Below are 115343 nucleotides of genomic sequence, written 5' to 3'. Positions count from 1 at the left end.
CACTGGGCGGACGGTGGCACGGCGGCCTGCGCCTGGGCGGACCGGGTGGCGCGGGCCCAGCGTGCCCGGCTGGTGCGGTGCGCCGTGGAGGGCGAGATCTCGGACGTCACCGCCGCGTCGGGCGCCGGACCCTTCGACGTGGAGGTCAGGTCCAGAGCCGGTCCCGCGAGACCACAGGAGCCGGGGTCTAGCCCTCCGGCGCCCCCCGCAGCAGCTCCGTGAGCAGCCGCACAGCGCCTCGTTTGTGCAGCGGCTCGTTCCCGTTGCCGCACTTGGGGGACTGGATGCAGGAGGGGCAGCCGGCCTCGCACTCGCAGGACGCGATGGCCTGGCGGGTGGCGGTGAGCCAGGCGCGGGCGGTGTGGAAGGCGCGTTCCGCGAAGCCCGCGCCGCCCGGGTGGCCGTCGTAGACGAAGACCGTCGGCAGGAGCGTGTCCGGGTGCAGCGGGATGGACACGCCGCCGATGTCCCAGCGGTCGCAGGTGGCGAACAGCGGGAGCATGCCGATCGACGCGTGCTCGGCGGCGTGCAGGGCGCCGCCGAGGATCTCCGGGCTGATCCGGGCCGCGTCCAGTTGGTCCTCGGTGACCGTCCACCACACGGCGCGCGTGCGGAGTGTACGAGGAGGGAGGTCGAGTTTCGACTCGCCCAGCACTTCACCGGTGATGACACGACGACGCAGGAAGGAGACGACCTGGTTGGTGACTTCGACGGAGCCGTAGCACAACCGGCCCTCGCCCCAGGGGACTTCGGTGTCCGTCTCCAGGACGGAGATGGACGTCGTGTCCCGGGCGACCGTCGAATACGGCGGGTTGGACTCCTCGACCAGGGCGACGGAGTCCTCCAGGTCCAGGTGCTTCACCAGGTACGTACGGCCCTGGTGGAGGTGGACCGCGCCCTCGTGGACCGTGGTGTGCGCGGAGCCCGCGTCGACCGTGCCGAGCAGCCGCCCGGTCCCGGCCTCGACGATCTGTACCGGACTGCCGCCCTCGCCGCGGATGTCGGTCAGGTCGGCGGCCCGCTCCCGACGGGTCCAGTGCCACGCCGACGTCCGTCGGCGCAGCAGCTTCGCGGCCTCCAGCTGCGGCAGCAGATCCGCGGCGGCCGGGCCGAAGAGCTCCAGATCCTCTTCGGTGAGGGGGATCTCGGAGGCGGCGGCGCACAGGTGCGGGGCGAGGACGTACGGGTTGTCGGGGTCGAGGACGGTGGATTCCACCGGCTGGTCGAACAGGGCCTCGGGGTGGTGCACGAGGAACGTGTCCAGCGGGTCGTCGCGGGCGACGAGGATGGCGAGTGCGCCCTGCCCCGAGCGGCCGGCGCGGCCCGCCTGCTGCCACAGGGAGGCCCGGGTTCCCGGGTAGCCCGCGATGACGACGGCGTCCAGGCCGGAGACGTCGACGCCGAGTTCGAGGGCGGTGGTGGCGGCGAGGCCGAGGAGTTCGCCGGAGTGCAGGGCGCGCTCCAGGGCGCGGCGTTCCTCGGGGAGATAGCCGCCGCGGTAGGCGGCCACACGCCGGGCCAGTGAGCGGTCGATCTCGGCGAGGCGCTCCTGGGCGATCACCGCGATCAGCTCGGCGCCGCGGCGGGACCGTACGAAGGCGACGGAGCGCACGCCCTGGAGGGTCAGGTCGGTGAGGAGGTCGGCCGTCTCGGCGGTGGCGGTACGCCGAACGGGTGCTCCCTTCTCGCCGTGCAGCTCGGTGAGCGGGGGCTCCCAGAGGGCGAACACGAGTTCGCCGCGGGGGGAGGCGTCGTCGGCGATCTCGACGACCGGGAGGCCGGTCAGCCGACGGGCGGCGACCGAGGGCTCCGCGGCGGTCGCGGAGGCCAGCAGGAAGACGGGGGAGGAGCCGTAGCGGGCGCACAGACGGCGCAGCCTGCGCAGTACCTGGGCCACGTGGGAGCCGAAGACACCGCGGTAGGTGTGGACCTCGTCGATGACGACGTACTTCAGGGCGCGGAGGAAGGAGGACCAGCGGGGGTGGGCGGGCAATATCCCGCGGTGCAGCATGTCGGGGTTGGTCAGGACGTAGTTGGCGTACTGCCGTACCCACTCGCGTTCCTCGAACGGAGTATCGCCGTCGTACACGGCTGGGCGAACCGCATTGCCCAAAGGTTGTGAAAGTTCCTTCACCGAACGGCGCTGATCGGCTGCGAGGGCCTTTGTGGGGGCCAGATAGAGCGCGGTGGCCCCCCGGCCGTTCGGAGCCTCGGAGCCGTCCAGAAGGGCCGTCAGGACCGGCGTGAGGTACGCCAGGGACTTTCCCGAGGCGGTGCCGGTGGCGACGATCACGGAGTCGCCGTCCAGGGCGTGCTCGGCGGCCAGTGCCTGGTGGGCCCAGGGGTGCTCGATGCCCGCGGCCTGCACCGCGGCGATGACCTCCGGACGGATCCGGTCGGGCCACACGGCATGGCGACCCGCCCGCGGGGGCAAGTGCTCCGTATGAGTGATGCGCGAAGCCCGACTTGGCCCCGAGGCGAGCCGGTCCAGGACCGTGCCCGGATCGGGGCGGGAAGCGGTGTCCGTCGAGGGTCGATCGGATCGGTGATTCTTGGCCATCGGCACCGAGTGTGTCACTGGCGTGACGGACAATGGGCCCAAGGCGTCGTGCACGCCTGCCGGTAAGTGATTGAATGCCATCGCGGCTGGCGAACCGTCCCGGGGGCTCTGCCGAGGTGTCCCTTGGGATGACCGCTCGATAGCAAGGTGCTGGAGGATCCGTGGACCTGTCCCTGTCGACCCGTACCGTCGGCGATCGTACGGTCGTCGAGGTCGGTGGCGAAATCGATGTATATACCGCGCCCAAGCTGCGCGAGCAGCTGGTCGAGCTGGTGAACGACGGCAATTTTCATCTTGTCGTCGACATGGAGGGCGTGGACTTCCTCGACTCCACCGGGCTCGGCGTGCTGGTGGGCGGCCTGAAGCGTGTGCGTGCCCATGAGGGCTCGCTGCGACTGGTCTGCAACCAGGAGCGCATTCTGAAGATCTTCCGCATCACCGGTCTCACCAAGGTGTTCCCCATCCACACCTCGGTCGAGGAAGCGGTAGCGGCCACCGACTGACCCCGTCCCCGGGCCTCACGAGTGATGTGGTGTCCGAGACGGTAGAAGCAATGGACGGGGGACCGGGCCTCGGCGGCCCGGCCCCCTGACAGCACGCCCGTAGTTGAGGGGGATGCATGGCCACCGTTGAACTCCGCTTCAGCGCGCTGCCCGAGCACGTCAGGACCGCCCGACTGGTGGCGGCAGCGGTGGCGCGCAGGGCCGGAGTGGACGAGGCCGTCCTCGACGAGGTCAGACTCGCCGTCGGCGAGGCCTGTACTCGTGCCGTCGGACTGCACCAGAGCAGCGGCATCTCGGCGCCGGTGCGGGTGACGCTGACCGAGGAGGAGAAACAGTTCTCCATCGAGGTCGGTGACGAGGCGCCGCGTTCGGCGCCCGGTGAGACGGCACCCGGTGCCTCGGGTGATCCGGACATGGATGCCGAGGAGGACGAGATGGGCCTTGCGGTCATCAGTGGCCTCGTCGACGATGTCGAAGTCACCGCCGGTGAGCACGGTGGACTGATCAAGATGAGCTGGCCGACCACGCCGCCGGCCGCGCTCGTTCCCTGATCGCACCCCCGCAACACACTCGAAGGGCCCTGCTGAGCAGGGCCCTTTTTGTATGCCCGGTACCGGCCGACCCGCCCTCCGCCTTTTCGTGAATTCATTCACGATCAATCACGCGATTATTGGATCAAGCGTCAACGCTTTTAGGGCATTACTTCTTTTGGGTTCCATGGATGGCCGTCGATCATTTGCTGATGGGCATGTGAAGGCGAATTCCGCTTACCGGGCACTGTTTTGATCAGGTTCCGGTACCTACAATCCGTCCACATCTTGAGCTCAGCACAGGCGTCAAGGAGGACGAATGGCGGGGCTTTCTACCCCTCATCAGTTTGACCATCCCACAACCTTCGCATCCGCAGTACTGACCAATGACAATCGCTTGATCGTGATGGTCATCGGTGCCGTGGCCCTGGCGGCCCTGGCGGTCGCCGGGGTGCTGGTACGGCAAGTGCTCGCGGCCGGCGAGGGCACCGACAGCATGAAGAAGATCGCGACGGCCATCCAGGAAGGCGCGAACGCCTACCTGGGACGGCAGATGCGCACCCTCGGTGTATTCGCCGTCGTGGTGTTCTTCCTGCTCATGCTGCTGCCCGCGGACGACTGGAATCAGCGCGCCGGACGATCGATCTTCTTCCTGATCGGCGCGGCGTTCTCGGCGACCACCGGTTATATCGGTATGTGGCTCGCCGTACGCAGCAACGTCCGCGTGGCCGCCGCGGCAAGGGAAGCGACTCCGGCCAAGGGCGAACCCGAAAAGGATCTCACCGCCGTCTCGCACAAAGCCATGAAGATCGCTTTCCGTACCGGCGGCGTCGTCGGCATGTTCACGGTGGGGCTCGGTCTGCTGGGCGCCTCCTGTGTGGTGCTGGTGTACGCGGCCGACGCGCCGAAGGTCCTGGAGGGCTTCGGTCTCGGCGCGGCGCTGATCGCCATGTTCATGCGTGTCGGCGGCGGCATCTTCACCAAGGCCGCCGACGTCGGCGCCGACCTGGTCGGCAAGGTCGAGCAGGGCATTCCGGAGGACGATCCGCGCAATGCCGCGACCATCGCCGACAACGTGGGCGACAACGTCGGCGACTGCGCCGGCATGGCAGCGGACCTCTTCGAGTCGTACGCCGTCACGCTCGTCGCCGCGCTGATCCTCGGCAAGGCGGCGTTCGGCGACGCCGGGCTCGCCTTCCCGCTGATCGTGCCCGCGATCGGCGTCCTCACCGCGATGGTCGGCATCTTCGCGGTGGCACCCCGGCGCTCCGACCGCAGCGGCATGTCCGCGATCAACCGCGGCTTCTTCATCTCCGCGGTGATCTCGCTGATGCTGGTGGCGGCGGCCGTCTTCATCTACCTGCCGGGGAAGTACGCCGACCTCGACGGCGTCACGGACGCGGCGATCAGGGCCAAGGACGGCGATCCGCGGATCCTCGCGGTCGTCGCGGTGGCCATCGGCATCGTGCTCGCCGCCCTCATCCAGCAGTTGACCGGCTACTTCACCGAGACCACCCGTCGTCCCGTACGGGACATCGGCAAGAGCTCGCTCACCGGCGCGGCCACCGTCGTCCTCGCCGGTATCTCCATCGGTCTGGAATCGGCCGTCTACACCGCCCTGCTGATCGGCCTCGGCGTCTACGGGGCCTTCCTGCTCGGCGGTACGTCGATCATCCTCGCGCTGTTCGCGGTGGCGCTCGCCGGAACCGGTTTGCTCACCACGGTCGGCGTCATCGTCGCCATGGACACCTTCGGTCCGGTCTCCGACAACGCGCAGGGCATCGCCGAGATGTCCGGCGACGTCACGGGCGCGGGTGCCCAGGTGCTCACCGACCTGGACGCGGTGGGCAACACCACCAAGGCCATCACCAAGGGCATCGCCATCGCCACGGCCGTCCTCGCGGCCTCGGCGCTCTTCGGCTCGTACCGGGACGCGATCCTCACGGCCGCGAACGACGTGGGCGAGAAGGTCTCGGGGCCCGGCGCGCCGCTGAACCTGATGATGGACATCTCGCAGCCCAACAACCTGGTGGGCCTGATCGCCGGCGCGGCGGTCGTCTTCCTGTTCTCGGGCCTCGCGATCAACGCGGTGTCCCGGTCCGCGGGGGCCGTGGTCTACGAGGTGCGGCGGCAGTTCCGAGAGCACCCCGGGATCATGGACTACACGGAGAAGCCGGAGTACGGGCGCGTCGTCGACATCTGCACCAAGGACGCCCTGCGGGAGCTGGCCACTCCGGGTCTGCTCGCCGTCCTGGCGCCCATCGCCATCGGCTTCACGCTCGGCGTCGGCGCGCTCGGTTCGTATCTGGCGGGCGCGATCGGCACCGGCACGCTGATGGCGGTCTTCCTCGCCAACTCCGGCGGTGCGTGGGACAACGCGAAGAAACTCGTCGAGGACGGCCACCACGGCGGCAAGGGCAGCGAGGCCCATGCCGCCACGGTGATCGGCGACACCGTCGGCGACCCCTTCAAGGACACCGCGGGCCCCGCGATCAACCCGCTCCTCAAGGTGATGAACCTGGTGGCGCTGCTGATCGCACCCGCGGTCGTGAAGTTCTCGTACGGCGACGACAAGAACCTCGGCATGCGCATCCTGATCGCGGTGCTCTCGATCCTCGTGATCGTGGGCGCGGTGTACATCTCCAAGCGGCGCGGGATCGCCGTGGGTGACGAAGGCAACGCGGAACGAGTGTCCAAGTCTCACGACGCCGCGGTGGTTTCGTAGCGTTCGGGTCTTTGGGCAGGTCCCCACGGGCGGGCGGCACGCAGCGACGTGTCGCCCGCCCGTCGTTTGTGTGTGTTCACACCCGAGTCGTGAGCCTTCTCTCTCATGGAGCAAATGGCTGCAATAGCGACTAAATCGGAAATTCGCCATGGGGGTGGCACCCATGTGGCGTGTAAGTTCCGGGGCCGAGAGCCACGGAAGGGACCAATCCGGTGAACAAGAAGCTCGCGGCCGCACTGTCCGGCGGTGCGGTACTGGTGCTGGCGCTGTCGGCATGCAGCAGCGGTAGTAGCAAGGACGACAAACTGGACCCCTGGGCCAAGCAGGTCTGCGACGCGGTGCAGCCCCAGGTCCAGAAGATCGCGGCCGCCAACACCGCGATCCAGAAGGAGACCACGGACCAGAGCGCACCGGCGGACGTGCAGAAGGCCGACTCCAAGGGCTTCCAGGACATCTCCGACGCCTACAAGGCGATGGCGGCCGCCATCGAGAAGGCCGGCCCGCCGGACGTGGACAGCGGCAAGACCAAGCAGGAGAACGCGGTCAAGGAGCTCAACGCCCTCTCCGCCTCCTACGCCGATCTGGGGAAGCAGTCCGACGCGCTGAACACGAAGGACCAGGCGAAGTTCGCGGACGGTCTCGACGGTGTCGCCAAGCAGTTGGAGAAGCTCAGCAAGACCGGGACCGACGCCCTGAAGGAGCTTGAAGCGGGCGACGTCGGCAAGGCGATGGCCAAGCAGGCGAGCTGCAAGTCCGCCTCCGCGTCCGCCTCGCCGGCGACCACCCAGGGCTGACCCCCCGGGGAACGACCGCAGAGCGACCGCAGGGCGGGGTCCGTCCCGTCACCGGGTAAGGCGCCCGGTACGCGCGCGTACCGGGCCCGTGGCGCATGCCTGCGGCTCCCAGTGGGCCCTACGGCTCCCAGCGCATGCCCTACGGCTCCCGGCGCATGCCCTATGGCTCCCAGCGCATGCCCACGACTCCCGCGACGACGCATGGCCCCCGGCTCCCGGTGCAAGCCCTCACGACTCCTCGTGCGGGCTTGTCCACATTGGCACGCACTCTGTCCACAGGTGTACGTCCCTTTCGGCGGGAACGGACACAATGGGGGACGTGAGTCACACCAGCCTGTCACCGTTGCCCTCCTCCGACCGCGTCGACGTCGCCGCTCGGCTGCGCGACGCCCTGCTCGGCGCCTCCTTCACCGCCGACGGCCTGCTCGACCTGCTCGGCGCCCCCGCGTACGCGGCGCTGGCGCGCAGCGAGACCGTGCCCGCGCTCCGGGCGACCCGCGGGGACACACCGCTGGAGACGCTCGTACGGCTGTTCCTGCTCCAGCAGCCCGTGCCGCACGCACGCGTGGCGGACGTGCTGCCGGTGGAGGACGGCCTGGAGAGCGGCTGGCTGACCCGGGTGGGCGCGGACGAGATCGCCGCGACCGTGGACATCCGGCCGTACGGCGGGCCCGGCGGCGAGGACTGGTTCATCGTGTCCGACCTGGGGTGCGCAGTCGGCGGCGCGGGCGGCATCGGCAGCCGCGAAGAGGGCGTCGTCCTGGGTGTGGGCGGCGCGTCCACGACCCTGGCCGGCATCACCGTCCGTACGCCCGTCTCCTCCGCGCTCGACCTCGGCACCGGCTCCGGGATCCAGGCCCTGCACGCCGCGCAGCACGCCACGCGCGTGACCGCGATCGACCTCAACCCGCGCGCCCTGCACATCACCGCGCTCACCCTCGCGCTCTCCGGTGCCCCGGCGGCCGATCTGCGCGAGGGCTCCCTCTTCGAACCGGTCGCGGACGACGAGACGTACGACCTGATCGTCTCGAACCCGCCCTTCGTGATCTCGCCCGGCGCCCGGCTCACCTACCGCGACGGCGGGATGGGCGGGGACGATCTGTGCCGCACGCTCGTTCAGCAGGCAGGGGACCGGCTCAACGACGGCGGGTACGCGCAGTTCCTGGCCAACTGGCAGCACGTGGAGGGCGAGGAGTGGCAGGACCGGCTGCGCTCCTGGGTGCCGCGCGGCTGTGACGCCTGGATCGTGCAGCGCGAGGTGCAGGACGTCACGCAGTACGCGGAGTTGTGGCTGCGCGACGCGGGCGACCACCGCGACGACCCCGCCGAGTACCAGGCCCGTTACGACGCCTGGCTGGACGAGTTCGAGGCCCGCAAGGTCAAGGCCGTCGGCTTCGGATGGATCACGCTGCGCAGGACGGCGGCCGCCGAGCCCTCGATCACGGTCGAGGAGTGGCCGCACTCCATCGAGCAGCCGCTCGGCGAGACCGTGCGCGCGCACTTCGACCGCGTCGACTACCTGCGGGCGAGCGACGACGCGGCCCTGCTCGCCGGGCACTTCAGGCTCGTGGCCGAGGTCGTCCAGGAGCAGGTCGGGCTGCCCGGCGCCGAGGACCCGGAGCACGTGGTGCTGCGCCAGCACCGCGGGATGCGCCGGGCCACGAAGGTGGACACGGTCGGGGCGGGCTTCGCGGGCGTGTGCGACGGCACGCTGAGCGCCGGGCGGATCCTGGACGCCATCGCCCAATTGGTCGGCGAGGACCCGGTGTTGCTGCGTGACCGGACGCCCGCGCAGATCCGGCTGCTGGTGGAGCAGGGGTTCCTCGAGCCCGCGGAGTGAAGGGCTGAGTCGCATGTGCCTGTTCTGACGGGATTGGGCAACATTGATATGGATTGGTCCGTAAAAGGGCTCCTGTCAGTGGTGCGTGCGAAGCTACCTTCAAGAGACAGGCTCCATGCGTCCTCGGGGGAGGCGCGCTGTCTCGGGGGAGGCGCCAAGGCGGGGGAGACGCCGGATCAGGGCGAGGGCAGGATCATCGGCGGCCGGTACCGGCTGCTGCGGACGCTCGGCACGGGCGGCATGGGCAGGGTGTGGCTCGCGTACGACGCGGAGTTGGCCTGCGTGGTCTCCGTGAAGGAGATCACGCTGCCGGACGTGCCGATGGACGCGGCGGAGCATGGACAGCGTGCCGCCCGGGCGCGCAGTGAGGCCCGGCACGCGGCGCGGCCGCGCGGGCATTCTCATGTGGCCACCGTGCACGACGTGGTGGTGCACGAGGGACTGCCGTGGATCGTCATGGAGTACGTGCCGGACGCGGTCGATCTGCAGGCGGTCGTACGGCAGTCGGGGCCGCTGTCGCCCGCTCGGGCCGCCCGGGTCGGGCTCGCCGTCCTCGACGCGCTCTCCGCCGGACACCGGATCGGGATCCTCCACAGGGATGTGAAACCGGCCAACATCCTCCTGGCGCCCGACTCTTCGGGCGATCCCTACGCGCGCGTACTGCTCACCGACTACGGGATCGCGCTCCAGCCCGAGTCCCGTGAGCCCCGGCTCACCGCCACCGCCGGCATCCTCGGCACGCCCGGTTATCTCTCCCCCGAGCGCGCCCGCGGCGAGCCGCCCACCCCGGCCGCGGACCTCTTCTCCCTCGGCGCCACGCTGTACGCCGCCGTCGAGGGCCGCGGTCCCTTCGACCGGCCAGGTCAGTACGCGACCTTGACGGCCCTGCTCGGCGAGGAACCCACCCCGCCCGTCCGCGCCGGTGAACTGACCTCCGTGCTGCACGGACTGCTCGTCAAGGACTCATTGCGGCGGTCGTCGCCGGAGGCGGTCGCGCGCGGCCTTGAGCGGGTGGTGCAGGCGGCGGAGGGCGGGGTGGGTGTTCGGGCCACCGCCGGGGTACGTCGCGGGGCCGTCGCCCGGGCACGTCGCGGGGGCGTCGCCCGGATCTGCCGCGGGGGCGTCGCCCGGATCTGCCGCCGGGCCGTCGCCCGGGTATGCCGCCGGGGCACCGCCCGGGTTCTTCGCCGGGGCACCCCCCGGGTATGTCACGGGCTCGCCTCCGGGGGCCCCACAGATCCCCGGTGTCCCGCAGTCTCCAGATGTCTCGCAGATCCCTGGCGTTCCGCAGACCCCCGGCGTTCCGCAGATCCCCGGCGTTCCGCAGACCCCCGGCGTCCCGCAGACCTCAGGCGCGCCCCCGGCCCCGAACGCCCCGCACAACCCGAACACCCCGCACACCCCCAACACTCCACCCGGCTGCCCAGCCACCCCCGGTGGCCTGCTCGGGCCGGTCTCCGGTACCCCGCCTCCGTACGGCCCTTGGCGGCCGTCCACTCCCAGTGGCGCGTACGAGTGGAATCCGTACGCCGGGACCGACGCGCCCACCCGGTCCACGGCCCGCCCGCCCGGCCGCCCGAGCGCCGCAAGAGGCCCCATGGTCCCCGTCGTCGCCCTCGTCGCGGGCGTCCTCCTGGTGGCCGTCGGCGGCACCTGGGCCGCCGTCCCACTCACCGGCGACGACCGGCGCATGAAGGACACGAAGAGCACGAAGGACACGACCGCGAAGAAGAGTCCGACAGGGAGTCCGTCGTCGGGACCGACGGGGCCGGTGTATCCGTACGGCGAACAGGTGGGCCTCACCAAGCCGTTGCAGGCGGGCGACTGCGTGAAGGCGGTCTGGTCGGGGGCCGCCTTCAAGTCGGCGCTCAACCTGGGCGTCGTGAACGGCGCCAAGGACTGGCCGGACGGCCAGGTCGTGGCCGGTGACACGGCCGACGACTACGCCGACGCCCTCGCCCATGGCGCGCAGCGCTGCACCGCCCAGAGCACGGCGACGGCCGACGCCCTGTCCGACGCGGGTGTCTACGCCGTCGTACCGGCGAAGGACGGGTTCGGCGCGGCCAAGGGCGGTACGGCATGTCTCGTGCTCGGACGTCATGTCGCGATAGGCGGCGAAGTGGGGCGGTTCCGGGACGCGGGCGTGAATCTGTGGCCCACTCAGATGGGCACCGGGGACTGCTGGAACTACGCGGAGAAGGGCAAGAGCTTCGATGCTCGCCTGGCGGACTGCGGTGAGCCGCACACCGACCAGGTGATCGGCACCGCGCGGGCCGCGGCGGGCATGGACTGCAAGAAGGCCCTCGCCCAGGGAGGCAAGCTCTGTACCAACAAGTTCGCGTCGAGTCGGGCGTCCGACACGGAGCACACCGTCTCCGGTTGGCTGGCCAGTGAGGAGGAGTGGAATCAAGGTTTCAGCAAAGTCGTGTGCACCGTGAGACGGGTCACCGCACGCGGACGGGCGAGCGGATACCCGACCCGGCCGCGGTCTGAGCGGTCCATGGGGCGCCGTCTTCCCGGCGTTCACCGCAGGTTCGCACGTCGGCTTCCGGGGAGTGGCAGCCTCCCCACCCTGGGGCTACGGGGTGGAAGGACATATCAATGGAAAGCGGACCAGCGATCTTCGTGGGGACGGTGTTCGCCCTGTTCGGGGGCGGACTGCTGGTCTGGACCGCGGTGCGGGTGCGGCACGGCGAGCCCGTCGCCGTCGGTGTGAACCGCGTCGCATCGGCGACGCTCGCCGGAGTCGCCGGAGCGGGTGCGCTGGCGCTCGGGATGTGGTGTCTTACGCGCGCGTGAGAGGCGGCTCTCCGGTAACTGAGAGGTCACGCTCCGGATAGGCCCGAAAGGGCCGCTGGACACTCCGGGCGGCAGGAATGGCGGTAGTCGGGTTACCGTTCGAGTGGCCGTTGCGGGCTTTTCCCGTTTGACACGGGGGCGGGATGTACCGTCACACTCCGCAGCGTCAGCATGACCCGACCCCCGGGACCAAGGCCTGGGGAGACCCCCTGCGTCGACCGGAGAGAAGAGCGAAGTTGTCCCCGACCAGCGACACCGCACACGGCGGCCGCCGACTCGTCATCGTCGAGTCGCCTGCCAAGGCGAAGACGATCAAGGGCTATCTCGGCCCCGGCTATGTCGTCGAAGCGAGCGTCGGGCACATCCGCGACCTCCCCAACGGCGCCGCGGAGGTGCCCGAGGAGTACACCGGCGAGGTGCGCCGCCTCGGCGTGGACGTCGAGCACGACTTCCAGCCCATCTATGTCGTCAACGCCGACAAGAAGGCCCAGGTCAAGAAGCTCAAGGACCTGCTGCGCGACTCGGACGAACTCTTCCTCGCCACCGATGAGGACCGCGAGGGCGAGGCCATCGCGTGGCACCTCCAGGAAGTGCTCAAGCCTAAGGTCCCGGTCAAGCGGATGGTCTTCCACGAGATCACCAAGGCCGCGATCCAGGCCGCGGTCGCCAACCCGCGCGAGCTCAACCAGAAGCTCGTCGACGCCCAGGAGACGCGCCGCATCCTCGACCGCCTCTACGGCTACGAGGTCTCGCCGGTCCTGTGGAAGAAGGTCATGCCGCGGCTGTCGGCGGGCCGTGTGCAGTCCGTGGCGACCCGGCTCGTCGTCGAGCGGGAGCGCGAGCGCATCGCCTTCCGCTCCGCCGAGTACTGGGACCTGACTGGCACCTTCGGCACCGGCCGCGCCGGTGACGCCAGCGACCCGTCCAACCTGGTCGCCCGTCTGACCGCGGTCGACGGAAAGCGCATCGCTCAGGGTCGCGACTTCGACTCGCTGGGCCAGATCAAGGGCGCGAACACGCTCCACCTGGACGAGACGAACGCCCGTGCGCTCGCCGCCGCCCTGGAGAACACGAACTTCGCGGTCCGCTCGGTCGAATCCAAGCCGTACCGCCGCTCGCCGTACGCGCCGTTCCGCACGACGACCCTCCAGCAGGAGGCCTCGCGCAAGCTCGGCTTCGGCGCGAAGGCCACCATGCAGGTGGCCCAGAAGCTGTACGAGAACGGCTTCATCACGTACATGCGTACGGACTCCACGACCCTCTCGGAAACGGCGATCTCCGCCGCCCGCGCTCAGGTCACGCAGCTCTACGGCGCCGACTACCTGCCGGCCCAGCCGCGGACGTACGCCGGGAAGGTCAAGAACGCGCAGGAGGCGCACGAGGCGATCCGTCCCTCGGGTGATCGTTTCCGCACCCCGGCCGAGACGGGCCTGACCGGTGACCAGTTCAAGCTGTACGAGCTGATCTGGAAGCGAACCGTCGCCTCCCAGATGAAGGACGCGGTCGGCAACTCCGTCACCGTGAAGATCGCGGGCACCGCCTCCGACGGCCGCGACGCCGAGTTCAGCGCGTCCGGCAAGACGATCACCTTCCACGGCTTCCTGAAGGCGTACGTCGAGGGCGCGGACGACCCGAACGCCGAGCTCGACGACCGCGAGCGCCGTCTCCCGCAGGTCAACGAGGGCGACCCGCTGTCCGCCGAGGAGATCACGGTCGACGGGCACGCCACCAAGCCCCCGGCCCGCTACACCGAGGCGTCGCTGGTCAAGGAGCTCGAAGAGCGCGAGATCGGCCGCCCGTCGACGTACGCGTCGATCATCGGCACGATCCTCGACCGCGGATACGTGTTCAAGAAGGGCACGGCACTCGTGCCGTCCTTCCTGTCCTTCGCCGTGGTCAACCTCCTGGAAAAGCACTTCGGGCGGCTCGTCGACTACGACTTCACGGCCAAGATGGAGGACGACCTCGACCGCATCGCGCGGGGCGAGGCACAGGCCGTGCCGTGGCTCAAGCGGTTCTACTTCGGCGAGGGCGACGCCGCGGGTGCCGCCGAGGCCGGCAACGGCGACGGGGACCACCTGGGCGGCCTCAAGGAGCTCGTCACCGACCTGGGCGCCATCGACGCCCGCGAGGTGTCGTCCTTCCCGGTCGGCGAAGGCATCGTGCTGCGTGTGGGCCGCTACGGCCCGTACATCGAGCGCGGCGAGAAGGACTCCGAGAACCACCAGCGTGCGGACGTGCCCGAGGACCTGGCCCCGGACGAGCTGAGCATCGAGCTCGCGGAGGAGCTGCTCGCCAAGCCGAGCGGCGACTTCGAGCTCGGTACGGACCCGGAGTCGGGCCGCCAGATCATCGCCAGGGACGGCCGCTACGGCCCGTACGTCACCGAGGTGCTCCCCGAGGGCACCCCGAAGACGGGCAAGAACGCCGTCAAGCCGCGTACCGCCTCACTCTTCAAGTCGATGACGCTCGACACGGTGACGCTCGGCGACGCCCTCAAGCTGATGTCCCTGCCGCGCGTCGTCGGCAAGGACGCCGAGGGCGTGGAGATCACCGCGCAGAACGGACGCTACGGGCCGTACCTGAAGAAGGGCACGGACTCGCGCTCCCTGCAGTCCGAGGACCAGCTCTTCACCATCACCCTCGAAGAGGCGCTGGAGATCTACTCCCAGCCCAAGCAGCGCGGGCGCGCGGCCGCCAAACCGCCGCTCAAGGAGCTGGGCGAGGACCCGGTCAGCGGGAAGCCCGTCGTGGTCAAGGACGGCCGTTTCGGGCCGTACGTGACCGACGGCGAGACCAACGCGACCCTGCGCTCCGCCGACAGCGTCGAAGAGATCACTCCGGAGCGCGGTTACGAGCTGCTGGCGGAGAAGCGCGCCAAGGCTCCCGCCAAGAAGACCGCGAAGAAGGCCGCCGCCAAGAAGACGGCGACCAAGAAGGCCCCTGCCAAGAAGACGGCCGCAAAGAAGACGACGACTTCGAAGACGGCTGCCAAGAAGGCTCCGGCCAAGAAGGCCGTTGCCAAGAAGACGGCGGCTTCGGAGAACTGAGGTCCGGGCTCGAGGCCTCTGCCAGGTCTGGCTGCCTCTGTCAGGTCTCACGGTCTCTGTCAGGTCTCGCGATCTCTGTCAGATGTGGACGCCCCTACACCTTTCGGTGTGGGGGCGTCCACATGTTCGGGCACCCCTACGGGCAGTCAGTGGGGCCGGATAGGCTTGCAGAATGACGCGAGCCGAGCAGCCAACGGCCCACACTCCGGCCCCCGACGACGCCCTGGTCGCAGATTCCCGCGAGCGCGCCGTCCGCGCGCTGCTGCGCCGACCCCAGCTGAAACGGTTGTGGAGCGCCCACCTGGTGGGCGGTGTCGGCGATGCCCTGGCCCTGTTCGTGCTGGTCATCCTCGTCCTTCAGGCGGCGATCGCGGAGGGCTCCTTCGGCGGTGGCTACCGCGGGGCCGCACTGGCCGTGGCGGCCGTCTTCGGGGCACGCGTTCTGGCCACGCTGCTCTTCGGAGCCGTACTCCTCGGGCCGCTCACCTCGCTGACGTCCCAGGAGGGGCCGCTCGACCGGCGCTGGACCATGGTCGGAGCCGACGGACTGCGCGCCGTGCTCATGCTCCTCGCGCCCCTGTGGATCGACTGGACCCCGGACAACGCGCTCGCCGCCCTCCTCGTCCTCGCTTTCGTGACCGGCGTCGCCGAGCGCTTCTGGACGGTGTGCCGGGAGAGCGCGGCGCCCGCGCTGCTGCCCGCGCCGCCGCTGGAGGGCGCCACCGTACGCCCGCTGCCGGACCACCTGGACGCGCTGCGGCGCCTGTCACTGCGTACGGCCTTCGTGGCGGTGCCGATCGCGGCAGCCACGCTCGTCGTGGTGTCGCTCGTCAGCAATCTGCTGGGTGCCGGGATCGCCTGGTTCGACCAGCACCAGGGGGCGCTCGCCTCGTACGTCGCCGCCGGACTGTTCGCCGCCTCGCTCTCCGTGCTCACGTTCCTCGAACTGCCCGACACCCGCACCCCGCGTGCCCGCTCGCCCCTGGAGGGCCTGCGCCGCCCCAAGACGGGCACGGGCGTCGACAAGGGTCGTACCGGCGCGATCCCGCTCCTGGTGCTCGCCTGCGCGGCCGTCGCCGCGGCGGTCGCGGCCGCCGTCGCCGTCTCCGTGCTGCAGGCCAAGGACCTGGGCGGCGGACCGGTCACGTACGGCCTGCTGGTGCTGGCGCTGACCGGGGGTGTCGTCATCGGCATCCGGACGGCCCCCTCCGTGCTGCCGTCGCTGTCGCGGCGCAGGCTGCTCTCGCTGGCGATCGCCTTCACCGGGATCGCGCTGCTGGCCGCCGGTCTGGTCCCGGACGTCACCACGGTGGTGCTGATCGCCGCCCTGGCCGGCGTCGGCGCGGGCGTCGCCGCGAACACCGGGCACGCGCTGCTCGACCAGGAGACCGAGGAATACCGGCGGGCGCGTACGACGGAACACCTGCACGCGGTCGTACGGGTCTCCGTGGCACTCGGCGCCCTGCTGGCGCCCGTGGTGGCCGCGGCGATCGGCCCGCACCGCCTCGAGAACGGCAAGTTCGTGTTCGCGCACGGAGGCGCCGCCTTCACACTGATGCTGGTGGGCGCCCTGCTGCTGCCGGTCGCCGCCCTGGTGCTCGCCAAGGTCGACGACCGCTCCGGGGTGCCGCTGCGGCACGACCTGCTGGACGCGCTGCGCGGCGGCGACGACCCGGTGGAGAATCCCACCGCGAACGGGTTCTTCATCGCCCTGGAGGGCGGCGACGGGGCCGGGAAGTCGACGCAGGCGGAAGCGCTCGCGGAGTGGATCCGCGCGAAGGGCCACGAGGTCGTGGTGACCCGCGAGCCGGGCGCCACGCCGGTCGGCAAGCGGCTGCGGTCGATCCTGCTGGACGTGTCGTCGGCGGGTCTGTCGCACCGCGCGGAGGCGCTGCTGTACGCCGCCGACCGCGCCGAGCACGTGGACACGGTGGTGCGGCCGGCGCTGGAGCGGGGTGCCGTCGTCATCTCCGACCGCTACATCGACTCGTCGGTGGCCTACCAGGGCGCCGGCCGGGACCTGTCCCCGACCGAGATCGCCCGCATCAACCGGTGGGCGACCAACGGACTGGTCCCGCATCTGACGGTGCTCCTCGACGTCTCCCCGGAGGCGGCGCGCGAGCGCTTCACGGAGGCGCCCGACCGGCTGGAGTCGGAGCCCGTCGAGTTCCACACGCGCGTGCGGTCCGGTTTCCTGACGCTGGCCGCCGCCGACCCGGGCCGGTACCTGGTCGTCGACGCAGCCCAGGAGCCGGAGGCGGTCACCACCGTCGTCCGGCACCGGCTCGACGTGATGCTGCCCCTCTCCGAGGCCGAGGTGAAGGCCCAGGAGGAGGCACGCAGGGCGGCCGAGGAGGAGGCCCGGCGCAAGGCCGAGGAAGAGGCCGCCCGCAAGGCCGAGGAGGAGCGACTGGAGCGCGAGCGCCAGGAGCAGCTCGCCCGGCTGCGTGCGGAGGAAGAGGAGCGCAAGCAGCGCGAGCTGGAGGAGGCCCAGCGGCGCGAGGCCGAGCGCCAGGCGGAGGAGGCCCGACAGCGCGCCGAGGAGGCCCGCCGCCGGGCCGAGGAGGAGCGGGCGCGGCTGCTGGCCGAGGAGCAGGCCCAGGCCGCCGAGCAGGACCGGCTGCGCAGGCTGGCCGAGGAGCAGGCACGGCTGCGGGCCGAGGCCGAGGAGCGCCGCCTGGAGAAGCAGCGCAAGGCCGAGGAGTCGCTGCTGCGGGCCGAGGAGGCGCGACGGGCCGCGACGGAGACGGCGGCAGCGGCAGCGGCGGCGGCCGCAGCCACGGCGGCTTCGACGTCCGCGTCTGCTTCGACTGCGGCTTCCGCTTCAACTCCTACGTCGGCTCCTGCTTCCGCTTCGGCGCCTGTGGGTTCTGGTGAGCCGGCGGCCTCGGGTCCCGTGGCCGACAACGAGACGACGGTGCCCACGCCGGTCGTGACGCCCCCGAACACCTCGCGCGGCTCGGTGGACGAGACGACGGTGCTGCGGCCCGTGCGCTCCGGAGAGAGCCGCGAGGGTTCCCGTTCCGACTCGGAGGAGACGGCCAAGCTGCCGAAGCCGCCCGTACCCGAGGAGGCGGCGGCCGAGAAGACGGCCGTGCTCCCGCCGGTGGTTCCGGGGGCCGCGGACGAGACCGCCGTGCTGCCGCCGGTGGCGCCGGGCGCGGCCGACGAGACGGCGGTGCTTCCTCCGGTACGCGACGGGGGCGCGGGTGCCGCCCCGGATGCCGGTGCGGGTGATCCCGCGAACCGGGTGCCTCCGGGCTTCTTCCGGGACGAGCGGCCCGAGTCCCGGCCCGAGAGGGCCGTTGACCGTACGCGCGAGCTGCCCCAGATCAATGCCGAGGGCGCACCGCGGCGCCGCCCCCGTTCCGACTGGGCGGAGGAAACCCCGCTCGACGATCTCCCGACCCTGGCGGACGAACTGCTGGGCCCGCGTGACGACGACGAGCAGGACGACGGGCGCGAGGGACGGGGCGGTCGCCGCCGTAGCTGAGGGCCGCTGCTGAGAGCCGCCGCTGCCGAGAACGGCGGCACCGCTGCCTGACCGTGGCTCGTGGTTCGTGGAGCGGTCCAGGGACCCGTTGTCAGTGGCGACCCGCACAATGGACGCGGCAAGGCAAAGTGCGACGAAAGGGCGGTGCCCCGTGCCTGTATGGGACGACCTGGTGGGCCAGGACAAGGTGAGCGAGCAGCTCGCCGCCGCCGCTCGGGACGCCGACGCCCTCGTCTCGGCGGTCGCCGCGGACACCCCGCTCCCCGAGGCGTCCAAGATGACGCACGCCTGGCTGTTCACCGGCCCGCCCGGTTCCGGGCGTTCCACCGCGGCGCGGGCCTTCGCGGCGGCGCTCCAGTGCGTGAGCCCCGACCGCGCGCTGGGTGGAGTCCCCGGCTGCGGCTTCTGTGACGGCTGCCACACCAGCCTGATCGGGACGCACGCCGATGTGCAGATCGTCCGCACCGACCTCCTCTCCATCGGTGTGAAGGAGACCCGCGACCTGGTCCGCCGCGCCCAGATGTCCCCGGCGACCGGCCGCTGGCAGGTCATCGTCCTGGAGGACGCGGACCGTCTCACGGAGGGCGCGGGCAACGTCCTTCTGAAGGCCGTCGAGGAACCGGCGCCCCGTACGGTCTGGCTGCTCTGCGCGCCCTCCGTCGAGGACGTCCTGCCCACCATCCGCTCCCGCTGCCGCCTGCTCACGCTGCGCACCCCGCCGGTGGACGCGGTCGCCGACATCCTCGTCCGCCGTGACGGCATCGAGCCCGCCGTCGCGGCGGCCGCCGCCCGCGCGACACAGGGGCACATCGGGCGCGCCCGCCGTCTCGCCACGGACCAGCGTGCCCGGGAGCGCCGGGCCGCCGTCCTCAAGCTCCCGCTGCGGGTCGACGACATCGGCGGCTGTCTCAAGGCGGCCCAGGAGCTGATCGACACGGCCTCGGAGGACGCGAAGCAGCTCGCCGAGGAAGTCGACGTCAAGGAGACCGAAGACCTGAAGACTGCCCTCGGCGCGTCGCAGGGCGGCCGTATGCCGCGTGGCACCGCGGGCGTCATGAAGGAGCTGGAGGACCGGCAGAAGCGCCGGAGAACGCGTACGCAGCGCGACAGCCTGGATCTGGCCCTCATCGACCTCACCGGCTTCTACCGCGACGTCCTCGCGCTCCAGCTCGGCTCCCGGGTGGCCCTCGCCAACACGGAGGCCGAGGATGTACTCGAGCGCCTCGCCCGTGGCAGCTCGCCGGAGGCGACCCTCCGCCGGATCGACGCGATCGCCGCGTGCCGCGTGGCACTGGACCGCAATGTGGCCCCGCTGCTGGCGGTGGAGGCGATGACGATGGCGCTGCGGGCGGGCTGAGCCGAGCGACTCGACGGCGCGCTCGAGCCGGGGAACTGGAACCAACGGCGACCGGCGAACAGCCGACAGTGACCGCGACGAGCCGACAGCCGGGCCGTGCCGAGGGAGCAGGAGCGAGGAGCTGAGGCGAGGTGTGGCGAGGTGTGGGGACCAGGAGTTGAGTCGCCGTGTTGACGACATCACTCGTACGAGGCACATGCACGACTGTTGGTGATCATCGCGTCGCTCAGGGTTACGCTCGCGAGATGTACTCCAGGTACTTCAGGCGCACCCCTCGGCCGCCCCGGTCCCGTCGGCCGAACCGACCCCTCGGTGCGATCCGCGCGATGCGTACCGTCCGTGCGGGCGGCGCGCTGCTCGCCGCCACCGCGCTGCTCGTCTCCGCCTGCTCCACGGGGAGTTCGACCAGGACGGCCACGACGTCGGCGGGCGCGGTGCTTGCCGCACTGCCCCGGGCCACACCCTCCGCGCTGTCGTCGTACTACGACCAGAAGCTGGCCTGGCGCAGCTGCGGCGCCTCCGGCTTCGAGTGCGCCACGATGAGGGCGCCGCTCGACTACGCGAAACCGGCCTCGGGCGACGTCAAGCTGGCCGTGGCCCGCAAGAAGGCGACAGGCCCCGGCAAGCGCATCGGCTCGCTGCTGGTCAACCCGGGCGGCCCGGGCGGCTCGGCGGTGGGCTACCTGCAGTCGTACGCGGGGATCGGCTACCCGGCGGAGGTCCGCGCCCGTTACGACATGGTCGCGGCCGACCCGCGCGGGGTGGCCCGCAGTGAGCCCGTCGAGTGCCTCACCGGCCACCAGATGGACACGTACACGGAGGCGGACGTCACCCCGGACGACAAGAAGGAGACGGGTGAACTGGTCGACGCGTACAAGAAGTTCGCCGAGGGCTGCGGCCGGCACTCGCCGAACCTGCTGCGGCACGTGTCCACCGTCGAGGCGGCCCGGGACATGGACATCCTGCGCGCGGTCCTGGGCGATCAGAAGCTGAACTATGTGGGGGCGTCGTACGGGACGTTCCTCGGGGCGACGTACGCGGGCCTGTTCCCGGACCGGGTGGGCCGCATGGTCCTGGACGGCGCGATGGACCCGTCCCTGTCCGCGCGCAAGCTCAACCAGGACCAGACGGCGGGCTTCGAGACGGCGTTCCAGTCCTTCGCGAAGGACTGCGTGCGCCAGAGCGACTGCCCACTGGGTGGCCCGGGCACGAGCCCGGACCAGGTCGGCAAGAACCTCAGCGCCTTCTTCAAGCAGCTCGACGCGAAGCCGATCCCGACAGGCGACGCGGGCGGCCGCAAGCTCGGCGAGGCGCTCGCGACGACGGGCGTGATCGCGGCGATGTACGACCAGGCGGCGTGGCCGCAGCTGCGCCAGGCGCTCACCGCGGCGATGAAGGACAAGGACGGCGCGGGCCTGCTCGCCCTCTCCGACAGCTATTACGAGCGCGACGCCGACGGCAAGTACGCGAACCTCATGTTCGCCAACGCGGCCGTGAACTGCCTCGACCTCCCGGCCGCCTTCTCCACGCCCGACCAGGTGGAGAAGGGACTTCCCGCCTTCGAGAAGGCGTCCCCCGTCTTCGGTGACGGCCTGGCCTGGGCCTCCCTGAACTGCGCGTACTGGCCCGTGAGGCCCACCGGTGAGCCGCACCGCATCGAGGCGAAGGGCGCGGGCCCGATCCTCGTGGTCGGCACCACCCGTGACCCGGCCACCCCCTACGCCTGGGCCAAGTCCCTGGCCTCCCAGCTCTCCTCCGGCGTCCTCCTCACCTACGTCGGCGACGGGCACACCGCGTACGGTCGCGGCAGCGTCTGCATCGACTCCACGATCGACCGCTACCTCCTCCAGGGCACCCCTCCCGCGAAGGGAAAGCGCTGCTCATAGCCCTCCCGCACGCCCCGGAACCGGTCCTCCCGGGGCGTGTACGGAGCACCCTCGGAAACTGTGTAGACTTACCGACGTTGCTGATCGCACCATAGTGCGGACAGCGCGCCGCCTTAGCTCAGATGGCCAGAGCAACGCACTCGTAATGCGTAGGTCTCGGGTTCGAATCCCGAAGGCGGCTCTGTGGAAGCCCCAGGATTCTCACTCGCCGTGACCTGGGGCTTTTGCTTTTTCCGGATACGTTGGCGGCGCCGTGCACGCGCCACGCCGTGCGGCTGTCCGTGGTCTCAATTGTGGTCTCAGCCGCAGGTTCAGGCTGCGGCATGACGGCGTCTGGCTCGAAGCGGTGATCGCGAGCACCGCAGGCGTACGCGGCTGGATCAACCAGTACCCCAACAGCGACCCCGATGGGATGCGTTCGCGCCGGAACCGCGAACATCCCTCTCCCTGGGAGGCATTGGGGGAGGGCTGAGCCCCTCGGGCTGTCGGTGGCAACGCTGTTGGCGGGTTCCGCAAGTCGAGGGAGTCGAGACGGCGATCGATGAAGGGGATGGGCTGGGCCGGGTCCTCGTCGGACCACTGGAAAGCCGTTGCCCGAGTAGCGGCGTTCCACGTGTGGCCAGGCGGCTGCCGCGAGGGCTGTGAGGCCGGTGCAGACCCGGTGCGCGGCGTCGAGGTGGCGGTAGCCGGGTTGGCGTCAGCAGGGGGCAGGGGCGCCGTGAATGAGGCGGAGGCCCTCGGGGTTGGCCAGGGTCCAGTCTCGGGAGGCGTACGCCCAGGGGTGGATCCGGTCGGCGGGTGCTCGGCGCCGAGGTGGGTTCAATTCTTCTTCCGCGCTTTGCTTGGAGCCGGCCCGGACACTTGTTAGAAATACTTCAGATCACTGGCATGGAACCTCCTGCGGTTGACGGAAGGGTGCATCGCGATTCCCAATTCTGTCTGCGCAGGTTCCTGGAAGGATGCGGGCGCGGGGGAGTGGGGTCTCTTTCGGAGATCCCGTTTTCCGCGAACGTGTCCAGTGATTCCCGGCGGCTGATCCCAGGCGCGCCATATTTCCATCAAGGAGGAATCATGGAGAACAACGTCATCTCCGAGCACGGCCAGAACATCGTCGAAGAGGTCACCATCGAGGACCTCACCGAGGTCAGCGGTGCGGGCACCCTCGGCACGGCGAGCACCGCCGGCTGCCCCGCCAGCAGCGCCGGCACCTTCGGCTCCCACTGACCGGTGCGTCACGGTGCCGGCGGCCGCGGCCGCCGGCACCACCCTCCTCACGGGTCCGTCGAAGGACGGCTCCGCCACCATGTCGCACACGTCATGCATTTGCCCGGTAATCCCGTCGGATGGCCGGGAATTTTGCGTTGGAATTCTCCGCGCGGCCTCGCGCAAATAGTCTTCTTCCGCGCTTGGCTTGGGACTGCGCGGGAGTGCCTGTTAAAAATAATTATGACAGCCGGGCCCGTTCTTCCGCTTGGCGGAGACGAACTTCCGTGCGGAAGAGAGGGCCTTTCCTGTCCGGTCACGCACATTCCGTGGCCGCCCGGGGCGGACCGTTCCGGCCGCCTGTGTCACTTCGTCAAGGAGAAAAGGTCATGGAGAACACCTTCATCGTGGAGAACACCCAGGACGTCGTCGAGGACGTCACCATCGAGGACCTCGGCGAGGTCAGTGGCGCGGGCTGCCTCGGCACCGCCGGCACCGCCGGTTGCCCGGCCACCATCGGCACCGCCGGCTGCTGGTAGACCGCTGGTAGACCCGCGCGCGTGAGGCCGGCTGTTATCGCCGCCCGCTTCAGCCGACGGCCATCGCCCCCTGCCTCACCCCCCGACGGGTCCTAGGCGGTCCGGGCCGGCTGTCCTCCAGGGCCGGATGGCTGTGGCCGATCACAACGGTGATCCGCTACAGCCATCCGGCCTGAGTCGCGATACGGATCGCATGGAGCTTGCTGGACGCGCCGAGCTTCTGGATCGCCGCCGAGACATAGTTGCGAACGGTCCCTTCGCTCAACGAAAGCTCCTCGGCGATACGGGGCAACGGGCGGCCATCCTCCGCGAGTCTGAGAACCTCCAGCTCGCGCCTGCTCAACGGGCTCTCCCCGACGGCGATCGCGTCGGAGGCCAGAACCGGATCGATGTACCGCCCGCCACCGTGGACTTCCCTCACGATCTGCGCGAGCCGGTCGCCGGCGACCTCCTTGGTCAGGAACCCGCGGACGCCGGCGTGCACCGCACGTCGCAGATAGCCGGGGCGGCCGTGGCTGGTGAGCACGATGACCGCGCATCCCGGCTGGTCGGACCGGAGACGCTCGGCGGCGGTGAGCCCGTTGATACCGGGCATGTCGATGTCGAGGACCGCCACGTCGCACCGGTGCGCGGCAGCAAGCCCCACGACCTCGTCGCCGGTCCCGGTCTGCGCGACGACCTCGATGTCGTCCTCCAGCGAGAGCAGAACCGCCAGCGCCTCGCGGATGAGCCGTTCGTCCTCGGCTATGAGAACTCTGATCATGGCGCTGTCTCCCTGGTGGCTTCGCTGTTCGGCGGATCTCGCGGGACGGTGGCCCGCAGGCGGAAGGTGCGGCCCGGACCCGGGCCGAAGGCGAGCCGGCCGTCCAGAGCCGCCAGCCGCTCGGAGAGGCCGACCAGGCCGTGACCGTCCCGCCGCGGCCGTCCCTCCGCCTGCTGCTGCGCACCGTCGTTGAGGATTTCGAGAAGCACGGTGTCCCCGCTGATGCGGACCTTGATCCGGCACGAGCTCGCCCGGCTGTGCCGCAGGACGTTGGTCGCGCCTTCCCTGACGACCCAGCCGAGGACGTCCTGGACCGCCGTCGGAAGCTGCTGCGGTATCGCGTCGGCCTCGCACGTCACCCCGGCTGTCTCCAGCACGGAGCGAATGCCGTCGATCTCGGCCGACAGGGACGGCTGCCGGTAACCCCTGACGAGCGTACGGACATCGGTGATGGCGCTGCGGGCGATGTCCACCACCGCTTCCATCTCCTGCCGGGCCTGCTCGGGCCGCCGCGCAGCCAGCCGGACCGCCACCTCGCTCTTGAGTGCGATGACGGAGAGGGTGTGGCCGAGCACATCGTGCAGATCGCGGGAGAACCGCAGCCGCTCCTGCACCACCGCCATCCGGGCCAATTCCGCCCGGGCCCGGTGCACTTCCCTGATGAGGACACCCAACCGCCCAAGGGCGAACACCACGAGTGCGGTGATGCCGGCCCGGACGGTCACCTCCACCGTCCCGGAGCCGCTCAGGCCCAGCATCAGGCCGGTCAGAGCCTCGCCGACGAGCGCGAGCGCCCCGACCGTGACGGCGGACCACAGCGACAGGGACAGCAGAGCCGCTCCGCCGAAGAACGCTGGCAGCGCCATCCAGTACGGGCCGCAGGTGAAGCAGACACCGAAGCCCACGATCCCGCACACGGCCAGGTCGACGGTACGTGAGTTCGTGCCGGGCCCGTGCCGGACGCTGTCCCGCACGATACGTATGAACGTCGCCCCGAACGCCAGGACGCCCACGGCGGCGGCCAGCACATACGGCACGCCCGGCCGGGAAGAGCCCCAGTAGAACGCCGGCTCAGCGACGTAGAACAGGAACAGCCCGATGATGAGGACTCCGACGGCACGCGGAACGGACTCCGATGACTGCCCCAGCACGAGCCTCTGTCTCCCCCATGTCACGGTCCGGTCGAACCCCCGCCTGCGGCACCGCCCTTGGCGGGTGCCCGCCGGGTCATCCGGCGTGCCGCGGGTCCCAGCGGAAGTACTTCTGAGCGAGTGCGAGTCCGATCGCGGTCCAGGCGCACATGATACCGACCTGAGTTGAGCAGGCCTGGAAGGCGTCGAGGAATCCGATGTGATCCGGAACTCCCGAGCCCGCCGAATCGGTGGCGAAGTCGCGGCCGAAATAGGCGGTTCGCAGAATTTCCACGACCGGGGTGAGCGGCAGGTACTGAGCCGGCGTCCTCAGGAGTTCCGGGAGGCTGGACAGAGGCATGGTGACGCCGGAACCCAGCATCATCAGCATCATGAAGGGGGTGGCGATCCAGGTGGACACCTCTGCATTGGGCAGCAGACCGGAGACGCCGATGGCCACCAACGCGAACATGGCAGCGCCCAGCAGGACGGCGGTCAGGAACAGCGGGATGTTCTGGGGTCCGGAAGAACCCATGAGGGCACATCCGGCGGCGATCAGAACGACGACTTCCGCGAGGCTGACCATGCTGCCGCTGAGCGCTTCCCCGGCGAATATGGAGGTGTCCGGGAGAGCGGTTCCCCGCAACCGCTTGTAGATCAGGGCATCACGCCGGGACGCGGCCGAATTGATCAGGTTGTAGACGATCCAGAGCAGGACGAAGCCGATGAAGCCGACCAGCGCGTACTGCCCGGCGTCGATTCCGGCGATCAGCTTCTTGCCGTGCATGCTCATCGGGTAGGCGATGCCGAGCCCGAGCGGCACGATCACCGCGGTCAAGGCGAAACCGAACTGCTTCCAGTAGACCTGCTGGGACAGTCGGAACTGCGCGAAGGTGTACCGGAACCACATCACGGGGCTTTCCTACCGTTCTCGGCGACGTCGAGGAAGACATCCTCCAAAGAGGCGCTGCGCACCTCGAGTTCACGCAGCGAGGCGCCGGCGCCGTCGGCCCAGTGCAGCAGCGCCTTCAGTACGTCCTGCGGATCGCGGGCCAGGAGCACCGCCCGTCCGGACTCCTCCTGCACCTCGGTGCCGCCCAGGACCGGCAGATCGGCGGCGCGGAACTGCGCCGGCAGGCGGAAGGAGATCCGTGCGGCGAACTGCCGCACCATCTCACCGAGCGTGCCCGACCTGACGATCCGGCCGTGGTCCATGATCGCCACCCGGTCGGCGAGAAACTCCGCCTCCTCCATGTAGTGAGTGGTGAGCAGGACGGTCATACCCTCGTTGACCAGGCCCCTGATGAGCTGCCAGGTGTCGCGGCGGGCCTCGGGATCCAGGCCGGTGGTGGGTTCGTCGAGGAACAGGACCTCCGGTCGGCCGAGCAGCGCCAGGGCGAGGTCGAGCCGTCGCCTCTCACCGCCCGACATCCGGCCCACCGGGGTTTTCGCTCGGTCCTCCAGCCCGACCATCGCCAGCGCCTCGGCCCGGGGCCGCGCCTTGACGATGAACCGGCGCCACGCGTCGACGGTCTGGGCGGCGGTCAGTTCCTGGAAGAACCCGGCCTCCTGGAGCATGATGCCGACTCGGTGCGCGATCTTCCGCCGGTGTGCATGGGGGTCCACCCCGAGTACACGGGCGGTTCCCCGGGTGGCCGGCCGGAACCCTTCCAGGATGTCCATCGTGGTGGTCTTTCCCGCGCCGTTCGTCCCGAGCAACGCGAATACTTCTCCGGGCTGCACGTCGAACGAAATTCCGCGAACTGCGGAGAATTCCCCGTATTTTTGATGGAGGTCCGACACCTCGATCACTGGCTGTTCAGGCATGATCCCAGGCTATCGGCGCGGCGCAGTTCCCGGCAGAGACCGGTGTCACCACTTTCCTGTGAGGTTCGCGGAACACCCCTGATGACAAGTGTCATACCGTCACTTCGGCCGCGTTCGGCAATGCGTCGTCGGCGAGCCAGAGGAAGCGCGCCAACTGCGCTTCCTCCGAAGGTACAACACTGAGCCGGTTGTTCATCAGGTGAATATGGTGGAAAAGCAGGAAGGAATCGGTCCGAGGAATGTGCATGCGTGTTCGCGAGCACAGTTCCCGCCGGCATGCCTCGGCGTATCCGGTGAGCACGGAACGGGCGCCGGGATCCGAGAGCACCCACTCGATCTGGGCCAGCAGCCGTGCGGATCTGGCGGGTGCGTCCGGGATGGCGGCGCCGCCGTGCGGTAGCCGGCCACGCAGCAGCGGGCCGCCGCTCCAGTACCAGGCGTACTGATGCAAAAAGGTTCTGCGCAGCCGGGGTTCGAGCGGAGCCAGCATCAGCGTCATGTGGGTGGCCGCATAGGCCGTGCGCAGGGAGCGCTGCCGGGGCCCGAGGCAGGCGAGTGCGGCCTCGCTGCCGTGCTCGAAGATCCGTTCCGCCAGGCGCATGCCCTCGCCCTCGCCGAACTTGTGGGTCTCCGGTGCGTAGACGTGCTTCGTGACACCGCGGTGTCGCACGGACGGCAGCAGGCCCTCCAGGGTGCTCTCGACGTGGATGAGCGACGCCTGCCGCGCGTTCAGACGCAGGCGCAGATGCAGCCCGGAGACATCCATGAACTGCAGGAAGAACCAACGCAACTCCGGGACTTCGTCCCGCAGCCGGGCAAGGGCCGGGCGCACGACGCGCTCGAGCAGTTCCTGCATTCCGGCGGGATCGGCGACATGGATCCGGTAGTACAGCCAGTCGTGCGTGGGCACCCGCACCTCCCCGAACGTGTCAGCCATGCCGCACCAGCCCCGAGAACTCGGTCGCGACCGGCGCGCCGGCCGCGTCCCGGTTCCAGTGCTCGCCCCGGCCCGGCAGCGCCTCGACCAGATCCACCGCCAGGGCGTCGGACCGGATCTGACGCAGCGCGGCCCACACCACATAGGGGTTGTCGAAGCCGAGCCACTGCGGCTTCTCCTTGCGCACGCCTCTCGGTCCCCGCGTGATCTGCACCAGGAACACCTCCTCGGGCAGTCCGTGCTGACGCCGCCAGCGCTCCACGTCGGCCAGGAACCGCACCGGCGACACGCCGGGGTCCGGCCGCGGCAGGCGGGCTGCGGGCAGCCGCCACCGGGCCCTGGCCCAGACGACCCGTCCATGCTGGATACGTGGCAGGTACTGGGCCCCTTCACCGGTCGTCACCCGGTCCAACGCCCGGACCTCGCGATCGGCCCTGCCGAGCGTCATCCAGGGGTCGGAGAGCAGGCACAGCAGCCGGACCGCTCCGCGGAGCAAGTAGGTGGGGGTGGTCCCCAGGTAGGCGAACGCCACGGGGCTTCCGTCATGGTCGTACGCCTGCAGCGTGCCGGTGTCCGGGTCGTGGCAGAGCGACAGCCCCGCCATGTCGACGGTGGTGGGGTCGCCGTCCGGGAGGTCCGCGGGCCAGCGGAGCCGGGGCACCGTACTCAGCGTGGGCCGCTGCATCTCGGACCAGTCGGGGTAGGCCGACACCTGAAGGACACGGCAGCCCGGATGCAGTCCGCGCAGCCAGTCGTCGAGGGCCGGCGCGATCCGGTCGTGCAGGGACGGAACGCAGGCCCAGCGGCTGAGCAGCCCGCCGACCCCGTTCTGCACCAGGTTGACGACGAGCGTGTAGTCACCGGCCGCGACATGAGCGGCGTCCTCGGCGGCGACCTGGAAGAAGAGCGAGTTGCTCGCGGTGCCCAGGGTGCCGTGGCCGAGGAGCCGGCCGGGCGCGGGGATGTCGTCACCGCGGGGATCCCCCGCCGGTGGCAGCGTGTCCTGCCGCGCCAGGGCGTACGGGTCGGCGTGCGCGAGGACTTCGTACAGGAAGCCGAGCAGATCGGAACAGGTGCCCCCGACGCCGTACCGGTGTACGAAGCGTTCCACCAACCCGTCGTAGAGCGGGGTGCGTGTCACATGCGGGGCGAGCCACCGGGCGGCGTGCGCGAGGTCGTCGCCGACGCGCCCGGGCAGCTCGCGGGCCGGTCCTTCGGGGCTCGCGACCGCCTCGTGGAAGAGCGGAGTGCCGTCGAGCCAGGACGGGACGGGCCGGCCGAGCTCCTTGAACGTGGCCCTGGCCGCGTCCCTGGTGCGTTCGACCGCCTGGGCACGCTCCGCCGCGTCCACCGTGGTGGTGACGGTGGCCTCCAGCTCGCCCAGGGTGTCCAGGGCGGCCCGGACGCCCGCCGCTGCCGGTGACGCATCGGCGTCGGTACGGTGCCGGACCGCCCGGGACAGCGCCCGCAGGTGCCCTCCGTCGGCCAGCCGCCACGGGGTGACGGGTTGCAGCAGCCCCATCTCCACCCAGCGGGCGGCCAGTTGCGGACCGTTGGTCCCCAACTGCGCCGCCAACGCCGTGAAGGGGGTCGGTCGACAGGGCAGAAGAGCCAGCGCCCACTCGTACAGCCCGCAGTCGGTCACCTCGTCCTCGCGGAAGAAGAAACCGTCCGCGGCGGCGTACACCGGGAGCGCCGCGAGCAGGCGGTCGCCTACCCGTCGCAGCCCGGAGTTGGCCACCACGTCCAGCGCCTGCGCCAGGTCCGGATGGGCCGCGCAGGCGAGCAGCAGAGCGACGGCCAGCCCGCGCGACGACGTCACCGCGCCGGCTGCCCCGTCCTGACCGCTCCGCCGGGGAGCCGGCCGCGCCACCTCCGGTGGAGCACTGCCGAGCCACGCCACGTCGAGGGTGGTCAACGTGCTGAACGGACTGGGCTTGACGGCGATACGGGACAGATAGGCCGCCGCGCTGCGGGCACCTCGCGTGTCAAGGCCGGCCGATGCCGGGCCGTCCTGGGCCAGCAGGCGCCTGGCGAACTGCGGGCTGGCCAGCGCGAGACCGGACGCCACCCGCGGCTCCCGCAGGCGGCCGAACAGTGCCTCCCCGGCCTTGGGCAGCTCCGTGGCGAAGACCTCCTCCGCCTGGCCGAGCCCGTCCTGGTACCGGCGCATCGCCTCCAGCCAGGCCTCCAGCCGGTGTGACGGCCCGGGGTCGAGACGCGCCGACACCAGGTCCGCGGCCCTGCCGGTGCTCGGCGCGAGGCGGCCGTTGTGGATGTCCCGGCGGAGCCCGACGGCGGCCCGGCGGGCCGCGCGGTCGCCGTCGAGCCGTGGCACCAGCCGGTAGATGGCGTCAGCCAGTGAGCCGGCCAGTTCCCCGGCGGCGTCCGCCGCGTCCAGCGCGTCCCTCAGGAGCCCGGTGGACCGCGGCGTCGCCGATTCGTCGAGCACGCCGACCGGCAGTCCGCAGACCCGCGCCATCAGCACGGGTGCGACCGTGCCGCGACCCGCCGGGGCGGGCGGGATCGTGCCGAAGTCGGGTATCCGCGGCCCGGACACCGCGGCGTTCGCGGGCGTGGAAGGCGTGTCCATGGCCATGCGTCAGCCGTCGAGGCGGTGGAGGAGTGCCCGTGCGGTGTCCGTCCACTGCGGGTCGTTGGCCGCCCGCCAGTCGGCCGGTGGCACGGTGGCGGAGGCGGCCCGCTCGGCGGCGGGCAGGCTGCCGAGCATGAACTCGCCGACGGACGACTCCCGCAGGTAGTCGAGCCCCAGCACCCGGGCGGCGAGGTCCGCGTCACCGCTGCCCAGTCCGCACGGCGCCAGCCCCATCGCCGTCGCCACCAAGTACATGGTCTGGTACAGGACGCCCGCGTGCTTCAAGGTGACCGCGTAGGCGATGCCACGGTACTTCCACGACAGGCGCTGGAAGCGGGAGGTCATGGTCACCAGCACGTCGGGAACGGCGATGCCGCCCGTGGCGACCGATGCCAGGTAGAGCATCGCGGACCGGTCCTCGGCGTTCCCGTTGACCAGGCGCAGCTGGTGGCCGACCGGGTCGTAGTGGTAGACACCCTCCGCGAGGCCCTCGCAGCGGCGCACGGTGAGATACAGCTCCAGCTCATAGGCGGCGCCACCGCACGGGTACGGCCGGGACGTCGCCTCGTACGGCATCTTCTGGTCCGGCCGCGGCCCGTACTCGGACCGCACCCGAGCGGTCCGGTACAGGAACTCGCCGAGCTGACGTACCGTCATCGGCTGTTCGCCGTACTGACGCACCGATGTGCGCCCCTCCAGCACCGTGGTCAGAGCGGGATCCGCTGCCAGGACGTCATCGAGGGCAGGCCGGTAGAGCTCGATGAACGGTCCGGCGGGCGGCTGCTTGACCGCGGGGCGCGGCTCGATCCGTCCCTCGTAGGGGAAGATGCCGCCGAAGGGCTCGTCGTGGCGGCCGGCCCGGCTGCGGGAGTGGAACAGCAGATCGTGGAAGTCCCACTGCTCCAGCACCTCGTCCTCATCGGCCCCGAATCGCGCCTGCCCGCCGGCCCACTCGCCGACGTCCACGAAACCCGCACCGGCCAGGTGCTCAAGCAACTCGGTCACCGACTCCGCCGGCAGGTCCGCCGAGGCGAGGTCCGCCGCGCGCACGCGGTCGCCGAGCGCACCCACGACCGCTCGGCTCGCCGGATCCAGCAGCAGCACACGGTGGGGGGTGAGCGGCGACTCCAGGACGAAAGCGCCGGAGTGGGAGCGGCAGAAGGCGAATTTCGACAGCCGCAAGGGCGCCTCGGCCGGCACGGACACCGGCCGGTAGGCGGCGGCGCGGCTGGTCGCCTCGATACGCACCAGCGCCCGGCCCCCCGCCAGCACGGAACGGGTGATCAGGAAACCGAGACGGTCGATGATCCGCAGCACCTGGACGCGCTCGGCGGGAGTGCACCCGGCGAGCAGCACGGCGGGTGGTACGGGCTCCCCGGCGAGGCGGTGGATGGCGGCGCGGGTTCCGTCCGTGAGCCGGCCGAGCACGAACGCGGCCCAGGGGCTCTGCACCCGCACCCCGTCGCCCTCCGACGTGACCCGCACCCCCTCGCGGAAGGTGACCGCCGACTCGTCGGGGCGGGGCTGGTCGCCCGTGGGGGCGCTGCCGACGGCTGCGCTCACGTCTTCGGTCGTGGTCACAGGAACATCCCGATCGGGTTGAGGCCGGACTCTGGGGTGGGGGCGTCCAGCCAGCCCATGCGCACCGGCACGTCGTACAGCCGGCCCGCGCCGTGACGAGGCCAGAAGTGGCGCAGACCGGGCACGATCACCTTGACCACCGGGAGGCCGATGTCCGGGCGGGTCTGGTCGAGTATCAGCATCTCCAAGCCCTTCCCCTCGACGATCCGCTGTGCCAGCCGCAGGTCGTCGAGCAGGTCGCTGCTCGACGGATCGTGGTGATCGGCCGCCCGTCGCGGCGCCTCGCCCGAGGGCAGCAGGTACGGCTGGTTGGCGGTGGTCGCGGTCCGCCACCAGTGCTGCTGGACCGGGTCGGGGAAGGCGTAGTCGCCCGACCCGTCCGCCCCGATCGGCAGCACCGCCGGCAGGAACTGATTCATCTCGGTCAGTGCCCTGGCCACCGCGACCTTGATGTCGAAGTGCGCTCCGAAGGAGATCAGGATGTCCTCGACCGGCTTGTCCACCCGGCGCGAGACCGCGGCGGCCACCGGGATGCCCAGATCGCTGGTGAGGTCCAGTACCCACGTCTCGCGGTTCGCCGACCGGTACATCTCCCGCCACTGTGCGAAGTACGGCTCGTCGAAGCTGTCGAGGTCGATGGCGGGCCTGCGCAGGCGGTTGTACCACCAGATCGCCACGCTGTCGCGCTCCACCAGCTCCATGAAGCCCTGCAGTGCCGCGTCCTCAAGACTGGTGCCCGCGGCGCTTCCGTTGGAGTCCGCACCGGAGAAGACGTATCCCCGGGGCACGCGGTAGCCGTAGAAGAGCGACGCGGTGGGCAGATAGCGGTGAGTGCGCCGGGTGAGCGACCAGACCGGCGTCCACTCCACGGGCCGGGCCGGGTCGAACGGATCGCAGACGCGGTGGAAGTGCGAGTCCCGCCGGTTCCACTCGGCCCGGTCGGCGTACTGCTGCTCGCTGTACAGATGCAGCTCGTTCGGGGCGATCGCCTGCCCGCCGAGATCCTCGTACGACGCGGTGATGCGCGCCTCGTCGCCCTGGAACAGCCCCGAGTAGCGCTCGATGGCCTCACCGAGGGCGCTGGCCCTGGCCTGCACGTCGCTCATGCCCTTGCCCGCGCTCATGCTGCGCAGGCCGGCCCGCAGATCACCGATGTCGGACATGCCGACCGCGAAATTCTGCCCCGCCGTGTAGCTGTGCAGCCCGTCGATCCCGGTGGGCACCTTGACCAGGCTGGTCACCGGCCCTGTCACGGGGCTCACCAGGTACCCGTAGGTGTCGAGCAGCTCCTGCGGGTCCTTCGCGCGATGGCCGCCGTCCGACGTGATCCGCTTGCCGCGGCTGGCCGGCACCACCGGGCGCCGGTGCAGTTCGGCCTGCAGAGCGGGATTTCCGCACGCCGGGCACTGCGGGCGGCGGGTCACCGGATGGCGCTCGGAGTCCATGGTCAGGGTGTCGAGCGTGAAGACCTCCGCCTGCTGGGGGCCCGGAATGTGGCCTGCCGGACCGCCGAACGCCCCCGCCAGCCACTTGGCGGCCTGGAGCGCACCGAGCCGCATCCCGGTCTGCACGGTCGCCGGCAGGTCCGCGAGCGCGGTGACCGGCGGCCGGTCACCGCCCTGACGCTGCTTCAGGTACGAGGCGACCATCCGGTTGCCGCTCAGCCTGCTCGACACGCAGCTCCAGCAGCCCGTGGTCCCCGGCTCGAACACCGGACCGACCCAGAGCGTGCTGCCGATCGGCTTGACGAGCAGCCAGGCCCGTCCGGTCTCCAGCGCCACGCGGTTGAACTCCGCCAGGTCCGGGTGCAGATAGTCGTCGGTCAGCACGACGGCGAGCGGGCTGTCCGCCCCGCCGAAGCGGATTCCGAGCGGTGCGGCGGCGTCGACGAACCACTCCGGACGGACGTCTCCCAGCGTGATCAGTTCCACCGGCCGGTCGTGCACGGCCAGCATCGCGGCGTCACCGTCGAGGCCCGCCTGCTCCCAGTAGCCGCCGGACCGTGGCTCGACGGCGGAGTCGACCTCCACCACATGACCGGCCGACATCAGCATGTCCAGGGCGCGTTCCACCCGGCCGCCGGGGAAGTCGCCCGCCAGCGCCGCCACGATCTGCGATCGGTCGTGCTTCCCGGACAGCAGGGGGGCCATCCGCTCGATGAGCGCCCCCTGCAACCTGGTCTGCCCCGACCGCTCGGAAATCAGGTACACGCCGTCTGCGGGCACCACCTCGGCACGGACGAAACGCTTGAACCTGATGACCGTGCGCATCTCTCTCCTCATCCGATGGGTCCTGCTGACAGGCCCTGCCTGCGCAGAGCCGGTTTTCATCGCTCTCATCACCCTCATCACCGCGTGGCCGCGAGCCGCGCCAGCGCTCCGCCACGGCAGGCCAGTTCGTCGTAGGTCCCGCACTCCACGACCCGTCCGCCGTCCAGCACCACGACCCGGTCGGCCTGGCGGATCGTGCTCAGGCGGTGGGCGACCACCACCCGGGTCACCCCCAGCCGGGCCACCCGGCGGCTCACCTCGTCCTGGGTGGCGTTGTCCAGTGCGCTGGTCGCCTCGTCGAGCAGGAGTATCCGCGGCCGTTTCGCCAGGGCCCGGGCGAGCAGCAGCCGCTGGAGCTGCCCGCCGGAGAAACCTGAGTCGCCGTCGGAGACCCGGGTCCGCAGGCCCATGGGCAGCCGTCTGATGTCCTCGGCGATCCCCGCCGCCTCGGCGGCCTCCCAGGCGTCCGCGTCCGACGCGGCCACGACGCCGCCGAGGATGACCGAACGCAGGTCGCCGCGGAGCACCTTCGAGTCCTGCGGGACGTACCCGAGCTGGGCGCGGACCGCCTCGCGGTCAAGCTCGGCAAGGGCCTGCCCGTCGTACCGCACCCGCCCGCTCTGGGGCGTGTCCAGGCCGAGCAGCAGCCTCAGCAACGAGGACTTGCCCGCGCCGGACGGACCGACGACCGCGACGAACTCCCCCGGGCGGATGCGCAGATCGACGCCTTCCAGCGTTGGTCTGCGCGCCCCGGCGTGGGAGAACGTCACGTCCTGCAGCTCGATCTCGCCGCGGAGCACCCCGGGCAGCCGGGTACCGGGGGCGGTCTCCGGCGCGGCGCGCAGGATCGTCCTGAGCCGGGCGTGCACCGGGCCGACCGCGAACACCGTTTGCAGCGCGTGGTGGAGACTGCCGACCGCCACCGCAAGCTGGGCGCCCGCGAAGCCGACAGCGATGAACCCGGCCAGTCCCTGACCGGTCCACCAGGCCACCGACAGCAGTACGGCGAGCAGCAACGGCTGGGACGCGGTCAGCAGCGCGCTCGACACCTCGGCGTACCGCAGTCCCGCCGTGTCGGCCTCCTTCTGCCGCGAGAAGACCCGCCACCAGCGGTCGAACACGGCGCGCTCGCACCCGTACAGATGGATCTCGTCGATGCCGGTCAGCGCCGGGTAGAGCAGCGCCTGGGCATCGTCGACGCTGTCGTGCACGTGTCGGTCGTGCGCCTGCTGGAACCATCCGAGCCAGCCGACCAGGACGGCCAGCAGAAGGGCGGAGCCCATCCCGGCGAGGCCGAGCCAGGGATCGAGGAAGAGCAGCAGGCCGAGCGCACAGGAGGTGAACACCGCGCCCAGCACGGCGTCGAGGGCGCCATCGCCCAGCAGCTGACGGAACCGGGTGACCCCGCCTGCGTGCCCGAGCAGCCGGGCGGTGGACTGACGGCGGAAGAACGGCAGGTCGAGACCGAGCAGCCGATCCCAGACAGCGGGTTCCATCGTCGCCTGGACGTGACTTTGGAAGTGCACCGCCGCTAGGTCGCGCACCCGTGTGCACAGCACCGAGCCGCCGACCGCAGCCGCCAGGAACAGGCAGGTCCACAGCAACGTGTCCCCCTGGTCCGACAGGGCCGCCCGCATCACCCGGACCGCTCCCAGCGGCACCCCGAAGCCCAGCACGGTGGCGAGCAGTCCCGCGCAGAGGGCGAGCGCGAGCGGGCCGAAGGCCCCCGCGGCGCAGAAGCGCACCAGGCTCCAGCCCTCCGGCGCCGCGTACGGCAGCCTTCGGTGGAAGCGCCAGCCGAAGGGGTCCAGGGCCGACAGCGTGGACGCCTCCAGCGGAACGGCACGGCCGGCCCCAGCGGGGACGGCTTGCCGGCGCCGACGACCGGGCAGCAGCACCACCGGCATGCCGTCATCGGCCCGTTCGGCCAGCAGCGGATGCCGGGGGCGGCGGGTCAGTTCGTCGCCCAGACGCACCCGGCGCGCCCGCAGTCCGCAGGCGGCGGCCGCGGCGGCGACCGCATCGGGGCCGGGCGGGGCGGCCTCCGGGGCCTCGGGCAGGGCGCCGAGCGCGGCAGCGATACGGTTCAGCGCGGTGCGGCGGGCCTGCCAGACCTGTGCAGAGCCCATCACCGTGGGGACGGCCGCCTGCCGCTCATGCGTTCTCGCGCCGCTCTCGCCGCTTACGCCGCTCACGCCGCCTCCCGCACGAGCCGCCGGTACGGGCCGTCGGCGTCGACGAGCTCGTCGTGGTGTCCCTGCTGGACGACACGTCCGCCGTCGACGACGAGGACCCGGTCGGCCGAGCGAACGGTGCTGAGCCGGTGCGCGACCACGATCGTGGTGACCCCACGCCGCCTCAGATTGGCGTCCACCGCTGCTTCCAGGGGCGATTCCATGGCACTGGTCGCCTCATCGAGCACCAGCACGGACGGATCGCGGGACAGGGCGCGCGCGAGAGCGAGCCGCTGCCGCTCTCCACCGCTGAAGTTGCTCCCGCCGTCGTTCACCCGCGCATGGTGAGCTCCTCCGCGCCGGTCGACCAGATCGTCCAGGCAGGCGTCGGCCAGGGCGGCCCGCACCCTCGCGTCGGAGATGGCGGACTGGTGCAGCGTGACGTTCTCGGCCACCGTGCCTTCGAGCAGCAGCGGACGCTGACTGACGTAGGCCAGCGAGCGCAGCAGCTCGGCGCGGGAGATCCGGGCCAGGGGGCGGCCGTCGAACCGGACCTCTCCCTGCCACGGGTCCAGCGCGCCGATGACCAGCCGTGCCAGCGTGGACTTGCCGCTGCCGGTGGCGCCGACGACGGCCACGCGTTCACCCGGTTGGATCCGTACGGTGACGTCGCTGATCAGTGGCGCACGGTGGGGGTCGTAGCCGAAGGTCACACCTCGCAGCTCCACCCCTCCCATGAGCTTGGGCGCCGTCGGGTCGTAGACCGCATCGCGCGTGTACCGCTCATCGGGCGCCGCCCGCAGTACGTCGTCGAGTTTCGCGAGGCTGCCGCCGAGCCTGGCCAGGTCGAGGCCGGACCGAGCGACCAGGCCGGTGGTGGCGTGGAACGCCCCCAACAGGGAGATGAAGCCCATGAAGTCGGCGACGCGCAGGTGCCCTTGACGCACCAGAAGGGCCCCGCAGACCAGTACGGCCAGGCCGGTCAGCGCATCCAGCCCGGTGCCGAACGCGGTGTAGCGCTGGGTCGACACGGCAAGCCGGTGCCGGATGTCCAGCTCGTGGGCGTGCGAGTCGGCCCAGTCGTCGAAGAAACGCGACGCGGTGCCTTCCGCCTTGAGCGTCTCGATCATCCCCAGGGCAGCCAGCACACCCCCGTCACGGTCGGCCTGCCCGACGGCCAGCCGTTTCTCCTCGGGGGCCGCCCGGCGTGCGGCCAGGCGGAAGACGAAGGCGCTCAGGCATGCCCCGGCAGCGGCCAGGACCGTCAGCACACCGGAGAACATGCTCATGACGGTCAGCAGCGGGACCATGCCCGCGGCGCCGGCCAGGACCGGGATCAGACGGGTCGTCAGCTCCATCGCCGTGGTGTCGGCGAGCTGCGCGCGAGCGGCCAGACTGCCCGCGAAGCGGCGGTGAAAGAACAGACCTGGCAGCGCCAGGAGAGACGTGAGGAACGCGCGGGACCGGTGGGCCGCCACCAGGGTGAGTATCCGGGTCAGGGCACGCTGCTGCAGCCACACCGCGAGCCCGGCGCCGAGGGCGACAGCCAGCAGCCCCGTCACCGTGCCGCTCGGATCGCCGTCGCCGGTACCCGCGATGCGCAGCATTCCGGCCCGTACGACCAACGCCCCGGCGAGTGTGAGTGCCGTGGCCAGAAGGCCGGCCACGATGGCGAAGGTCACCAGGGGAAGGTGAGGCCTGAGCCAGCCGCCCAGCATCCGGCCGGGCCCGCCGCGCCGTCCTCCGGTGCGGAACTCCTCGGACGTGGTGAAGGTCAGGACGATCCCGCTGAACGACCGTGCGAACTCCGCCGGGTCGAGGGTGCTCCGACCGCCGGCCGGGTCGTTGACGGCCACCTTTCCGCGACGCGTAACACCTTCCAGCACCACGAAGTGATTGCCGTTGACGAAGGCCACCGCCGGGAGCGGCAACTCCCGCAGCGGGCGGACGTCGACTCCGGCGTCGGTCTGCAACCTGACCCTGCGGCCGGCCCCCCGCAGCCCGTACTCGCCCGCCGCCCGGACGATCGCGGCCGCCGTGACCCCGTCCCGGCCCACCCCGCAGACCTCGCGCAACTCGTGCAGTGGGACATGCCGTCCATGGGCGGACAGGACGACGGCGAGGCACGCGGCACCGCAGTCGTACTCCTCCATCTGCGGCACCTGGGCGGTCCGTACGGCACCTGGCCGGCGCCCCCGCCCCGGGGACGCGCCGGGTGCCCGCCCGGCGGCGGTCACCGTCACAGCCGTACCTCATGGTGGTCGGGATTCTGGACGGCGTCCGCGCGGCCGGCCAGCCGTACCGGGAGTTCGGCCAGGCTGTTGAAGGCCAGATCGGCCCGCCAGCGCAGCGAGTCCCCGGCCAGGGACATGCCGGGCGCCAGCGCCGCGAGCTTCCGCAGCACACTCTCCCCCTCCAGCAGCGATACCGCCGCGCCGAGACAGAAGTACGGGCCGTGGCCGAAGGCGAGCTGGCCGATCGACCGGCGTTCCAGGTCGAAGCGTTCGGGATCCGGGAACTGAGCCGGATCCAGGTTGGCGGCGCCGTACATCAAGATCACGGTGTGACCCGCCCTGATCCGGTGCTCGCCCAGCTGGATGTCCTCCTCGACCAGGCGGGACCCCAGCGGGACCGGCGACAGCACTCGGATGCCTTCGGCGAAGGCGGTACCGGCCAACTCCGGCTCCTCGACCACCCGTTGCCAGGACTCCGGGTCCTGGAGCAGGCACAGGATGGCGTTCACCAGACCGCTGGTCATGGTCTCCAGCCCGGTCATGAAGAGCAGGATCACCATGGAGACGAGTTCGTCGTGGGTGAGCCTGCCCTCGTCGCCGCTCTGCCGGGCGAGCCGTGAGATCAGATCGTCGCCGGGGTCGGCGGAGCGCCGGGCCACCAGGTCCTCCACGTACCGCAGGGCTTCCTGCAGCTGCTCCTCGGCAGCCGGTGCGGGACCGGACTGCTCCATCCCCCCGGTCGCTCCGGCGAGCTGGGCGGTGAGCATCTGCGCCCAGTCCAGGATGCGCGGCCAATCCTGCTCCGGCAGGTCGAGCATCGCGGCGGTCGCCATCACCGGGAGCGGTACGCCGATCTCGGAGACGAACTCGCACACGCCGCGCTCGAGCGGGCCGGCCAGCAGACGGTCCACGATGCCGTCGATGCGCGGGCGCAGTTGCTGGACCGTCCTGGCGCCGAACTCGGCGGACACCAGGCGCCGCAGGCGCCGGTGGTCCGCGGGAGGCCGGACGGACATGGAACGCTTGAAGACCTCCCCGAACGCGGGGCTGGCGGCCCACATGGCCTCCGACTGCTCAGGCAGCTTGATCACACACCGGGGATCGCTCGCCAATGCGGTGACCAGGTCGAAGCGGGAGACGATCCAGACCGGTCCGAATCGCAGCACCGGCGCCTCGACGGGCAACCGCCGGTACAGCTCGCTGTTACCGGCACCTCGCGAGTGCGGGTCGGTCAAGTACTTCCAGGCCGCGTCTGCGAGCTCGGTCATGTCATTCATCCCCTGTCCACGGGTGGCAAGTTCCGCTGCCGGGCCGCAGACACATGCGTGCCGGCCATACGGCATCCGTCAGGCGCGGGGCGGGCGGCAACCGCCGCCCAGCCACCGAGATTCCGCGGGACGCCGGTATGGCGCGTCCCCCGGGTGGCGCGTCGCCGCGCGGGCCTACCGGCGGCAGGCGGTGCCGAGGCGGCCCGCGCCACCGACCTCGCCGAGATCCTCGACGGGGACGTCCTCGACGACGTCCCGAGCGTTCTCCCCGGTGAAGTTCTTCTCCATTGCACCCCCACATTCCGCATTTCCCGCACGGAAATTTCGCCTCTGCCCTGCGGAAGAGCCGAGGTCCAGCTGTCGTAATTATGTGTAACAAGGGCTTCCGTGCGATCCAAGCGAAGTGCGGAAGAAGAATGTCCCGCGACTACCGTCATGAATTCCCGGGGGCCGACGGCGAGGGTCGCCGGCCCCCGGTCACCCCGGTCACGGTCGGCTCAGTGCGAACCGACCGTGCTCGCCGTGCTCGGGCATCCGGCGCAGGCGATGGTTCCGACGCAGCTGAAACCCGCACCGCTGACCTCGGTCAGGTCCTCGATGGTGACCTCTTCGGCCTGCGCCCGGGTGTTCTCGTCGACAGTGTTCGTCATGATCCGTCCTCCTTGAAGGCGGCGACGGGTCCCTGGAGACCAGCATCCGGAGACCGTTGAATGGATATGAGACACCCGAATTGCCGACGGCACGGCTCATCCCGTCACAGCATTGGAGAAATCGCGCGAGGGCTTGGTGAACTGCCGTCGCTTTTCTGTCCGGTGTCTCCACGCCTGTCTATCAAGCACGCAAACGAACACCCAAACGAAGCGCGGAAGAAGAATTACCGCGCAGTACCGGCCTTGAGGGGCGGACCGACGGAACGGCTGCCGCCGGCCTCCGCCGGCGGACGCGGGCAGGCCCGGACCGGGCGTTCAGCGGCAGCGCCGGCCTGTCGCACCGGCCGCCGTCGTCCGGCGGTCCGGGTTCTGGCGACAACGAGACCGGCGTGCGCTGCCATGGCCAGAGTCATGTGGCGGTACCAGGCACGCCAGACGCGCCCCTCGTACCGGTCGAGTCCCGCCTCTTCGCGAGCGGACCGCAGATGGCGGCCGGCCTCTCCGGCACAGCGCAGCGCACGGGCCAGCCGGGACGGTTCGGTTCCCGCGGGGACGAAACAGATGTAGGGCTGATCCCCGCCGTTCTCCGCACCGGCCCGGCGCAGCAGCAACCAGCGCTCGAAGCCGGACGCCGTCGGTTCGTCCAGTGGAGTCATGGACCACGCGAGGGCCGTCTCTCCGTCGGCGGGTATGGGCGTGGCGTCCGGGGCCGAACCGCCGTCCGTGGCCGCCGCCGGTGCGGTCGACGCCGTGGAGGAACCGTGACCTTCGGGGTCGGCCGGGAGGTCCTCGGGAGCCACCGCCAGGACGTAGGGCATCCCACGGCGCTCAAGTTCCGCGCGCAGGGTGTGGCTGCCGCCGTACCGGAGCTGGGTCACCACCCACCCGGCCTGGACGCCCGCGTCCAGCGATCTCTCGACCATCGACCTGGCCAGCTCGTCCTTGGAACGGAAGGGCACATCCGTGGGGACCGCGGCACTGCGGCGGCGGTCGCGTGCGTCGCACCAGTTGCGGGGCAGGAACAGCTCGCGGTCGATGATCGCCGCGGCCCCGAGGCCGTCCGCGTACACCAGGAAGACACCCAGCTGACAGTTCTCGACGCGCCTCTCACCAGGGCAGTACTGCCTGTCCACGCCGACGGAGTGGTCACCTTTCTTGACGAATCCGTCCTCACTGATGATCAGGATGCCCTGCGGGCTCGCCAGACGTTCGGCGACGAAGTCCCTTACGTCGTCCCGGATCCCGTCCTCGTCCCACCTGGAGGTGGTGAGCAGGCGCCGCTTCCCGTCCGAACTCGCGTCCTTCGCCTGGACGATGGCTTTCCGCGTGTTCTGCTGCTCCGAGCTCGCAAGGAGCCCTTGAAGATAACCGAGTGCATGCTCCCGGGGTTCCGCCCGGGAGAATTTCCCCTCAATTCTTCTAAAAATCGGTCTCAGAAGGGTGGAGTAGTCGCTTTCCTTACCTACACGCGTCTGGCTGGAGCCGCGTATGTGCATGAAGAAGTTCCCCGTTTCTTGAACCGGGGGGACGTACCCGGCGGACCATGAAGGTCCTGCCGATCATCCAGCGAAGAGGAACAAGCCCCATATCGCGGGACGCATGAAGTGCCAGTACGAGAAGCCTTGGTCAAGTCCTTCTCGCGGTTCGCAGCACGGGATGGGCTCCGCGCCTTACGGGCGCCGGAACTTGAGCCGGGGGTGGTCCACCCCCACGCATACCGCTGTGCGGGAGAACGGTCCCGCACAGCCCCCAAAAATCCTGTCCCCGTTGCGAATCAACACGTCCCCCGTGCTCGGCGGAGCTCTTGTGAGCTCCCACTCGACGGCCTGCTGATCAGACCCGCAGTCGAGCGTACCCGCCGGTATTGATCAAGCCCAATCACCTTGAGCAAGATCTGAGGAAGCACTCCTCACCCGGCCCGCTGCGGCCCGTCGCCCGCGTCGAATTACTCTGGCCATAGGGAATTTGTATATTATTGAATCAACATGGGGCCGCGCACGACGGACCGGCTTGGCCAACGCCACGGTATCGCCGGGCGGCATCCCACCCGGCCGGAGACACGGGCCCGTGGGTGGGGTCAGGACTTTGCCTCGACCGCCTCGGGGGCCGTGTCCTGGGTGGGGTCGGCCTGCGGCCGGGCGGTCGTGGGGCGGACCGGGATGAGGAAGGCGACGATCGCGGCGGCGACGCCGACGCAGGAGCCGATCAGCATGGCGACACGGAAGCCGCTTTCGGACGGCAGGGAGACCGGGCCGAACTTCGTGGTCATCTGGGCCAGGACCACGGCCATCACGGCGGCCGAGACGGAGCTGCCGATCGAACGCATCAGTGTGTTGAAGCTGTTGGCCGAGGCGGTCTCCGACTGGGGCACCGCGCCCATGATGAGCGCGGGCATCGCACCGTAGGCGAAACCGACGCCCGTGTTGCAGACGATGGTCACCGCGAGCAGGCCCCAGGGGGAGCCGCTGCCGATGAGCGGCAGCGACAGACCGTAGCCGAGAGCGATGATCAGGGCGCCGACGGTCAGGGTGATGCGCGGGCCCTTGGCGGCGGAGAGCTTGGCGCCGATCGGGGACATGATCATCATCATGAGGCCGGCCGGGGCCATCCACAGACCCATGGCCAGCATCGACTCGCCGAGGCCGTAGCCGGTCTCCTTGGGCAGCTGCAACAGCTGGGGGATCACGAGGGACTGGGAGTACATCGCGAAGCCGACCAGGATCGAGGCGGCGTTCGTCATCAGCACCTGCGGACGGGCGGTCACGCGCAGGTCGACCAGCGGCTCGGCGCTGCGCAGCTCCCACCAGCCCCAGGCCAGCAGCAGGACGATCGCGGCGGCGAGCAGCCCGAGCGTGGTGCCGCTGCCCCAGCCCCAGTCCGCGCCCTTGGAGACGCCGAGAAGCAGGCAGACCAGGGCGATGCCCAGGCCGATCGCGCCGAGCAGGTCGAAGCTGCCCGAGGCGGTGCTCTCCCGGCCCGCGGGCACGAAGAACCAGATCAGCGTGGCGACCGCGAGGGTCAGCGCGGCGACGACCCAGAACAGCACGCGCCAGCTGGCGTTCTCGGCGATCGCCGCGGAGAACGGCAGACCGAGCGCGCCGCCCACACCCATGGACGCGCTCATCATCGCGATGGACGAGCCGAGCTTCTCCGCCGGTACGACGTCACGCAGCAGGCTGATGCCGAGGGGCACCACGCCCATGCCGAGGCCCTGCAGACCGCGTCCGGCGATCATCGGGACGACCGAGGAGGACAGGGCGCAGACCACGGAGCCCAGGATCAGTGGGACCAGGGAGGCGAGCAGCATGCGCCTCTTGCCGTACATGTCACCGAGGCGGCCGGCGACGGGGGTGATCACGGCCGCCGCGAGCAGCGTGGCGGTGATGACCCAGGAGGCGTTCGAGGCGGTGGTGTCGAAGAGGGCCGGGAGCTCCCCGATCAGCGGCACCACCAGTGTCTGGGTGATCGCGGCCACGATGCCGCCGAAGGCGAGGATGCCGACAACACCGCCGGAGCGGGCTGCGGGCTGGGAACTGTCCACGGGTACTCCCTGTTGCTCTTTCCGGGCTAGTCGCCGGGCTGCGCATCCGGGCCTGGGCTGCGTATCCGGGCCCGGGGTGCGTATCCGTGCCTGGGCTGTGCGTCCGTGCCTGTGCTGCGCATCCGGGTCTATGTCTCCGGATCACGGTGTGAGTCGCGGGCAAGGGCGCACGCGAGTTGCATGCTGCACGCGATATGCATCATGCATGTTAAGTGCATCATACATATCGCGGTGGTATACCTGGCGGGAGGTAGCTTTCCTGTAGGGAAGCGAGCCAGGAGCCGAAGGAAGCCTCGCGTGGACAAGCCACTTGACCTGCTGGAATTCGAGACCATGCTGCTCGGGCGCCACATGCACATGATCAATCCGCGGGGGCGCGGGGTGAGTGAGGAGCGGCTGGACCGCAGCGCGTACGTCCTGCTCAGCCGCATTCAGGTGCAAGGCCCGATGTCCATCGGTGAGCTCAGAGAGGCCTTCGGCCTGGACGCGTCCACCCTCAACCGGCAGACCGCCGCGATGCTGCGGGCCGGGGTCGTCGAGCGCATGCCCGACCCCGAGGGGGGCATCGCCCGCAAGTTCGCCATCACCGAGGAGGGCAAGCGCCGGCTGGACGCCCACCGTGCCGAGAACCTGGACGGTCTGGAGAAGATCATGACCGACTGGGATCCCGAGGACGTGGCCGAGTTCGCCGCCTATCTCAGCCGTTTCAACCGCGACATCGAGCGTCTCGACGGGCGTCCCTGGCCGCGCGGTTGAGCAGGTGAGGGGGAGGGCGGGGGACTCGGGCGGGCCGGTTGTCCGGCCCATCCCGGTGCGGGCCAGAACGGTGCGAGGGGAGCCGCGGCGGCGAGCCGTGGTGGATCATGCACCAGCCGTTGTCGCACTTCTCGCGCGCGTAGCCGTTGGTGTTGTCGAGCTGGAACGGCTACCCGGCGGGTCTGCGCGACAAGCTGAGCGCCTACGACTTCGGCAGCGCCAACCTCGGCCTCGAGGAGGCCAGCTTCGCCGCGCACCTCACGAAGGCCATGCCGGCGGGCATCTCGTTCGACCCCGACGCCTGACCGGTCGGGGATTCCTTCTTCGTTCCCGTCACACCTGCGCCTTCGGGCGCGTCAGGGAGATGGCGCCACCCACGTGGCCGGTAGTGGTGTGACAGGTGTGACAGGTGTGACAGGGACGAGAAGGAGATGACGACATGGCTGTTCTGATGGTGCGTGCCTCGGTGAGGCCCGAGTGCGTCGACGAGCTCGAGGCGGCGCTGCGGAAGATGTTCACCGCGATCGAGGCCGCGCGGCCCGGGGGTGTGCGCTACGCCTCGTACCGGCTCCCCGACGGAGTCACCTACCTCGCGGAACTGGAGATCGCGGACGGGACCGAGAATCCGCTTTCCGCGATCCAGGAGTTCCGTGAGTTCCAGGCGGGCCTGCGGGACTGGCTGGCAGCCCCGCCGTCCGCCGAGCGTTTCGAGGTGCGGGGAGCGTACGCCGCCTGAGGCCACGCGGGTGCGCGTGGACGCGACTTCGGACGCGCACCCGTGGCCGTGGCCCCCGCGCCGAGTAGGTTCCGAGCGGGTTCCGAGCGGGTTCGCCCCTGACCGCGCGGAAGGCAGGGGCGGAAAGGGGCCGGGTGTGAGTACGTCCCGTACTGGTCGCCAAGGCTCCCGCGGACTGACGTTCGTACGGCGCAAAGAGCTTCGTACGGCGGGAGTAAATGCGCAGAGCGCGGGGAAACGCGGCGTACCGGAGGGATACTCAGGGTGAACGGCTAGCATCGCGGGCAGAGTTGTCGGCCTGGGATGGAGTGGTGTCGTGTCGGAGGGGCCTCGGATCGCCGTTGCCGTCGTGACCATGGGGAACCGGCCCGACGAGGTCGACGCACTGCTCACCTCGGTGGCCAAGCAGGACGTCGCGCCCGCGCGGATCGTGATCGTGGGGAACGGGTGTCCACTGCCCGAGTTCGCCGAGCGGCTGGGACTGCCCGGTGAGGTGACCGGCATCGAGGTCGACGAGAACCTCGGCTGCCCGGGCGGGCGCAACGTGGGCCTCGCCCGGCTCAGGGAGTTCGCGGACGTGGACGTCGTCGTCGAACTGGACGACGACGGGCTGCTGGTCGACGCGGATGTGCTGCGCAAGGTGCGGGACCTGTACAGCGCCGATCCGCGCCTGGGTGTCGTCGGCTTCCGCATCGCCGACGAGAACGGGGAGACCCAGCGCCGGCATGTGCCCCGGGTCGGGGCCAAGGACCCGATGCGGGGCGGCCCGGTCACCGGCTTCCTCGGCGGCGGACACGCGCTGTCCATGCCGATGCTCGCCCGGATCGGGGACTGGCCCGCCGAGTTCTTCTTCGCGCACGAGGAGACGGACATGGCCTGGCGGGCCATCGACGACGGGTGGACCGTGCTCTACGAGCCCGAACTGCTGCTCCAGCACCCCAAGACCTCACCCGCCCGGCACGCCATCTACTACCGGGTCACCGCCCGCAACCGGGTCTGGCTCACCCGTCGCAGGCTGCCCCTCCCGCTCATCCCCGTGCACCTGGGAATCTGGATGCTGCTGACGCTCGTACGGACGCGGTCGCTCGGCGGGCTGCGGGCCTGGTTCGGCGGCTTCGCGGAAGGACTGCGGCAGTCGGGCGGCGAGCGGCGGCCGATGCGGTGGCGGACGGTGTGGCGGCTCACGCGGCTGGGACGGCCGCCCGTCATCTGACCGTTGCCGGGACGGGCCGCCCGTCATCTGAACGCGGGCGGGTCGTACCCCTCCGCCCGCGTGCGGGACGGCAGGAGGCGGACGAGGGCCCCGGTCGCTCACCTCCGACGACCGGGGCCCTCTCTGTCCCCGGATCCGGCCACGGCGGCGACACTCCCCCGAGTTACGCGTCGTACGCGCGCACCGTCGGGCCAGATCCGATGGAGTGATCCCATCAGCCCGCGCCAACGGATCGCTAACATGTCGCCAACGGGTTTCCATCCGGAAACCCGGAAACCGGAAGTCGGTCGGCGTGAAGTCGTCGCAAGAAGGCGCGAAGTCGCCATGGGTGTGGTCGGTACCGGTCTGAACCGGTCGGGTCGGTCGCACGGGAAGGCAGTGGGGCGGGCTATGCGGTACGGGCTGCGGTTCGGGCTGCTGGGGCCGCCGGTGTTGTACGACGCCGACGGCGAGGTCCGTTCGATCGGCGGCGGCAAGATGCGTGCCCTGCTGGTCGCGCTGCTCCTGGAGCCGGGCCGGGTCGTCTCGGTGGACGCGCTCAAGGACGCGCTGTGGGGCGGGGCGCCGCCCGCCTCCGCGCAGGCCTCTTTGCAGAACCACGTCACCCGGCTGCGGCGGCTGCTTGACGATCCGGAGCGGCTGCGGGCCATGCCGCCCGGGTATCTCCTGCGGGTCGCCGAGGGCGAGTTGGACGTGCGCGTCTTCGAGTCCCACGTCATGGCCGCGCGCGCCGCGCATGCCGGGCGCGACTGGGAGCGGGCGCTGCGCGAGGCCCTGGCGGCGCTCGCGCTGTGGCGCGGCACACCGCTCGGCGGGGTCCCGTCCGAACTCGGCGGACACGCGCTCGTCCAGCGCCTGGAGGAGGCACGGCTGCTCGTCCTGGAGTGGCGGTACGAGGCCGAGCTGCGGCTTGCGGGGCCGGAGGCCGGGGGCGCCGGTGTCGGTGGTGCGGGCGAGGGTCGCGGTGTCGGCGGTGCGGGCGAGGGTCCCGATGGTGTCGGGCGAGCCGAGGGCGCCGGGGTCGGCTGGGTCTTCGGGGACACCGGGGACACCGGGGACACCGGGGACACCGGGGGCATCGGGCACATCGGGGTCTCCGCCGACGTGAAAGCAACGGAAGCCACCGGTACCACCGGCGCTTCCAGTACCCCCGGCCCCGCCCGACTCGCCGCTCTCGCACCCGAGTTGTCCGCACTCGTCGCCGAGTACCCGCTGCGCGAGGCCTTCCACCGGCTGCTGATGCTCGTACTGCACCGCACCGGACGTCAGGCCGAGGCCCTGGCCGTCCACCGCGATCTACGGGCCCGCCTGGTCGAGGAACTCGGTGTCGAGCCCGGGCCCGCGGTGCGCGCGGCGCATCTGGAGATCCTGCGCGAGCGGGCGGGGGAGAGAGACGAGTCCGCACACGACCGGGACGGCAACGGGAACGGGGGCGGGGACGGGAACCGTGCGGAGCGGGCCGCTCCGGCGGAACCGGCCCCGCCCCGGCCCGCCCAACTCCCGCCTCCGCCCGGTCACTTCACCGGCCGCTTCGAAGTGCGCCGGGAACTGAACGTGGCCCTCGACGCGGCCCGGCACCCCGGGCCCGCCGCTCCGGCCGTCGTCGTCATCAGCGGGATGGCCGGAGTCGGCAAGAGCGCCCTGGCGCTGCATGTGGCACACGGGCTGCGGGAACGTTTCCCCGACGGCCAGCTGTACGTCAACCTGCACGGGGCCACGCCCGGAATGACCCCCCTCACCCCCGGTCAGGCGCTCGCCGCGCTGCTGCGCGACCTCGGTGCCGAGCCGCGCCGTATCCCCGAACACCCGGACGCGGCCGCCGCCTTGCTCCGCTCGATGCTGGCTCCGACGCGCACCCTGATGGTGCTCGACGACGCCGCGCACGCCGCGCAGGTACGGCCGCTGCTGCCCGCGGGCACGGGGTGCGCGGTGATCGTGACGAGCCGTTCGCCGCTCACCGCGCTGGACGGCGCGCGGCGCTTCCCGCTCGCGCCGCTCTCGGTCGAGGACAGCGCGGCGCTGCTGCGCGCGGTGTCCGGGCGGGTGGACGGCCTCGACGGCGCGCACCCCCTCGTCGAACTCACCGGCCGGCTCCCGCTCGCCCTGCGCGTGGTCGCGGCCCGTCTCGCCGCGCGCCGTGCGCTCACGCCGGACGTCCTCGCCGGTCAACTGACCGCCACCGAGGGGCGGTTGCATCATCTGGAGTACGACGACCTGAGCGTCCGCAGGTCCCTGGCCGTCGCGCTCGACGCGCTGCGTGCCTCGGATCGGGAGGCCGACCAGGACGCGGCGGTCGTGCTGCGCGGCATCGGCGCGCTCCATCTCCCCGTGTACGGGGCGCCCCTGCTCGCCCGGCTCTGCGGCATCGCCGAGTTCCGTGCCGAGGCCGCCCTCGACCGCCTCGTCGACGTCGCGCTCCTGGAGGAGACGGCGTACGGCCGCTACGCACCCCACGACCTCGTCCGCGACTTCGCCCGGGAGATCGCGGGCGCGACGGACGGGGCACCCGGCGACGGGGGCGCGGACATCTGCGTGTCCGAGCGGGCGTTGCGCTGGTACGCCGGTGTCGCCGCCCGCTCCCTCGAAGCGATCGTCGAGCCGGGCCTCGACCGCGAGGACCGCAGCCGTCCGACCGCCGCGCAGCCGGCCGCGCACACGGTGGACGCCGCCGCCACGCCGCCGTTCTGCACCGCCAGGGACGCCTTCGCCTGGGGCGACCTGGAACTGGAGAACGTGGTGGCGCTGGTGGAGCGCTACGCGGACACGTCCGCGTACGTTCCCGTGCTGGTGCGGCTGCTCAACCCCTACCTCCAGCGCAGCGGCCGGGTCCCGGAGTCGGAGGTGCTCCTGCGGGCGGCGCTGGGCGCGGCGCGGCGGCTCGGGGACGAGGCCGCGCAGGCGTACGCGCTCGGGGACCTCGCGGGGCTGCACTTCATGACGGGCCGCGCGGGCGAGGCGCTCACGCTGAACGACGAGGCGCTGGCGATCTGGCGGCGGCTCGGGGTGCTGTCGTGGATCCGGCGCGGGCTGAACAACCGCGGCATGCTCCTCGAGGGGCTGGGCCGCCACGCCGAGTCCAGCGAGGCGCTGCTGCAGAGCCTCGAACTCTCCCGGGAACTGGGCGACCCGCACACCGAGGCCATCACCTACAGCCACCTCGGCAATCTGTACGAGCACACGGACGCCCGGGCCGCCATCGACCACCACCAGCACAGCCTGGCGATCGGCGACGCGATGGACGACGTGATCATCCGGCACTCCGCGCACTGCAACATCGGCTACGCCCACCTGACGCTCGGCGAACCGGCCGCCGCCGTACCGCACTTCGAGGAGAGTCTGCGCATCCTCGGCGGTCACGGCGACTGGCACGGGGAGTCGCAGACGCGGCTCGGGCTGGTGCGCGCGCTGCGCGGGGTGGGGCATGTCGAACGGGCCGCGCGCGAGTGCGATCTGCTGCTGTGCCGCGCCGACCAGCGCGCCGACCGGTACACCGGCGGGCTCGCCCGGCATCAGCTGGGGCTGCTGCTGCACGCGCGGGGGGATGCCGCAGGGGCGTACGAGCTGTGGAAGTCGGCGCTCGCGGCGCTGGACGGGACGGACACCTCGGTGGTGGGGGAGCTGAAGGAGCTCCTGGGGGAGGAGTAGAGCACCGGGAGGAGGAGTACGTCAGCCGGCGGAGGAGCAGGTCACCGTCCGGGTCATTTCGCGTCCGCGTAGCACTCCACCACCGCCGTCGTGAACGGGAAGCGGACCGGGGTCTCGCCGAACGTCAGCCGTCCCGCCAGCTCCGCGGCCTCCCGGATCGAGGCCACGACCGCGTCCGCCTCCTCGGCCGGACAGTGCACGATCACCTCGTCGTGCTGGAAGAAGACCAGCTCGGCGGCGAGGTCCGCGCAGGTGCGCCGGAGGGCGGCGAGCAGCAGCAGCGCCCAGTCGGCGGCGCTGCCCTGGACGACGAAGTTGCGTGCGAAGCGGCCGCGGGCGCGGGAGTTGGAGGAGGCGTAGCCCGGCACCCAGCCCTGGTCGCCGAGGGCCTCGCCGGGTTCGTCCTGGGGGAGGCCCGCTTCCTCCGACGCGGTGTCGGACGCGCCGGCCGCCGGGGGGCTCGTCCGCCCCAGCCATGTCCGTACGAGCCGGCCCTCCTCGCCGGCCCGCGCCGCGTCGTCCACGTAGGCGACGGCCCGGGGGAAGCGTCTTCTCAGGGCGGCCAGGTTCTTCAGGCCGTCGCCGGACGTCTGCCCGTACACCGCGCCGAGCACGGCGAGTTTGGCCTGTGCCCGGTCGCCGGCGAACGCCCGGTCCGACACCGACTGGTACAGGTCGCTCTCCCGGCCCGCGACCTCCATCAGGCCGGGGTCGCGCGAGATCGCGGCCAGCACCCGCGGCTCCATCTGGTCGGCGTCGGCCACCACGAGCCGCCAGCCCGGGTCGGCGACGACGGCACGCCGGATCACCTTGGGGATCTGCAGGGCGCCCCCGCCGTTGGTCACCCAGCGGCCGGTGACGGTCCCGCCGGGCAGGTACTCGGGCCGGAAGCGTCCGTCGCGCACCCAGTCCTGGAGCCAGGACCAGCCGTGCGCCACCCAGATCCGGTACAGCTTCTTGTATTCGAGCAGCGGCTTCACGGCAGGATGCTCGATGGTCTCGATCTCCCATCGCCGGGTGGACTTGATCTTGACCCCGGCCTGCGCGAAGGCCTTGACGACGTCGGCGGGCAGGTCGGGGCGGACGCGTCTGCCGAAGGCGGCCGACACCTCGTCCGTGAGCTCGGCGAGGCGTCTGGGCTCGCCGCCGCCCGCGTACCGCTCGCCGAGCAGTTCGTGCAGCACCTCGCGGTGGACGTCCGCGCGCCACGGCAGCCCGGTGCCGTTCATCTCGGCCGCCACCAGCATGCCCGCGGACTCGGCCGTCGTCAGCAGGTGCATGCGCTCCGGGTGCGCGGTCGTGTCGTGCCGGCGGCGCTGATCGGCGTACACCGCCAGGAGGTCTTCCAGGGGTACGTGGACCGGGCGCGGTTCGAAGAGGGACGACTGCGAGCCGGGCTCGGCGGAGCGCTGCGGGGGATCCGGCGGTACGGGGCCGCCGCGCAGCCTTGCCAGCGCGGCGGCCGCCGACCGGGGTTCGCCGAGCCGGCCCTCGTGGCCGAGCAGCAGTGTCTCGGCGGCCTCGATGTCGTAACACCGCTGCACTCGCACCCCCGCGGCGAGCAGACGCGGATAGACCTCGGCCGTGGACCGCCAGACCCACCGGACCACGTCGGGTCGCCCCCGCACGGCCTCGACCAGGTCCGCCTCCCTGCGCACCGGCCCCGCGGGCAGCCCGTCGGAGCCGAGGGGGGCGACCTCCGCACCACCGTCCTCGGCCGGCCCGAGAGCCCACCGGTCGCTCATGGTTCCGAGTCTCGCAGGGGGGTCTGACAACGGCCGGTGACGCGACCCTACTGATCCTTTCGCGGGTCCTCCTGCCGGTCCTCCTGCCGGTCCTCCTGCCGGTCCTCCTGCTGGTCCTTCTGCTGTCCCCCCACCGCGACGATCTCCAGCGCGCGCGCGAGGTAGGCCTCCGCCGCCGTCTTGTCGATACCGAGGCCACTGAGGACGCCGTTGCCGTTCTCGTACTCCAGGAGGGCCAGGAGGATGTGTTCGGTGCCGATGTAGTTGTGGCCGAGGCGGAGGGCCTCGCGGAAGGTGAGTTCCAGGGCCTTCTTGGCGGCGGGGCCGTACGGGATGAGCTCCGGGACCTCGTCGGCCGCCGGCGGGAGCGCCGCGGTCGCGGCCTCGCGGACGGCGTCCAGGGTCACGCCCTGTGCGGTGATCGCCTTCGCGGCGAGCCCCTCGGGCTCGGAGAGGAGGCCGAGGACGAGGTGCTCGGTGAGTCCCTCCGCGTTGCCCGCGGCCTTCGCCTCGTTGTGCGCGGCCATGACCGCGTTCCGGGCACGGGGCGTGTAGCGGCCGAAGCCCTGGCTGGGGTCGAGGTCCGACTCGGCCTTGGGGACGAACCGCTTCTGCGCCGCCTGCCGGGTGACTCCCATGCTCTTGCCGATGTCCGTCCAGGACGCGCCCGAACGCCGGGCCTGGTCCACGAAGTGGCCGATCAGATGGTCGGCCACGTCGCCGAGGTGGTCCGCCGCGAGCACCGCGTCCTGGAGCTGGTCGAGTGCGTCGGTGTGGACCTTCTTGATGGCCTCGATGAGGTCGTCGAGACGTACGGATGCCTTGACAGGTGGGTTCGAAGTCATGTGTCAACCGTAAGTTGACAGTCGACGGGCGTCAACCCGAAGTTGACACCCGTCGAGCCTCCCGTCCGCGGTTCCCTGTCCACAGGGTGTGGACGGTCCGGTTCGGCGGGCGTGACACGATCGACGCATGAGCAGTACGCCCAGCACCGTGGAGCGCGCCTTCGAGGCCGCGCTCTACGCCGACAGCGACGCGGCCCTCGACACGGGCGCCTCGCTGCTCGCCGCCGACCCCGCCTGTGACGCCGAACTCGCCCGCCGCGGCGAGGAGTTCGTCGCCGCGGCCTGGCGTCGCGGCTGGCAGCCCGCCGACGTCGTACGGATCGTGCGGCGCGAACTGGACGACGTACACCTGCAGCTGGTGTCGGAGCTGGTGCGCGCCGAGGCCGGCCGGGACCGGCGGCCCCGGGGCCCACGCTGGGCGGCGCAGCTCGAAGAGCTGGACGCCCTCGCCCCGCGCACCGACCGCTTCTCGCTCGCCACCGCCGCGCTGGAGCTGTACCGGCTGCTGCTCCGCCTCCCCACCCTCGAGCCCCTCGACGCGCAGGGGTCGCACGGCACGGCGCGGCACCAGGCCGCCCCGCAGGACTCCCGCATGCTCACCCGTATCCGCGCGCTGCTCGCCAAGGCCGAGGCGACCGGATTCCCGGAGGAGGCGGAGGCGCTGAGCGCCAAGGCCCAGGAGCTGATGGCCCGGCACAGCATCGACGAGGCGCTGCTCGCGGCCCGTACGCACGCCAAGGACGCGCCCGGCGCCTGCCGCATCGGTGTCGAGCCGCCGTACGAGACGGCCAAGGCGGTGCTGCTGGACGCGGTGGCCGACACGAACCGCTGTCGTGCCGTGTGGAACGAGTCGCTCGGCTTCTCGACCGTCGTCGGCTTCGAACCCGACCTGGAGGCCGTCGAACTCCTCTACACCTCGCTGCTCGTGCAGGCCACGGCCGCGATGACGAAGGCGGAGGCGGCCCAGCGGGCCGGGGGAAGGAAGCGTACGAAGAGCTTCCGGCAGTCGTTCCTGGCCGCGTACGCGCACCGGATCGGCGACCGGCTGGCGACCGCCGCCGATGGGGCCGAGGGGGAGGTCGCCTCGGCGGCCCCGGTGGGGGAGCTGCTGCCCGTCCTGGCGGCCCGTGACGTGGCGGTCAACGACCACATGGAGCGGATGTTCCCGGACACCGTCACCACCCGGCTGCGCGGGGTCAACGACGCGGCCGGGTGGCAGGAAGGGGCCGCGGCGGCGGACCGCGCCCAGGTCAGGGCACGTCCGCCGCTTCACTGACGTCCGGCATTCCGTCGGATTGCCGAGTGCCTCCCGGCTTCCGTCGGGAGCCGCTCAGTCGCCCGCGGGCTGGAACGAGCTCACGGAGGCGTTCGGGTCGGTCGGACCGGTCTTGCCCGCGAGGGGGCCGTACGACCACTTGAAGCTCTGGGTGGTGGCGGCGCCGGGCAGGCCGATCTTCAGCGTGGTCGCGGCGAGGCTCTTCCCGTCGCCCGCCGTGCCCCGTACGTAGGTGATCGTGAAGGAGGCGGTGCCGCTCGGCGCCAGCGCCTGCTTCGGTGGAGTCACGGACTTCTCGTCGGGTACGTCCGTACTCGTGCCCCCGTCCTGCACCTTGACGGCGGGGAAGCCCTGGAGGGTGCACTGGGCGCCCTTGTTGGTGAGCGTGACGGGCACGTTGCCGGTGTCGCCGGCGGCCGGGGCGGCGTTGGCGGGGCCGACCTGGATGCCGATCTGGTCGATCTTGCAGGCCGTGGAGGCGGCGGCGGAGGAGGCGGTCGAGGCCTTCTTGCCGTCGTCACTGTTGTTGCTGCTGCCGCCGCTGTCGCAGGCGGTCAGGGTGAGTGCCGCCGCGGCGGCGACGACGGCGATCGGAAGGGCGCGCATGGGTTTCCCCCTGGGTTCGTGAAGGTGCTCATGGATCATCACGCAGACCGGTGGGGACGTGTTGCGCGGCCCCCCTGTCGCGCACCACTCCCGTGCCCCATATATCCCGGATGTGACCCGAAAGCCGCCCTACGTCGATGGAATGAGCGACGGACACGCGAACGGGCCGCGGAGTCCCAGGGGGCTCAGCGGCCCGCTGCCAAGAGCAGGGCGGGGCAGGTCGGAGCAGGTCAGGGAGGGGTCCGGCCGGTCAGGAGCCCAGGCTCGCCGTCGGCAGTCCCGACGGGAGCTGACCGCCCTCGGCCTTCGTGTACGACTCTTTGCCGAGGTTCCCCGACCAGGTGACCTTCAGTGTCGTGCTGTTCACGGAGTCGACCATGCCCGTCGTGCGGTCCTTGTTCCCGTCCGTGCACTTGAGGTGGATCATCCGCATGCCCGCCTCTTCACCGGCGGTTCCGGTGCACACGGTGCCGCCCGTCGTGAAGAGCCCGGCCTGCTTGCCGGTGATCACCAGCGCCACGGCCTTGCCGCCGGTCGTGGCCGCCCAGCTGCCCTCCAGCTTGCTGGTGGCGGTCGACGGAGAGGCCGAGTCGCCACCCGTGCCGGCCGTCCCCGAGGCGGACGCGCCGGGACTCGCGGACCCGTCCCCGGAGCCGGACCCCGAGCCACTGCTGCACCCGGTCAGCGCGAGCGTGCCCGCCAGACCCGCGGCCAAGGCCATGGCCGCGCCCCGGGTCCGCCGACGCGGAAGGATCGCCGAAGTCGCCGATGTCACTGAAGCCCCCAAGGGTGATGGTGTCGCTGGGGTCGCCGGAACGACCGCAGCAAGCTATCAGCCGGACTCACGAACACCCTGGGCGAGACATCGGGAGAACTTACGAATCTTCTGAGGGCGTTGTCGGGTCATGGTTCCGGGCGGGCGCCGGGTCATGGTTGCGAGGGGGCGCGGGGTCATCGTTGAACGTTTCCGGCACGACCGCCTCAAGGGCCCCGGTGAACTCCTCGACCACATGGACACCGAGGCCGAAACCGGGGCCGAGGCCGAGACCGAACTCGGCGGTGGCAAGTCATGAACCCCGTCCCGGACAGAGACCTGCCCCCCGTTCCGGCGGACGAACCGCCTGTCCGACACCGTCGACGTGCGGATTCTCGCGTACGAGCCGGAACGGATGCCGCGCGTCCGGTGGGCCGACGCTGATCCTGCGACCCTTTGGATTGGGCCATTACGTGAACGTTGAAACTCGAAGGGCCCGGTACGCGTCTCTTCTTATTGCATGAGGGATTCGACCCGGACGACCCTGCACGGATGACGGCGCGGAAGATCATGCACGGGGGCTGGAGATCGCATGTCATGCGTTCTCCGGGGCAGACGCTGGACCAGATGCAGCCCGGCAAGTACCAGACAGTAGTCGGGCGGTCAACACTCGGTAGTCAAATGGCGGTAAAAGCTGTAACCGTGGGACCACCCCCCGTGCACGTGCATCTGCCCATGCATCTGCACATGAACAGAGCTATGATCCGGGACAGTTGGCCACTGCATCAATGGCCACATCGGCCACTGCACGACCGGGGAGCGACTTGTGGACCACGACGTGTACGACGTGGATGACCTGGATGACGTGTACAACGGCATGGCTGCGACCGAGCTGACCGGGGTGGCCTGGCAGAAGAGCAGGCACAGCAACTCGCAGGGCTCCTGCGTGGAGTTCGCGAGGCTGCCCGGAGGTGACGTGGCGGTGCGGAACTCGCGGTTCCCGGAAGGGCCCGCGCTCGTCTACACCCGCGCCGAGATCGAAGCCATGCTCCTGGGCATCAAGGACGGGGAGTTCGACCACCTGATCGCCGGCTGACTTGAGTCGGCGCCGCACACGTGGAAGCGCGTGCGGGCGGGGCAACCGGCATAACTGACGGCAACAGCCTTCTCGCGGCGCGTAACGCGCGTAGAACCGCGGCGCCAAAAAGCGCCGCGGTTCTCTATTCGGTCGAAACCCCGCCGACGGCCGGCTGCGGAAGCCGGAACAGCGCCCACACGACCTTGCCGCTGAGCGTGCCCGCGAGCGGGTGCCAACCCCAGCTGTCGGCGAACGAGTCGACCAGGAACAGGCCCCGGCCCGACTCCGCCGAGAAGTCCTCCGAGTCGCCCGCGACCGGACTGTCGTGACTGGGGTCGCGCACCGCGCACACCAGACGTGAGGTCCACCGCATCAAGTGCAGCCGCACGGGCGGGCCTTGGTCGTCCGGACGGGGCGTGTCCGAGGGGAGGGCGTGCCGCAGCGCGTTGGTCACGAGCTCGGAGACCACCAGGCAGACGTCGTCGAAGCGCTCGCCGATGTCCCACTGGTCCAGCGTTCTGCGGGTGAACTGCCGGGCTTCGCGCACGGCTTCGTAGCGCGCCGGCAGGGCGCAGGAAGCGGCGCTGGACACGGCCGCGGGGTCGAGCGGCGGAAGTCCCTGCCGTAAGGGCTCGAGCATGGTCGATCCATTCGTCCCCATGCGAGGCACTCCCGGGTGTTCGCGGTCGTTGCGATGCAGCGGTGGCGCGAGGACCATGGTTCCGAATGCGTACAGCAGATGCAAGGGCAGATGCACGTGCACGCGCCCGAATTGGACCTTCCTCTACCCTTTCTTGGTCATTTCTTCTGTCACCTTCTTCCCGCTTGTTGACCCTCTACTGATCTTTTCCTGTGTGGCCCCTTTGGAGTCTTTCCGTTTCTGTAACTGAACGAGTACTGCTTGAAGTGTTTTAGTGGCAGACTTCGGCCCTTGAAGACGGTTGGGGAGGCGGACGAACGTGAGCGCTGGTGAGTCGAGCGGCTCGGTGGTGCGGCGCATGCTGCTCGGGTCACATCTGCGGCGCCTGCGGGAGTCGCGCGGAATCACCCGGGAAGCGGCCGGTTACTCGATCCGTGCCTCCGAATCGAAGATCAGCCGCATGGAGTTGGGACGGGTGAGCTTCAAGACGCGCGACGTCGAGGACCTGCTGACGCTGTACGGCATCGCGGACGAGGCCGAGCGGACGTCGCTCGTCTCCCTCGCCAAGGAGGCCAACGTCGCCGGCTGGTGGCACAGTTACTCGGACGTCCTGCCCAGCTGGTTTCCGACCTACGTCGGCCTGGAGGGCGCGGCCCATCTGATCCGGTCGTACGAAGTCCAGTTCGTGCACGGCCTGTTGCAGACGGAGGCCTATGCCCACGCGGTCGTCGCGCGCGGCATGCGGGGCGCCTCCCCCGCCGACATCGAGCGGCGCGTCGCGCTGCGCCTGGAGCGGCAGAAGTACCTCGTCTCCGAGAAGGCCCCGGAGTTCCATATCGTCCTCGACGAGGCCGCGCTGCGCCGCCCGTACGGCGACCGCGAGGTGATGCGGGGGCAGCTCCAGCATCTGATCGAGGTGTCGGAGCGTCCCAACGTACGACTTCAGGTCATGCCGTTCAGCTTCGGCGGCCACTCGGGCGAGAGCGGTTCCTTCACCATTCTGAGCTTCCCCGAGTCCGACCTGTCGGACGTCGTCTATCTGGAGCAGCTCACCAGCGCGCTGTACCTGGACAAACGCGAGGACGTCACCCAGTACGAGGGCGCGCTCAAGCAGTTGCAGCAGGACAGCCCCGGGCCCTCCGAGAGCCGCGATCTGCTGCGGGGACTGCTCCAGCTCTCCTGATCCTCCCCTCACCGCCTCCGGCGAGTCCTCACAGTCCGTTCGCCTGTGAGTCTTCATGGACTCTTCGGAGGCGCTCTCCAACTCCCTTTGGACGCAAGTACGATGACGTCTGATCAGACGTTGATCGGATGTGTCTGCTGACTCAGACTCGGATGTCTGCCTCGGCAGCAAGGGGATTGAGGGAGCACATGTCGTCCTACTTCACCGACTTGGCCCAGCAGTACATCGACGGCGAGTGGCGCCAGGGCACCGGCTCCTGGGACATCATCGATTTCAACCCGTACAACGGCGAGAAGCTGGCGTCGATCACCATAGCCACGGTCGACGAGGTCGACGAGGCCTACCTCGCCGCCCGGCGCGCCCAGAAGGAATGGGCCGCGACCAACCCGTACGCGCGTCGCGCCGTCTTCGAGAAGGCCCTGCGCATCATCGAGGAGCGCGAGGCCGAGATCACCGAGGTGATCATCGCCGAGCTCGGCGGCACCCACCTCAAGGCGGGCTTCGAGCTCCACCTCGCCAAGGAGTTCCTGCGCGAGTCGATCCAGCTGGCGCTGCGCCCCGAGGGCAAGATCCTCCCCTCGCCGATCGACGGCAAGGAGAACCGCCTCTACCGCGTCCCGGTCGGTGTCGTGGGCGTGATCAGCCCCTTCAACTTCCCCTTCCTGCTCTCCCTGAAGTCCGTCGCGCCGGCCCTGGCACTCGGCAACGGCGTGGTCCTCAAGCCGCACCAGAACACCCCGATCGTCGGCGGCTCCCTGGTGGCGAAGATCTTCGAGGACGCGGGCCTGCCCGGCGGTCTGCTCAACGTCGTCATCACCGACATCGCCGAGATCGGCGACGCCTTCATCGAGCACCCCGTTCCGAAGGTCATCTCCTTCACCGGCTCCGACAAGGTCGGCCGCCACGTCGCCACCGTCTGCGCCTCGCACTTCAAGAGCGCGGTGCTGGAGCTCGGCGGCAACAGCGCCCTGGTGGTCCTCGACGACGCGGACATCGACTACGCCGTCGACGCGGCGGTCTTCAGCCGGTACGTCCATCAGGGCCAGGTCTGCATGGCCGCCAACCGCGTTCTCGTGGACCGCTCGATCGCGGACGAGTTCACCGAGAAGTTCGTCGCCAAGGTCAGGACGCTGAAGGTCGGCGACCCGAGCGACCCCCAGACGATCATCGGCCCGGTCATCAACTCCTCCCAGGCGGACTCGCTCACCGGCGCGGTCGACCAGGCGATCGCCGAGGGCGCCACGGCCCTGGTGCGCGGCGCCACCACCGGCAACCTCGTCGAGCCGACCGTCCTGACGGACCTGCCCGCCGACTCTGCCATCCTCCGGCAGGAGATCTTCGGCCCGGTCGCACTCCTCGTCACCTTCGACGGCGAGGAGGAGGCCGTACGCATCGTCAACGACACCCCGTACGGGCTCAGCGGCGCCGTGCACACCGCCGACGTCGAGCGCGGTGTCGCCTTCGCCAAGCAGATCGACACCGGCATGTTCCACGTCAACGACGGCACCGTCCACGACGAGCCGCTGGTCCCCTTCGGCGGCGAGAAGCACTCCGGCATCGGCCGCCTGAACGGCGAGACGACCGTCGACGCCTTCACCACCCAGAAGTGGATCTCGGTCCAGCACGGCCGGAGCTTCTTCCCGTTCTGAGCGCCCGATTCCGGCGTAGCGGACATGCATCCAGGAGCACACCAGGTGCATGTCTGCTACGTATCCCCTCGCCGAGGCGAGGGGATACGCTCGGCGACCTCGCCCGCCGAGCCGCCCAGCACGAGCGCATCACCCTGACAGATCGCGGCATCCCGGCGGCCGTCCTCATCTCTCCCGCCGAGTTGGAGGACCTCGAGGACGCTCTGGCCCTGGCCCGCCTGGAGCGCGACCGCGCCCTTGGGCGTACCGAGGCTCCCGTCCCCCACGAAGAGGCCCGCCGGGCGCTGCTCGAAGCGGCGGGGAGGGGCGAGTGACCTGGCGCGTTCTCTGGGAACCGGCCGCCCTCAACGCTGCCACAGGGCACCTCAAGGACGACCCCCAAGGCGTCGATGCCCTCCTGCGGGCCACTGACCACCTCGCCGAGGACGAGAGGCCCGAGGGGTCGCGCGCATGGGCGTGGACCACCGTCGCCTCCATCACGGTCCCTGGCGCATCCTCTACCGGATCGATGCGGAAGCGCGCACGCTCCACATCGAGCGCATCGGCCGCACCGTGATGTGACCGGACCGCGAGTCCCTGGACGGCGCCACCGCCTTCGAGCTGGTCGCCCGCGCGCAGGAGGGTTGACCTCCGCGCCCTCATCTGCCCCATAACCTGGACCCCATGTCAGCGATCCGTCTCCTGGTGCTGGGTGCCGTCCGCCAGCACGGGCGGGCCCACGGCTACCAGGTGCGCAACGACCTCGAGTACTGGGGCGCGCACGAGTGGTCCAACGCCAAGCCCGGCTCGATCTACCACGCGCTCAAGCAGATGGCGAAACAGGGACTGCTGCACGCCCACGAGATCGCCCCGTCGACGGCGGGCGGCCCGCCGCGCACCGAGTACGAGATCACGGACAAGGGCACCGAGGAGTACTTCACGCTGCTGCGCCGGTCGCTGACCGCGTACGACCAGAAACCGGACATCCTCTCGGCCGCGCTCGGCTTCATGGTCGAGCTCGGCCGTGCGGAGACCCTCGAACTCCTCCAGGATCGGGTGCGCGCCATCGAGGAGTGGCGCAAGTCCGTCACCGGGTACTACACCCCCGAGGACGGCCCCGGACAGCTCGGCCACATCGGCGAGATCATGAACTTCTGGGTCCACTCGGCCGACTCCGGCGCACAGTGGACCCGGGGCCTGATCGAGCGCATCCAGGGCGGCGCGTACACCTTCGCCGGGGAGGGCGAACCCTTCGTCGGCGTCCTGGTGGACGGCGAGGAGAATCCGTACGCGACGAGAACCCCGCACCCCGGCGACCAGGAGTAGCCGCACCCTCCGCCGGACAGGACCTGGTGCCGCAACAGGCGGCACTAGTGGTGGAAGCCCGTCGCCGCCTCCTTGTCCTGGGTCAGCGGATGCGGCAGCCTGCGCAGTTGGGGCACCAACCGGCTCAGGTCCTCGATGAACATGTCGGCGAGATCCACCGAGAAGCCGTTGCGGCACACCACACGCAGGACGGACAGGTCCTCCCGGTTGGCCGGGAAGGTGTACGCGGGCACCAGCCAGCCGCTCTCCCGCATGCGCCGGGACACGTCGAAGACGTCGTACGCGGTCACATGCGGTGCCGTGGTGAAGGCGAAGACGGGCAACTCGTCGCCCCGGGTGAGGAGTCGGAAGTCCTCCAGCGCCTCGATCCGCTCGGCGAGCCCGCGAGCCAGGTCTCTGGTCGTCTGCTGAACGGCCCGGAAGCCCTCCCGGCCCAGCCGTAGGAACGTGTAGTACTGCGCCACGACCTGCGCGCCAGGGCGGGAGAAGTTGAGGGCGAAGGTCGGCATGTTGCCGCCCAAGTAGTTGACCCGGAAGACGAGTTCCTCGGGCAGCTCGGCCGCGGTCCGCCACAACGCCCAGCCGACGCCCGGGTAGACCAGCCCGTACTTGTGGCCCGAGGTGTTGATCGAGGACACACGCGGCAACCTGAAGTCCCAGACCAGGTCCGGGTCGAGGAAGGGGGCGACCATCGCGCCGGACGCGCCGTCGACATGGACGGGGATGTCCAGGCCCGTACGCTCCTGGAGCTGGTCGAGGGCCGCGCACAGCTCGGCGATCGGCTCGTACGACCCGTCGAAGGTGGAGCCGAGGATGCCGACGACCCCGATGGTGTTCTCGTCGCACAGCTCGGCCGCCGCCTGGGGGTCGAGGTGGAACCGCTCGCCCTCCATGGGCACCTGGCGTGCCTCGACCTCCCAGAAGTTGCAGAACTTCTCCCAGCACACCTGGACGTTCACCCCCATCACGAGATTGGGGCGTGCTCCGGGGTAGCGGTCCGCGTTCCGCTGCATCCAGCGCCGCTTCAGCGCCATGCCGGCGAGCATGCACGCCTCGCTCGATCCGGTCGTCGAACAGCCGACGGTGGACGCAGGATCCGGCGCGTTCCACAAATCCGCGAGCATCGCCACGCAGCGCCGCTCCAGCTCGGCGGTGCGCGGGTACTCGTCCTTGTCGATCATGTTCTTGTCCCGGCACTCGCTCATCAGCACCCCGGCCTGCGGTTCCATCCAGGTGGTGACGAAGGTGGCGAGATTCAGCCGCGCGTTCCCGTCCAGCATCAGTTCGTCGTGGACGACCTGATACGCCGTGTTGGGCGGCAGCGGGCCGTCGGGAAGCCGTTGTTTGGGCGGGGCCTCCGTCATGCCCCCGACCGGATTCGCCTCCCCGAAGAAGGGGTTGACGGACACGGGTCGCTCGTCGGGCTTCTCGGGACCTTGGTGGAGCGGCATGGGATCTCCCATCGAGTCGGCGGTCGGAGGGTCCTACTGGTTCATCGGATCGGAGGGGCCTGTCGGTTCACCGGATCGAGCTCCCGTCGGTACGCAGTTGCATCTGCGGGCGTCCGGTGACGATCAGCCAGGCCGGTACCGAGGCCAGCACCAGCAGGGGCAGCACGGCCGGCTGGGCCACCAGGACGGCCGCCGTGAACAGACTGATCCAGCCCTGCCGGGTGACGGCCAGGAGCACCCCCAGGACCGCGCACACCACGGCGAGTGTGGGATTCACCTGCGGTACCAACGCGTGTGCGCACAGCCCGAGAGCTACCCCGGCGAACACGGAGGGAAAGATCCGGCCGCCCCGGAACCCGCACGCGGTGGCGACCAGCAGCGCGGCCAGCTTCACCACGAACATCAGCGCGAACCGTCCCGCCGACCAGCCCTCCGGGCTCGCGGCGAGGGTCTTCACCTCGTCCAGGCCCTTGAAGAGCGTCAGAGGCCCGCCCAGCGCCCCCAGCAGTCCCAGGAGGACACCGCCCACGGGGATCGCCACCATGGGGTGTCCGAGCCGCGAGAAGGCGCCGTGGACGTACGGGAGGGCGTACACCGCGGTCATCCCGATCACCGCGGCCGCCGAGGCGACCACCAGGGCGCTCAGCAGGTCGCCCCAGTGGGGGCCCACGTAGGCGGGCAGCGCGAGGTCGAAGCTCGGGTGCTCCAGCAGCATCATGGTCAGCGCGCCCGTGCCGCCCGCGAGCAGCGGCGGCAGCAGCCGGTCCCAGAGGGCGCCGGGACCCGGCTGCCCGGCCAGCACCTCGGAGAAGATCAGCGCGGCGGCCACCGGCGTGCCGAACAGGGCGCCGATCGTGCCCGCGACCGCCAGGCCCACCCACAGCCCCACGGCGGAGCCCGGGATCACCCGGGTGCCGAGCCAGTAGGCGAGGGCCACGTTGACGGCCGTGATCGGGTTCTCGGGGCCCAGGCTCACCCCGCCCGCCAGTGTCAGGACGGTGGCGAGGAGCAGCCCGGGCAGAACGCGGGGCGGCAGGGGAGCGTCGACCAGGCCCGTGGTCGACGGATCCGGCCCCGCGTGCCCCGGCACCTTCCACACCACCAGACCCACCGCGACGCCGGTCGCCGTGAGCATCACGACCATCCACAGCACGGAGTAGCGGCCCACGCCCAGTGCGTCCGGAAGGGTCTCCCACAGGACGTCCTTGAACCGGGCGGCGAGCAGGCTGACGCCCAGCAGGACGAGCGCCGCGGCCACACCGACCACCACGGAGGGCACGATCAACGGCAGCAGACGCCGTAAGGGGGTCGCCGTGGACGCATCGGTGCTCACGGCCACACCCTAAGCGGGCGAAAGCCGCGCAACATCCCGAAGGGTTCGCTTCGGCACCCCGGGAATTCCGGCTTGCACCTCACGTGACGTGAGGGCCGAGGGTGGGACGCGTACCGAGGAAGGAGCGGAAGTGGGCTACTCAGTGGGCCAGGTCGCCGGTTTCGCCGGGGTCACGGTGCGCACCCTGCACCACTACGACGAGATCGGCCTGCTCGTGCCGAGCGAGCGCAACCGCGCGGGGCACCGGCGCTACAGCGACGCCGACCTCGACCGGCTGCAACAGATCCTGTTCTACCGGGAGCTGGGCTTTCCGCTCGACGAGGTCGCGGCCCTGCTCGACGACCCGGAGGCGGACCCGCGCGCGCACCTGCGCCGCCAGCACGAGCTGCTGACCGCCCGGATCGAGAAGCTGCAGAAGATGGCCGCGGCCGTGGAGCACGCCATGGAGGCACGCACGATGGGCATCAACCTCACGCCCGAGGAGAAGTTCGAGGTATTCGGGGACAAGGATCCCGAGGAGCACGCGGAGGAGGCCGAACGGCGGTGGGGCGGCACGGCGGCGTACGCCGAGTCACAGCGCCGCGCCGCCCGTTACACCAAGGGCGACTGGCAGCGCATCCAGGCCGAGGTCGCCTCCTGGGGCGAGCGCTACGACGCCCTCATGGAAGCGGGCGAACCCGCGACCGGCGAGCGGGCCATGGACATGGCCGAGGAACACCGGCAGCACATCGGCAAGTGGTTCTACGACTGCTCGTACGAGCTCCACGGCTGCCTCGGCGCGATGTACGTGTCCGACGAACGCTTCAAGGCGTACTACGACTCCATGCGCCCGGGTCTCGCCGAGCACCTCAGGGACGCGATCACGGCGAACGCGGCCCGGCACTCCCAGGAAGCCTGACGGCAAGACGGCAAGGGGCACCCGCCATCGCGGGTGCCCCTTACATCTTCCGGTTACCGTCTTCCGGCGCTGCGGCCGTGCCCTACTCCTTCGCCAGGACCACCGCGGTGCCGTAGGCACACACCTCCGTGCCCACGTCCGCCGCCTCGGTCACGTCGAACCGCATCATCAGCACACCGTTCGCCCCCCGCACGCGTGCCTGCTCGACGAGCCGTTCCATGGCCTCGTTGCGGGTCTGGACGAGGGTCTTGGTGAGCCCCTTGAGCTCGCCGCCGATCATCGACTTCAGACCCGCGCCGATCTGGCTGCCCAGGTGCCGGGATCGCACGGTGAGGCCGAAGACCTCGCCGACGACCTGCTGGACGCGGTATCCGGGTGCGTCGTTCGTCGTCACGACCAGGACGTCCGACTGGGGTCCCTGGCCGCCTCCGTATTCATCGATGCCCATGGTCCACAGCTTTGTCCCAGTGGGCACACAGTGCATCCTGGGGGCACTGGTGGAACCTGGCACGGACACTGTGCGTTGATAGCTTTGGCCGACAGTACTGATGTACTGCCGTACTGCCGTCCCAGGACCGCCGTACTCTTCCTCACCCCTCAGGAGCCCGGAACCGTGACGACGCTTGCCCTTGGTCCAAGCTGGCTGGATCCGAACACGCTCCTGGACAACTTCGGCATCTGGGGCCTGCTGCTCGTCGTCTTCGCCGAGTCCGGCCTGCTGATCGGTTTCTTCCTGCCGGGTGACTCGCTGCTGTTCACCTGCGGTCTGCTGATCACGTCGAACCAGCTGGACTTCCCGCTGTGGGCGGCCGTCGCCCTGATCTGCGTCGCCGCGGTCCTCGGCGACCAGGCGGGTTACCTGTTCGGCAAGAAGGTCGGCCCCTCGCTCTTCACCCGCCCGGACTCCCGCCTCTTCAAGCAGGAGAACGTGGTCAAGGCCCACGAGTTCTTCGAGAAGTACGGGCCCAAGTCCCTGGTCCTCGCCCGCTTCGTGCCCATCGTGCGCACCTTCACGCCGATCATCGCGGGCGTCAGCGGCATGAAGTACCGCTCCTTCGTCACCTTCAACATCATCGGCGGTGTCCTGTGGGGCGCCGGCGTCACGCTGCTCGGCTCCTGGCTCGGCAAGATCGACTTCGTCAAGAACAACATCGAGGCGATCCTGATTCTGATCGTCCTCGTCTCGGTGATCCCGATCGCCATCGAGTTCCTGCGGGCGCGCTCCAAGGCCAAGAAGAACCCGCCGCAGCCGGCGGCCCCCCAGGGCCCGGCCGCGTACCAGCAGCAGCCCACGGCCCCCGTCATGGACGACGCGACGCGCCCGCTGCGCATGCACCAGCCGCAGCAGAGCCAGGACCCGTACCAGCAGGACCGGCACCAGCAGGACCAGTACGCCCAGGGATACCCGCAGCAGCAGCCCCAGCAGCCGTACGGCAACCAGGACCAGGGCTACTACCAGGGCTACGACCAGAATTACGGCCAGAACTACGACCCGAACTACGACCAGGGCCAGACCTACCCGCCCCAGCAGCCCGCGCAGGGCTACCCGCAGCAGCAGCCCTACGGCAACCAGGACCAGAGCTACCAGCAGTACCCGTACGGCAACTGAGCGCCCCGAAAGGGGCGCGAGGCTGTGACACATGCGGCTCGGCCGCGATCAGCCACCAAAATCCCGCAGCCGCCACCCGGTACAACGCACCGAGCTCGTAGGCACCCGGCACTCAGAACCCCCGCGTCCGCTTCGCGGCCCTGCGCCCCCCGGTGGATCCCCCCGGCACCCGCAGGAACAGCCGCGAGATCTCGGACCCCAGGTTCACACCGATGGCGATGGCCATGGCGAGCGCCGCGGCCTTCGAGAGCGAGACCAGGCCCTTGTCGACGTTGCTCTGGGCGATCGACAGCAGCCCGAAGTAGGTGGCCGACCCTGGAAGCAGGGGCCCTATCGCGGCGGTCGTGTACGGCAGCGCGGACGCGAACCGGTAGCGGGACAGCAGCTGCCCGAAGAGGCCCACCAGGCCCGCCGCGACGGCAGTGGAGGCGACCGGCGAGATACCGCCCGGGTAGTGCATCGCCCCGTACACCGACCAGGCGACGCCTCCGTTGAGGGTCACCGCGAGCACGGTGGAGCGTTCCTGCTGGAGCAGGACCGCGAAGGTCAGCGACAACAGCATGGCGGCGGCGATCTGCACCAGGGGCCGCTCGGAGATGCTGAGCGCCTGGTCCGGATCGAGCGCGGCGCCGAACTTCACGCCGAAATAGAGCACGATGAGGACGCCGACGATGATGCCCACGAACAGGTACATGACCTCCAGGAGGCGCGCTGACGCGGTGATGTAGAAGCCGGTGAGTCCGTCCTGGACGCCCGCGACGAGTGCTCGCCCGGGCAGCAGCGCGAACAGTCCACCGGTGATCACCGCGGACGAGTTCGCGTCGACGTGCGCGAGCTGGAGCGCGACACCTATCGCGGCCGGCGGCATCGCGGCCACCGTGAACTGGTAGAACTCCGGCAACCCGCGCCCCGCGCAGAGCCAGGCCAGCCGGTCGCCCAGCATCGCGCCGAGCGCCGCGGCGACGAACACGATCGCGTCACCGCCCACGAGTACCGAGGCCGCACCCGCCAGCAGCCCGCTGCAGCCGGTCAGCACCCAGCCGGGATACGGGTGGCGGTTGCGCCGCATCTCCGCGAGGCGCCGGTAGGCCTCCTCCAGGGAGAACGTGGTCTCCGGGTCGCTCAGGTCGTCGACGAGCCGGTAGACGGCCGCGAGCCGCGTGTAGTCGGTACCCCGGCGGCGTACGGTCCGGGAGGCCGTCACGGGATCGTCCACCAGGGACGGCTGGTGTGAGATCGACAACAGGGTGAAGGTGACGTTCGGCTCGCAGCGGTCCAGGCCGAAGGAGCGGCAGACGGCGAACATCGCCGTCTCCACGTCCTCGGCGCCCTCACCGCCCGCGAGCAGCAACTCGCCGATGCGCAGCGTCAGGTCGAGCACGCGGGGGACGGCCGGGCCGGCCTCGTCCTCCTTGTGCAGCAGCTCGGGCGCCGGACGCTCGGCCACCGGCATGCGCAGCATCGTGCGCATCCGGTCCTGCCAGGGCACGTCCTTGGTCAGACTGACCACGGGGACGCCGGTCGCCGGTGTGAAGGCGGGCGGGGCGTGCTTCGCGCTGTAGGTGCGCGGGGTGCTGAACGCCGACCCCTCGGACTCGGCGTCGGCCGTCTCGGGCGGCACGAGCCCCTCGGGGACCGCGAACTCCGACGTGGTCCCCGATTCGTCCTCGACCGCCGGTGCCACGCCGTCCGGCTGTGCGAACGCACTCCTCGCCTCGTCCGACTGCGGTTTGCGGTCCTCCGCCTCCGTCACCCACCACTCCCGCTGTTGCCGACCGTGCCCCTCCCGTACGCCCCAGTATGCGCACGGATACGCGAACGGGCCGCGCCACCCCAGGAGGGGTCACGCGGCCCGCAGGGCTCAGGAGGGATCAGTGACCGCCCTGCTCCTTCAAGCGCTTGTAGGAACGCTCGATCTCGGCCTCGGCCTCCGCGCGGCCGACCCAGTTGGCGCCCTCGACGGACTTGCCGGGCTCGAGGTCCTTGTAGACCTCGAAGAAGTGCTGGATCTCCAGGCGGTCGAACTCCGACACGTGGTGGATGTCCCGCAGGTGCTCCACGCGCGGGTCGTGCGCCGGGACGCACAGCAGCTTGTCGTCGCCGCCGGCCTCGTCCGTCATACGGAACATGCCGATCGCGCGGCACTGGATGAGGCAGCCCGGGAAGGTCGGCTCGTCCAGGATGACCAGCGCGTCCAGCGGGTCGCCGTCCTCGCCGAGGGTGTTCTCGACGAAGCCGTAGTCGGCCGGGTAGCTGGTCGAGGTGAAGAGTCGACGGTCCAAGCGGATCCGACCGGTCTCGTGGTCCACCTCGTACTTGTTCCGCGAACCCTTCGGAATCTCGATCGTGACGTCGAACTCCACCGGTGGCTCCTCCATGATCAACACATAGTTCTGGTGGTTAAGTGTCCCTCACGCAGGTGTGTGATCGCGAAAGGGGCTGGTGGTCGTGCCAGAGCTGAGGGCTTGGCGGGCCGCGAGACCGCATGTGGTGCGGATCAAGCGGACCGTGCGGCCGCATCTGACGCGGGTCGCGCAGTCCGTGCAGCCGCGTGTGACGAGGGCTGCGCAGTCCGTGCGACCGCATGTGGTGCGGGCTGCTCAAGCCGTGCGGCCGCGTTCCGTGAAGTTCACGGCCCCGCAGCTCACAGCCGTCGCCGCCACCGCGGGCCTGGCATTCGCGGCCGGGGCGGTGGCCTTGGCCGGCCCCTGGGACTCCTCCGGTCAGCGTACGGCCGAGCGTGACTGGGCCGCATCGCGAGAAGGGGAGGGTGGCGCAGATCACGCACGTAGTTCCGATACGTCCCCCACGGCGCCGAAGCCCGCGCCCAGCGCCGCCTCCGTGCTGATGGGTCTCGGCGGCTCCACCGTCTCGGTGCCCGCACCCACCCAGAAGGCCCTCACGAGCACCCTCGACCGGCTTCTGGGCGACTCCGCGCTCGGCGGGCGGCGCACGGCCGTGGTCGTCGACGTGGCGACCGGCAAGCGGCTGTACGGCAAGGGCGCCGACGACGCGCAGACCCCGGCCTCCACCACGAAGATCGCCACCGCGGTCGCCGCGCTCTCCGCGGCGGGCGCCGACCACCGCATCGAGACCCGCGCGGTCCTGGAGCCCGGCACCAAGGAGGTCGTGCTCGTCGGCGGCGGCGACCCCACGCTGACCGCCCGCAAGGAGGCGGCGGGCTGGGCGAGCCTGCGCACCCTGGCCGACGAGACGGCGACCGCCCTGAAGGCCCGTCATCTGAACCAGGTGACGCTCTCGTACGACACCTCGCTCTACACCGGTCCCGCCCTGCACCCCATCGGCACCAACCCCAACCTCGCGCCGGTCAGCGCCCTGATGGTCGACGAGGCCCGCACCGACGACTCGGCCGGCGGACCGGTCATCCGCGCCGCGGACCCGGCGGCGGACGCGGCCGGGAAGTTCGCGGAACTGCTGGAGGCCAACGGCATCAAGACGGCGACCCCCGGCCCCTCCAGGGCGACGAACCGCTCGCAGTCCCTCGCCTCGGTCTCCTCGCCGCCCCTGTCCGCCCTCATCGAGCGGATGCTGACGAACAGCGACAACGACATCGCGGAGGCCATGGCCCGCCAAGTCGCCCTCGCCACCGGCCGACCGGCCGATTTCGAGGGCGGCGCGGCGGCGATCGACGCCGAGCTGAAGAAGCTCGGACTCCCGCTGTCCGGCGCGCACTTCACGGACGGCAGCGGTCTGAACCGGGACGACAGGCTGACGGCGGACCTGCTCACGGCCCTTCTGGTCAAGGCCGGTGACCCCGCCCACCCCGAACTCCGGCCCATCCTGACCGGCCTGCCGGTCGCGGGCTTCACGGGCACCCTCAGCGACCGCTACGCCGACGACTCGTCCGGCACCGGCCTCGTACGCGCCAAGACCGGCACGCTGACCGGGGTGAACACCCTGGCGGGCACGGTCGTCGACGCCGACGGCCGCCTGCTGGCCTTCGCCTTCCTGGCCTCCGGCACGACCGACCCGTCGGCGGCCCAGTCGGCCCTGGACCGTACGGCCTCGGCACTGGCGGGCTGCGGCTGCCGTTAGGGCCGACCGGCCAGGTCCTGGGTACCGCCCGTACCACGAGCCCCGTGCGCCCCGGAGCACGGGAAGCATCCGGCGCCGTACCCCTCACCGCACTTGGACCCGCTCACGTACGGTTGACGCATGACGAGCATCGGTGGTGCCGAGATGGTCGACTGGAATCTCGCGGTGGCGACCGCGACACGGCTTGTGCGGCCTGGCCCCGAGGTGAGCCGCGACGAGGCCCGAGAGGTCGTGGCGGAGCTGCGCCGCCATGCGAAAGCCTCGGAGGAACACGTCCGGGGCTTCACTCGTATGGGCACGGAGGACATCCACGACACCCCCATCCTCGTGGTGGACCGCCCGGGCTGGGTCCGGGCGAACGTCGCGGGGTTCCGGGAGCTCCTGAAACCCCTGCTGGACAAGATGCAGGAGCGGCGGGGGAGCACCCCGGGCGGGGCGGTCCTCGGCGCCGTCGGCGGCAAGGTCACCGGCGTGGAACTGGGCATGCTCCTGTCGTTCCTGTCGTCGCGCGTCCTCGGGCAGTACGAGACCTTCGCCCCGGCGACCAGGGAACTCCCGGCGGGTGAGAACGGCGGCGGCAGGCTCCTTCTCGTCGCGCCGAACATCGTCCACGTGGAGCGCGAACTCGACGTGGAGCCCCACGACTTCCGCCTCTGGGTGTGTCTGCACGAGGAGACGCACCGTACGCAGTTCACGGCCGTGCCCTGGCTGCGCGACCACCTGGAGGGCGAAATCCAGTCTTTCTTGGGCGAGACCGAGGTCGACCCCATGACGGTCCTGGAGCGCATCAGGGAGGCCGCCCAGTCGCTCGCGGGCGGCCGCCCCGAGGGCGAGGAGGACGACGGGGGCCGGTCCCTGGTCGAGATCGTGCAGACGCCGGCCCAGCGGGAGATCCTCGGCCGCCTCACCGCCGTGATGTCCCTCCTGGAGGGCCACGCGGACTTCGTGATGGACGGCGTGGGTCCGGACGTGGTCCCGTCGGTGGGCGAGATCCGCGAGAAGTTCCAGCAGCGCCGGGCCAAGGGGGCCTCGCGGTTGGACCTCGCCCTGCGCAAGCTGCTCGGTTTGGATGCCAAACTGAAGCAGTACAGGGATGGTGAGCGGTTCGTGCGCGCGGTCGTCGATCAGGTGGGCATGGACGGCTTCAACCGTGTGTGGACTTCCCCGAACACCCTCCCGACCAAGACGGAGATCGCCAAACCGGCGGACTGGGTCGCGCGGGTGCATCGCAAGGCGGAGTCGTGAACCCTACGGCAAGGTCGTGAAACGAATCCGGCCGACGGCAGGTGAACGCCCCTCCAATCACCCGTCCGAGGGACCGTGAGCCAACGGTAGGCGTGCAATGCTCGGGGAACGGCCCGTTTCTGTCACCATCTACACACTCTGTGTGACCAGACTCGGGCTCACCCCCCGAAAACTTCATGAAGGGAACCGGACATGGGTCCCCATCCTGCGGTCGCGGCGATACGCCTGGCGGTCCGCCGCGTACTCCACGACGTCCTCACCGACCACACCCGTCCCCCGGGCGAGTCCTCCCCGCTCGTCCTCGTCGCCTGCTCCGGCGGCGCCGACTCTATGGCGCTCGCCTCCGCTCTCGCTTTCGAAGCACCCAAACTCGGCATCCGCGCCGGTGGCATCACCGTGGATCACGGTCTGCAGCCCGGCTCCGATCTGCGCGCCGACGACGTCGTCTCCCGCCTCGTCGAGCTCGGCATGACCCCCGTCGAGTCCCTCGCCGTCACCGTCGGCCGCGGCGGCGGCCCCGAGGCCGCCGCCCGCGACGCCCGGTACGCCGCCCTGGACGCCGCCGCCGAGCGCCACGGCGCCTCCGCCGTCCTGCTCGGCCACACACGTGACGACCAGGCCGAGACGGTTCTGCTGGGCCTCGCCCGCGGCTCCGGCATCCGCTCCCTGTCCGGCATGGCCGCGGTCTCGGGGGCCGACGGCCGTTACCGCCGACCGTTCCTGCACCTGGACCGGCAGACCGCCCGCAAGGCCTGCATGGCCCAGTCGCTGCCCGTCTGGGACGACCCGCACAACGCCGACCCGGCCTACACCCGCTCCCGGCTGCGCCACGAGGGCCTGCCCGCCCTGGAGAAGGCGCTCGGCAAGGGAGTCGTCGAGGCCCTCGCCAGGACGGCACAGCTGTCCCGCGACGACGCCGACGCCCTCGACGCCTGGGCCCGCCAGGCCGAGGCCTCCGTACGCGACACGGCGGGCCTCCTGGAGTGCGCGAAGCTCTACGCCCTGCCGCCCGCCGTACGCCGCCGCATCCTGCGCCGCGCCGCCATCGAGGCGGGCGCCCCGGCCGGTTCGCTGTTCGCCCGCCACATCGAAGAAGTCGACCGGCTGATCACCGGCTGGCGCGGTCAGGGAGCCATCAATCTCCCGGGCAAAGTCGTCGCTCAGCGGCAGGGTGGCAGACTGGTGATTCGGCAAGGCTGAAACCGGACCCTCCATCGGGACCGCTCACGCGGCTCTCCGGGACCCCTCACTCGGGTCGCGGGCGGTCCGGGCGGCCTCGCGAGTGAGCCGAAGGGGTGCGTCGTTGTCGAAAGGGAGAGCGCGCGAAGGTCGTGAGGAACGAGCGACCGAGCACGGTCGACCGTCGACAGCGACATCGGCACCCCGTAGGTGAGCGAGCCCAAAAAAGTGGGACGGACGACCGAAAGTGATGCGGGTGGACGCGAAAGACATGGGCACCGACCTCAAGTCGGTGCTCATCACCAAGGAAGAGATCGACGCCAAGCTGGCTGAGCTGGCCGCGAAGGTCGACGCGGAGTACGAGGGCAAGGACCTGCTGATCGTGGGTGTCCTCAAGGGCGCCGTCATGGTCATGGCGGACCTCGCGCGTGCGCTGTCCACCCCCGTCACCATGGACTGGATGGCGGTGTCGTCTTACGGCGCGGGCACCCAGTCCTCGGGTGTGGTGCGGATCCTCAAGGACCTCGACACCGACATCAAGGGCAAGCACGTCCTGATCGTCGAGGACATCATCGACTCCGGGCTGACCCTGTCCTGGCTGATCTCCAACCTCGGCTCCCGCGAGCCGGCCTCCCTCAAGGTGTGCACGCTGCTGCGCAAGCCGGAGGCGGCCAAGGTCGCGATCGACGTGGAGTGGGTCGGCTTCGACATCCCGAACGAGTTCGTGATCGGCTACGGCCTCGACTACGCGGAGAAGTACCGCAACCTCCCGTTCGTCGGTACGCTCGCGCCTCACGTCTACGGCGGCTGAACCCCCGGGTCCCAGTCCTCGTAAGACGATCGGGAACCCCAGCGGCTTTCGCGCCGTTGGAGCATGCGTGGGCGGGATTGCCAGTCGTCCCCTGCAGCTTCGGGTGACAATGCTGGGGTACCGTCCGAAGAACAGTCTTTATAAGTCTTTATCAAACTCACTATGGCAGGAGGGACGGGGCGGCACCGCTCCGTATGGATGGACGTGAAGCGATACTTCCGTGGGCCGGTCATGTGGATCGTGCTGGCCGTCCTTGCCGTGGTCGTGTTGATGCAGGTCGTCGGCTCGTCCGGCGGCTACAAGACAGTGGACACCGGCCAGGTCGTCCAGGCGATCAATGACAACAAGGTCCAAGAGGCCAAGCTGACCACCGGTGACGAACAGGTCATCAAGGTGCAGCTCAAGGATGGCCAGAAGGTCTCCGGCAGCTCCAAGATCCAGGCGAGCTACATCGGCGACCAGGGCGTCAACCTCGCCAACACACTCCAGGACAAGTTCCAGAACAAGCAGATTCCGGACGGCTACACGGTCTCGCCGTCCAAGCAGAACCCGTTCCTCGGCATCCTGCTGTCCCTGCTTCCCTTCGTCCTCATCGTCGTCGTCTTCCTGTTCCTGATGAATCAGATGCAGGGCGGCGGCTCCCGGGTCATGAACTTCGGGAAGTCCAAGGCGAAGCTCATCACCAAGGACACCCCGAAGACGACGTTCTCGGACGTCGCGGGCTCGGACGAGGCGGTCGAGGAGCTCCAGGAGATCAAGGAGTTCCTCCAGGAGCCGGCGAAGTTCCAGGCCGTCGGGGCGAAGATCCCCAAGGGTGTGCTCCTGTACGGGCCTCCTGGAACCGGCAAGACGCTGCTCGCACGTGCCGTCGCGGGCGAGGCAGGCGTCCCCTTCTACTCGATCTCGGGTTCCGACTTCGTCGAGATGTTCGTCGGTGTCGGTGCCTCCCGAGTCCGTGACCTGTTCGAGCAGGCCAAGGCGAACGCTCCGGCGATCGTCTTCGTCGACGAGATCGACGCGGTCGGCCGCCATCGCGGCGCCGGCCTCGGCGGTGGTCACGACGAGCGCGAGCAGACGCTGAACCAGCTGCTCGTCGAGATGGACGGCTTCGACGTGAAGGGCGGTGTGATCCTCATCGCCGCCACGAACCGGCCCGACATCCTCGACCCGGCGCTGCTGCGTCCCGGCCGCTTCGACCGCCAGATCGCGGTCGACCGCCCGGACATGCAGGGCCGTCTGGAGATCCTCAAGGTTCACCAGAAGGGCAAGCCGGTCGCGCAGGACGTCGACCTCTCGGCCGTCGCCCGCCGCACCCCCGGCTTCACGGGTGCCGATCTCGCCAACGTGCTGAACGAGGCCGCGCTTCTGACGGCCCGCAGCGACATGAAGCTGATCGACAACTCCATGCTGGACGAGGCGATCGACCGCGTGGTCGCGGGCCCGCAGAAGCGGACCCGGATCATGTCGGACAAGGAGAAGAAGATCACCGCGTACCACGAGGGCGGCCACGCCCTGGTCGCGGCGGCGTCTCCGAACTCCGACCCGGTCCACAAGATCACGATCCTGTCGCGTGGCCGTGCCCTCGGCTACACGATGGTCCTGCCGGACGAGGACAAGTACTCCACGACGCGCAACGAGATGCTGGACCAGCTGGCGTACATGCTGGGCGGCCGCGCGGCCGAGGAGCTCGTCTTCCACGACCCCACCACGGGCGCTGCGAACGACATCGAGAAGGCCACCGCAACGGCCCGCGCGATGGTCACGCAGTACGGCATGACCGAGCGTCTGGGCGCGATCAAGTTCGGCGGCGACAACACCGAGCCCTTCCTGGGCCGGGAGATGTCGCACCCGCGCGACTACTCGGAAGAGGTCGCCGCGCTCGTCGACGAAGAGGTCAAGAAGCTCATCGAGAACGCGCACAACGAGGCCTGGGAAATCCTGGTCGAGAACCGCGACGTCCTCGACGCGCTGGTGCTCCAGCTGCTGGAGAAGGAGACGCTGAGCAAGGAGCAGATCGCCGAGATCTTCGCTCCGATCCACAAGCGCCCGGCCCGCCCCGCGTGGACCGGCTCCTCCCGGCGCACCCCGTCCACCCGCCCGCCGGTGCTCTCCCCCAAGGAGCTGTCGCTGACGAACGGGGCGAACGGATCGACGCCGGCCATCGCCAATGTGACGGAGTCCGTCCCGGCGAAGGAAGTGGCTCCGGAGGACCGTCCCGAGAGCTGATCCGGCTCCCGGTGGCCCCACCAGGCCCGGAATGGATGCCGCGCCCCCCAGGTTCTAGCCTGGGGGGCGCGGCATTTTCGCACGACCGCACGTTTTGGACGCGTCGACCAGCACGCGCAAGATCCACAGGAACGAGGACCACATGACCGACCCCGTGACGCTGGACGGCGAAGGTGTGATCGGCGAGTTCGACGAGAAGCGCGCCGAGAACGCCGTACGGGAGCTTCTCATCGCGGTCGGCGAGGACCCGGACCGCGAGGGACTGCGCGAGACGCCCGGGCGGGTCGCCAGGGCGTACAGGGAGATATTCGCGGGGCTGTGGCAGAAGCCCGAGGATGTGCTGACGACCACATTCGACCTCGGACACGACGAGATGGTGCTCGTGAAGGACATCGAGGTCCTCAGCAGCTGTGAGCATCACCTGGTGCCGTTCGTCGGCGTGGCCCATGTCGGCTACATCCCGTCCACGGACGGCAAGATCACGGGTCTGTCGAAGCTGGCCCGGCTCGTGGACGTCTACGCCCGGCGGCCACAGGTGCAGGAACGGCTCACCACGCAGATCGCCGACTCCCTGATGGAGATCCTGGAGCCGCGCGGTGTGATCGTCGTCGTGGAGTGCGAGCACATGTGCATGTCGATGCGCGGGGTGCGCAAGCCCGGCGCGAAGACCATCACCTCGGCCGTGCGCGGCCAGCTGCGCGATCCCGCCACCCGTAACGAGGCGATGAGTCTGATCATGGCGCGTTAGCGCCCCGGCCCGTACGCCCGCTGTGTGGCCCGTCCGTCAGGCGACGGGGGCCGCGCCGCCGTGTTCGTTGTCGTCGTCCTCCGGGAGCTTGCAGACGCGCTCCAGGAAGAAGGCGGCCGCTATCACGGCGATGCCGGCGAGGACCGAGAAACCGGCGTAGATGGCCTGGTCGCGACGGGCGGGGATGTCCAGGGACTCGAGCAGGAACGCGCCCGCACCGCCGTACATGCCCGACACCAGGGCGGCGACCAGGGCGCTCGCCTGGCCGAAGACGACCGCGCGGGCCGCCATCAGGGGATCGACGCCCTTGGCGCCGGGGCGGCGTTCACGCTGGGCCTTGAGGCGGGCGCGCAGCGAGAGCGCCGTGGACAGCAGGACGACGGCGATCAGGGCCAGGACGATGGGGGCGGCCAGCGGGACCCGTGGGAGGGTCCCCACCGCGCTCCACAGGCGCGCGCCCGCCCAGGACAGCACACCGGCCACGACGAACACGGCTGCCAGCGTCCTGATGCGCAGCTGTTTCACGTTGTTGTCCCTTTGCCCCTCTTGTAAGCCCGTCTTGGTCGTCCTGACCTTAACGACTACTCGGGCAGCCGGAGTTCCAGGTCGGGCCGGGGCAGGACGCCTTCCCGGGTGACGGCGGTGAGCAGGTGGGCCACGGGGCCGCGGCCGGGCAGCTGGGCCTCGGGCTCCACGTCGTGCCAGGGGGCCAGCACGAAGGCCCGTTCGTGGGCGTGCGGGTGAGGGAGGGTCAGGACCGGATCGCCGGAGACGACATCGGCGTACGCCACGATGTCCACGTCGATCGTGCGCGGGCCCCAGCGCTCGTCCCGTACACGGTGGAAGGCCTCCTCGATCGCGTGTGCCCGCTCCAGGAGCGAGGACGGCGGGAGGGTGGTCTTGAGGACCACGACCGCGTTGAAGTACGTCGGCTGGCTGCCCGGTTCGACGCCCCAGGGCTCCGTCTCGTAGACGGGGGAGACCGCCTTGACGCGGAGGCCGGGGGTGTCCTCCAGGGCGTCGATGGCGCCCTGGAGGGTCTCCAGGCGGTTGCCCAGGTTCGAGCCGAGGGAGAGCACCGCCCGTTTCGGGTTCTGCAGGGTTGTGTCGGCGGCGTCCACCCGCTCGACCACGGAGGCGGGCACCGGCTGTACGGTCGGGTCGCTCTGACCCTCGATGAAGTAGGCGGTCATACTCGGCTCCGGGTGATCGTGACGGTCACGTCGTCGAAGGGGACCGTGATCGGCGCGTCCGGTTTGTGCACGCAGACCTCGACCTCCTGGACCCCGTCGTGCTTCAGACAGGTCTGGGCGATGCGCTCGGCGAGGGTCTCGATGAGGTCGACGGGCTCGCCCTCGACGACGGCCACGACCTCCTCCGCCACGATGCCGTAGTGCACGGTCTTCGACAGGTCGTCCTCGGCCGCGGCCGGTCGGGTGTCCAGGCCCAGTGTCAGGTCCACGATGAAGGTCTGGCCTTCCTCGCGTTCCTTCTGGAAGACACCGTGGTGCCCGCGGGCCTTGAGGCCGCGCAGCGCGACACGATCCACGCGAATCACTCCTGCAATCGTCGGAAGCGGCCGATGTCCACCGAGTGCGGTCGGCGCACCGGCCTCAAACGAATCTACCTGCGGGCACTGACAGAGCTCGCCCACGGGGACACGCGCCCACATGATGGTCACGAGGCTTCATCGGGCGTTTCCCCTGGGGAACACGGCGGCTCACGGGTTGGTAGCCGCCCCTACCCAGCGGTTCGTGATTCCAACCACTTCTTGGTGCCCGTGGACCGCCCGCCCACCCGACCGGGGGTGTCCCGGGGCTCGGCGAGGGTGTTCTCGTCCTCAGCCGGGGGTGTCCTCGTCCTCCTCCTCGCCCGATTCGGCGAGTACGGGTGAGGCGTGGTGCGACCAGAGCTTCCAGCCGTCGCCCGTGCGGCGGAACACGTTCGTGGCGACGACCAGCTGGCCGACGAGCGGGCCGAGCTCGTCGCTGTCCTCGGGGGCGGGGCCGCCGCTGAGGATGTTCTCGGTGCAGGTCACCAGCGCGGTGTCACCGGTGACGGAGACGTGCACGTCCGTGAGGATGAACTGGATGTACTCCGTGTTCGCCATGATCAGCGCGTACGAGCGCAGGACCTCGCCGCGGCCGTTGAGGACCGGCCAGCCGGGGTGGACGCAGGAGATCACCGCGCCGTCGCCCTCGATGTCGTCGTCGGCGGTGTCCAGGGGAGCCAGCCACAGCGACGACAGTTCTTCGAAGTCACCCCGCTCGAGTGCCTCGTAGAAGGCGGTGTTGGCGAGTTCGACCTGCTCGATGTCGGTGCGGGGTGCGCTCACTGGGCTCCCTCTACGGCCCGGGCGACTCGTACGGCGTCGGCGGTGGCCCGTACCTCGTGGACACGGACCGCCCAGGCGCCCTGGTGGGCGGCGAGCGCGGAGACGGCGGCGGTGGCGGCGTCCCGTTCGCGGGCCGGCGGCGGGGCGCCCTCAGGGCCCGCCAGTACGCGGCCCAGGAACCGCTTGCGGGAGGCGGCGACGAGCAGGGGGTGGCCGAGTTCGCTCAGCCGGTCGAGGTGGGCGAGCAGCGACAGGTCGTGCTCGGAGTCCTTGGAGAAGCCGAGGCCGGGGTCGACGACGATGCGGTCGGGGGCGATGCCGCCCGCCAGAACGGCCTCCACGCGTGCGTGCAGCTCGTCGACGACTTCGGAGACGACGTCCGCGTACGTCCCCCTCACGTTGCCGCCCTCAAGAAAGCCGCGCCAGTGCATGACCACGAATGGTGCGCCGGTCGCGGCGACGGCGGGGATCATCGCGGGGTCGGCGAGACCGCCGCTCACGTCGTTGACGAGGGCGGCGCCCGCGGCGAGCGACTGCTCGGCGACGGATGCGCGCATGGTGTCGACGGAGACGGTGACGCCCTCGGAGGCGAGGCCGCGGACGACCGGGATGACGCGCTTGAGCTCTTCCGCCTCGTCGACGCGGGTCGCGCCGGGGCGGGTTGACTCGCCGCCGACGTCCACCAGGTCGGCGCCCTCGGTGACCAGGTGGAGGCCGTGTTTGACGGCGGCCGTCGTGTCGAACCAGCGGCCGCCGTCGGAGAAGGAGTCGGGGGTCACGTTGACGACCCCCATGACCGCGCAGCGGTCCCAGGTCGGCAGTCCCGCGACGTGGCCGCGGCGGCGCTCGGAGTTCATACGTCCAGCCTAGGCCTCCGGAGGGGGGCCGAATCGTCTGCGGGTTCGCTCCGGCGGGGGTCCATCGGCCGCTTCACGGCCTGTTTCCCCTCCGCCCAACCGACTCGTTCGGCCAAGCGGTCACCCCGAAAAGGGCGGAAGCGTTGATATCGGACCAAAGGACGCCGCGGCCCGAGCGAGGGCTCCCAGGGCTGGGGTAGGGGCCCTCGCTCGGGCCTGTTCAAGGGGGCTACGCCGCCCTGACCCCGCGCTCCGCCACGCCATGGGCGCACGGCCGCGGAGCCGGTGCGCGGCGGCGCAGCAGGCTCGGGAGGGCCAGGTTCACGAAGCCCTCGGCCTGCATGGCGGCGAAGCCGATGCGCGGAAGGTCGCGGGAGGAGCGGTAGACGACGAAGCGGGGCTCCCAGCGGGGGCGGAACTTCGCGTTGAACTTGTACAGGGACTCGATCTGGAACCAGCGCGAGAGGAAGACGAGCAGGCCCCGCCAGGCCCGCAGCACCGGCCCCGCGCCGATCTTCTCGCCACGAGCCAGCGCCGAGCGGAACATCGCGAAGTTGAGCGAGATCCGCTTGATGTCCAGACGCGGGGACGCCTCGAGCGCCGCCACGATGAGCAGTTCGTTCATGCCGGGGTCGGCCGAGCGGTCGCGGCGCATGAGGTCGAGGGAGACCCCGTCCGTGCCCCAGGGGACGAAGTGCAGGACGGCCTTCAGATCGCCGTACGGGCCGAGCGCGTCGTCCGCTTTGTGGGCGGTGGCGACCAGGCAGTCGCCGTCGGACGGGTCGCCGATGCGGCCGAGCGCCATGGAGAAGCCGCGCTCGGTGTCCGTGCCGCGCCAGGCCTCCGCCGCCCGCCGTATCCGCTCCAGCTCGCCCTCGCTGAGGTCACGGATGCGCCGCACCCGGGTCTCGTAGCCAGCTCGTTCGATGCGCTTCACCATTTGACGCACGTTGCGCATCGCGCGTCCGGACAGGGAGAAATCCGCGACGTCCACCACCGCCTCGTCGCCCAGTTCGAGGGCGTCGAGGCCGGTCTCGCGGGTCCACACCTCGCCGCCCGTCTCCGAGCAGCCCATGACGGCGGGGGTCCAGGAGTGGGCCTTGGCCTCGTCCATGAAGCGTTCGATGGCGCCGGGCCAGGCCTCGACGTCGCCGATGGGGTCGCCGCTGGCGAGCATCACGCCGGAGACGACGCGGTAGGTGACGGCCGCCTTGCCGCTGGGGGAGAAGACGACGGCCTTGTCGCGGCGGAGCGCGAAGTGGCCGAGCGAGTCGCGGCCGCCGTGCTTGTCCAGCAGGGCCCGCAGCCGGGTCTCGTCGTCCTCCGTGAGGCGGGCGGCGGGGTGCTCGGGGCGGAAGGCCAGGTAGATCGTCGTGACGGCGGTCAGCCAGCCGAGCGCGCCGAGCGAGAAGGCGACCGTCCAGGACGTGGCTCCGGCGTAGTCGACGGGGCCTTCGAAGCCGACCAGGCCGTACAGGACGTGCGTGATGCGGTCGGCCAGGCTCGGGTCGCCGACCATCCGGTTCTGGTGGGCGCTGACGATGACCAGTCCGAGGACGAGGGAACCGGCGCCCATGAGGACGAAGTTGGCGAGCGCGCGCCAGCGGCTGCGCGGATCGGGCAGGGCGGCGAACTCGCTCCGGTGGCGCAGCAGCGGCGCGAGCAGCGCGAGGGAGATGACGACGCCGATGATCGAATGGCGGTACGCGAACTGGGCGACGGCACCCGCCGGCAGCAGGACCACGGCGGCCCGCCACGCCCGGCGCTTGCGGCGCCGCAGCCCATGAGCGAGCAGCAGCAGGAGTACGCCCGCGCTGAGCGACAGCGCCGCGGCGAAGGGGCCGAACGAGCCGGGCAGCACCTCGGCCATGGCGTGCATACGGCTGCGCCGGAAGCGCGGGAAGACCCCCGCGGCGATGTCCAGGAGCCCTACGAGTGTGCAGGCCCTGGCGACGAGGGCGGGAACGACCTCTGGGCGCGGACCACGGAGTATGCGTCGCGTCCTGCCCGTGCGGTCTGGAACCTCACCCGACATTTCCCCATCTATCCTGACAGACATCGCATCCCGTAGTTCTGCGAGAGACCTTGAATCCGGCGCCATTCCGGCATCCGGCGACATTGCGCCCTCTAGGACGGTGTCTTGGGGAGTCAGGTTCACTCCCCAGCGGAAAGTCGGTTCAAAAGGCAAGGAAAGTCCAGGGCAAGGCCTCGCGAAGGAGCAGGTCGGCCCGGGACGGAAAGCGCAGGCAGGACAGCTCATGGGTCTCACGAGCAACAAGGTGCTGGTGCTGGCGGTTCTGTTCGCCGTGCTGCTGTTCGTCGGCACGGTGTGGTGGTGGCCGCGGCTGGCGCGGCGCAACTGGCGGGCCGTCAGCGGACGGGTCGGACTGCTTCTGGTCACCCAGGTGGCGATCTTCGCTTCGATCGGCCTGTTCGCCAACCAGGCGTTCGGGTTCTACGCGAGCTGGGCGGACCTCTTCGGTCAGGAGAACGGCCAGGGCGTGGTCGTCTACCACGGCGGCCGGGGCGGACCCGGTGGCGGGCCTCTCCAAGTGGTCGACACCCAGCCGGTGAGCGTGTCGGGCGGGACCCGGCCGCAGATCGGCGGCCAGATCCAGAAGGTCGACATCGTCGGCCGTACGACGCACATCGCCACGCCCGCGTTCGTCTACCTCCCCCCCGAGTACTTCCAGCCGCGCTACCGCACCCGGACTTTCCCGGCGGCCACGATCCTCACCGGCTACCCGGGCACCGCCGCGGCGCTCATCAAGGGTCTGCACTATCCGCAGACGGCCCACGAGTTGTCCAAGAACGGGCAGATGCAGCCGATGATCCTCGTCATGATGAGGCCGACGGTCGCGCCCCCGCGGGACACGGAGTGCGTGGACATCCCGGGCGGTCCGCAGACCGAGAAGTTCTTCGCCAAGGATCTCCCCGATGCCGTGTCGGCTCACTACAGGGTGGGCAAAAAGCCCGGAAGCTGGGGCATCGTAGGCGACTCCACGGGCGGCTACTGCGCGCTGAAGCTGGCGCTGCACCACCCCGAGTCGTACGCCGCCGCGGCGGGTCTGTCGCCGTACTACAAGGCACCGATCGACCCCACGACGGGCGACCTCTTCCACGGGAACAAGGAGCTGCGCAACAGCGCGGACCTGCGCTGGTTCATGCAGCACAAGCCCGCCGCCGACACATCGCTGCTGGTCACCAGCAGCAAGGTGGGCGAGCACAACTACAAGGAGACCCTCAAGTTCATCAGCCTCGTGCAGTCCAAGCACCGCACCCGGATCGCGTCGATAATCCTCGACAGCGGCGGCCACAACTTCAACACGTGGCGGCGGGAGATCCCGGCGACGCTTCAGTGGCTCAGCGGGCGGCTGAGCGACCGCTGACCGGCCTCCCCGAATACGTGGGGGCCCTCGTGATGCGCGCCGAGCCTCCTGGAATTCCTGGAGTCCCTCGAATCTCTCGAATCACGCGAACTCAAGGGAATTGATCAACAAGTAGCCGCATTGCGGGGCAAGCGGGAGCCCTTGTGGGACAAGGAGTTGCCCTTATAGGCGGCTGAGGCGGTGTGAAGCCCGTGGGGTGGCCGTGTTTTTACCGGGCGGGGCTCCAAGATTCGCCTACGCGCGGTAAGTTTCTGGCCATGCCACGTGGACGTCACCGCCATTCCCCACCTCTGCACCGGCTGCTGCCTCCTTCGGCGATCGCAGGCGTCTCGCTCGTCTGCGCCGTGGGGCCCTGGCTGTTCACGGAACCAACGGTGCTCCGCTCCTTGGCCGCGGCCGCCGCGGTGACCGCCGTCGTGGGCGGCGTCGTCATGCGCCGCTGGGACACGGCGGCGGGCAAGCGCGTCGCGGACCTCACGCGCGCGCGGGCGAGTGACGAGTGGCGTCACGAGGAGCGCGTCGCCGAGCTCGAGACCGACCTTGATGAGTCGCGCGAGCTGCGCACCAAGCTCGAACACAAGCTGCGCGCGAAGCGGGCGGAGCTGGCGGGCCTGCGCAACGAACACGCGGCGCTGCTGCGGCGGTACGCCACGGCGGAGACGGAGCGGGCGAGCGCCCTCGAGGGTCGCCGGCTGCTCGAGATAGAGACGGTGGCTCCCGCTCGCGCCCTGCCCGCCGCCGCGACGGAGACCGCCGAATCCGCCGCATCCGTGGACGCGGTGGACGCCGTGGACTCGGCGGTGCCGGAGGCTCCCGAGGGCGTGACTGCCACGGACGAGGACAGGAACGAGGGTGCGGGCGAGGACAGGGGCGAGGACACCGACGACGGTGTCACCGCCGAGGACGTGACCACCGTAGAGGCGGAGAACGCCCCCGAGGAGCCGACGGACGCGCCCGCGTCTCCCCAGGTCTTCTCCCCGGCCGGGTCCTCGCTCTTCCTGCGCGCCGACGCCGCGCTGAGCCGGATCACGACCGGCGATGCGGCGACCGACGTCTCCGACGCGGACACTGAACCGGACACCGACCCGGACACCGATCCGGACGACGATGCGAAGCCTGGCGCCGAAGCCGACTCCGAAGCCGAGGTCGAAACCGCTGCCGCCTCGGATTCCGATGCCGCTGCCGCCGCCTCCGGTTCCGACGAGCGCGAGTCCGCCAAAGGAGAGCCCGCCAAAGGAGAGTCCGATAAGGGAGAACCCCCGACGGACGGCCCTCCGAAGGGCAACCGGCCCCTGACCGAAGCCAAGACGGCGGCGCTGCCCGTCCCCGCCGCACGCGCGGCGTCCGTCGAGGCGGAGCCGGCCGCCCCGGCGGCCCACCCGGTGAAGCCGACGAAGCCCGCCCGTGCCTCCGGGCACTTCACCGTGCCGACCGCGGTGGCCGTCGCCCCGGCCGCGCCCGTGCGGCGCCCCTCGGTCGAGGGCGGGTTCGACTTCTTCGGTACGCAGAAGGGGGCGTCCTCGGCGGCCATGGAGGCCGTGCAGAACGAGGACCTCGCGGACGTGGTCGGGCAGGAGGCGCTCGCCCTGCACAAGGCCGAGGCCGAGTCCGGTTTCAAGCCCGTCGACGAGGGGTCCCGCGGTGTCGGTCAGGTCATCGACCTGACCGCGCACGACGAGACCGAGCAGATCGACCTGGCGGAGCTGCGGACCGCGGCTTCCTGAGGCCGCCTGTACGTGGCGCACGCACATGAGGGCAGTGGCTCGGGCCACTGCCCTCACGGCGTCTCAGCCCGCACGCCGGCTTACGTCGGCCCACGTCATGCCACGCCGTCTTGCGCCGTCTTACGCCATCCACCGGTCCGGCCGGGCCTCGCGCCGCCCCGTCCGTGACCGGTCGGCCTGCGACTGAAGCAGCTCCGCGGCCTCCGAGGCGTCCCGCAGCCGCGCCGTCACCGTCTGGTTGGCCCCCGTGTCCACATGGACGTCGGCGACGCCCCTGAAGCGCTCCCAGGGCCCCTGCGTCAGCCGTACGCTCTGCACCTTCGCGTGCGGCACTAGCGAGAGGCGGCGCCGCAGCAGCCCGTGACGCGCCGCGAAGACGGTGTCGGTGACGGCGAGCCCGTATCCGCGCCACCACAGCGGCGCGCACCACCAGGCCCGGCGCGGCGGCCGGGACAGGCCGGACGGCACCGTCACCCCGGGCAGCACCCCCGCGATCACCGACTCGGCGATCTCGCGCGGTGCGACGGGCACGAGGACGGAGTTCGAGGACCCCGCCACGTCGAGTTCCACCCGTACCCAGCCGCGTCGCCGCCACAGCAGCGGTTCGACGATCCGTACGGTCTGCACACGTCCGGGCGGCACCGTCTCGTGCGTACGGTCGAGGAGACCGTGGTCGATGCGCAGCCCGTCCGGCGACTCGCCCACCGTCCAGTCGTACTCGGCGACGAACCGCCCCACGCTGCTCGCGCCCGCGGCGCCGAGCAGTGGCACCCCGGTGGCGAGGACCGTCCACACACTGTGGGTGGCGAACCACAGGAACGGGGGCACGACGACCGCGGCGGCCAGGGAACCCCAGGTGGCGCCGGTGAGGACGAGGGAGACGGCCAGGAAGCCCGCCGGCACGTGCAGCAGCTGCCGCACCGGCGCCTCGCCGACCTCCTGAGCCGTCTCGGGGGCGAAACCGGCGGCGCGGGCGAGGAGTTCGGCGCGCAGGGCGCGGGCCTCGTCCTCGCCGAGGAAGGCGAGTTCGTCCTTCTTGTCCGTTCCTATGACGTCGAGTTTGAGCTTGGTGACGCCCGCGACGCGGGCCAGCAGCGGCTGGGTGACGTCGACGGCCTGCAGCCGGTCGAGCCGGATGTGCGCGGTGCGCCGGAACAACAGGCCGGTACGGATGCGCAGTTCGGTCTCGGTCACCGCGAAGTGCGTGAACCACCAGCTCAGAAAGCCGTAGAGGGCGGCCGCCGGGACGATGACGGCGAGCCCGATGAGCAGCGCGGTCGTCGTCAGCCTGGTCAGCTGCTCCTGCGCCTGGTTGGGGTCGTGCACGGCCCATCCGGCGACCACGGCGACCGGCGCCCAGGCGCGCCGGAACGGTGTCACGGGGTGCAGCCGCCGCTCCACCAGCGGCTTCTCCTCCCGTATGGCGTCCTCCGCGCCGGACGCCGGCGTACTCACAGCCCCGCCGATCGGGCCTCGCCGAGCTCGGTCAGCCGGTCACGCAGCCGCTCGGCCTCGGCCGGGTCCAGGCCCGGGATGCACGCGTCCGTCGCGGCGGCCGCCGTGTGCAGCTGCACGCTCGCCAGCCCGAAGTGCCGCTCCACGGGCCCGGAGGTCACCTCGACCAGCTGCATCCGCCCGTACGGCACCACGGTCTCCTCGCGGAACAGCACACCCCGGCTGATCAGCAGGTCGTCCGCGCGCTCGGCGTACCGCCAGGAGCGCCAGTTGCGCCCCAGCATCCCCCAGCCCCACACCAGCAGGGCGAACGGCAGCAGTGCGAAGGCCGCCCAGACGGCGCCCGCGAACACCGCGAGAAGCAGCCCGAGGACGATCGTCAGCAGCCCCAGCCACACCACCAGCAGCAGCCTGCGCATCCGCAGCAGCCCCGGCGGCAGCCCGGTCCAGACCGGCTCCGTCGCCGTAATTCCCACGGTGTCTCCCGCGGTCTCCGCGCTCCCCGTATCCATGCCGCAAGGGTACGTACGACAGACTGTCCCCATGACTCCTACGACGGAGACCATGGTCGGTATCGGCGGCGCCGCGGAGAGCACCGACATGGTGCTCAACATCGGGCCCCAGCACCCGTCCACGCACGGGGTGCTGCGGCTGAAGCTGGTCTTGGACGGTGAGCGGATCCAGCAGGTGGAGCCGGTGATCGGCTATATGCACCGCGGCGCGGAGAAGCTCTTCGAGGCCCGCGACTACCGCCAGATCGTCATGCTCGCCAACCGCCACGACTGGCTCTCCGCCTTCTCGAACGAGCTGGGCGTGGTCCTCGCCGTGGAGCGGATGCTCGGCATGGAGGTCCCCGAGCGCGCGGTGTGGATGCGCACCCTCCTCGCGGAGCTCAACCGGGTCCTGAACCACTTGATGTTCCTGGGCTCGTACCCCCTGGAGCTGGGCGGCATCACCCCGATCTTCTACGCCTTCACGGAGCGCGAGGAACTCCAGCACGTCATGGAGGAGATCTCCGGCGGGCGCATGCACTACATGTTCAACCGCGTCGGCGGTCTCAAGGAGGACCTCCCGGCCGGCTGGACCACCCGCGCCCGTGCCGCTGTCACGGCCCTGCGCTCGCGGATGGGCGTGTACGACGACCTGGTGCTCGGCAACGAGATCTTCCGGGGGCGTACGCGGGGCGTGGGCGCTCTCGCGCCGGAGACCGTGCACGCCTACGGAGTGAGCGGGCCGATCGCGCGCGCCTCGGGCGTCGACTTCGACCTGCGCCGGGACGAGCCGTACCTCGCCTACGGGGACCTTCAGGACACCCTGAAGGTCGTCACCCGTCAGGAGGGCGACTGCCTGGCCCGCTTCGAGTGCCTCCTGGGGCAGACGCACAACGCGCTCGACCTCGCGGACGCCTGTCTCGACCGGCTCGCGGACCTTCCGCCCGGGCCGATCAACCAGCGGCTCCCGAAGGTCCTGAAGGCGCCCGAGGGGCACACCTACGCGTGGACCGAGAACCCCCTCGGGATCAACGGCTACTACCTGGTCAGCAAGGGCGAGAAGACCCCGTACCGGCTGAAGCTGCGCTCGGCCTCGTTCAACAACATCCAGGCGCTGGTGGAGTTGCTGCCCGGGACGCTGGTCGCGGACATGGTGGCGATCCTGGGGTCACTGTTCTTCGTGGTCGGGGACATCGACAAGTAGGGCGTCGGCCCGTGGATCGTCGGCAAGTAGGCCGTCGCCCATTGGGTTTGGAATTCCAACCGGCTGGAGAAGCCAGCCGAAGTCGCCCAGGCCGCCGGTCGCGGTGAGTTCGGCGGCTTCCCCCGCGCCCGCCAGAGCGCGTACGTAGGCGGTGGGGTCCGTGGCGGCGAGCGAGAGCGCCGGCCGGGCGCCACTCACGCCCAGCGCGCGCAGGGCCGCCCGCTGGGTCACCACGCGCCCTCCGGGCAGCGCGCACGCGTCCAGCGCCACATGAGCCGTGATGTCGCACGAACCGTCCGGCACGGGCGCCGTCTCCCTGCCCTCGCGGAAGCCGGTGAGTGTCCCGAAAGGCGGTCGCGCGGCGGCGACGTGCGCGTAGTCGACGGCGACGGCGAGACCCCGGTCCAGGGAAGCGACCGCACCGGCCCAAGCGGTATCTCTAGGGAGGCCGATCTCGGCGCGGGCCCCCTCGAAGGGCGCCCCTTCGGAGGGCACGTCATCGGAATGCACCTCTTCGGAGGGCGCCCCTGCGAAAGGCACCTCTTCGGAGGCCAGTGGCCACCACCTCCGCAGCCACTGCGCCTCAGCCCCGGCCACGGGCTCACCCAGGCGCTCGGCCCCGTCGTCGTCCCGTACGAGAACCAGCCGGGGTACGCCCGTCGCGTCCACCTCCGCCACCTCCACCGGCACGTTGTCCAGCCACTCGTTGGCGAACAGCAGCCCGGTGATCCCCTTCGGGGGCTGGGTGAGCCACTCGATCCGGTGATCGAGACCGGCGGGGCGGTCGGCGCGTTCGACGGCGTACCCGCGCGCGCGGGAGGCCACCTCGGCGGGGAGTGCGGCGAGGACACCGGTCACCAGCTCACCGCGGCCCGCCGCCATGTCGACGAAGGCGAGCTCGGCAGGGCGACCGAGGACCTCGTCCACCCGGCACAGCAGCCGGGCCACGGCCGCGGCGAACAGCGGGGACGCGTGCACCGACGTACGGAAGTGGCCGGCCGGCCCCTCGGGCCCGCGATAGAAGCCGGAGGGCCCGTACAGGGCCTCCTCCGTCGCCTCGCGCCAACCTCGCCACGTACCCGTCACCACACGCCTCACCGGGCCAGGCTAGGCCCTGCTGAAAGACAAGCCCCTAGCCGTCTCGGACGGGGGAACATCCACCTTGGGGAGTACGAGCGCCTCTTGCGGATCGGCCCTCCGGTTGACCCCTGCACACTGCATGCTTCCCTACGCTGGGTTACGTGCAGCGCCTCTATGACTTTCTCCGCAGGCACCCGACGTGGGTCGACAGCTTCTGGGCCGTCGTCCTGCTCGGGATCTCCGGCGTGAGCCTCATCAGTGTCAACGGCGCCTCCGACCGGCACGGGCCGCTCGCCGCGGCGTTCCCGATCGCCGTCGTACTGAGTCTGGTCGTCGCGCTGCGCCGCCGTATGCCCGAGAAGATGCTGGTCCTGGCCGCAGCCATGGGCTTCGCCCAGCTCGGCCTGGACGTCGAAGTGGTGCCGGCGGACTTCGCGATGCTGGTGATCATCTACACCGTCGCCGCGGACGGCGCCCGCTGGGCCTCCCGCTTCGCGCTGATCGGCGGCCTGTGCGCGGCCCCCCTCGCGCAGATCCGCTGGCCCCAGGTGGACTCGGGCTCCGTGAGCAACGTGCTGATAGCGGTCTTCCAGACGGTTCCCTTCGCGCTCGCCTGGGTGCTCGGGGACTCCATCCGCACCCGCCGCGCCTACCTCGCCCAGCTGGAGGAGCGTGCCGCCCGGCTGGAGAAGGAGCGCGAGGCGCAGGCCAAGGTGGCCGTCGCCGCCGAGCGCGCCCGGATCGCCCGTGAACTGCACGACGTGGTCGCGCACAACGTCTCGGTGATGGTGGTCCAGGCCGACGGTGCCGCGTACGTCATGGACGCCGCCCCCGAGCAGGCCAGGAAGGCCCTCGAGACCATCTCCGGGACCGGCCGCCAGGCCCTCGCCGAGATGCGCCGCCTGCTCGGCGTGCTGCGCACCGGCGAGCACCAGGAGAGCGGTGAGTACGTGCCGCAGCCCGACGTCGAGCAGCTCGACGACCTCATCGAGCAGTGCCGCACCTCGGGCCTGCCCGTCGACTTCAAGGTCGAGGGCACCCCGCGCCCGCTGCCCAGCGGGGTGGAGCTCACGGCGTACCGCATCGTCCAGGAGGCGCTCACCAACACGCGCAAGCACGGTGGCCCGAACGCGGGCGCGAGCGTGCGCCTGGTCTACTTCGACGACGGGCTCGGGTTGCTCGTCGAGGACGACGGCAAGGGCGCGCCCCACGAGCTGTACGAGGAGGGCGGCGCCGACGGCCAGGGGCACGGCCTGATCGGGATGCGCGAGCGTGTCGGTATGGTCGGCGGCACTCTGGACGCGGGGCCGCGCCCCGGTGGAGGCTTCCGCATCAGCGCCCTGCTGCCGCTCAAGTCGGCTCACTGACACCTGTAACGACACCTTTTGGTCAGTTCTAAGGCTTTTTGACCGTTGATGGAGAGGGAAGAGACCCCGATGGCGATCCGCGTGATGCTCGTCGACGACCAGGTGCTGCTGCGCACCGGCTTCCGGATGGTGCTCGATGCCCAGCCGGACATGGAGGTCGTGGCCGAGGCGGGCGACGGCGTCGAGGCCCTCCAGGTCCTGCGGTCGACGGCGGTCGACGTGGTGCTGATGGATGTACGCATGCCGAAGCTGGACGGTGTGGAGACCACCCGCCGCATCTGCTCGGATCCCAACCCTCCGAAGGTGCTGATCCTCACCACCTTCGACCTCGACGAGTACGCCTTCTCCGGGCTGAAGGCGGGCGCCTCCGGCTTCATGCTCAAGGACGTGCCGCCCGGCGAGCTGCTCACCGCCATCCGCTCCGTGCACAGCGGTGACGCCGTGGTCGCGCCCTCCACCACCCGGCGCCTGCTCGACCGGTTCGCGCCGATGCTGCCCCACGCCGGCAAGGAGCCCCAGCACAAGGAGCTGGAGCGGCTCACCGACCGTGAGCGCGAGGTGATGGTGCTGGTCGCGCAGGGTCTGTCGAACGGCGAGATCGCGGCACGTCTCGTGCTGTCCGAGGCCACCGTGAAGACACATGTGGGACGCATCCTGACCAAGCTGGGGCTGCGGGACCGGGTGCAGGTCGTGGTGCTCGCCTACGAGACGGGGCTCGTACGGGCGGGCGGGCAGCGCTGATCCCGGCCGGACGGGCCGGACGGGCCCGACGGGCCGGACGGGGCGCCACGGGGTGTGGGCCGGTGATGCGCGGGTGCGTGACCGGGGCGTAACCAGGGCCCACTAGGGTCTGCGCATGCTCCTGTGGATCAACGGCCCCTTCGGGGGCGGCAAGACACAGACCGCACACGAGATCCAGCGACGGCTGCCCGGCAGCGTCGTCTGCGACCCGGAACACGCCGGCTTCGGTCTGCGCCGCATGCTGCCGCCCGAACTGCGCGGGGACTTCCAGGACTTGACGTCCTGGCGGCAGGGTGTGGTCGAGGTGCTCGACCTCGCCCTCGGCAGACACGACGGCGTGGTCATCGCCCCCATGACGGTCACCAACGCCCGCTATTTCGAGGAGACGGTCGGGCGACTGACCGAATTGGGCCACGACGTACGGCACTTCGCGCTCCTCGCCGAGCGCGAGACGGTGCTGAAGCGGCTGCGCGAGCGCGGCTTCGGACACCTCCTTCAGTACGTCGCCGGGAAGGACACCCCGCCGCGGCACGAGAGCTGGGCCGTGCGGCAGCTCGACGACTGCCTGGAGCGGCTGCGCGAGCCGGAGTTCGCGGAGCACCTGTGGACCGATCACACGACGGTCGCCAAGACGGCCGACCGGATCGCCGTGCTCGCGGGACTGACGCTGGCGCCGAACAAGGACGGGGTGGTGCGGGGGCGGCTGCGGCGGGCGTGGACCGGCGCCAAGCACATCCGGTTCGACTGAGCCTTTGGAGCGCCGGACACGGGGCCGTCGGGTTCGGCGTGGTGCTGCCGGGCTCAGCGCAGGATGCCCTCAAGGAAGTCGCTGCCCAGCCGGGCCACGACGCTGACGTCCAGCTGGTGCAGCACATACCTCCCGCGGCGCCTCGTCGTGATCAGGCCCGCCTTCTTCAGCACGCCCAGGTGCCGGGATATCTCCGGGGCTGTCATCCCGTTCACCTGTGCCAGCTCGCCCGTGGTGAACGCGCTGCGGGCCAGACTGCGGCAGATCCGCATCCGGACCGGATGGGACAGGGCGGTCATCCGCAGGGTCAGCTGTTCCAGCGAGAACGGTGCCGCGAGCTCCGGGGAACCGACGGGGTAGTGCAGCACCGGCTGCCAGTCGTAGCGGTGCAGCACCATCAGGTGCGGCCAGCCGAGACTGGTCGGCACGAGGAGGAGCCCGCCCTCACCGGTGGCCGTCTGGCCCTGGCCCAGCTTGTCGACCGTGATCGTCCGGCCGGCCTCGCCGAGCGTCACCGCCGGGGACACCGAGGCCACGGCCTCGGCCAGGCCCTTGTGCCGCAGGAGGTCGGTCTTGTGGCGGGCGTCCGCCGCGAGCTGGTGGCGCAGCCGGGACCAGGTCTCGGCGAAGAAGGCCTCGTCGCAGTCCTCCAGGAACTGCCGCAGCCATGCCCGGATCTGCGGCGGATCGTCCAGCAGCCGCTTGCTGAACCGCACCTGCTGGGGTCCGCGCGCGGCGGCCAGCTCCAGCGCGCGCTGCTGCAGCTCGGGGTCGGAGAGCGTGTCCCGGCCCGGCGCCGCGTACGGAAGCGCGCAGGTGAACTCCAGGGCGGCGTCCACGAACTGCTCGTCGGTCAGCTTGTCCAGCAGGTCCAGCTCCTCGGCGAGCGTGGCGCCCGGGAGCGTGGTCCTGCCGGGAATCCCCGCGTACGGCAGGAACAGGTCCGAGAACGTCGTCCGCCACAGGAAGTCGGCCTCGCACATCCGGTCCGCGAGATGCGAGTCGAGCCGGGCGGTCACGCCGGTCGCCCAGCCCTGAAGCCCGGGGTGGTGACCCGGCTCGGACAGCGCGTGCAGCGCCATGCCGAGCTCGGCCAGGGGAGACGGCACGACGGAGATCCGCTCCTGCCGCAGCCCGGTGACGTCGATGTGCACGCTCATGACCTCATGGTGCACCCCGCCACTGACAACGCCGTCGTCGATTGACGGCGACCGTCAATCGGGGCGACAGCCACCGAGGACGGGCGCAATCTGGGACGACCGGGGCAACCGCGGGCCTTCGGATTTCTCTCCCGTCGCGCGATTTCCGTCCCCGAGAGGCGATGAGCCATGAGCATCACCCAGCAGTACCTTCTCGACACCTACCGGGCCCGCCGGCACGGCGAGCCGGTCCCTCCGGCGCCCGGCGCGCACGACTGGCAGGTCGCCCGCGAGCTACGCGACCTCCGGCGGTTTTGGGCGGTCGTGGCGGGCCGCCCGGCCCAGGGGCGGATGCGCCAGGCCCTGGGCCGCTGGCTGCGCGGACGGCGGCCGCACCCGGGCTGCTGACCTCCGTGCCGGGTGGCCGACCGCCGGCGTGCGTGCGGGGTCGGCCGGGCGCCGGACTCGGTTTGCGGTCAGCCGGGCAGTCGCTCGACGAACTCCCGCACGGCCGCCCGTACGTCCTGCGCCGTCCACTCCAGACCGGGTTCCGCCACCGTGACCTCGGTGAGCGCGAGCCCCGGACCGCCCCGCATCCAGCTCTGGGAGAAGAGCGAGGTCCTCGTCTCCTCGGTCTGCCGCAGCGCCGCGTCCGTGAGGACGTCCGGGTCGTACGGCAGCCAGACCTGGAACTGGTGGGTGTGCGGCTCTTCCGGGTGGACGCGCACCCAGGGGACCTTGGCCTCCGTGAAACCCTCGCGCAGGGCGGCGGCGATCACGCGCGCGTGGGCCACGTACTCCGGCAGCCGGGGCAGCTCCCGGTCCAGGCCGATGAGCGCGGCGAGCACCGTGGGGAACTGCTGGAGGATCATGCCGCCGTACCGGTGCCGCCAGGTCTTCGCCTCGTCGATCAGCGTCTTCGGGCCCGCGATCGCCGCCCCGCCGAAGCCTCCGAGCGACTTGTAGAACGACACGTAGACGCTGTCCGCGAGGCCCGCGATCTCGTCCAGCGGGCGGCCGAAGTGCGAGGTGCACTCCCACAGGCGGGCCCCGTCGAAGTGGACCACCGCGTCACGATCCCGGGCGGCCTCCACGACCTCGGAGAGTTCCTCCCAGGAGGGCAGCACAAAACCGGCGTCCCTGAGCGGCAGTTCGAGCAGCAGCGCCCCGAAGGGCTCCTCGAAGTCCCGTATCTCCTGGGCCGTGGGCAGCCGGGGCTCGTCGGTCACCCGCACCGGGCGCAAGCCGCTGACCTGGCTGAACGCCTGCCGTTCATGGACCTCGGGGTGGCCGAGCGCATGGAGCGCGACGGTCGGGTTCCCGGTACGGCCCGCCCAGCAGCGCAGCGCGACCTGCTGGGCCATGGTGCCGGTGGGGAAGAAGGCGGCCGCCTCCTTGCCGAGCAGGCCCGCGACCCGCTCCTCCAGGGTCTCGACGATCTGCCCGCCGTACATGTCGACGGGCCGGTCGAGGTCGTACACGCCCTCGGCGCCGTCGTTCAGCCAGGCCAGCCGTGTCCTGACCGTGTGGAGGTGGCTGGGCCGCCACAGTATGCGCCGGGCCGCCCGCAGCGCGGCACCCCGCCGTTCCCGAAGCCGCTCGGCCGTCTCCTGCGGGTCCTGGCCCGCCGTCTCCAGGTCCTGACCCGCACTCTCCGGGTCCTGCCCCGCCGTCGCTTCCGCCGTATCGCTCATCCCCGGATGATGTCGCGCGCAGCCCCGCCTCGGCATCCTCGTTTTCCACACCCCCCGCGACCTGCGGAAACCCACAGCCTGTGGACAACGAAAACGGCGCTCGAACCAATCGCGTTAACATGACGAGAAATCGTCCGGTACCCGGAGCGGACTGGAACGGAAGGCCGCCGTCGAGTGAGTACATTCCCCCAGCCAGACCCCAAGGACCGCCCCGCGCGGCTCACCGTCGGCGTTGTCGGCGCGGGCCGGGTCGGCCCCGCCCTCGCCGCGGCGCTCCAGCTCGCCGGGCACCGCCCCGTGGCCGTCTCCGGGGTCTCCGACGCCTCCAGGCGGCGCGCCGCGCTGCTCCTGCCCGACGTGCCGCTGCTCTCCCCGGCGCAGGTCCTGGAGCGCTCCGACCTTGTCCTGCTGACCGTCCCGGACGACGCTCTGCCCGGGCTCGTCGAGGGGCTCGCCGAAACGGGCGCCATCCGGCCCGGACAGCTGCTCGTGCACACCTCCGGGCGGTACGGCGCGCGGGTGCTCGACCCGGCGCTCAGGGCGGGCGCCCTGCCGCTCGCGCTGCACCCCGCCATGACGTTCACCGGCACCCCCGTGGACGTGCAGCGGCTCGCCGGATGCTCCTTCGGGGTCACCGCTCCCGAACAGCTGCGCCTGGCCGCCGAGGCCCTGGTGATCGAGATGGGCGGCGAGCCCGAGTGGATCGCCGAGGAGTCCCGCCCGCTCTACCACGCGGCCCTCGCGCTCGGCGCCAACCACCTGGTGACCCTGGTCGCCGAGTCCATGGAACTGCTGCGCACCGCCGGCGTGGAGGCCCCGGACCGGATGCTCGGCCCGCTGCTCGGCGCCGCCCTCGACAACGCCCTCAGGTCGGGCGACGCCGCCCTCACCGGACCCGTCGCGCGCGGGGACGCGGGCACGGTCGCCGCGCACGTCGCCGAACTGCGCAAGCACGCACCGGGGACCGTCGCCGGCTATCTCGCGATGGCCCGCGCGACCGCCGACCGGGCGCTGGCCCACGGACTGCTGAAGCCGGAACTCGCCGAGGACCTCCTCGGGGTACTCGCCGACGGCGCGACCCTGCCCGACGACGGGAGCGACCGATGACCACCACCCTGCTGCGCACCGCCGACGAGCTGCACGCGCGCGTACGCCGCGGCAGCCGGGCCGTCGTGATGACCATGGGCGCCCTGCACGAGGGCCACGCCACGCTGATCCGCGCCGCCCGCGAGATCGCCGGGCCCGAGGGCGAAGTCGTCGTCACGGTCTTCGTGAACCCGCTCCAGTTCGGCGCGGGCGAGGACCTCGACCGCTACCCGCGCACCCTCGACGCCGACCTCAAAATCGCCGAGGAGGCGGGCGCGGACGCCGTGTTCGCCCCCTTCGTGGACGAGGTCTACCCCGGCGGCGACCCCCAGGTCCGCCTCTCCGCGGGCCCCATGGGCGAGCGCCTGGAGGGTGCCGTGCGCCCCGGCCACTTCGACGGCATGCTCACCGTCGTCGCCAAGCTGCTGCATCTCACCCGGCCCGACGCGGCGCTGTTCGGGCAGAAGGACGCCCAGCAGCTCGCCCTGATCCGCCGCATGGTGCGCGACCTGAACTTCGGCGTGGAGATCGTCGGCGTGCCCACCGTGCGCGAGGAGGACGGGCTCGCCCTCTCCAGCCGCAACCGCTACCTCTCGCCCGAGGAGCGGCGCACCGCGCTCGCCCTCTCCCAGGCACTCTTCGCGGGCCGCGACCGGCACGCCGCCCAGGAGGCCCTGCGCGCCCGGGCCCGCGAAGTGCCCGCCACACACGCGCGTGCCGAGGCGCTCAGCGCGATCGGTGAATCCCGCGCCGCCGCCGACGCGCACGCGGTCGCCAAGGCCGTACCCGGCGGCCCCGCCGCCGTCCGCGCCGCCGCCCGCCTCGTCCTGGACGAGGCCGCCCGCCTCCAGCCGCCGCTGGTCCTGGACTACCTGGCGCTGGTCGACCCGTCCGACTTCACCGAGATCGAGGACGACTTCACCGGCGAGGCGGTCCTCGCCGTCGCCGCCCGGGTCGGCACGACCCGCCTCATCGACAACCTCCCCCTCACCTTCGGAGCCGCCTCGTGACCGCCACAGGCACAGGTACACCTACGGGTACTGGCATACGACTGCACGCGCCCGCCCCCGGCTGGGCCCTCACCGCGGACGTGGTGGTCGTCGGCTCCGGCGTCGCGGGCCTCACCGCGGCGCTGCGCTGCGAGGCCGCGGGCCTGAGGACCGTCGTCGTCACCAAGGCCCGCCTCGACGACGGCTCCACGCGCTGGGCGCAGGGCGGCATCGCCGCGGCCCTCGGCGACGGCGACACCCCGGAACAGCACCTCGAGGACACCCTCGTCGCGGGCGCGGGCATGTGCGACGAGGACGCCGTGCGCATCCTCGTCACCGAGGGGCCTGACGCCGTGCACCGCCTGATCGAGACCGGCGCCCACTTCGACGAGTCCTCCGAAGGCCGCCTGGAACTCACCCGTGAGGGCGGCCACCACCGCCGCCGCATCGCACACGCGGGCGGCGACGCGACCGGCGCCGAGATCTCCCGGGCCCTCGTCGAGGCGGTACGCGCGCGCGGCCTGCGCACGGTCGAGAACGCGCTCGTCCTGGACCTCCTCACGGACTCCGACGGCCGCACCGCGGGTGTGACCCTCCACGTCATGGGAGAGGGCCAGCACGACGGCGTGGGAGCCGTCCACGCCCCCGCCGTGGTCCTCGCCACCGGCGGCATGGGCCAGGTCTTCTCCGCGACCACGAACCCGTCGGTCTCCACGGGCGACGGCGTGGCGCTCGCCCTGCGCGCGGGCGCCGAGGTCTCCGACCTCGAATTCGTCCAGTTCCACCCGACCGTGCTCTTCCTCGGCCCGGACGCCGAGGGCCAGCAGCCGCTGGTGTCGGAGGCGGTACGTGGCGAGGGCGCCCACCTGGTCGACGCGGACGGCGTCCGCTTCATGGTCGGCCGGCACGAGCTGGCCGAACTGGCGCCCCGGGACATCGTCGCCAAGGGCATCATGCGGCGCATGCAGGAGCAGGACGCCGAGCACATGTACCTCGACGCCCGGCACTTCGGCGCCGACATGTGGGAGCACCGCTTCCCGACCATCCTCGCCGCCTGCCGCGCCCACGGCATCGACCCGGTCACCGAGCCCGTCCCGGTCGCCCCGGCCGCCCACTACGCCTCCGGAGGTGTCCGCACGGACGCCCGCGGCCGCACCACGGTGCCCGGCCTCTACGCCTGCGGCGAGGTCGCCTGCACCGGCGTCCACGGCGCCAACCGGCTCGCCTCCAACTCCCTCCTGGAAGGCCTCGTCTACGCCGAGCGCATCGCCGCGGACATCGCGCGGAGCCGCTCGGAAAACGGCCTCCACGCGCGCGTGCCCGTACCGGTCCCGCACCCCGAGAAGCCCGCCCACCCCCTGCTCGCCCCCGAGGCCCGGTTCGCGATCCAGCGGATCATGACGGAGGGCGCCGGTGTGCTGCGCTCCGCCGAGTCCCTCGCGACCGCCACCGGCCGGCTCCAGCAGCTCCACACCGACGCCCGTGACGCCCTCGACGAGAACGGCAAGACGTCCGAGCCCGGCGTCGACACCTGGGAGGCCACCAACCTCCTGTGCGTGGCTAGGGTCCTGGTCGCGGCCGCGCGCCTGCGCGAGGAGACTCGTGGCTGCCACTGGCGCGAGGACCACGCCGACCGCGACGACGCCGACTGGCGCCGCCACATCGTCGTACGGCTGAATCCCGACCGCACGCTGGCCGTACACACCACGGACACCGCAGACTTCCCCCCGACCCTCCCGCAGACCCCCGGCTCCCCCCGACCAGGGGGGACCCCCGTGCCCCAGCGCCTTCAGGAGCAGTGACAGCAGTGAGCACCCCCGACCTTCCCCTCGTCCAGAGCGGCGGCTGCGGCGACGGCTGCGGCTGCGGCGCCGAAGCGGACGACGACGCGTACATGGAGTGCGGCCTCGACCCCGCGCTCGCCCAGCTCCTGGCCGACGCCGGGCTCGACCCGCTGGAGGTCGAGGACATCGCGAACGTCGCCATCCAGGAGGACCTCGACCACGGCGTGGACGTGACGACCGTCGCGACCATCCCCGAGGACGCCGTCTCCACCGCCGACTTCGTCGCCCGTGACGCGGGCGTCGTCGCGGGCCTGCGGGTGGCCGAGGCGGTCATCTCGGTGGTCTGCACCGACGAGTTCGAGGTGGAGCGGCACGTCGAGGACGGCGACCGGGTCGAGGAGGGCCAGAAGCTCCTCAGCGTCACCACCCGCACCCGCGACCTCCTCACCGCCGAGCGCAGCGCGCTGAACCTGCTGTGCCGGCTGTCCGGCATCGCGACCGCCACGCGCGCGTGGGCGGACGCCCTGGAGGGCACCAGCACCCGCGTGCGCGACACCCGCAAGACGACGCCGGGCCTGCGCGCCCTGGAGAAGTTCGCCGTGCGTATGGGCGGTGGCGTCAACCACCGCATGTCGTTGTCGGACGCGGCGCTGGTCAAGGACAACCACGTGGTCGCCGCCGGCGGCGTCGCCCAGGCCTTCGAGGCCGTCCGCGAGGCCTTCCCGGAGGTGCCGATCGAGGTCGAGGTCGACACGCTGCACCAGCTGCGCGAGGTCGTGGACGCGGGCGCCGACCTGATCCTTCTCGACAACTTCACGCCCGTCGAGTGCGAGGAGGCGGTGGCCCTCGTGGAGGGCCGGGCGCTCCTCGAAGCCTCGGGGCGGCTCACGCTCGCGGGCGCCGGGGTGTACGCGAAGACCGGCGTCGACTTCCTGGCCGTGGGCGCGCTGACCCACTCCTCGCCGATCCTGGACATCGGCCTCGACCTGCGCGAGGCGTCCACGGACCAGGCCTCGACGGACGAGGCGGAGTAGTACCCATGCTGCTCACCATCGACGTCGGCAACACGCACACCGTCCTCGGACTCTTCGACGGCCAGGAGATCGTCGAGCACTGGCGCATCTCCACGGACGCCCGACGCACCGCCGACGAGCTCGCCGTGCTCCTCCAGGGCCTGATGGGCATGCATCCGCTGCTCGGCGAGGAACTGGGCGACGGCATCGACGGCATCGCGATCTGCGCCACCGTCCCGTCCGTGCTGCACGAACTGCGCGAGGTGACCCGCCGCTACTACGGCGACGTTCCCGCCGTGCTGGTCGAGCCCGGCGTCAAGACCGGCGTGCCGATCCTCACGGACAACCCCAAGGAGGTCGGCGCGGACCGCATCATCAACTCGGTCGCCGCCGTCGAGCTCTACGGGGGGCCGGCGATCGTCGTCGACTTCGGTACGGCGACCACGTTCGACGCGGTGAGTGCGCGGGGTGAGTACGTCGGCGGTGTCATCGCGCCCGGTATCGAGATCTCCGTGGACGCGCTCGGCGTCAAGGGGGCGCAGCTGCGCAAGATCGAGGTGGCTCGGCCTCGGGCGGTCATCGGCAAGAACACCGTCGAGGCGATGCAGTCCGGGATCATCTACGGGTTCGCGGGGCAGGTCGACGGGGTCGTCAACCGGATGGTGCGCGAGCTGGCGGAAGACCCTGACGACGTCACCGTCATCGCTACGGGTGGGCTGGCGCCGATGGTTCTCGGCGAGTCCTCCGTCATCGACGAGCACGAGCCGTGGCTCACGCTGATCGGTCTGCGCCTGGTCTACGAACGCAACGTGTCCCGCACCTGAGTCCCTCGCCCCCGCCGCCCCTACCCGTCCCATCCCTCTGGGGCTCCGCCCCAGCCCCCGCCAGGGGCGCTGCGCCCCCTGGACCCCCGCATCGCCCCGGCCTCCGGCCTCGTCCTCAAACGCCGGACGGGCTGAGTGATACGGGCAGGGGTGGGTGGACCCGGGGGGTGGGGCATCGGCCTCCGGCCTCGTCCTCAGTCGTTGGACGGGCTGAGGGGCGCGGGCCGGGGTGGGTGGGGACCGGTCCGCGATGCGGGCTTCGACCTCACCTTCATACGCCGATCGAGCCGAGGCCCGCAGCCGCAAAACCCGCGCGGCCGGCGCCCCGTCAGGGGCGCGGGGAACTGCGCGCCAAGCCCCCACTGTCCCGCAGTCGAAGAGCCCCGCGCGGGCAGCGCCCCGTCAGGGGCGCGGGGAACTGCGCTGGCAACCCCCACCGTGCCGCAGGCGAACGGATCGGGTGGATCGGGGTTCGGGGCGGAGCCCCGGCGGGGGCCGGCGGGGACACTCACCCGCGCAGGAACCCCCCGCCGACCCCCGGAGGGACACGCGCAGGCGCTATGCGGATTTTGTCTGATTAGCGCGTATCGTCGCCGCATGCCCACGCCCTACGGATCCCGCGGCGGCATGGCGTTCGGAGCACAGGAGCTGCGTGTGCTCCGTCGCGCTCTCGCCCTCGCCCTCCACCCCACCCCCGCCTCGGCCGAAGACGTCCAGGACTGCCTCCGTCTCGCCGAGTCCGTCGACGAGGCGGCCCGCGAGGGAGCCAGGCTCAGGGCCTTCCTGCTGGCCGACCTCGCCCGCTACCGGGCCGCCCTGCCCGGCACCGCCGCGGGCTATCTCGTCCTCCTGGAAGAGGCTCTCGGCTCGGGCTACCGTCCCAACCCGGACGACCTCGCCGCGCTCCGGGCACTGCGCGGCAACCCCACGGCCGCCGCCCTCCTGGACCTCTGCCGCACCCTCACCGAGCAGGACGTCCGCACCCGCCTCGCGGGCCGCGGCGCCACGCCCACGGTCCCCGCCTCCCGTACCCGCCTGACGGCCCTGCCCGGCGGCCTGGCCGCGACCTCGGCCGCGCAGGAACCCGCGAAGAAGCCCGCGGGCAGCCCCGCCGCCGAACCGCGGCCGCAGTCCCCGGACAGGAGCCCGCGCCCGGACCGCCCGATCCCGACCCCGGGCGAGGTCTTCCCGCCGAAGCGAAAGCCCGCGCCGCCACCGGCGAACCCGCCGCAGCAGCTCGCCGCGGGCTAGCTACTCTGGAGGCATGGACTATGTCTCCGCGCTGGTGCCCCCCGTAGTGATGGCCGTGTTCTTCATCGGGTTGATCGTGACGATCGTGAAGACCCAGGGCGGGGCCAACAAGTCCAAGGAGGACGCGGTCGTCGACGCCGCCCTCGCGCGAGCGGAGAGCGCCCGCCAGGCCTCCCCCGACACCAAGGCCTGAGACAACAGCAGGGCCACATGCCCCGGCCGACGCGACCCGCGTCCCCGCCGGGGCGCTCATCGGCGTACGACTCATACGTTCTCATACGCTTTTCGAGTCGTACGCCCTTTTTGTCGCTGATCTCCCAGTATTGTTCTGAGTTGTGCCTCGCCCATTGGGAGAACTCGAAGACGCGGTCATGACGCGGGTGTGGAAGTGGAACCGCCCGGTGACCGTTCGAGAAGTCCTGGAAGACCTTCAGCAGGAACGGTCCATCGCGTACACCACGGTGATGACCGTTTTGGACAATCTCCATCAGAAGGGCTGGGTGCGCAGGGAGGCGGAAGGCCGGGCCTATCGATATGAGGCGGTCTCCACGCGTGCCGCCTACTCGGCCGCACTGATGAACGACGCGTGGTCCCACAGCGACAACCCCGCCGCCGCTCTCGTCGCCTTCTTCGGCATGATGAGCGAGGAACAGCGGCGCGCGCTGCGGGATGCCGTACGCATCGTGCAAGGGCCTGAAGAAGGCCCCGAACGAGGCGGGGACGGCGGCGAAACACGTGTAACCCCGGTAGCCGCCGACGAGAAGCAGGTCGAGAAGCCCGTCGAGAAGCCCGTCGAGAAGCCCGTTGAGGCGTCGGGTGAGAAGCAGGGTGAGAAGCCGGGCCAGAACCCCGACTCCGGCCCGGGCGGCACCGGGCGATAGCGTCCGCCCATGCCAGCAGAGCATCCAGCACCGCGTCCCGATGACCCCGCAAAAGCCGTCACCGTCCGGCGGGCCAGGACCAGTGATGTCCCGGCCGTGCGCCGACTCCTCGACGCGAACGTCCGCCGTAGCATCCTGCTCGACAAAGCGACGGTGACGCTTTACGAGGACATCCAGGAGTTCTGGGTCGCGGAACGCGACGACAACGCCGAGGTGGTCGGCTGCGGTGCGCTGCACGTCATGTGGGAAGACCTCGCGGAAGTCCGCACTCTCGCGGTGAACCCCACGGTCAAGGGTGGCGGCGTCGGTCATCAGTTGCTGGAGAAGTTGCTGCAGACCGCCCGCTGGCTCGGCGTTCGCCGGGTTTTCTGCCTGACCTTCGAAGTCGACTTCTTCGCGAAGCACGGCTTCGTGGAGATCGGTGAGACGCCCGTCGACCGGGATGTCTACGCCGAGCTGCTGCGTTCCTATGACGAGGGCGTGGCAGAGTTCCTCGGTCTCGAACGAGTGAAACCGAACACCTTGGGCAACAGCCGGATGCTTCTGCATCTGTGATCGCCGGCGACTATTCCGCCCGACCGCCTTGCCCGCGTTCCCTATGTCCGAAACGCGCACGTTTCCGGTCTTCCAGCGGTCCCCGAGTCTCACCCGGGGGTTTGTGTTTTTCCAGCAAAAGCGGTTTGCTTTCCGACGTACTGCAGTACTGCATATAACAGGGGACGTGAAACAGCGGCAGACGCCGCAGGCCCTCGACCCTCAAGTTATCGATGAAAGGAAATCCGGTGGCACAGAAGGTTCAGGTCCTTCTTGTCGACGACCTCGACGGTGGCGAGGCGGACGAGACCGTGACGTTCGCGTTGGACGGCAAGACGTACGAAATCGATCTCACGACCGCCAATGCGGACAAGCTCCGTGGCCTTCTCGAGCCCTACGTGAAGGGTGGTCGTCGTACTGGAGGTCGCGCTTCGGGGGGGCGTGGAAAGGCGCGTGTCGCTTCCGGTGGCAGCCAGGACACCGCACAGATCCGCGCGTGGGCGAAGGAGAACGGTTACGAGGTCAACGACCGTGGCCGCGTTCCCGCGTCCATTCGCGAGGCCTACGAGAAGGCCAACGGCTGAGCCGAGGCCCATGGCCCAGCTGCCCAGCCAAGGTCTACGAGTAGGCCGGCGGCTGGGCGCACGCGTATCGCAGCCGGACCCGGTGGCACTGTGTCGCCACCGTGTCCACGAGTCGTACGAGATCGGGGGCGCCCCCACCGCCCCCCACGGCCGACAGAGTCGGCAACGAGGGTTCCACCTCACACCCCGGCTCGGGGGGCCGCAGCCAGACAGCGGCCCCCTGCGGACCTGACCCGCCGAGCCCGTCCGTCCCGGCCCCGTCCGTGGTGAGTGGCCCCTCGGGCACCCCCGGCGGCAGCGGAGCCTCGATGCTCCCGCCCGCGCCGATCGCCGTGAGATCGAGCGCGAGAGCGCCCCACTCCAGCCAGTCGAGCAGCCCCGGCAGCTCCTCCGCGCTTCCCGCCGCCACCAGCAGCCACATGCGCGTCCCGTGCCGAGCCGGCCACTTCTCACGCCGAGCCGCCGGATCCTCGCGCGGTGCCGAGCGCCTTGTGCGCAGTGCCACCGGAGAGGCCGGCCCCAGGTGTCGCAGGGCTCTGACACCCGCCTCCGCAGGGACGTCCAGGACGTCGAAGCGCAGGCCGGCGGCCAGTCGTAGCGGCGAGCCGGGCACTGTCGCCCAGCCGAGTTCGTTCTCGTACCACTGCCGCACCGGGTCGCTCGGGTGGAGCGGGCGGCGAGGGAGGGGGACAGTGGGAAGCATGTCAGGAGCAACCGTCGGAAGGGCTCCAGAGTTACGCTGGGTGTTTCATCATGTGCGCTGAGTATCGAAAGAAGCGGCGTCCGGGGGCGATCGGTGGCGCAAGGATGTTCGCCCATAGCGGAGGGAACCGGTGCGCGCGGCATGGAGTGCCAGTGCGTACGGGTAAGACATCCCTAGTGAGAGGGGCGACACGCATGGCTCGGGCATCTCACGTTCGCCATCGGCGTACAGCTGGTGCGGGTATCTGCCTGGCCTGCGGGAACATCGTCTCGCACCATCAGGTTGGAGCAGATGTCGGCGTTCGGGGTCAGGAGGCCAAGGACGGTGTCGGCAGTTGGAATGAGCGGTCCCCGCTTGCGGGACTAAGCTGCGGAAGGACAGGGAGGGGAGCGTCCCCTTACTGCCTGACCGCTCTGAGGAGCGATTAACGATGTTCGAGAGGTTCACCGACCGCGCGCGGCGGGTTGTCGTCCTGGCTCAGGAAGAAGCCCGGATGCTCAACCACAACTACATCGGCACCGAGCACATCCTCCTGGGCCTGATCCACGAGGGTGAGGGTGTCGCCGCTAAGGCCCTGGAGAGCCTCGGGATTTCGCTCGAGGCGGTCCGCCAGCAGGTGGAGGAGATCATCGGGCAGGGGCAGCAGGCCCCGTCCGGGCACATCCCCTTCACCCCCCGTGCCAAGAAGGTCCTGGAGCTGTCGCTCCGCGAGGCCCTTCAGCTGGGCCACAACTACATCGGCACGGAGCACATCCTGCTCGGCCTGATCCGAGAGGGCGAGGGCGTCGCCGCCCAGGTCCTGGTCAAGCTGGGCGCAGACCTCAACCGGGTGCGGCAGCAGGTCATCCAGCTGCTCTCCGGCTACCAGGGCAAGGAGACCGCCACCGCCGGCGGTCCTGCCGAGGGCACCCCCTCCACGTCCCTGGTCCTCGATCAGTTCGGCCGGAACCTCACCCAGGCCGCTCGTGAGTCCAAGCTCGACCCGGTCATCGGGCGCGAGAAGGAGATCGAGCGGGTCATGCAGGTGCTGTCCCGCCGGACCAAGAACAACCCGGTCCTCATCGGCGAGCCCGGCGTCGGCAAGACCGCCGTCGTCGAGGGCCTGGCGCAGGCCATCGTCAAGGGCGAGGTGCCCGAGACCCTCAAGGACAAGCACCTCTACACCCTCGACCTGGGCGCGCTGGTCGCCGGTTCCCGCTACCGCGGTGACTTCGAGGAGCGGCTGAAGAAGGTCCTCAAGGAGATCCGCACCCGCGGCGACATCATCCTGTTCATCGACGAGCTGCACACGCTCGTGGGTGCGGGTGCCGCCGAGGGCGCCATCGACGCGGCGTCGATCCTGAAGCCGATGCTGGCGCGCGGTGAGCTCCAGACCATCGGTGCGACGACCCTGGACGAGTACCGCAAGCACCTCGAGAAGGACGCGGCCCTCGAGCGCCGCTTCCAGCCGATCCAGGTGGCGGAGCCTTCCCTCCCCCACACGATCGAGATCCTCAAGGGCCTGCGCGACCGTTACGAGGCGCACCACCGGGTCTCCATCACGGACGAGGCGCTGGTCCAGGCCGCCACCCTGGCTGACCGGTACATCTCGGACCGCTTCCTGCCGGACAAGGCGATCGACCTCATCGACGAGGCCGGTTCCCGGATGCGCATCCGCCGGATGACCGCGCCGCCGGACCTCCGCGAGTTCGACGAGAAGATCGCGGGCGTCCGCCGCGACAAGGAGTCGGCCATCGACTCCCAGGACTTCGAGAAGGCGGCCTCTCTCCGCGACAAGGAGAAGCAGCTGCTGGCGGCGAAGGCCAAGCGCGAGAAGGAGTGGAAGGCCGGCGACATGGACGTCGTCGCCGAGGTCGACGGCGAGCTGATCGCCGAGGTCCTCGCGACCGCGACCGGCATCCCGGTCTTCAAGCTGACCGAGGAGGAGTCCTCGCGTCTGCTGCGCATGGAGGACGAGCTCCACAAGCGGGTCATCGGCCAGAAGGACGCCGTCAAGGCGCTCTCGAAGGCGATCCGTCGTACGCGGGCCGGTCTGAAGGACCCGAAGCGTCCGGGTGGTTCGTTCATCTTCGCGGGCCCGTCCGGTGTCGGTAAGACCGAGCTGTCCAAGGCCCTCGCCGAGTTCCTCTTCGGTGACGAGGACGCGCTGATCTCCCTCGACATGTCGGAGTTCAGCGAGAAGCACACGGTGTCGCGTCTCTTCGGTTCGCCCCCCGGATACGTGGGCTACGAAGAGGGCGGCCAGCTGACGGAGAAGGTGCGGCGCAAGCCGTTCTCGGTGGTCCTCTTCGACGAGGTCGAGAAGGCCCACCCGGACATCTTCAACTCGCTGCTGCAGATCCTGGAGGACGGTCGCCTGACCGACTCCCAGGGCCGGGTCGTGGACTTCAAGAACACGGTCATCATCATGACGACCAACCTCGGCACGCGGGACATCTCGAAGGGCTTCAACCTGGGCTTCGCGGCCACGGGTGACACGAAGTCGAACTACGAGCGCATGAAGAACAAGGTCTCGGACGAGCTCAAGCAGCACTTCCGCCCCGAGTTCCTCAACCGCGTCGACGACGTGGTGGTCTTCCCGCAGCTGACGCAGGAGGACATCCTCAAGATCGTCGACCTGATGGTCGGCAAGGTGGACGAGCGCCTCAAGGACCGGGACATGGGCATCGAGCTCTCCCAGTCCGCCAAGGAACTGCTGTCCAAGAAGGGTTACGACCCCGTTCTGGGCGCGCGGCCGCTGCGTCGCACGATCCAGCGCGAGATCGAGGACACGCTCTCGGAGAAGATCCTCTTCGGCGAGCTGCGCCCCGGTCACATCGTGGTCGTCGACACGGAGGGCGAGGGCGACACCAAGACCTTCACCTTCCGTGGTGAGGAGAAGTCGGCGCTGCCCGACGTCCCGCCGATCGAGCAGGCCGCGGGTGGGGCAGGGCCCAACCTGAGCAAGGAGGCGTAGCGCTCGGCGCTCGCCTGGACGAAGGGGCTGCCCCGGGACTTCGGTCCCGGGGCAGCCCCTTTTTTCACACCACGCTGTCCGTTTTCTCGATGGTGACGACGGTGGTGTCCGGGAGGAACGCCAGGAGATGTTCCGGTACGTCGGTCACGTCCGGGGCGAGATGGAACGTGACCCTGCGCAGGCCGGGAAAGAGAATCGGGACATTTGAGAGGTCTTCGTTTCCTGTGAACTTGTTGAGCCGCAGCCTCGTCACGTTCGGCAGTACCGGACCCGCGCTCCATCCGACGGCATTCCAGTTCACACGAAGTTCTTGTAGAGCGGGAAGCCGGGTGATCTCCTCGAAGTCCTCGGGGGTGAGGTTTTCGGGGAGTGTGGCCAGACTCAGCTGCTTCAGCGAGTGCATATGCCTCAGGCCGCGCAATCCCGTGTGCCGCAGAGAGTTCCTGGTGAACCGCAGATACGTCAGTGGCAGATTCCGGGGGAGTACCTCGTCGAGGGAGTCCCCGTGCAACGGGATGCCGATGTCGAGCAGGCGCAGAGTGCGGGATGCCGAGAGCGGTGCCAGCGCGTCCGGATTCTCGAGTCCGGGCAGGCCGGCGAGCAAAAGCCATTTCAGGGGCAGCTCGGCGAGCGGGGTGAGGTCGTCGACGTACGGGCTGCCGCCGCTGACGTCCAGATGCACGAGTTTCCCCTGATCCGACAGGAAGCTCAGATCACGCAGGATGCGGTTGTCGCGTACGACGAGTTTGGACAGCCGGCCCGGCAGCAGGCCCTCGCGTATGTCGTCCGAGTCGATGTCCCCGACGACCTGGAGCATGGGGCGGCCGCCGAGGTCGCGCAGGGCGCGTAGCTGGTCGGCGGAGTGCGCGCAGAAGTACAGGTCGTCCGGTGCCAGATGGGCGATGACGTCGGCCGTGTAGCGCCGGGTGTCGAACCGGTGGGCGGTCCAGGTGAGTTGGGCCCGTACGGCCAGCGACGGATGCGACCGGAAGCGGGACAGGACCGGGAGCGCCGCGTCCGTGCCGATGAGTGACGCGGTGATGACCACGGCCCTGGCCTCGTCGTCGGTGAGCCCCTCGGGGCCGGGCAGCAGCTCCAGGACGAGCGGGCCCGCGTCGGCGAGGGTGCGGGCCTCCTCGGTCGTACGGGGCGGGATGAGCGAGGCGGCGTTGCGCTCCACGGCCGCGCGGACGTGGGGGTCGAGTTCCGTGGCGTGTTCCAGCGCGGCCAGGGCGAGTAGTCGTATATGCGTACCCGCCGCTCCGGACGTCTCCTCGGCGGACTTGGCCAAGCCGGCCAGGAGGGTGGCCCGTTCGCGGGGGCGGGCGTGGGCGACCGCCATCCGGATGACGTCCGACCACTGGGAGTCGAAGGCGTTGCGGACCAGCAGCCCGAAGTCCCCGTCCTCCACCGCCGCCCGCGCGCCCAGGTAGTCCTGAAAGGTGCGGTGGACGAACTCGACGGTGCCGAGGGTGGGTTCGCGGAGCAGGCCGCTGCGGACGAGGAGGTGGCGCAGGATCGCCGGGGCGTCGCCCTGCGCGGCGGCGGACGGGAGGGACGGCAGGACGTCGGCGACGATGCGTTCGGCGCGGTCGTGGTCCATCTCGGACCGGCTGTTGCGGATGAGCCAGTAGGCCAGTCGCTGGAGGAGCTGGACCTGCGGGAGTTCCATGAGGTGGATGTCGCCGGCGCGGTCGGGCGCGAACATGTCGCGCTCCTCGTCGCGGCGCGACAGCAGCATGGACAGGGCGGCGTCGTACAGCTCCTGCCGACCGTGCGGCAGATAGCCCCGCCGGTCGCGGTGCAGCGCGCAGATCAGCCCGCACATCAGCGGGTTGGTGGCGAGCCGGCCGAGGTCGGGCTTGGTGCCGACGGCGGTGAGGAGGGAGCCTTCGTAGCCGTCGAGGCGGTCGGTGTCCGGGGCGTCGAGCCGGGCCGCCGTGTGCCAGCGGCGGATGAAGGCGGTGACGTCGTCGCGGCTCATGGGGGTGAGGGCGAGCTCGGTGAAGCCGTCGGGGGTGAGCCAGTTCTCGCGGACGGCCGAGGGACGGGAGGTCACCAGCCACTGGTTGCCGGGATAGACGTCAAGGAGCTCGCGCAGCCAGCGGCGGGTGCGCTCGCGGTCGCGTTCGGGGATCTCGTCGATGCCGTCGACGAGGAGCAGCCCGCGTCCGGCGCCGAGGACACGGTCGCTCCAGCCGTCCGGCTGGGTGGCGTGGAAGGGCACGCGGGCGGCGGCGAGGAAGCCGTCGGGCGCCGGGAGTCCGCCGGGGCGGCGGACGAGGGTGCGCAGGGGCAGGACGAACGGGATCCGGTCGCCGCGCTCGCCCCGGGCCGCGATCACGGCCAGCCACTGTACGAGGGTGGTCTTGCCGGACCCGGCCACTCCGCGCAGCAGCACCAGGTCCTGTTCGGCGAGGGCCTGCTCGGCGGGGAGGGTGCTGCCGGCGGCCGCGATGTGCGTCCCGTTCGGGCCGGTCGCCTCCGCGTCCTCGGTGGCCCGCACGGCCTGCAGGCTGAGGTAGGCGGCGTCGAGGGGCCAGCGCTCGGGGGAGTGGACGAGATCGATGCCGTAGATGGTGAGCCGGCTGTGCCTGGTCGCGACGTACGCGAGGTATCGCTGCTCGAAGGCGGGATCCGTGCCGCCGGGCGGGGGAGTCCGCGCGATCAACTCGTCCATCTTGGCGATGAGTTCGCTCTGCCTGCGGCTCTGCTCCACCAGCGTGCGGGCCACGAAGGCCGAGCGCTGGGTGAAGAAGTGCAGGATGTGCAGGCAGGCCGTGCTCAGGATCCGCTCGTAGAACAGGGTCGCGTCGAAGGAGAGGTCCCGCTCGGGGTCGCCGCTCGCGGCGCGCAGCCGCAGCGCGAGCGCCTCGTGACCGAGTTCCACGGCCTGTACGTCGGTCATGGCGAGGTCGCCGAGGGCGTGCAGGGTGTCGGCGAGGGCGTGGACGACGGCCTGCTCCTCGTCGGCGGCCAGCGGGCGTTCCCCGGTGCGCAGGGCTCGTGCGACCAGCTCGGCGGCCAGCGTGGTCAGCTCCTTCTCCCCGAGGGTCCGCTTCTCTCCCCTGAAGGAGACGAACCCGGAGATGCGCACCGGCTTCTCGACCAGTCCGGCGCCCGGCCCGTCCGCCACGAACAGCCTCTTGACGAGCGGCGCGACCACGCTCGAGGCCAACTTGGCGCCTATGGCTGCTGGTTCCATGTCGCTCCCCCGGACGGCACGGTGACGGCTGCTCAGATCACACTAGGGCCTGGCACAGGTCGGGAGTGGCATCGCGGAGAAGATCGTGTGCGGGTCGTGGTGGCGTTTGGGGGCGAGGCCGACCGCGCCGACGGTGCCGGTGGCGGCGCAGAGCCCGTGGGGTGCCGGGGGTCCACCGAAAGACCCGCCGCATCACTGAGAGGCCGACGGCCAGCCCACGGTCCCGCAGCGCACGACCAGCGCCGGCGGGTGGGCCACGGCACCGTTCCAGATCCGCACCCCGTAGCCGTGGCCGTGGCGGAGGACAGGGACAGGGACAGGGACAGGGACAGGGACAGGGCCGGAGGCGGCGATCCACGCCCGGAATGGCAGAGCGCGGGCGGTCGGGAGGGTCCCGCACAGTCTTCCGACCCGCCTTTGCGGTGACATGACGCACAGGTGATTTGTCCCTTACGAAGGCGGATAGTAGCGAGCAGCGAACGGGCAAAACGGACGTAACGGTGCGGAACCCCCATGGGGTGTGCGGCGTCGCGGTCGGCGGTGCGGCGGGGCTGTATGGCACTGGAACGCAACGCCCGTAAGTGGGGTTAAACGTCTCTACTCTGAAAAATCGGGCGTATTCGATACGGGATGGGGCGTCTGTCAAGAAGGTGGAAATTTCAGGGTGAACTACGATCTGGCGTCGTAGATGGGGACTTTGTGTGTCGGCCAGGACTCGGGTTACCAAGGGATGGCCCACACGGCGACAGCTTGTCCGTCGGGTGGATCTGACCCCCGTCTCCGTTCCCACGAGGTTCCGCATGTCGAAGCGCGTCACGTCCCGCCACTCCCGTATGCCCCTGCTCCGCTCCAGGGCGGCCGTCCTGGCCGTCGGCGTGGGTGCCACGGCCGTACTGGGCGCCGGGGTCGCGGCCGCCGCCACCGAGGCGGCCCCGCAGGCCGCCGTGAAGACGGTCGCCACCAAGGCGTCCGCCGCCTGGGTCGACCCGGTGAAGAAGTACACGCTCTCCGCGGGCTTCAACCAGGCCGGCAACCTGTGGCAGCACAACCACTCCGGGCAGGACTTCGCCGTGCCCACCGGCACCGAGGTCGTCGCCGCGCACGGTGGCACCGTCGTCAAGGCCGGCGGCAACGGCGCCGGTGACGGTCCCGCGTACGGCAACGCCGTCGTCGTCAAGCACGGCAACGGGACCTACTCGCAGTACGCCCACCTGTCCCGGATAGACGTGCGGATCGGGCAGGTCGTCGCGACCGGCCAGCACATCGCGCTGTCCGGCAGCACCGGCAACTCCACCGGCCCGCACCTGCACTTCGAGATCCGTACGACCCCGAACTACGGTTCCGCGGTCAACCCGGTCGTCTTCCTGCGTGGCAAGGGCGTGACCGTCTAAGACGCTTGAGGGGTGACGACGGCGCCGCCGTGCGCCTGCGTCACCAAGTCGATCGCGACCTCCAGGACGGCCTTGCGCTTCTCCTCGGGGTCGCCTTCGACGTCCTTGAGCAGGAACATCCCGGCGTGCATCGAGAACAGCGCGCTGATGCAGCGCACCTGGTCCGTCAGATCGGCGTCCGGCTCCTTGAGCAGGCCGACCATCCGGATCATGCGGTCCTTGAAGTCCTCGCCCGTGCGCAGTTCGCGGACGGCCGCCTGGTTCTCCTGCATGAAACGGAAGAGCGGGGCCGCCTCGGCGAGGGCGTTGCTGTAGCGGCGCAGGATCTCCTGCTTCGTCGCCAGGGTGCGAGGCTGCTGCCGCGCCCACTCGATCAGCTCGTCCATGGGCCGGGACAGGTCCTGGAAGAGGCTGATGAGGATGTCTTCCTTGGTCTTGAAGTGGTAGTAGAGCGCCGCCTTCGTGACGTCGAGGTGCTCGGCGATCTCGCGCAGCGAGGTCTTCTCGTAGCCGTGCTCGGAGAAGAGTTCGAGGGCGACGTCCTGGATGCGCTGGCGGGTGTCCCCGCGGCGCTGTCGCTTGGTGCCGTCCATGGTGTCGCCGCCCATCCCTGTACTCCTCGCACTCCCTGAAACGTACGTGTCGTCCGACTGGCAAATCCAGGAAAACTTACTTGACGCCCGGCTAGTTACCGGTCTAACTTCCCTCAGTGTAGTCAACTTGCCGGGCGGCAAGTAAGTACCCAGGGGAGTGGAACCGTGGCGGACAACAAGGAAGCGGTCATAGAGACCGAGAAACAACCGCGCAGCGTACGCGTCGTGCTGCTCGCGCTCATGATCACAATGATGCTGGCCATGCTCGACAACATGATCGTGGGCACGGCAATGCCGACGATCGTGGGCGAGCTGGGCGGCCTCCAGCACCTGTCATGGGTCGTCACCGCGTACACCCTCGCGACCGCCGCCTCGACCCCCATCTGGGGCAAGCTCGGCGACATGTACGGGCGCAAGGGCGCCTTCATGACCTCGATCGTGATCTTCCTGGTCGGCTCCGCGCTCAGCGGTATGGCCCAGGACATGGGGCAGCTCATCGGCTTCCGTGCCGTTCAGGGCCTGGGCGCCGGTGGTCTGATGGTCGGCGTCATGGCGATCATCGGTGACCTGATTCCGCCGCGGGAGCGCGGAAAGTACCAGGGCATGATGGCCGGCATCATGGCGCTCGCCATGATCGGCGGACCGCTCATCGGCGGCACCATCACCGACCACTGGGGCTGGCGCTGGTCCTTCTACATCAACCTGCCGCTCGGCATCGTCGCGCTCATCGCCATCAGTGCCGTGCTGCACCTGCCGAAGAAGCGCGTCCAGGCGAAGATCGACTACCTCGGTGCCGGACTGCTGGCCCTCGGTATCTCGTCCATCGTGCTGGTCACCACCTGGGGCGGCAGCGAGTACGCCTGGGGTTCGGCCAGGATCATGGAGCTCATCGGCATCGGTGTCGCCGCGCTGGTCGGCTTCGTCTTCGTGCAGACCAAGGCCGCCGCGCCGATCATGCCGCTGCACATCTTCCGCAGCCGCAACTTCACGCTGATGTCGATCATCGGCTTCATCACCGGCTTCGTGATGTTCGGCGCCACGCTCTTCCTGCCGCTGTACCAGCAGTCCGTGCAGGGTGCGTCCGCGACCAACTCCGGGCTGCTCCTGCTGCCGATGCTCGGCGCGATGCTGGTGACCTCGATGGTCGCCGGTCGGGTCACCACCGGCACCGGGCGCTACAAGGCCTTCCCGATCGTCGGCGGGGTCCTCATGGCGGTCGGCCTGTTCCTGCTTTCCCAGATGGACACCGGTACGACCCGGTTCACCTCCGGGCTGTACATGGCCGTGCTCGGCCTCGGCATGGGCTGCCTGATGCAGATCACCATGCTGGTCGCGCAGAACAGCGTCGAGATGAAGGACATGGGCGTCGCGTCCTCGTCCACCACCCTCTTCCGTACGCTCGGTTCGTCCTTCGGCGTCGCGATCATGGGTGCGCTGTTCAACCAGCGGGTCCAGGACGTGATGACCGAGCGGGCCGGGGCGCTGGGGTCCAAGGTCACCGAGCAGTCGGCGCAGCTGGACGCGGCGAGCCTGGCGAAGCTGCCGGCCGCGGCGCGGGAGGCGTACCAGTACGCGGTGTCCTCCGGAACGCACTCCGCGTTCCTGCTGGGTGCGGTGGTGTCGTTGGGGGCGCTGGTGGCCGCGGTGTTCGTGAAGGAGGTTCCGCTGCGGGGGGCGGGGGCGGGGGCGACGGAGCCGGAGGGCTCGGCCGAGGGTGCGGTGAGTGACTCGGCGCCGAAGCCGACTCTCGCCGAGACCGTCTGACCTCGTCCGAACCGACCTCGCCCGATCCAACCCCGCTTGATCCGAAGACCCCCGGAGTGTCCGCCCCGGGGGTCTTCTCCTGTACGCGTCTGGTGCGACCCGAGTTTCCTCGCCCCCGCCGCCCCTACCCGTCCCATCCCCAGGGGCTGCCGCCCCCGGACCCCCGCTTCGGCCTGAACGGCCTCGTCCTCAAACGCCGGACGGGCTGAGCGATGCGGGCCGGGGTGGGTGGGTGATCGGGGTGGGTGGGGTAGCGGCCTTCGGCCTTGTCCTCAAACGCCGGACGGGCTGAGCGATGCGGGCCGGGGTGGGTGGGTGATCGGG

At 70.6% G+C, this 115343-nt stretch carries 93 protein-coding genes, 1 tRNA gene and 2 pseudogenes (1 of these 96 running past the window's edge); 56 read left to right on the top strand and 40 right to left on the bottom strand.

Going from position 1 to position 115343, the window contains the following annotated elements; translation table 11 throughout:
- A protein-coding gene (locus ACIQTP_RS39430; RefSeq protein WP_403409047.1) for an Rv3654c family TadE-like protein crosses the window boundary here: on the top strand, positions 1-222 show its 3' portion. Its footprint begins 111 nt before the window's first position; 222 of the gene's 333 nt are visible here — the last part of the coding sequence; its start codon lies off the left edge, out of view; its stop codon occupies positions 220-222.
- Here the strand turns inward: ACIQTP_RS39430 and ACIQTP_RS39425 are convergent.
- Entirely contained in the window at positions 188-2641 is a 2454-nt protein-coding gene (locus tag ACIQTP_RS39425; protein WP_403409016.1) for a DEAD/DEAH box helicase, read from the bottom strand. The two genes, ACIQTP_RS39430 and ACIQTP_RS39425, sit on opposite strands and share 35 nt — an antisense overlap.
- Before the next feature lie 80 nt (positions 2642-2721).
- On the opposite strand from ACIQTP_RS39425, the gene bldG reads away from it, so the two are divergent.
- From bldG to ACIQTP_RS39400, 5 genes are all read left to right on the top strand, one after another.
- Positions 2722-3063: an anti-sigma factor antagonist BldG gene (gene bldG / locus ACIQTP_RS39420; RefSeq protein ID WP_010986038.1), complete on the top strand. Its 342-nt coding sequence runs from the start codon at positions 2722-2724 to the stop codon at positions 3061-3063.
- A 116-nt stretch (positions 3064-3179) separates the two neighbouring features.
- Positions 3180-3614, top strand: coding sequence for an ATP-binding protein (locus ACIQTP_RS39415; RefSeq protein WP_403409015.1), 435 nt, complete (start codon positions 3180-3182; stop codon positions 3612-3614).
- A 298-nt stretch (positions 3615-3912) separates the two neighbouring features.
- Complete coding sequence (locus ACIQTP_RS39410) at positions 3913-6318, top strand: sodium-translocating pyrophosphatase (protein WP_403409013.1); 2406 nt, start codon at positions 3913-3915, stop codon at positions 6316-6318.
- A gap of 212 nt (positions 6319-6530) precedes the next feature.
- Positions 6531-7112: a small secreted protein gene (locus ACIQTP_RS39405; RefSeq protein ID WP_403409011.1), complete on the top strand. Its 582-nt coding sequence runs from the start codon at positions 6531-6533 to the stop codon at positions 7110-7112.
- Positions 7113-7422: 310 nt separating this feature from the next.
- Entirely contained in the window at positions 7423-8952 is a 1530-nt protein-coding gene (locus tag ACIQTP_RS39400; protein ID WP_403409009.1) for a methyltransferase, read from the top strand.
- A 176-nt stretch (positions 8953-9128) separates the two neighbouring features.
- On the opposite strand, the gene ACIQTP_RS39395 is transcribed toward ACIQTP_RS39400, so the two are convergent.
- Positions 9129-9257, bottom strand: a complete 129-nt coding sequence (locus ACIQTP_RS39395) for a hypothetical protein (protein ID WP_403409051.1) — start codon at positions 9255-9257, stop codon at positions 9129-9131.
- Here ACIQTP_RS39395 and ACIQTP_RS39390 point away from each other — a divergent pair.
- The 9 genes and pseudogenes from ACIQTP_RS39390 to ACIQTP_RS39350 all read left to right on the top strand — a co-directional run.
- Positions 9202-9882, top strand: a pseudogene (locus tag ACIQTP_RS39390) (serine/threonine-protein kinase); the annotation flags it as partial. The gene ACIQTP_RS39395 and the pseudogene ACIQTP_RS39390 sit on opposite strands and share 56 nt — an antisense overlap.
- A gap of 667 nt (positions 9883-10549) precedes the next feature.
- A complete protein-coding gene (locus ACIQTP_RS39385; protein ID WP_403409049.1) occupies positions 10550-11668 on the top strand; it encodes a septum formation family protein in 1119 nt (372 codons plus the stop codon).
- 319 nt (positions 11669-11987) lie between these two features.
- Positions 11988-14801 (top strand): type I DNA topoisomerase, encoded by a 2814-nt coding sequence (topA, locus tag ACIQTP_RS39380; RefSeq protein ID WP_403409006.1) that lies wholly within the window; start codon positions 11988-11990, stop codon positions 14799-14801.
- A gap of 172 nt (positions 14802-14973) precedes the next feature.
- Positions 14974-18294, top strand: a complete 3321-nt coding sequence (gene tmk, locus ACIQTP_RS39375) for a dTMP kinase (protein ID WP_403409004.1) — start codon at positions 14974-14976, stop codon at positions 18292-18294.
- 151 nt (positions 18295-18445) lie between these two features.
- Positions 18446-19651, top strand: a complete 1206-nt coding sequence (locus tag ACIQTP_RS39370) for a DNA polymerase III subunit delta' (RefSeq protein WP_403409002.1) — start codon at positions 18446-18448, stop codon at positions 19649-19651.
- Positions 19652-19977: 326 nt separating this feature from the next.
- A complete protein-coding gene (locus tag ACIQTP_RS39365) occupies positions 19978-21537 on the top strand; it encodes an alpha/beta hydrolase (RefSeq protein ID WP_403409000.1) in 1560 nt (519 codons plus the stop codon).
- 107 nt (positions 21538-21644) lie between these two features.
- Positions 21645-21718, top strand: a tRNA-Thr gene (locus ACIQTP_RS39360).
- Between the two features lie 890 nt (positions 21719-22608).
- A complete protein-coding gene (locus ACIQTP_RS39355) occupies positions 22609-22761 on the top strand; it encodes a thiocillin family RiPP (RefSeq protein WP_402039297.1) in 153 nt (50 codons plus the stop codon).
- 368 nt (positions 22762-23129) lie between these two features.
- Positions 23130-23279: a thiocillin family RiPP gene (locus ACIQTP_RS39350; protein ID WP_402039298.1), complete on the top strand. Its 150-nt coding sequence runs from the start codon at positions 23130-23132 to the stop codon at positions 23277-23279.
- A gap of 157 nt (positions 23280-23436) precedes the next feature.
- Here ACIQTP_RS39350 and ACIQTP_RS39345 read toward each other — a convergent pair whose 3' ends face one another.
- From ACIQTP_RS39345 to ACIQTP_RS39280, 14 genes are all read right to left on the bottom strand, one after another.
- Positions 23437-24042: a response regulator gene (locus tag ACIQTP_RS39345; RefSeq protein WP_403408998.1), complete on the bottom strand. Its 606-nt coding sequence runs from the start codon at positions 24040-24042 to the stop codon at positions 23437-23439.
- Complete coding sequence (locus ACIQTP_RS39340; RefSeq protein ID WP_403408996.1) at positions 24039-25193, bottom strand: sensor histidine kinase; 1155 nt, start codon at positions 25191-25193, stop codon at positions 24039-24041. Before ACIQTP_RS39340 ends, ACIQTP_RS39345 begins: the two co-directional genes overlap by 4 nt.
- A gap of 76 nt (positions 25194-25269) precedes the next feature.
- Positions 25270-26082, bottom strand: coding sequence for an ABC transporter permease (locus ACIQTP_RS39335; protein ID WP_403409045.1), 813 nt, complete (start codon positions 26080-26082; stop codon positions 25270-25272).
- On the bottom strand, positions 26082-26999 hold the full coding sequence (locus tag ACIQTP_RS39330) for an ATP-binding cassette domain-containing protein (RefSeq protein WP_403408994.1): 918 nt from the start codon (positions 26997-26999) through the stop codon (positions 26082-26084). The genes ACIQTP_RS39335 and ACIQTP_RS39330 overlap by 1 nt, the downstream gene beginning before the upstream one ends.
- A 91-nt stretch (positions 27000-27090) precedes the next feature.
- Positions 27091-27936 (bottom strand): thiopeptide-type bacteriocin biosynthesis protein, encoded by an 846-nt coding sequence (locus ACIQTP_RS39325; protein ID WP_403408992.1) that lies wholly within the window; start codon positions 27934-27936, stop codon positions 27091-27093.
- Entirely contained in the window at positions 27929-30535 is a 2607-nt protein-coding gene (locus ACIQTP_RS39320; RefSeq protein ID WP_403408990.1) for a lantibiotic dehydratase, read from the bottom strand. The genes ACIQTP_RS39325 and ACIQTP_RS39320 overlap by 8 nt, the downstream gene beginning before the upstream one ends.
- 3 nt (positions 30536-30538) lie before the next feature.
- A complete protein-coding gene (locus ACIQTP_RS39315) occupies positions 30539-32113 on the bottom strand; it encodes a SagB family peptide dehydrogenase (protein WP_403408988.1) in 1575 nt (524 codons plus the stop codon).
- Positions 32110-34383 carry a TOMM precursor leader peptide-binding protein gene (locus ACIQTP_RS39310; protein ID WP_403408986.1) on the bottom strand — a complete coding sequence of 758 codons (2274 nt, stop codon included), beginning with the start codon at positions 34381-34383 and terminating at the stop codon, positions 32110-32112. Before ACIQTP_RS39310 ends, ACIQTP_RS39315 begins: the two co-directional genes overlap by 4 nt.
- Before the next feature lie 77 nt (positions 34384-34460).
- The gene (locus ACIQTP_RS39305; protein ID WP_403408984.1) at positions 34461-36578 is read right to left on the bottom strand and encodes an ATP-binding cassette domain-containing protein; all 2118 of its coding nucleotides are present in this window, start codon (positions 36576-36578) and stop codon (positions 34461-34463) included.
- Entirely contained in the window at positions 36575-38800 is a 2226-nt protein-coding gene (locus ACIQTP_RS39300; protein WP_403408982.1) for an ATP-binding cassette domain-containing protein, read from the bottom strand. The genes ACIQTP_RS39305 and ACIQTP_RS39300 overlap by 4 nt, the downstream gene beginning before the upstream one ends.
- Positions 38797-40059 (bottom strand): cytochrome P450, encoded by a 1263-nt coding sequence (locus ACIQTP_RS39295; RefSeq protein ID WP_403408980.1) that lies wholly within the window; start codon positions 40057-40059, stop codon positions 38797-38799. Before ACIQTP_RS39295 ends, ACIQTP_RS39300 begins: the two co-directional genes overlap by 4 nt.
- Before the next feature lie 497 nt (positions 40060-40556).
- On the bottom strand, positions 40557-40709 hold the full coding sequence (locus ACIQTP_RS39290; protein WP_403408978.1) for a thiocillin family RiPP: 153 nt from the start codon (positions 40707-40709) through the stop codon (positions 40557-40559).
- Between the two features lie 224 nt (positions 40710-40933).
- Positions 40934-42205 (bottom strand): IS701 family transposase, encoded by a 1272-nt coding sequence (locus tag ACIQTP_RS39285; RefSeq protein WP_403408976.1) that lies wholly within the window; start codon positions 42203-42205, stop codon positions 40934-40936.
- A gap of 581 nt (positions 42206-42786) precedes the next feature.
- Positions 42787-44250, bottom strand: coding sequence for an MFS transporter (locus ACIQTP_RS39280; RefSeq protein ID WP_403408974.1), 1464 nt, complete (start codon positions 44248-44250; stop codon positions 42787-42789).
- 297 nt (positions 44251-44547) lie between these two features.
- On the opposite strand from ACIQTP_RS39280, the gene ACIQTP_RS39275 reads away from it, so the two are divergent.
- From ACIQTP_RS39275 to ACIQTP_RS39255, 5 genes and pseudogenes are all read left to right on the top strand, one after another.
- Positions 44548-45006: a MarR family winged helix-turn-helix transcriptional regulator gene (locus tag ACIQTP_RS39275; protein WP_403408972.1), complete on the top strand. Its 459-nt coding sequence runs from the start codon at positions 44548-44550 to the stop codon at positions 45004-45006.
- Positions 45007-45158: 152 nt separating this feature from the next.
- Positions 45159-45311, top strand: a pseudogene (locus ACIQTP_RS39270) (NPP1 family protein); the annotation flags it as partial.
- 134 nt (positions 45312-45445) lie between these two features.
- Positions 45446-45742 (top strand): hypothetical protein, encoded by a 297-nt coding sequence (locus ACIQTP_RS39265; protein ID WP_403408970.1) that lies wholly within the window; start codon positions 45446-45448, stop codon positions 45740-45742.
- A 316-nt stretch (positions 45743-46058) separates the two neighbouring features.
- Entirely contained in the window at positions 46059-46955 is an 897-nt protein-coding gene (locus tag ACIQTP_RS39260; RefSeq protein WP_403408968.1) for a glycosyltransferase family 2 protein, read from the top strand.
- 390 nt (positions 46956-47345) lie between these two features.
- Positions 47346-50600 carry a BTAD domain-containing putative transcriptional regulator gene (locus ACIQTP_RS39255; RefSeq protein WP_403408966.1) on the top strand — a complete coding sequence of 1085 codons (3255 nt, stop codon included), beginning with the start codon at positions 47346-47348 and terminating at the stop codon, positions 50598-50600.
- Between the two features lie 53 nt (positions 50601-50653).
- Here the strand turns inward: ACIQTP_RS39255 and ACIQTP_RS39250 are convergent, their stop codons facing one another.
- Both ACIQTP_RS39250 and ACIQTP_RS39245 read right to left on the bottom strand, forming a co-directional pair.
- On the bottom strand, positions 50654-52345 hold the full coding sequence (locus ACIQTP_RS39250) for a bifunctional 3'-5' exonuclease/DNA polymerase (RefSeq protein WP_403408964.1): 1692 nt from the start codon (positions 52343-52345) through the stop codon (positions 50654-50656).
- Positions 52346-52392: 47 nt separating this feature from the next.
- On the bottom strand, positions 52393-53190 hold the full coding sequence (locus tag ACIQTP_RS39245) for a Clp protease N-terminal domain-containing protein (RefSeq protein WP_403408962.1): 798 nt from the start codon (positions 53188-53190) through the stop codon (positions 52393-52395).
- Between the two features lie 127 nt (positions 53191-53317).
- Between ACIQTP_RS39245 and ACIQTP_RS39240 the strand changes: the two genes are divergently transcribed.
- The gene (locus ACIQTP_RS39240; protein WP_403408960.1) at positions 53318-54466 is read left to right on the top strand and encodes a DUF2786 domain-containing protein; all 1149 of its coding nucleotides are present in this window, start codon (positions 53318-53320) and stop codon (positions 54464-54466) included.
- Positions 54467-54520: 54 nt separating this feature from the next.
- Here the strand turns inward: ACIQTP_RS39240 and ACIQTP_RS39235 are convergent, their stop codons facing one another.
- Both ACIQTP_RS39235 and ACIQTP_RS39230 read right to left on the bottom strand, forming a co-directional pair.
- On the bottom strand, positions 54521-55072 hold the full coding sequence (locus ACIQTP_RS39235; RefSeq protein WP_403408958.1) for a DUF4232 domain-containing protein: 552 nt from the start codon (positions 55070-55072) through the stop codon (positions 54521-54523).
- Positions 55073-55322: 250 nt separating this feature from the next.
- Positions 55323-55793, bottom strand: a complete 471-nt coding sequence (locus tag ACIQTP_RS39230) for a hypothetical protein (protein ID WP_403408956.1) — start codon at positions 55791-55793, stop codon at positions 55323-55325.
- Between the two features lie 208 nt (positions 55794-56001).
- Here ACIQTP_RS39230 and ACIQTP_RS39225 point away from each other — a divergent pair, with 208 nt between their 5' ends.
- The gene (locus ACIQTP_RS39225) at positions 56002-56145 is read left to right on the top strand and encodes a hypothetical protein (protein ID WP_403408954.1); all 144 of its coding nucleotides are present in this window, start codon (positions 56002-56004) and stop codon (positions 56143-56145) included.
- A 507-nt stretch (positions 56146-56652) separates the two neighbouring features.
- Positions 56653-56922 (top strand): DUF397 domain-containing protein, encoded by a 270-nt coding sequence (locus tag ACIQTP_RS39220; RefSeq protein ID WP_060896084.1) that lies wholly within the window; start codon positions 56653-56655, stop codon positions 56920-56922.
- A gap of 124 nt (positions 56923-57046) precedes the next feature.
- On the opposite strand, the gene ACIQTP_RS39215 is transcribed toward ACIQTP_RS39220, so the two are convergent.
- The gene (locus ACIQTP_RS39215) at positions 57047-57565 is read right to left on the bottom strand and encodes an ATP-binding protein (protein ID WP_403408952.1); all 519 of its coding nucleotides are present in this window, start codon (positions 57563-57565) and stop codon (positions 57047-57049) included.
- A 337-nt stretch (positions 57566-57902) separates the two neighbouring features.
- Between ACIQTP_RS39215 and ACIQTP_RS39210 the strand changes: the two genes are divergently transcribed.
- The 5 genes from ACIQTP_RS39210 (at position 57903) to ACIQTP_RS39190 (ending at position 61681) form a co-directional block, all read left to right on the top strand.
- Positions 57903-58727 carry a helix-turn-helix domain-containing protein gene (locus ACIQTP_RS39210; RefSeq protein ID WP_403409043.1) on the top strand — a complete coding sequence of 275 codons (825 nt, stop codon included), beginning with the start codon at positions 57903-57905 and terminating at the stop codon, positions 58725-58727.
- A gap of 188 nt (positions 58728-58915) precedes the next feature.
- Complete coding sequence (locus tag ACIQTP_RS39205; RefSeq protein ID WP_403408950.1) at positions 58916-60376, top strand: aldehyde dehydrogenase family protein; 1461 nt, start codon at positions 58916-58918, stop codon at positions 60374-60376.
- Positions 60377-60558: 182 nt separating this feature from the next.
- Positions 60559-60690 (top strand): hypothetical protein, encoded by a 132-nt coding sequence (locus ACIQTP_RS39200; RefSeq protein WP_403408948.1) that lies wholly within the window; start codon positions 60559-60561, stop codon positions 60688-60690.
- Positions 60691-60826: 136 nt separating this feature from the next.
- Positions 60827-60937 (top strand): type II toxin-antitoxin system RelE/ParE family toxin, encoded by a 111-nt coding sequence (locus ACIQTP_RS39195; RefSeq protein ID WP_403408946.1) that lies wholly within the window; start codon positions 60827-60829, stop codon positions 60935-60937.
- A gap of 102 nt (positions 60938-61039) precedes the next feature.
- Positions 61040-61681, top strand: coding sequence for a PadR family transcriptional regulator (locus ACIQTP_RS39190; RefSeq protein ID WP_403408944.1), 642 nt, complete (start codon positions 61040-61042; stop codon positions 61679-61681).
- A 44-nt stretch (positions 61682-61725) separates the two neighbouring features.
- Here ACIQTP_RS39190 and ACIQTP_RS39185 read toward each other — a convergent pair whose 3' ends face one another.
- On the bottom strand, positions 61726-63132 hold the full coding sequence (locus ACIQTP_RS39185; RefSeq protein ID WP_403408942.1) for a glutamate decarboxylase: 1407 nt from the start codon (positions 63130-63132) through the stop codon (positions 61726-61728).
- 67 nt (positions 63133-63199) lie between these two features.
- On the bottom strand, positions 63200-64465 hold the full coding sequence (locus ACIQTP_RS39180; protein ID WP_403408940.1) for an ion channel protein: 1266 nt from the start codon (positions 64463-64465) through the stop codon (positions 63200-63202).
- 130 nt (positions 64466-64595) lie between these two features.
- Between ACIQTP_RS39180 and ACIQTP_RS39175 the strand changes: the two genes are divergently transcribed.
- Complete coding sequence (locus tag ACIQTP_RS39175) at positions 64596-65363, top strand: MerR family transcriptional regulator (RefSeq protein WP_403408938.1); 768 nt, start codon at positions 64596-64598, stop codon at positions 65361-65363.
- A gap of 82 nt (positions 65364-65445) precedes the next feature.
- Here the strand turns inward: ACIQTP_RS39175 and ACIQTP_RS39170 are convergent, their stop codons facing one another.
- A complete protein-coding gene (locus ACIQTP_RS39170; protein WP_403409041.1) occupies positions 65446-65811 on the bottom strand; it encodes a YbjQ family protein in 366 nt (121 codons plus the stop codon).
- Between the two features lie 165 nt (positions 65812-65976).
- On the opposite strand from ACIQTP_RS39170, the gene ACIQTP_RS39165 reads away from it, so the two are divergent.
- Positions 65977-66972, top strand: coding sequence for a VTT domain-containing protein (locus ACIQTP_RS39165; RefSeq protein WP_403408936.1), 996 nt, complete (start codon positions 65977-65979; stop codon positions 66970-66972).
- A gap of 112 nt (positions 66973-67084) precedes the next feature.
- Here the strand turns inward: ACIQTP_RS39165 and ACIQTP_RS39160 are convergent, their stop codons facing one another.
- Both ACIQTP_RS39160 and ACIQTP_RS39155 read right to left on the bottom strand, forming a co-directional pair.
- Complete coding sequence (locus ACIQTP_RS39160; RefSeq protein ID WP_403408934.1) at positions 67085-68725, bottom strand: threonine/serine exporter ThrE family protein; 1641 nt, start codon at positions 68723-68725, stop codon at positions 67085-67087.
- A gap of 118 nt (positions 68726-68843) precedes the next feature.
- Entirely contained in the window at positions 68844-69335 is a 492-nt protein-coding gene (locus ACIQTP_RS39155; RefSeq protein WP_054237475.1) for an inorganic diphosphatase, read from the bottom strand.
- Between the two features lie 79 nt (positions 69336-69414).
- On the opposite strand from ACIQTP_RS39155, the gene dacB reads away from it, so the two are divergent.
- The 6 genes from dacB to folE all read left to right on the top strand — a co-directional run bounded on the left by dacB (position 69415) and on the right by folE (position 77237).
- A complete protein-coding gene (gene dacB, locus ACIQTP_RS39150; protein ID WP_403408932.1) occupies positions 69415-71028 on the top strand; it encodes a D-alanyl-D-alanine carboxypeptidase/D-alanyl-D-alanine-endopeptidase in 1614 nt (537 codons plus the stop codon).
- Between the two features lie 120 nt (positions 71029-71148).
- Positions 71149-72273, top strand: coding sequence for a zinc-dependent metalloprotease (locus ACIQTP_RS39145; protein WP_266437889.1), 1125 nt, complete (start codon positions 71149-71151; stop codon positions 72271-72273).
- A gap of 192 nt (positions 72274-72465) precedes the next feature.
- Positions 72466-73473 (top strand): tRNA lysidine(34) synthetase TilS, encoded by a 1008-nt coding sequence (tilS, locus tag ACIQTP_RS39140; protein WP_403408930.1) that lies wholly within the window; start codon positions 72466-72468, stop codon positions 73471-73473.
- Between the two features lie 229 nt (positions 73474-73702).
- Positions 73703-74263 carry a hypoxanthine phosphoribosyltransferase gene (gene hpt / locus ACIQTP_RS39135; protein ID WP_402039332.1) on the top strand — a complete coding sequence of 187 codons (561 nt, stop codon included), beginning with the start codon at positions 73703-73705 and terminating at the stop codon, positions 74261-74263.
- Positions 74264-74461: 198 nt separating this feature from the next.
- Positions 74462-76489 carry an ATP-dependent zinc metalloprotease FtsH gene (gene ftsH, locus ACIQTP_RS39130; protein ID WP_402039333.1) on the top strand — a complete coding sequence of 676 codons (2028 nt, stop codon included), beginning with the start codon at positions 74462-74464 and terminating at the stop codon, positions 76487-76489.
- A 142-nt stretch (positions 76490-76631) separates the two neighbouring features.
- Entirely contained in the window at positions 76632-77237 is a 606-nt protein-coding gene (gene folE / locus ACIQTP_RS39125) for a GTP cyclohydrolase I FolE (RefSeq protein WP_054237481.1), read from the top strand.
- Between the two features lie 36 nt (positions 77238-77273).
- Here the strand turns inward: folE and ACIQTP_RS39120 are convergent, their stop codons facing one another.
- The 6 genes from ACIQTP_RS39120 to ACIQTP_RS39095 form a co-directional block, all read right to left on the bottom strand.
- Positions 77274-77762, bottom strand: a complete 489-nt coding sequence (locus tag ACIQTP_RS39120; protein ID WP_403408927.1) for a DUF3180 domain-containing protein — start codon at positions 77760-77762, stop codon at positions 77274-77276.
- 56 nt (positions 77763-77818) lie between these two features.
- On the bottom strand, positions 77819-78430 hold the full coding sequence (gene folK, locus ACIQTP_RS39115) for a 2-amino-4-hydroxy-6-hydroxymethyldihydropteridine diphosphokinase (RefSeq protein ID WP_403408925.1): 612 nt from the start codon (positions 78428-78430) through the stop codon (positions 77819-77821).
- Positions 78427-78786: a dihydroneopterin aldolase gene (gene folB, locus ACIQTP_RS39110; RefSeq protein ID WP_266437875.1), complete on the bottom strand. Its 360-nt coding sequence runs from the start codon at positions 78784-78786 to the stop codon at positions 78427-78429. The genes folK and folB overlap by 4 nt, the downstream gene beginning before the upstream one ends.
- A gap of 291 nt (positions 78787-79077) precedes the next feature.
- The gene (locus ACIQTP_RS39105; RefSeq protein WP_403408923.1) at positions 79078-79572 is read right to left on the bottom strand and encodes a nuclear transport factor 2 family protein; all 495 of its coding nucleotides are present in this window, start codon (positions 79570-79572) and stop codon (positions 79078-79080) included.
- Positions 79569-80429 (bottom strand): dihydropteroate synthase, encoded by an 861-nt coding sequence (folP, locus tag ACIQTP_RS39100; RefSeq protein WP_402039335.1) that lies wholly within the window; start codon positions 80427-80429, stop codon positions 79569-79571. Before folP ends, ACIQTP_RS39105 begins: the two co-directional genes overlap by 4 nt.
- A 229-nt stretch (positions 80430-80658) precedes the next feature.
- Positions 80659-82464 (bottom strand): phosphatidylglycerol lysyltransferase domain-containing protein, encoded by a 1806-nt coding sequence (locus ACIQTP_RS39095; protein ID WP_403408920.1) that lies wholly within the window; start codon positions 82462-82464, stop codon positions 80659-80661.
- Positions 82465-82687: 223 nt separating this feature from the next.
- Between ACIQTP_RS39095 and ACIQTP_RS39090 the strand changes: the two genes are divergently transcribed.
- Both ACIQTP_RS39090 and ACIQTP_RS39085 read left to right on the top strand, forming a co-directional pair.
- The gene (locus tag ACIQTP_RS39090) at positions 82688-83818 is read left to right on the top strand and encodes an alpha/beta hydrolase (RefSeq protein WP_403408918.1); all 1131 of its coding nucleotides are present in this window, start codon (positions 82688-82690) and stop codon (positions 83816-83818) included.
- Positions 83819-84075: 257 nt separating this feature from the next.
- Positions 84076-85542, top strand: coding sequence for a hypothetical protein (locus ACIQTP_RS39085; RefSeq protein ID WP_403408916.1), 1467 nt, complete (start codon positions 84076-84078; stop codon positions 85540-85542).
- A 120-nt stretch (positions 85543-85662) separates the two neighbouring features.
- On the opposite strand, the gene ACIQTP_RS39080 is transcribed toward ACIQTP_RS39085, so the two are convergent.
- Positions 85663-86997 carry a PH domain-containing protein gene (locus ACIQTP_RS39080; protein WP_403408914.1) on the bottom strand — a complete coding sequence of 445 codons (1335 nt, stop codon included), beginning with the start codon at positions 86995-86997 and terminating at the stop codon, positions 85663-85665.
- Entirely contained in the window at positions 86994-87509 is a 516-nt protein-coding gene (locus ACIQTP_RS39075) for a PH domain-containing protein (protein ID WP_402039340.1), read from the bottom strand. The genes ACIQTP_RS39080 and ACIQTP_RS39075 overlap by 4 nt, the downstream gene beginning before the upstream one ends.
- A 31-nt stretch (positions 87510-87540) precedes the next feature.
- Between ACIQTP_RS39075 and ACIQTP_RS39070 the strand changes: the two genes are divergently transcribed.
- The gene (locus ACIQTP_RS39070; RefSeq protein WP_402039341.1) at positions 87541-88692 is read left to right on the top strand and encodes an NADH-quinone oxidoreductase subunit D; all 1152 of its coding nucleotides are present in this window, start codon (positions 87541-87543) and stop codon (positions 88690-88692) included.
- On the opposite strand, the gene ACIQTP_RS39065 is transcribed toward ACIQTP_RS39070, so the two are convergent.
- Positions 88657-89790 (bottom strand): SAM-dependent methyltransferase, encoded by a 1134-nt coding sequence (locus tag ACIQTP_RS39065; RefSeq protein WP_403408912.1) that lies wholly within the window; start codon positions 89788-89790, stop codon positions 88657-88659. The genes ACIQTP_RS39070 and ACIQTP_RS39065 overlap by 36 nt on opposite strands.
- A gap of 143 nt (positions 89791-89933) precedes the next feature.
- Between ACIQTP_RS39065 and ACIQTP_RS39060 the strand changes: the two genes are divergently transcribed.
- The 3 genes from ACIQTP_RS39060 (at position 89934) to ACIQTP_RS39050 (ending at position 92628) form a co-directional block, all read left to right on the top strand.
- Positions 89934-91139 carry a sensor histidine kinase gene (locus ACIQTP_RS39060; protein ID WP_403408910.1) on the top strand — a complete coding sequence of 402 codons (1206 nt, stop codon included), beginning with the start codon at positions 89934-89936 and terminating at the stop codon, positions 91137-91139.
- 69 nt (positions 91140-91208) lie between these two features.
- Entirely contained in the window at positions 91209-91880 is a 672-nt protein-coding gene (locus ACIQTP_RS39055) for a response regulator transcription factor (RefSeq protein WP_054237494.1), read from the top strand.
- A gap of 115 nt (positions 91881-91995) precedes the next feature.
- The gene (locus ACIQTP_RS39050; protein ID WP_402039344.1) at positions 91996-92628 is read left to right on the top strand and encodes an AAA family ATPase; all 633 of its coding nucleotides are present in this window, start codon (positions 91996-91998) and stop codon (positions 92626-92628) included.
- Between the two features lie 53 nt (positions 92629-92681).
- Here ACIQTP_RS39050 and ACIQTP_RS39045 read toward each other — a convergent pair whose 3' ends face one another.
- On the bottom strand, positions 92682-93788 hold the full coding sequence (locus ACIQTP_RS39045; protein WP_402039345.1) for a DUF5937 family protein: 1107 nt from the start codon (positions 93786-93788) through the stop codon (positions 92682-92684).
- A gap of 168 nt (positions 93789-93956) precedes the next feature.
- Between ACIQTP_RS39045 and ACIQTP_RS39040 the strand changes: the two genes are divergently transcribed.
- Positions 93957-94175, top strand: coding sequence for a hypothetical protein (locus tag ACIQTP_RS39040; protein WP_403408907.1), 219 nt, complete (start codon positions 93957-93959; stop codon positions 94173-94175).
- A gap of 68 nt (positions 94176-94243) precedes the next feature.
- Here the strand turns inward: ACIQTP_RS39040 and ACIQTP_RS39035 are convergent, their stop codons facing one another.
- A complete protein-coding gene (locus ACIQTP_RS39035) occupies positions 94244-95461 on the bottom strand; it encodes a threonine aldolase family protein (protein ID WP_403408905.1) in 1218 nt (405 codons plus the stop codon).
- Positions 95462-95635: 174 nt separating this feature from the next.
- Here ACIQTP_RS39035 and ACIQTP_RS39030 point away from each other — a divergent pair, with 174 nt between their 5' ends.
- The 10 genes from ACIQTP_RS39030 (at position 95636) to ACIQTP_RS38985 (ending at position 104407) form a co-directional block, all read left to right on the top strand.
- On the top strand, positions 95636-96568 hold the full coding sequence (locus ACIQTP_RS39030) for a Rossmann-like and DUF2520 domain-containing protein (RefSeq protein ID WP_075032433.1): 933 nt from the start codon (positions 95636-95638) through the stop codon (positions 96566-96568).
- Positions 96565-97557, top strand: a complete 993-nt coding sequence (gene panC / locus ACIQTP_RS39025; RefSeq protein ID WP_402039348.1) for a pantoate--beta-alanine ligase — start codon at positions 96565-96567, stop codon at positions 97555-97557. Before ACIQTP_RS39030 ends, panC begins: the two co-directional genes overlap by 4 nt.
- Positions 97554-99338, top strand: coding sequence for an L-aspartate oxidase (locus ACIQTP_RS39020; protein WP_403408903.1), 1785 nt, complete (start codon positions 97554-97556; stop codon positions 99336-99338). Before panC ends, ACIQTP_RS39020 begins: the two co-directional genes overlap by 4 nt.
- Positions 99339-99343: 5 nt before the next feature.
- On the top strand, positions 99344-100354 hold the full coding sequence (gene nadC, locus ACIQTP_RS39015; protein ID WP_403408901.1) for a carboxylating nicotinate-nucleotide diphosphorylase: 1011 nt from the start codon (positions 99344-99346) through the stop codon (positions 100352-100354).
- Between the two features lie 5 nt (positions 100355-100359).
- Positions 100360-101157, top strand: a complete 798-nt coding sequence (locus ACIQTP_RS39010) for a type III pantothenate kinase (protein ID WP_402039351.1) — start codon at positions 100360-100362, stop codon at positions 101155-101157.
- A 627-nt stretch (positions 101158-101784) separates the two neighbouring features.
- The gene (locus ACIQTP_RS39005; protein WP_403409039.1) at positions 101785-102408 is read left to right on the top strand and encodes a hypothetical protein; all 624 of its coding nucleotides are present in this window, start codon (positions 101785-101787) and stop codon (positions 102406-102408) included.
- Positions 102409-102421: 13 nt separating this feature from the next.
- Positions 102422-102601: a hypothetical protein gene (locus ACIQTP_RS39000; RefSeq protein ID WP_075032427.1), complete on the top strand. Its 180-nt coding sequence runs from the start codon at positions 102422-102424 to the stop codon at positions 102599-102601.
- A 178-nt stretch (positions 102602-102779) separates the two neighbouring features.
- Positions 102780-103289: a BlaI/MecI/CopY family transcriptional regulator gene (locus ACIQTP_RS38995; protein ID WP_403409037.1), complete on the top strand. Its 510-nt coding sequence runs from the start codon at positions 102780-102782 to the stop codon at positions 103287-103289.
- A 9-nt stretch (positions 103290-103298) separates the two neighbouring features.
- Entirely contained in the window at positions 103299-103844 is a 546-nt protein-coding gene (locus tag ACIQTP_RS38990; protein WP_403408898.1) for an amino-acid N-acetyltransferase, read from the top strand.
- Positions 103845-104071: 227 nt separating this feature from the next.
- Complete coding sequence (locus ACIQTP_RS38985) at positions 104072-104407, top strand: Lsr2 family protein (RefSeq protein ID WP_010986119.1); 336 nt, start codon at positions 104072-104074, stop codon at positions 104405-104407.
- A 34-nt stretch (positions 104408-104441) separates the two neighbouring features.
- Here ACIQTP_RS38985 and ACIQTP_RS38980 read toward each other — a convergent pair whose 3' ends face one another.
- A complete protein-coding gene (locus ACIQTP_RS38980; protein WP_403408895.1) occupies positions 104442-105110 on the bottom strand; it encodes an SCO3374 family protein in 669 nt (222 codons plus the stop codon).
- Positions 105111-105540: 430 nt separating this feature from the next.
- On the opposite strand from ACIQTP_RS38980, the gene ACIQTP_RS38975 reads away from it, so the two are divergent.
- On the top strand, positions 105541-108066 hold the full coding sequence (locus ACIQTP_RS38975) for an ATP-dependent Clp protease ATP-binding subunit (protein WP_054237510.1): 2526 nt from the start codon (positions 105541-105543) through the stop codon (positions 108064-108066).
- A gap of 64 nt (positions 108067-108130) precedes the next feature.
- On the opposite strand, the gene ACIQTP_RS38970 is transcribed toward ACIQTP_RS38975, so the two are convergent.
- The gene (locus ACIQTP_RS38970) at positions 108131-111271 is read right to left on the bottom strand and encodes an NACHT domain-containing protein (RefSeq protein WP_403408893.1); all 3141 of its coding nucleotides are present in this window, start codon (positions 111269-111271) and stop codon (positions 108131-108133) included.
- 800 nt (positions 111272-112071) lie between these two features.
- On the opposite strand from ACIQTP_RS38970, the gene ACIQTP_RS38965 reads away from it, so the two are divergent.
- The gene (locus ACIQTP_RS38965; RefSeq protein ID WP_402039356.1) at positions 112072-112662 is read left to right on the top strand and encodes a M23 family metallopeptidase; all 591 of its coding nucleotides are present in this window, start codon (positions 112072-112074) and stop codon (positions 112660-112662) included.
- Here the strand turns inward: ACIQTP_RS38965 and ACIQTP_RS38960 are convergent.
- The gene (locus ACIQTP_RS38960) at positions 112659-113270 is read right to left on the bottom strand and encodes a TetR/AcrR family transcriptional regulator (protein WP_403408890.1); all 612 of its coding nucleotides are present in this window, start codon (positions 113268-113270) and stop codon (positions 112659-112661) included. The two genes, ACIQTP_RS38965 and ACIQTP_RS38960, sit on opposite strands and share 4 nt — an antisense overlap.
- 150 nt (positions 113271-113420) lie before the next feature.
- Here ACIQTP_RS38960 and ACIQTP_RS38955 point away from each other — a divergent pair, with 150 nt between their 5' ends.
- Positions 113421-115019 (top strand): MDR family MFS transporter, encoded by a 1599-nt coding sequence (locus ACIQTP_RS38955; protein WP_403408888.1) that lies wholly within the window; start codon positions 113421-113423, stop codon positions 115017-115019.
- Positions 115020-115343: the final 324 nt, after the last annotated feature.

This window comes from Streptomyces sp. NPDC090798 (assembly GCF_044768965.1).
Lineage (GTDB): Bacteria > Actinomycetota > Actinomycetes > Streptomycetales > Streptomycetaceae > Streptomyces.
This window is presented reverse-complemented; position numbering and strand designations above follow the sequence as displayed.

Bases quoted from the DNA above. Each gene is read 5' to 3' on its own strand.
- ACIQTP_RS39425 (WP_403409016.1), bottom strand. From the start codon at position 2,641: ATGGCATTCAATCACTTACCGGCAGGCGTGCACGACGCCTTGGGCCCA.
- ACIQTP_RS39415 (WP_403409015.1), top strand. From the start codon at position 3,180: ATGGCCACCGTTGAACTCCGCTTCAGCGCGCTGCCCGAGCACGTCAGG.
- ACIQTP_RS39410 (WP_403409013.1), top strand. From the start codon at position 3,913: ATGGCGGGGCTTTCTACCCCTCATCAGTTTGACCATCCCACAACCTTC.
- ACIQTP_RS39400 (WP_403409009.1), top strand. From the start codon at position 7,423: ATGGGGGACGTGAGTCACACCAGCCTGTCACCGTTGCCCTCCTCCGAC.
- ACIQTP_RS39385 (WP_403409049.1), top strand. From the start codon at position 10,550: ATGGTCCCCGTCGTCGCCCTCGTCGCGGGCGTCCTCCTGGTGGCCGTC.
- tmk (WP_403409004.1), top strand. From the start codon at position 14,974: ATGACGCGAGCCGAGCAGCCAACGGCCCACACTCCGGCCCCCGACGAC.
- ACIQTP_RS39365 (WP_403409000.1), top strand. From the start codon at position 19,978: ATGCGTACCGTCCGTGCGGGCGGCGCGCTGCTCGCCGCCACCGCGCTG.
- ACIQTP_RS39355 (WP_402039297.1), top strand. From the start codon at position 22,609: ATGGAGAACAACGTCATCTCCGAGCACGGCCAGAACATCGTCGAAGAG.
- ACIQTP_RS39350 (WP_402039298.1), top strand. From the start codon at position 23,130: ATGGAGAACACCTTCATCGTGGAGAACACCCAGGACGTCGTCGAGGAC.
- ACIQTP_RS39345 (WP_403408998.1), bottom strand. From the start codon at position 24,042: ATGATCAGAGTTCTCATAGCCGAGGACGAACGGCTCATCCGCGAGGCG.
- ACIQTP_RS39335 (WP_403409045.1), bottom strand. From the start codon at position 26,082: ATGTGGTTCCGGTACACCTTCGCGCAGTTCCGACTGTCCCAGCAGGTC.
- ACIQTP_RS39330 (WP_403408994.1), bottom strand. From the start codon at position 26,999: ATGCCTGAACAGCCAGTGATCGAGGTGTCGGACCTCCATCAAAAATAC.
- ACIQTP_RS39325 (WP_403408992.1), bottom strand. From the start codon at position 27,936: ATGGCTGACACGTTCGGGGAGGTGCGGGTGCCCACGCACGACTGGCTG.
- ACIQTP_RS39320 (WP_403408990.1), bottom strand. From the start codon at position 30,535: ATGGCCATGGACACGCCTTCCACGCCCGCGAACGCCGCGGTGTCCGGG.
- ACIQTP_RS39310 (WP_403408986.1), bottom strand. From the start codon at position 34,383: ATGCGCACGGTCATCAGGTTCAAGCGTTTCGTCCGTGCCGAGGTGGTG.
- ACIQTP_RS39295 (WP_403408980.1), bottom strand. From the start codon at position 40,059: ATGACCGAGCTCGCAGACGCGGCCTGGAAGTACTTGACCGACCCGCAC.
- ACIQTP_RS39290 (WP_403408978.1), bottom strand. From the start codon at position 40,709: ATGACGAACACTGTCGACGAGAACACCCGGGCGCAGGCCGAAGAGGTC.
- ACIQTP_RS39285 (WP_403408976.1), bottom strand. From the start codon at position 42,205: ATGCACATACGCGGCTCCAGCCAGACGCGTGTAGGTAAGGAAAGCGAC.
- ACIQTP_RS39265 (WP_403408970.1), top strand. From the start codon at position 45,446: ATGGCTGTTCTGATGGTGCGTGCCTCGGTGAGGCCCGAGTGCGTCGAC.
- ACIQTP_RS39255 (WP_403408966.1), top strand. From the start codon at position 47,346: ATGCGGTACGGGCTGCGGTTCGGGCTGCTGGGGCCGCCGGTGTTGTAC.
- ACIQTP_RS39250 (WP_403408964.1), bottom strand. From the start codon at position 52,345: ATGAGCGACCGGTGGGCTCTCGGGCCGGCCGAGGACGGTGGTGCGGAG.
- ACIQTP_RS39245 (WP_403408962.1), bottom strand. From the start codon at position 53,190: ATGACTTCGAACCCACCTGTCAAGGCATCCGTACGTCTCGACGACCTC.
- ACIQTP_RS39240 (WP_403408960.1), top strand. From the start codon at position 53,318: ATGAGCAGTACGCCCAGCACCGTGGAGCGCGCCTTCGAGGCCGCGCTC.
- ACIQTP_RS39235 (WP_403408958.1), bottom strand. From the start codon at position 55,072: ATGCGCGCCCTTCCGATCGCCGTCGTCGCCGCCGCGGCGGCACTCACC.
- ACIQTP_RS39230 (WP_403408956.1), bottom strand. From the start codon at position 55,793: ATGGCCTTGGCCGCGGGTCTGGCGGGCACGCTCGCGCTGACCGGGTGC.
- ACIQTP_RS39225 (WP_403408954.1), top strand. From the start codon at position 56,002: ATGGTTGCGAGGGGGCGCGGGGTCATCGTTGAACGTTTCCGGCACGAC.
- ACIQTP_RS39215 (WP_403408952.1), bottom strand. From the start codon at position 57,565: ATGGGGACGAATGGATCGACCATGCTCGAGCCCTTACGGCAGGGACTT.
- ACIQTP_RS39210 (WP_403409043.1), top strand. From the start codon at position 57,903: ATGCTGCTCGGGTCACATCTGCGGCGCCTGCGGGAGTCGCGCGGAATC.
- ACIQTP_RS39205 (WP_403408950.1), top strand. From the start codon at position 58,916: ATGTCGTCCTACTTCACCGACTTGGCCCAGCAGTACATCGACGGCGAG.
- ACIQTP_RS39195 (WP_403408946.1), top strand. From the start codon at position 60,827: ATGGGCGTGGACCACCGTCGCCTCCATCACGGTCCCTGGCGCATCCTC.
- ACIQTP_RS39190 (WP_403408944.1), top strand. From the start codon at position 61,040: ATGTCAGCGATCCGTCTCCTGGTGCTGGGTGCCGTCCGCCAGCACGGG.
- ACIQTP_RS39185 (WP_403408942.1), bottom strand. From the start codon at position 63,132: ATGCCGCTCCACCAAGGTCCCGAGAAGCCCGACGAGCGACCCGTGTCC.
- ACIQTP_RS39170 (WP_403409041.1), bottom strand. From the start codon at position 65,811: ATGGGCATCGATGAATACGGAGGCGGCCAGGGACCCCAGTCGGACGTC.
- ACIQTP_RS39145 (WP_266437889.1), top strand. From the start codon at position 71,149: ATGACGAGCATCGGTGGTGCCGAGATGGTCGACTGGAATCTCGCGGTG.
- tilS (WP_403408930.1), top strand. From the start codon at position 72,466: ATGGGTCCCCATCCTGCGGTCGCGGCGATACGCCTGGCGGTCCGCCGC.
- hpt (WP_402039332.1), top strand. From the start codon at position 73,703: ATGCGGGTGGACGCGAAAGACATGGGCACCGACCTCAAGTCGGTGCTC.
- ftsH (WP_402039333.1), top strand. From the start codon at position 74,462: ATGGACGTGAAGCGATACTTCCGTGGGCCGGTCATGTGGATCGTGCTG.
- folE (WP_054237481.1), top strand. From the start codon at position 76,632: ATGACCGACCCCGTGACGCTGGACGGCGAAGGTGTGATCGGCGAGTTC.
- folK (WP_403408925.1), bottom strand. From the start codon at position 78,430: ATGACCGCCTACTTCATCGAGGGTCAGAGCGACCCGACCGTACAGCCG.
- folP (WP_402039335.1), bottom strand. From the start codon at position 80,429: ATGAACTCCGAGCGCCGCCGCGGCCACGTCGCGGGACTGCCGACCTGG.
- ACIQTP_RS39095 (WP_403408920.1), bottom strand. From the start codon at position 82,464: ATGTCGGGTGAGGTTCCAGACCGCACGGGCAGGACGCGACGCATACTC.
- ACIQTP_RS39090 (WP_403408918.1), top strand. From the start codon at position 82,688: ATGGGTCTCACGAGCAACAAGGTGCTGGTGCTGGCGGTTCTGTTCGCC.
- ACIQTP_RS39085 (WP_403408916.1), top strand. From the start codon at position 84,076: ATGCCACGTGGACGTCACCGCCATTCCCCACCTCTGCACCGGCTGCTG.
- ACIQTP_RS39075 (WP_402039340.1), bottom strand. From the start codon at position 87,509: ATGGATACGGGGAGCGCGGAGACCGCGGGAGACACCGTGGGAATTACG.
- ACIQTP_RS39070 (WP_402039341.1), top strand. From the start codon at position 87,541: ATGACTCCTACGACGGAGACCATGGTCGGTATCGGCGGCGCCGCGGAG.
- ACIQTP_RS39055 (WP_054237494.1), top strand. From the start codon at position 91,209: ATGGCGATCCGCGTGATGCTCGTCGACGACCAGGTGCTGCTGCGCACC.
- ACIQTP_RS39050 (WP_402039344.1), top strand. From the start codon at position 91,996: ATGCTCCTGTGGATCAACGGCCCCTTCGGGGGCGGCAAGACACAGACC.
- ACIQTP_RS39045 (WP_402039345.1), bottom strand. From the start codon at position 93,788: ATGAGCGTGCACATCGACGTCACCGGGCTGCGGCAGGAGCGGATCTCC.
- ACIQTP_RS39040 (WP_403408907.1), top strand. From the start codon at position 93,957: ATGAGCATCACCCAGCAGTACCTTCTCGACACCTACCGGGCCCGCCGG.
- ACIQTP_RS39035 (WP_403408905.1), bottom strand. From the start codon at position 95,461: ATGAGCGATACGGCGGAAGCGACGGCGGGGCAGGACCCGGAGAGTGCG.
- panC (WP_402039348.1), top strand. From the start codon at position 96,565: ATGACCACCACCCTGCTGCGCACCGCCGACGAGCTGCACGCGCGCGTA.
- ACIQTP_RS39010 (WP_402039351.1), top strand. From the start codon at position 100,360: ATGCTGCTCACCATCGACGTCGGCAACACGCACACCGTCCTCGGACTC.
- ACIQTP_RS39005 (WP_403409039.1), top strand. From the start codon at position 101,785: ATGGCGTTCGGAGCACAGGAGCTGCGTGTGCTCCGTCGCGCTCTCGCC.
- ACIQTP_RS39000 (WP_075032427.1), top strand. From the start codon at position 102,422: ATGGACTATGTCTCCGCGCTGGTGCCCCCCGTAGTGATGGCCGTGTTC.
- ACIQTP_RS38995 (WP_403409037.1), top strand. From the start codon at position 102,780: ATGACGCGGGTGTGGAAGTGGAACCGCCCGGTGACCGTTCGAGAAGTC.
- ACIQTP_RS38990 (WP_403408898.1), top strand. From the start codon at position 103,299: ATGCCAGCAGAGCATCCAGCACCGCGTCCCGATGACCCCGCAAAAGCC.
- ACIQTP_RS38980 (WP_403408895.1), bottom strand. From the start codon at position 105,110: ATGCTTCCCACTGTCCCCCTCCCTCGCCGCCCGCTCCACCCGAGCGAC.
- ACIQTP_RS38975 (WP_054237510.1), top strand. From the start codon at position 105,541: ATGTTCGAGAGGTTCACCGACCGCGCGCGGCGGGTTGTCGTCCTGGCT.
- ACIQTP_RS38970 (WP_403408893.1), bottom strand. From the start codon at position 111,271: ATGGAACCAGCAGCCATAGGCGCCAAGTTGGCCTCGAGCGTGGTCGCG.
- ACIQTP_RS38965 (WP_402039356.1), top strand. From the start codon at position 112,072: ATGTCGAAGCGCGTCACGTCCCGCCACTCCCGTATGCCCCTGCTCCGC.
- ACIQTP_RS38960 (WP_403408890.1), bottom strand. From the start codon at position 113,270: ATGGGCGGCGACACCATGGACGGCACCAAGCGACAGCGCCGCGGGGAC.